The sequence below is a fragment of the Chromobacterium sp. IRSSSOUMB001 genome (assembly GCF_023507765.1).
In the GTDB taxonomy this organism is placed as follows: domain Bacteria; phylum Pseudomonadota; class Gammaproteobacteria; order Burkholderiales; family Chromobacteriaceae; genus Chromobacterium; species Chromobacterium haemolyticum.
Map to the genome: position 1 here is coordinate 164,710 of NZ_JALCYU010000003.1, position 111,467 is coordinate 276,176.

Consider the following 111,467-nt stretch of genomic DNA (forward strand, 5'->3'; position numbering starts at 1 on the left):
TGATGACCGGCGGCTTTGCCGTCAGGCAAGCCAGCGTGGTTAGCCTTTGCGGCCGTCCCAGGACAGTGTGCCCGCGCCGTGGGCGAACACCATCAGCAAGCCGCCGGCCATGGCCAGGTTCTTGGTCAGCTGGATCATTTGCTGGCTATTGCCCGGCTCCCAGTGGAAGAGCAGCGCCGAGGCGACGGAGAAACCAGCCAGCAGCAGCGCTACCCAGCGCGCTTTCACGCCTAGCGCCAAGGCCAAGCCGCCGCCTATTTCCAAAGCGATCACCAGCGGCAGCAAAAAGCCAGGCACGCCCATCGCGGCCATATAACCCTGAGTGGCGGCGTAGCCGGCGCCTAGTTTGCCGATGCCGGCCAGAAAGAAAACCTGCGCCAGCAGCACGCGGGCAAGCAATGTGATCCATTTATCCATCTTGCGTTCTCCTGCCGGCGCGCCGGCTTTGGTTGATGACGCCGGCCGCGGAGGGCGGCCGGCCATGAACGGACTATACGGATAGGCTCGGCGCGAAAAAAGCGCAAAAAACCGCAAGAGTCGATCAAAAAATCCGACCAAGCCGCGTCTATAGCTTGAATTTTCCGATCAGCGAATCCAGCTCCTCGCCCAAGCGCGCGAGCAAGGTGGTGGCCTGCTGCGCCTGACTGATGGATTCGTCGGTTTGCAGCAACATGCCGTGAATGTTTTCGATGTGGCGGGCGATTTCCTGGCTGGCGCTGGATTGTTCGGAGGTGGAGGCGGCGATGTCGCCCACGGATTCCACCACTTGTTGGGCGTGGCCGCTGATCTGCTGGATCGACTGCGCCGACTCCTCGGCCAGTTTTACCCCCTGGTCCACTTGGCGCAGCGCGCCGTCCATGCTGTCGGAGGCCTTGGCGGTGTCCTGCTGCATGGTCTGGATCACGCCGGAGATTTCCAGCGTGGCCTGGGAGGTGCGTTCGGCCAGCTTGCGCACTTCATCGGCCACCACGGCGAAGCCACGGCCCATCTCGCCGGCGCGCGCGGCCTCAATCGCCGCGTTCAAGGCCAAGAGATTGGTTTGGTCGGCGATGTCGCGGATCACCGACACGATGCCGCTGATCTGGTCCGAGCGTTGCTGCATGCCGCCCAGCACCTCGGCCAGTTCGCGAACCGTCTGCGAAATGCGGCCGATCTCGCGCACCGTGGCGTCGACATTGGCCGAAGCCTCGCTGGAAAGCGTGTCCGCCTCGCGCGCGCGCTGTTCCGCCACGCGAGCCGATTCCGCGATGTGGCTAACGCTGACCGACAACTGCTCCACGCTGGCGGCGGTGGCGTTGGCCGCCTCGGACTGTCGCGCGGAGCTGCCGCGAATCTGATCCACATCGCCGGACAGCTGACGCACCGAACCCAACACATCGCCGGCGTGGCGGCGCACGTCCAGCATCATCGCGCGCAGCGAGCCGGTGAAGGTATTGAAGGCCCCGGCGGCCAGGCCGATCTCGTCGCGGCTGGCGATGGGCAGCGCGCGGGTCAGGTCGCCGCTGCCGGAGGCCAGCTCGCTCATCGCCGACTGCAGCCGGCCCAGCGGGCGCAGCAACTGATTGAGCGTGGCGCCCAACAGCAGCAGGATCAGCGCCAGAATGCCCAGGCTGATCAAGGCCGACTGCCAGCTGGCGGCGCGTACTGGGGCGAACGCTTCGCTCAGCGGAATGGAAATGCGCACCGCCCACGGCATGCCGGCCTCGCCCACGGTAATGGGCATGATGAAGTGGCGGAAGCCGTCGTCGCTGTCGTACTCCGCCGGCTGACCGCTTTTGATCGCCGTCTTGGCCGTGGCCGGCAGGCCGGCGTCCGCCTTGCCGTTCAACGCCGGATCGCGGCCGGCCAGTTGAACGCCGCTGTTGGAATACAAGCTCATAAAACCGCTCTGGTAAGGCTTGACCTTGGCGGCCAGCTCCTGCAAATGGCCAAGCGCGATATCGCAACCGGCCACGCCCAGCACCTTGCCGTTGACCAGAAGGGGAAAGGAAATGGTGCCCATCAGGATCTTGATGTCGGGGTCCACGTAAGGCTCGGTCAACATCGGCTTGCCGGTCTTGCGCGGCTCGGTGTAGTAGGCGCTGTCGTCCACGCCCTCGCCGCCCCACACCACGTCGATCTTGCCGCTCTTGCGATACCAGTACACGCCGCTGCGGCCGGTCTTGTCGTTGTGCTCCTTGCCGGCCAGCTCCGCGTCGCGGCCGTCCAGCGCGTTGGGCTCCCAGATCGCCCAATAGCCGACCGCGTCCGGATTATTGGGCAACTGGCCTTTGACGATGTCGGATAGTAGCTGGCGGGCGTTGGGCGGCAGATTGTGCTTGACCGCCACCGCGGACTCGGCCACTACCTGGGCCGAATCGTAAGTCTTGCCCAGCAAGCGCTGCACCTGGCCGGCCTCGCTTTCGGCCAGCAGCTTGGCGTTGTCCAGCACCGCCTTCTCCGCGCTCTGATAACTGGCGTAGATATTGACGCCGGCCAGCACGCAAAAACCGATCAGGATCAGCAGGCCGGAACTGGCCAGAATCTTGCCCTTGATGGTGGTGATCATGGTTGTCCCCATCGCTTCATAATGTGTTCTCCCCCAAAAGCCGTTGCGAGCGGACGCCGGTTCCCGGCCCGGTTATTATGGTGTGGGCCTGCCGGCGACGTCGGTTTCCAACGGCATGCCGCCTTTGTATTAAATAGCTTAAACGGGGTAAAGGGAAATTTTGCAATCGGCGGGCCGTATCCGGGCGCGCCGCGACGATACAGGGGGAGTTGAAGAGTGTCGACGGAAGCACACGCCCGCGCGGAGCGACCGGCGGAGGCAGCGAGGCGGCTAGCGCTGGCGCGGCTGGAACAAGTGGAGGCGCAGCACGGCGTGCGCATCCTTTACGCGGCCGAAGGCGGCAGCCGCTGCTGGGGCTACGCCGCGCCGGACAGCGATTACGATGTGCGCTTCGTCTACCTGCAAGCGGCGGAGTGGTACGAGGCCGGCGGCCAGCGCGATGTGATCGAACTGCCGCTGGCCGACGGTTTGGACATCAGCGGCTGGGAGCTGCGCAAGGCGTTGCGGTTGACTCTGGGCGGCAACGCCGCGCTGCTGGAGTGGCTGGCCTCGCCGCAGGTTTACCGCCAGCATCCGGCGGCTTGCCGGCTGTTGCGAAACCTAGGTCAGGAGCACTTCGCCGGCGATGCCGCCTACTGGCATTATCTGTCGGCGGCGCGCAAGAACTACCGCGGCCGCAAGCGCGAACAGCAACTACGGCTGAAAAAATACTTGTATGTGCTGCGGCCCTTGCTGGCGGCGCAATGGCTGCTGCGCCGGCGCAGCATGCCGCCGCTGCTGTTGGGAGAACTGGCCGACCAGACTTTAGACGATATCCGGCTGCGTGACGAATTGGCCGGCCTGTTGGCCTTGAAGTCCGCCGGCGGCGCGCCCGAATACGGCCCGGCCACGCCGGGTCTGCACGATTATATTGAACGGGAAATGAGGGCTTACGAAGCCGCGGCGCGGCCGAACCGCCACAGCGACTGGGCGCTGGCGGATGCTGTGCTGGAGCAAGTGCGTCTGGCTTGCGGCGCTTGAATGGGCGGAGGCCTGGGTTTCAATGCCTCGTGGCTGGCGACGCCACCCGCCCGACAAACCGTAGGTGTTGGGCGGGTGGAGCATAGCGATATCCCCAGCCGAGGTCAGCGATTGCGCAGGCGGATGCGGCGGAAGCGCGCTTCCAGCTTGAGCCGTTGTCCCAGCGCCAGATAGAGCTGATGTTGGCTATCCACATGGCGATAGACCCGGACCCGATCCGCGCCCAGCAGCATCATGATTTCCAGATAGTTGAAAAAGCCCATCCACTGACCGCGACCATCGCGATCGTCAAAGTCGATGTCGCGCGCCACGCGGCTGAGCAGGCCCTTGCCGACATATTCCCGATTGTCCTTCATCCATTGCAGCAGGTGGGCCGCGCATTCGCGGCCATACGCGCTGTCGGCGGGGTAATCCTTACGGGGCGCGGGCATTTGCCAGTAATGCCGATAGGTGCGGCCGGGGCACAAACGAACAAAGGGGAGCAAGGCTTCCTGCTGCTCCAGCGAGTGCAGTTTGTAGCGGCGACGACGGGGGAATTTGTGAGAATGTTGCATGGTGTTTCTCCTGTAATGACACAAGATGAAGCACCTGATCCCAAATATAGAGGGAACAGGATTGGCGTCTAAATAAATCAAATCGTTGATAGTGCAGGCTTAATAACCCACCATGCGCCGGCCAAATGGCGCGGCCATGGTAAAGCAGCCCGCGCGGCATGCCGCGCAAGCAGAATTGGTAAGTAGATAACGGGACGCCAATCCCGTGTGCCGCATGTGGGCGGCAACGGGGGGATTGTTGCCGACCGGGTGCGGAGGGTCAAGGCATGGTGGCAAGGCTTGCGCCGCATGCGGCGTTGTACGCGAAATTCTCCTTGTAATTCAACTGTTTCCCTAACCGGCTTTAAAAGCCCCGCGGCGGGCCTTGCGGCATCATAGGCCCATGACCCGCATATCCGACATCTCCTCCTTGCACTGGCAGCCGGCCTTGCAGGCCCGCGATCAGGCATCCCCCGCTGACATCGTCGAGAACCTCGACGACATCCATCAGGCCTTGCGCATCATCCTGGGTACGCCCAAGGGCAGCGATCCGCTGCGGCCGGAGTTTGGCAGCGATTTGTTCCGTTATCTGGACTACCCGGTGGACCGAGCCCGGCCGCATGTGGTGCGCGAGGCGGTGGAGGCGATTAGCCACCCCTTGTACGGCGAGCCGCGCGTCGCCGTGGCGCGGGTGCTCTACAGCGTAGGCGGCAACGGCGACGCGCGGCTCACCGTGCAGTGGCGGCTGGCCGACGGCGTGATCCGTGAAACGGAGCTGCGGCTATGAGCGGGGCGGCGCCCAATATCCTGGCCAACGACGAGCGTTTCGGCCACCTGGCACAGCTCACCACCCGTTTGGGCGACGCCGATCTGAGCTCCCTGCTGGTCTATCTGGTGGACCAGGTGGACGCCGGCTGGCTGCCGGCGCTGGCCGAGCAGTTCCACGTGGCCGGCGACGAGGGCTGGCGGCTGAGCCAGGGCGAACGCCAGCAGCGCGAGCTGATCAAGCAGTCCATCCATCTGCACCGCAGCAAGGGCACGCGCTGGTCTTTGCAGCAGGTGCTGGCCACGCTGGCGCTGTCCGGTCAGATCAGCGAATGGTTCGAATACGCCGGAAAACCTTATCACTTCAAGATCCGGATCGATCTGGCCGCGCGCGGCATCGACGCCGCCACGCTGACGGCGCTGGAGGCGATGATCAACGAATACAAGAACGCCCGCTCGGTGCTGGAACGGCTGGCACTGGTGCTGAGCAACCGCAGCGCTGTGCCAATGTTGGCGCTGGCCACTCAAGTGGGCGAGCTGGCCACGGTCTACCCGTTCCAGCCCGAATCACTGCAACAGCGCGCCAGTTTGAACGCGGCATGGGCGCTCGACTGTGTGGAAACCGCCACCGTCTACCCATTTCAGACCGTAGCGCTGCGGCAGCAGGCACCGCTAACACTGGGCCTGGCGCACGCCAGCGTCGAGACGGTCACGCTTTATCCCGCAGCATAAAACCCTTGAACTCTTCCCAGGAGCAATCGATGGCCAATGAGTTTTTCACGCTTCTCACCGCCAGCGGCAAGGCCAAGCTGGCGGCGGCGCAAGCAAACGGCGCGCCGCTGCAGATCAGCCAGATGGCGGTGGGCGACGGCGACAACGGCGGCTACTACACGCCCAGCGAGAGCCAGACCGCGCTCAAGCACGAAACCTGGCGCGGCGCGCTCAACCACTTGGCGGTGGACCCGAACAATCCCAACTGGGTGGTGGCGGAAGCGGTGCTGCCGGATACCGTGGGCGGCTTTTACATCCGCGAGGTGGGTTTGTTCGATAGCCGCGGCGATCTGATCGCCATCGGCAAATTCCCGGAGAGCTACAAGCCGCTGTTGGCGGCTGGCTCCAACAAGCAGCTTTATGTGCGGATGATTCTGGAAGTGTCCAACACTGCGGCGGTGACGCTGCTGGTGGACCCCAGCGTGGTATTGGCCACGCGCTCTGCGGTGGATCAGCGCATCGCAGAGGAACTGGCGAAGCGGGATTTGCCCCTGGTCGCTTTGCCGCTGCCCTGCGTGGCGACGGCGGACAACAGGATGGCGGTGACCGCGGCCGCGGTGGCGGGCCAGGGCGGCACGGTGTCGGTGCCGGCCGGGGTCGCCGTCAGCCTGGGACAGGAAACCCAGGCCGGCAGCGGCAAGGCGGGGACCTTTGTCAGCAGCGCCTGGACCAGCCCGGTATTGGCGCCCGGCAGCGAATATTTTCTGCGTGCTCAGTTGGTGTCAGGTGTCTTGACTTGTTATGTGCAGAAGGGGGCGTTGACGGATGTGACGCCGGCGTCTTTGAAGGGCGTGGCCAATGGGACGGTTGGCGGTGGTTTTTTCTCCACGGCCTTGGATGTCTGCTTGGCCAGGGTGATCACTGGCGCGGCCGGCAGCGTCCCGGTGGTGCAGAAAGTGATCAATCGCGGCGCAAGCAGTTGGTCCGCGACGATGAATGGTTCCGGCACCGTCTATCTGCCGTTCGATCCCTTCATCAAGACCGGGCGGATCACCGCCTCGACGATTACGCCGCATCCTACGCAGATTTCGCAAGTCAGCCACGGCAGCGGAGGCTGGACGGGCGCGGCCTATTGGTTGGGTTATCCCAGCGGAACCGGGGGCGCTACGGCGAACACGTCCAGTTACTTGAACTGGACGGGGCCCGCAGCCGTGCTCATCACTTCCAATAACGTGGTGGGCGACGCGGTGGTGTCCACCTGTACCGGCATGTTCGAGCACATCGCCGGCAAGTCGATGTGGCAGGTTTTGCAGATGGAGCATCAGATCGGCGACGCCACCGGCGCGAATGGCGATGAGCATTTGATGGGAGAGGGCACCAAGAATCTGTTGCCCGCCGATTACGACAACGGCTTGGCCATCAGTTACAGCAACTGTGTCAATGCCTTGCTGACCTGGGAGGTGGTGCGATGAGGATTGTGGAAAATCTGTTGTCTTACGATGGCGAACTGCGTCCGGCGCAGCCTTCCGCCGATCATGCGTGGACTGGTGCGGAGTGGCGGTTTGACGCGGCCCTGCAAGCCGAGCGGCTGGAGCAACACAAACTGGCGCAGTGCGCGCGCTTGGACGCCGAGGCGGACGTGATCGCCAACTGGCATGCGATTTCCCCGCCGCGGCTGGTTGAATACCAGCGCGCCGCCGCTGAGGCACAGGGGTTCAAGGACGCCGGCTACAAGGGCGAGGCGCCGCCGGCGGTGCGTTCCTGGGCCGAGGCCAAGGGCTGGGACGGCCAGCAGGCGGCGGACAGCATCCTGGCCAAGGCGGCGGCCTGCGAACAGGCGCTGTACGCAATCCGCGACGCTCGGCTGAAGGGCAAGGAAGCGGTGCGTCAGGCCTCGGACGAGACGGCGGCGCGCACGGCGGCCGACGAGGCGGTGTCCCAACTGCGGCAACTGGCTGCGGGAGACTTCGCCGCCGCTGCGCCGGAGGCCGAAGCCGGCCGCGCCGGCGGTCTGTTCAAGTTCTTTTCCAAACGGCTTTAAAAGCCGCCGGCGGCATGATGGCGGATCATGTCGTCATCCGCTCCCTCTTCTGCGCCCCGCGACGGCCGCGCCAGGCCGCCGCGCTCCATTCAAGGACGTTCTCCCATGACCCCAGACTTGCCCAAGTTCATCGATGACGACCCGCATCTCGTCACCGCCGAACTGATCGACGCCTACCAGAAAATGAGCGGCAAGACGCTCTACCCCGGCCAGGTGGAGCGTTTGCTGATCGATCTGATCGCCTATCGTGAAAGCGTGGTTCGAGCCGCCTTCAACGATGCCGGCCGCCAAAACCTGGTGGCTTTCGCCCGCGCGCCGATGCTGGACTACCTGGGCGAGCTGGTCGGTGTCAGCCGGCTGCCGGCCCAGCACGCGCGCTGTACGGTGCGCATTGCTTTCGCTCAGTCGCTGGCGCTGGCGCAGGTGATCCCGGCGCAGACCCTGGTGGCCGGCGGCGGCGTGCAGTTCCAGACCCTGGCCAGCCAGATCGCGCCGGCCGGCAGCACCAGTATTGACCTGCCTGTCAGCGCGACGGAGGCGGGGGCTGCGGGCAATGGCTTCGTGCCGGGCCAGATCAACACTTTGGTGGATGAACTGGAGGTGGACGCCAGCGTGGTCAATATCGACACCAGCGCCGGCGGCGCCGACGCGGAGGACGACGAGCGCCTGCGCGCGCGGATCCGACTGGCGCCGGAGTCCTTCAGCGTGGCCGGCAGCGCCGCCTCCTATCGCCACCACGCGTTGCGCGCGCATCAGGACATCGCCGATGTGGCGGTGATCAGCGCCAGCCTGCAACAGCAGAACGGCGAACTGAAAAGCGCCAACCAAGTGCCGCCCGGCGTGGTGCGCTTGTACCCGCTGACCAAGACCGGCATGCCGCCGGACAGCCTGCTCAGCGTGGTGGCCGCCGCGTGCAGCGCAGACCGGGTGCGGCCGCTGACGGATCTGGTGGAGGTGCTGGCGCCGGAGGATTACGGCTACCGGGTACGCGCGCGGCTGACGCCGAATCGCGATGTCGATCCTAAAACCGTGCAGCAGCAGGCGCAGGCCGCTGTCGGCGCCTTCGTGCAGGCGCAGGCGGAGCGGCTGGGCCGCGACATCGTGCCGTCGCAGCTGATCGCGACCCTATCAGTGCCCGGCGTTTATCAGGTGACTTTGCTTGAGCCGGCCGCCACCCAAGTGGTGCCGCCGCAGGGCTGGTCGCACTGTACCGACATCCAACTGGAAATGACGGGAGGCCAGGATGGCTGACGTGACCCCTAATCTGCTGGCGCGCGACGCGCGTTTCGGTCCGCTGGCCCGGCTGAGCGAACGGCTGGGCGACATCGATCCAGGCGGCCTGTTGGTTTATCTAGTGGACGCGGCCAAGCCGGAGCTGCTGCCCTTGCTCGCCGAGCAATTCCATATTGACGGCGACGAAGGTTGGCTGCTGACCCAGAGCGAACAGCAACGCCGAGATCTGATCAAGCAGAGCATAGAACTGCATCGCCACAAGGGCACGCCCTGGGCATTGCGCGAAGTGTTTCGCATCCTCGGCGTGACGGTGGAACTGGAGGAGTGGTGGCAACGTCAGCCGCCGGCCGCGCCCTACACCTTCGAGCTGACCGCTTGGGCGAACGACAATTTGCTGCCCGGCCAGGTGTTGCTGAACCCCGATCTCTACCGCCGCTTGCGGCGCATGGTGGAACTGGCCAAGCCGGCGCGCAGCACCTACCGCTTCAAGTTGGGCGCGCGTTTCAACGGCCGCTTGGGCTTGGCATCGGCCGCTCAGGCGCGTGCGTTGATCCGTCGCAGCGCCGAGGCCGCGCCGATGCGGCTGGCGCCGTTGCAGCCGCTGGCTCTTTTATCCGCCGCGCAAATTTATAGCGTGGTTCACGTCACCATGGAGGCATCGTTGTGAGCACCCCCTTAGCACCTCTTATCACCGCGGCCGGCCTGGCCTCGATCTGGCGCGCCAGCAATGACGGCGTATCCGCGCAGATCACCCATATCGCGCTGGGCGACGGCGCTTACGCGCCGGCACAAGACCAGACCAAATTGCGCAGCGAAAAAGCGCGTTACCCGGTGGCGGGCGGCGAGCGTCTGGGCAATACCCAGATCCACCTGACCGCCATCGCCGACGACGCCAAGGCGTTCTGGGTGCGCGAGATCGGCTTCATCCTGGCGGACGGCACCTTGCTCGCGGTCTGGTCCGATCCCAAAGCGGCGCTGGCCTATAAGGCCGCCGACGTCCAACTGCTGCTGGCCTATGACCTGGCCTTGAACGCATTGCCGCCGGACAGCGTCACCATCCAGTCCAGCGGCGCCGGTCTCAATCTGAGCCTGGCCAGCGAACTGGCGGAACTGGCGGCGGCCCAGATCGGCGAAGCCAACCGCGGCCTGGGGCGCGACGAGCGCATCCGCGCGCAGGACGCGCGTTTGCAGTCGCTGGAGCCGCAAGTGGCCGCCTTGCAAAACCGCAGCCAGGCGCTGGAACAGGAGCATGCCGCCGATAAACGCTCCGGTCTGGAGCTGGCCACCGCCAATGCCGCGGCCATCGTCAGCATGCAGCATTTGTTCGTCAAACAACGTCTGGGCGCTTGAGCGCAGGGGCTGCGGCACAGCCCCATTTCCCCTGGCCGACATGGCCGTCCCCGCAGTCACTCCTGTATTTCCCGCGTCGCTTCCGGCACTTCCCCATTGCTATGTGTTTCCGTTTCTAGGCTGAGGCCTGGGGACGCCTTGCTTTGAATGGCCGTCACGGCCATGTATCGCGGTAAGACCTTAAGGAGAGTGTTATGAGTTTGGAGAGCAATATCGCCGAGTTGGTGAAGTCGGCCAATGGTTTGACCGATGCCGTTCATGGAAAGATCGGTGAAATCGATCAGAAAGTCGGTCAGAAAATCACCGAGCTGAATAATTGGAGAACCAGTCATTGGAATGAGCATCCGGCCATCGCCGTGAACTTCAACGCCAAGATGACGGCGGTGGGCGGTGAGGGTGACAAAAAATTGCCGCTGGCTTTGGGTGTACATGCTGGCGGGGATTTTTGGGGCAAGTTTGATGCAGCCTTGATTCCTGTGACTCCGGGGGAAGAGCCGGCATCCCGTCCACCTATCGTTCGCGAGTTATTGCAGTACATGAAGAGCGATGACCGGCACTTTTCCGCCAATTTTAATATCCTGCACTTGACGGTGAAGAAAGTCAGCGATGGTTTCGGCCCCTATGTTTTTTTTGTTCCCTATCAGCATGTCAAGATGGGAGCTTTTACCAGTGTGGCGCTGTATCACAAGGTGATTGGTCAGGGAGACTGGAATTGGATGGATAACAGTAAAAAAGGAGTTTGGAATCAGGCTACTCATCATTTTTTGTCAGCTCACGCAGGGGCTTATACCCATGTCGATATTGCTTTGTCTAATGCTCAAGTAGGTGATCAGCTTTATCTGGCATTACCACAAATTATTCCAGGGGTATGGAATCCCGAGCTTCGTTTGCCGCAACTCTATAATATTTTTGATCCGGTCATGGAAGTGATTGGCAATAGCACGATCAGCGGTCTCGGCGGCGTATTTGCCAATATCAATAACAGCAATCGTTAAATCAGGGGGTGATATGAGTACTGAAATGAAATTTTATTCCGATGTGCAGGACGATATTGGCTTGATCGTGACGGAGAAAGGGCTGGAACGGCCAGCCGTGGTCTGGGCTCGCGATACTTGCGCCGCTTATATTCATCGTCATTACCCCGTGCATGTGCAGTTGAATGTGTTGCGGACCGGCTCGGAAGATGAACGCAAGCAAATGAGTGCTTTCATCGATGCCTGCCGAGCTTGGAGCAATCAAAGCTCGGCTACTAGTGCTGAGCTGGAAAAAATCAAGCCATGATATTAAGCTGGCGTGCCGAGCACGGCTTGCCGGGCTGAGAAAATAGCTTGGCTAAGTCAGAATGAACCGCGCTTCCACATCATGGGGCGCGGTTTTCACTTTTTTTGCTAACACGGTTTAAAAGCCCTTGCTTTCCATAACTGACACAATGTCTCCATGTCAGCGCTGAAGCCGTTCACGCCGGAAGGGCGGTGAATGAATACATGGTTGAATTTAATTCAATCTACCCTGTGATGAACCATTGGAGAGCATGATGAGCTTGGAAAGCAATATCGCGGAACTGGTACAGGCGTCGAACGCGCTGACCGGCACAGTAAACGGAAAGATTGCGGATATCGACCGGCGTGTAGACGTCAAGATTCAGCAAATGGAGGATTGGCGCAAGGAGAACACGCCGGAACGGCGTATTGTTATCGACTTTACGATTGGTGGCAGTACAGATTTCTTCTATCCAGTGTGGTGGCGCTTTCGTGCTTCAGGTGAGACTAGTGCTCACAAAGTATCTATCATTCGTCATTTTTCCTGGAACGGCGCGGAGAATGAGCGGCCACTGAACGCGAGCAGCGAGCATCAGGCTGGATTGCTGCTGGAAATGGAAGGCAGCGACGTGGCTTGGGGGGGGGATGCCCGTTTTCTCGAAATCAAGCGTTTCTGTGAAACTTATAACCCGACGGTATCGCATGTTTCTCATGCGATGTATTGCAAGCAATATCGGATGGATGTGAACAGGCCGGCATACAACAACATTGCCGATGGGACTTTTGCCGCCTGCAATATGGTATTCAGTGGCGCTTATCTACGAGGAGGCGGTTTGACCTATCGTGTGATTTCCAATCTACCGCTGGATTTCGATTTTCACAACGGCAAGGGCGGGGCACGTGAAATTGCGAATGGCTCGCATGTGAATGTGCGTTGGGAAGTCGAGCCGATCGCGTTGGCCAGCCGCACCGCACCGCCGCAAACCTTGAACGCCTTTGTCGATGCGCCGACCGCTTAACCCTTGGAGACATCTATGCTGACGATTGCCAAACTGCCTAACGGCATGATTAATGTTCCCGCCGACCAACTGACCGAACTGGGTATCGACTCGGCTACCGCGAGCGAGCTGATTCGCGAAGCTAAGCTGGCGCTATTGCGCGCAGAGCGCGACCGCCTGCTGGCGGCGTCTGACAAAACCCAGTTGCCGGACGCGCCGTACAGCGCCGAGCAACGCTCGACCTGGCAGGCCTATCGCAAACAACTGCGGGATATGCCTGAGTCGGTGGCAGACCTTGACCATGTGTCGTGGCCCGCCCTCCCGGCCTGATTCCACCCGTCGTTAACCAATAAAAAAACCCCGCCAAGGCGGGGTTTGTCGTTTGCTGCCGCGGATCAAGACTTGGCTGGTGTTTCCCAGCCGCCGCCCAGCGCCTTGTACAGGCCCACCACCGCGTTGAGTTGGTCCAGCTTGGCGCTGACCAGGCCCAGTTCCGCCTGGAAGCTGTTGCGCTGCGCGTCCAGCACGTCCAGATAGCTGGCGTAGCCGTTGTCGTAACGCAGGTTCGCCAGGCGCAGCGACTTGTTCAAGGCCTGGAACTGCGTGGTCTGCGCCGCCTGGATGTCCCGCGCCGCGCTGTAGCCGGACAGCGCGTCCAGCGCGTCCTTGAACGCGCTCTGCACCGTCTTTTGGTACTGCGCCAGCGCCTGCTTCTGCCGCGCATTGGCCGCGTCCACCGCGTAGCCGGTCTGGCCGAAGTTGAACACCGGCGCCGCCAGGTTGCCGACGAAGCTCCAGGTCCGCGTCGGGCCGGTGAACAGCGTGTCCAGCGACAGGCTTTGCGAACCCAGCGCCCCGCTCAGGCTGATGCTGGGGAAATAAGCCGCGCGCGCCACGCCGATGCGGGCGTTGGCGGCGATGAGCTGCTGCTCGCTGGCGGCGATGTCCGGCCGACGCTCCAGCAAGCTGGAGGACAGGCCCGCCGGCACTTCCGGCGGCGCGGACAGCGCATCCAGGCTTTGGCCGCGCTGGATGCCGCCGGCCACCAGCTGCTTGGGCGAGTAGCCGAGCAGCACGCCCAGCGCGCTTTCGGTCTGCGCCAGCGCGCTGGCGATCTGCGGCACCTTGGCACGGGCGGAAGCCGCTTCGGCCTCGGCCTGCTGCTGGTCCAGCTCCGAGATCAAACCGCCCTTGAAACGCTTGGTTTGCAGCTTCAGCGATTCCTCGCGGCTTTGCAGCGTGCGCTTGGCGATGTCCAGCTGGGCGTCGTAGGCGCGCAGTTGGAAATAGGTCTGCGCGGTTTGCGCGGCGATCGCCAGCTTCGAACTGTCGCGGGCGAAGCGGCTGGCGGCGAAGTCCGCGCGCGCCGCCTCGTTGCCGCGGCGCAGCTTGCCCCACAGGTCCAGCTCCCAGGACGCGGTGAGGTTGGCGTTGCGCACGTCGCTGACCAGCGGCGCGCCCGGCGTGGTTGTCGCCGTGGAGGTGCGGCCGCGCTGATAGCCGGCGTTGGCGTTCAGCGCCGGCAGCAACTGGGCGCGGGCGATGCCGGCCTGGGCCGCGGCTTCGTCGACGCGGGCGACGGCGGCGGCCAGGTCCTGGTTGTGTTCCAGGGCCTCTGCGATCAGCTGGTCCAGCACCGGATCGTTGAACTGTTTCCACCAGTCCATGGCGATGGCCGGACTCTGGGCCTGGGCGCTGTCCGGCAGCTCCAGTTTGGGGCGGCTATAGTCAGGGCCAACCGCGCAAGCGGTCAGCGCCAGCGCCACCAATGAGGGAATCAGGGCGCGTTTAAGCATCGGCCTTGTCTCCTGCCTCGGCCGCGGGCTGAGGCTGTTTCGGTTTGCTGAACTTCATGATGAGCATGAAGAACATCGGGATGAAGAAGGTGGCGATGAAGGTGGCTGCCAACATGCCGCCCACCACGCCGGTGCCGATCGAGTGGCGGCTGGCGGAGCCGGCGCCGCTGGAGATGGCCAGCGGCATACAACCCAGCACGAAGGCCAGCGAAGTCATCACGATTGGACGGAAACGCAGCTTGGCGGCGGCGATGGCGGCGTCTACCACGCTCAGTCCCTCTTCTTCCATTTGCTGCACCGCGAACTCCACGATCAGGATCGCGTTCTTGGCCGATAGGCCGATGAGCGTCACCAGCGCCACTTGGAAGTAGACGTCGTTGGCGAGACCGCGCAGCCAGTTGGCCATCAGCGCGCCGAACATGGCGAAGGGCACCGCCATCAGCACGCTGATGGGCAGGCTCCAGCGCTCATACTGCGCCGCCAGGATCAGGAACACCATGATCATGCCGAAGCCGAACACCACGGCGGACGAGCCGCTGGTGGATTTTTCCTGGAAGGCGGAGCCGGTCCACGCCAGGGTGTAGCCGTCCGGCAGGGTTTCCTTGGCCACGGCTTCCAGCACGTTCAGCGCCTCGCCGGAGCTGAAGCCGGGCGCGGGGCCGCCCACCAGCTTGGCCGCCGGGAAGATGTTGAAGCGCTCCAAGCTTTCCGGACCGGTAGTTTGCTTGATGGTGACCAGCGCCGTCAGCGGGATCATATTGCCGTCCTGCGAACGCACATAGATGTTGCGCAGGTCTTCAACCCGGGTGCGGAAATCCGCCTCCGATTGCAACTGCACGCGGAAGGTGCGGCCGAATTTGTTGAAGTCGTTGACGTACAGCGCGCCAAAGGTGCTCTGCATGGTGTCGAACACGGTGTTGACCGGCACGCCCAGAGACTTGGCCTTGGCCCGGTCCAGCTTGACGTAGATCTGCGGCACGCTGGCGGAGAAGGTGGTTTGCACCCCTTTCAGTTCCGGACGTTTGGCGGCCGCTGCCACCAGTTTCTTGGTGACCTCGCCCAGTTCCACGGAACTGGCGCCGCCGCGGCTTTGAACATAGGCCTCGAAACCGCCGGTGTTGGACATGCCGGAGATCGGCGGCGGGTTGAAGGCCAGTACGATACCGTCGGTAATGCCCATCATGCCTTTGGCGAAGGTGTCGCCCACCACCGCCTGCGACGACAGGTTGGGCGCTTTGCGCTCATCCCACGGTTTCAGGGTGATGAAGGACACGCCGGCGTTGGTCTTGTTGCCGCCGGTGAGGATGTCGAAGCCGGCGAAGCTCATCACGTCCTTGACCGCCGGGTTTTTGCTGGTCATTGCGTCCAGCTTGGTCATGGTGGCCGAGGTGCGCTGCATCGACGCGCCATCCGGGAGGAAGGCGGCGGCGATGATGTAGCCCTGATCCTCGTCCGGCGCCAGGCTGGACGGGATCATGCGGAACAGGCCAACGCAGATGGCGATCAGGCCGGCGAACAGCAGGATGCCCACCGCGCTGCGCTTGATCAGGAACACCACACCGCGGGAATAACCCTGGGTCAGGCGGTCGAACCAGTTGTTGAACCAGACGAAGAAGCGGGCCGGATGCTGATGGCCTTCCTTCAACAGCAGCGCGCACAGCGCCGGGGTCAGGGTCAGGGCCACCAGGCCGGAAATCGACACCGACACCGCGATGGTGATGGCGAACTGTTTGTACATCTGGCCTGCGATGCCGCCGAGGAAGGCGACCGGGATGAATACCGAGCACAGCACCAATACGATGGCCACCAGCGCGCCGGATACCTCATCCATCGCCTTGAAGCTGGCTTGCAGCGGCGACAGTTTTTCCTGCGTCATCAGGCGTTCGACGTTTTCCAGCACCACGATGGCGTCGTCCACCACGATGCCGATGGCCAGTACCAGGCCGAACAGCGTCAGGGTATTGATAGTGAAGCCGAAGGCGTACATGCCGGCGAAAGTGCCGATGATGGAGACGGGCACCGCCAGGCAGGGAATCAAGGTTGCGCGCCAGTTCTGCAAGAACAGGAACACCACCAGGAATACCAGCACCATGGCTTCAGCCAGCGTGGAGTACACCTCCTTGATCGACACTTCCACGAACTTGGTGGTGTCGTAGGGGATGGCGTAGTTCAGACCTTTGGGGAAGCTTACAGCCAGCTTCTGCATGGTCTGTTCCACGGCTTGCGCGGTAGCCAACTGGTTGGCGCCCGGCGCCAGGAAGATGCCGATCGGGATGGTGGGCCGGCCGTTGTGCGTGCCGGTGAAGTCATAGGACAAGGCGCCCAATTCCACGCGCGCCACGTCCTTCAGCCGCACGGCGGAACCGTCCGAGTTGGAGCGCAGGATGATGTTCTCGAACTCTTCCGGCTCGGATAGGCGGCCCTGGGTGGTCACGGTGTAGGTGAAGTCTTGCTTGCCTTTAACCGGCTCTGCGCCCACCTTGCCGGCGGCGAACTGCGCGTTCTGCTCGCGGATGGCGGCGGCCACGTCGCTGGGCGTCAGCTTGAGCTGGGCCAGGCGATCGGGTTTCAGCCAGACGCGCATCGAGTAGTCCTGGCCGGCGAAGTTGATCACGTCGCCCACGCCCGGAACCCGCTTCAGCTCGTCCACCACGTTCAACAGCGCATAGTTGCTGATGAACAGGGTGTCGTAGGTCTTGTCCGGAGAGAACAGCGAAATCACCTGCAGGAAGGCCGAGGATTTCTTGGTCACGTTGACGCCCTGCCGGCGCACTTCTTCCGGCAGTTGCGACAGCACCGACTGCACGCGGTTGTTGACGTTGATGGTGGCCTGGTCGGCGTCGGTGCCGATCTTGAAGGTCACGCTCAACGACAGCTTGCCGCTGGAGGAACTGGTGGACTGCACGTAGAGCATGTCGTCCACGCCGTTGATCGCCTGTTCCAGCGGCGAAGCGACGGTGTTGGCGATCACCTCGGCGGAGGCGCCCGGGTAGCTCGCGCTCACCGAGATCATCGGCGGCACGATTTCCGGGTACTGCTCAATGGGCAATGCCTTGAGGGCGGCCAAGCCGGCCAGTGTGATCACGATGGAGATCACGCTGGCGAAGATGGGCCGCCTGATGAAAAAGGCGGAAAACATGAATGGTTACCCCTTTGCCTTATTGTTTGGGCGCGGCGGCGGGCGCGCTGGCGTCGGCCTTGAACGGATGCGGTTTCACGTCCGCGCCCGGGCGCAGTTTGATGATGTTGTCCACCACCACCTTGTCGCCGGCTTTCAGGCCGCTTTCCACCAGCACGTTGAGGCCCACATCCTGAGACACGGTGATGGGGCGCGGCTGCACCTTGTTGTCGGCGCCGACGACCCACACCATCTTGCCCTGCTGCGAGGTCAGCACCGCGCGCTGCGGCACGGCGATGGCGTTGCTGCGCTTGGCGCCTTGCAGGATCACGCGCACGAACTGGCCGGGCAGGATGCCGCCGTCCGGATTGGCGAAAGTGGCGCGCGAGCGGATGGTGCCGGTGCTGGCGTCAACCAAGCTGTCGGTAAAGTTCAAGCGGCCGCTTTTGCCGTAGGTGGAGCCGTCGGTCAGCTTCAGCTGCACGTTGAAGTGGCCGTTGGCGGCCAGCTTCAATTGGCCGGAATCCTGCATCTTGCGCAGATTCATCATGTCGTTGTCGGACATGCTGAAGTTGACGTAGATCGGGTCCAGCTGGGACACCTTGGTCAGCAGGCTGGCGTCGGCTGTGGTGGACACCAGGCTGCCTTCGGAGCGGGTTTCCTGGCTGGTCATGCCGGAAATCGGCGCGGTGACGCGGGCGTAGCCAAGATTGATCTTGGCCTGCTGCACCTGAGCCTGGGCGGCTGCGACGGACGCCTTGGCGGCCTCGTAAGCACTGACCGCGTCATCGCGGTCTTTTTGGCTGACCGCGTTCTCCTTGAACAGCGGGGTGATGCGGTCGTAATCCTGTTTGGTGCGCACCAACTGAGCCTGTTGCACTTGCAGATTGCCCTGGGCCTGGTCCAGCGTCGCCTTCAACGGCTCCGGATCGATCTGGAACAGCAAGTCGCCTTGTTTCACCGGCTTGCCTTCGGTGTAGGCGCGCTTGAGCAGAATGCCGCCCACACGGGCGCGTACTTCCACTTCGCGCGAACCGGCGGCTTGGCCGACGAATTCGAAAGAGACGGGCACATCGCTAGGCGCGATCTCGAGCACGCCCACCGGCATCGGCGGCATGGCGCCGGCATGCTTGTCGTCTTTTTGACCGCAGGCCATCAGGCTGGCGGCCAAGGCAGTGAGCAACAGCCATTGCCCGCCTTTCTGGGCGAAGGTGTTTCCTTGCATCTTCATGGGATGTCCTCAGGAATGTGGAGATATGAGTGTTATAAGTAAAAGGTACTGCAATTTTTCTTTGATAGTGGAAATTGATCGGTATCGGATCGCGACATTTTACATACATGCGTGTACGTATGTAAAATGCTTCCAGCGACGCATTGTGTTATGGTGCGGGCTTCCGACAGACTCCTTGATCAGCGATACGTTCAACATGGCACGCAAAACCCGGGAAGAAGCCGAACAAACGCGGCATTTGCTGCTGGATACGGCGGAGCAGCTCTTTAGCGAGAAGGGTGTCTCCAAAACGACACTGGCCGACATCGCCAGCGCGGCAGGATTGACGCGCGGCGCTGTGTATTGGCATTTCCAGAACAAGCTGGACTTGTACCGGGCAATGCTGGACAGGATGAGCGGACAGTTTGATGACATCTGTGAGCAATTGTTGAGAACGGCACACTCGAGTCCGGCACTGGCCTTGTGGAACCATAGCCACCGGCTGCTGACCATGATTGGGGATAACCCACAGGTTCGTCGTATTTTACTCATTCTGTTTATGCGGAGCGAGCATGTCGGCGAGCTGGCCCCCATTCACGACGAGTGTGTTGCACATATGCAAGAAACCCGCGAGCAGTTGACCCTGGTGGTGCAAATGGCGGTGGATGCCGGCCAGACCTTGCCGTACGTGAATCCGGAAACGGTGGCCGAGGTGTTGCAATCGATGCACCACGGCCTGATCAACCGTTGGCTGGCGGACGGCAGCCAGACCAATTTGGGCGAGAATGCCACGCAACTGTTGCAGTATGTCTATCGCGGCATTTTCTTGCCGGAAGTGATGGAAGAACTCTCCCCTCAAACGTAGCCCAGCGCTATAATTGACCTTTTTTGTCAAACCATTAGCGTCGTTGGCGGCTTGCGCCGCGCGGCGTTGCCGGTGTTACCTCTCTCATGCCCCAGGCTATTGAAATTCAGGCGGTGAGCAAGCGCTATGGCCAGCTGCAGGCGCTGGACCAGGTGGGCTTCACCGTCGCCCCCGGCGAATTCTTCGCCCTGCTCGGTCCCAACGGCGCGGGCAAGACCACGTTGATTTCCGCGATGGCCGGCTTGTCGCGGCCGGACTGCGGTTCCATCCGCATCATGGGCCACGACGTGGTCGGCGATTTCCGCGCCGCGCGCAAGGCGCTGGGCGTGGTGCCGCAGGAACTGGTGTTCGATCCCTTCTTGTCGGTGCGCGAAACATTGCGTTTTCAGTCCGGCTACTTCGGCTTGGGCCGCAACGACGACTGGATAGACGAACTGCTGTTCAAGCTGGGCCTGGCGGACAAGGCGCACAGCAATATGCGCGCGCTGTCCGGCGGCATGAAGCGCCGGGTGATGGTGGCCCAGGCCTTGGTGCACCGCCCGCCGGTCATTGTGCTGGACGAACCCACCGCCGGCGTGGACGTTGAACTGCGCCAGAGCCTGTGGGTGTTTGTGCAGGAACTGAACCGCGCCGGCCACACCATCGTGCTGACCACCCATTACTTGGAAGAAGCCGAGGCCTTGTGCTCGCGCATCGCCATGTTGAAGAAAGGCCGGCTGGTGGCGCTGGAGAGCAAGGACAAGCTGCTGGCGCACAGCGCGCGTCGCGAAGTGGCGCTGCTGTTGTCCGGCGAGTTGCCGACGGCGCTGCTGCCTCTGAAGCTGCGCGACGAAGACCGCCGCGTGGTGTTGCAGCTGGAGCATCTGGGCCAGCTGGAGTCCGTGCTGACCGCGCTGCGCGAAGCGGCGGTGGAAGTACGCGAACTGAACGTGGTGGAGACGGATCTGGAAAGCGTGTTCGTCAAGATGATGAATGGAGGGCCGCAGCCATGACCGGCTTCATGACCCTATTTAAGAAAGAGCTGGTCCGCTTCTGGAAAGTGGCGTTTCAGACCGTGGCCGCGCCGGTATTGACCGCGCTGATGTATCAGTTGATCTTCGCCCATGTGCTGTCGCGCCATGTCGAGGCTTACCCTGGCATCAGCTACACCGCCTTTCTGATTCCAGGCCTGGCGATGATGTCAATGGCGCAAAACGCCTTCGCCAACAGCTCCAGCAGCCTGATCCAGTCCAAGATCACCGGCAATATCGTGTTTCTGCTGTTGCCGCCGCTGACCGCGGTGGAGTTTTTCGGCGCCTATCTGCTGGCCTCCGTCGTGCGCGGCCTGGCCGTGGGCGCCGGGGTCTTGCTGATCACCGGCTGGTTCGGCCTGCCGCTGCCGGCGCAGCCGTTGTGGGCCTTGGTCTTCGCTGTGCTGGGCTGCGGTGTGCTGGGCGCGCTGGGCATCCTGGCCGGCATCTGGGCGGAAAAGTTCGATCAGTTGGCCGCTTTCCAGAACTTTCTGATCATGCCGCTGACTTTCCTGTCGGGCGTGTTCTATTCGATCAACAGCCTGCCTCCGTTCTGGTACGCCGCGTCTCATCTGAACCCGGTGTTCTACATGATAGACGGCTTCCGCTACGGCTTCTTCGGCCAGGCCGACGTCAGCCCCTGGCTATCGGCCGGGGTGGTGGGCGGCAGCTTCGCCGTCTTGTCGGGCCTGACGCTGTGGCTGATCAAATCTGGCTATAAACTGCGCCATTAAGGCGTATCCACGGGATTTCTCATGATTACTCCGCAACAAGTCAAAGAATACATCGAGGCCGGTTTGGCCTGTACCCACCTGGAAGTGGAGGGCGATGGCCACCACTTCTACGCCACCATCGTGTCGGCGGCTTTCGAGGGCAAGCGCCTGATCGATCGCCACCGCCTGGTCAAGGAGGTGATCGCCACCCGCCTGGCCAGCAATGAAATTCACGCTCTGTCCATCGTCAAGGCCGCCACGCCGGACGAATGGCAAAAACTGCAAGGCTGATCCGTCATGGATAAACTGAAAATCATCGGCAACGGTCCGCTTAACGGCGAGATCCGCGTTTCCGGCGCCAAGAACGCCGCCCTGCCCATCCTGTGCGCCAGCCTGCTGACCGGCGACACCATGCGTTTCACCAATGTGCCGATGTTGCGCGATATCGCCACCACCCAGAAGCTGTTGCAGGGCATGGGGGTGCGGGTGATGACCGATAATGTGCACGAGATGGAAATCACCGCTGGCCATCTGGACAGCCTGGTGGCGCCGTACGATCTGGTGAAGACCATGCGCGCGTCCATTTTGGTGCTGGGTCCGACGCTGGCGCGCTTCGGCGAGGCCACGGTGTCCCTGCCGGGCGGCTGCGCCATTGGCAGCCGACCGGTGGACCAGCACATCAAGGGCCTGGTGGCGATGGGCGCCGAGGTCAGCATCGAGCACGGCTACGTCAAGGCCAAGGCCCGCCGCCTGCGCGGCGCCCGCATCATCATGGACATGGTGACCGTGGGCGGTACCGAGAACCTGCTGATGGCGGCGACGCTGGCCGAAGGCACCACGGTGCTGGAAAACGCCGCGCGCGAGCCGGAAGTGACCGATCTGGCCAACTGTCTGGTGGCGATGGGCGCCAAGATCAGCGGCATCGGCACCGACCGGCTGGTAATCGAGGGCGTGGAGCGTTTGCACGGCGCAGATTATGCGGTGATGCCGGACCGGATCGAGGCGGGCACCTTCCTGGTGGCCGGCGCGATGACACGCGGCCACATTGTGCTGCGCAACGCCGCGCCTAAGAGCATGGAAGCGGTGCTGGACAAGCTGGCGGAAACCGGCGCGGTGGTGGAGTGCGGCGACGACTGGATCTCGCTGGACATGAAGCGCCGTCCGCAGGCGGTGAACTTCCGCACCTTGCCTTACCCGGCTTTCCCCACCGACATGCAGGCGCAGTTGATGACGCTGAATTGTGTGGCCGAGGGCGCCGGCGTGGTGACCGAAACCATTTTCGAGAACCGCTTCATGCACGTGCCGGAACTGAACCGCATGGGCGCCAACATCGAAGTGGAAGGCAACACCGCCATCATCAAGGGTGTGGAGAAGCTGTCCGGCGCCACAGTGATGGCCACCGATCTGCGCGCGTCGGCCAGCCTGGTGATCGCCGGCCTGGTGGCCGAGGGCGAGACCATCGTCGATCGCATCTACCACCTGGACCGCGGCTACGAGCATATCGAGAAGAAGCTGGGTGCGGTGGGCGCGCTGATCGAACGGATCAGTTAAGCTTAAGCTTTGCCCCGGCAATGAAAAACGCCACGGCTCAGGCCGTGGCGTTTTGTTTTGGCGCGCGGGTTTTACGCTTTCTTGACGAATTCGGACTTGAGGCTCATCGCGCCGATGCCGTCGATTTTGCAATCGATGTCGTGATCGCCGTCGACCAGGCGGATGTTCTTCACCTTGGTGCCTACTTTCACCACCAGCGAGGAGCCTTTGACTTTCAGGTCCTTGATCACGGTGACGCTGTCGCCGTCTTGCAGCACATTGCCGTTGGCGTCCTTGATCACGCGGGTTTCTTCGGCGGGGGCGGCTTGCTCGTTCCATTCGTGCGCGCACTCCGGGCAGACATACATCGCGCCATCCTGATAGGTGTATTCGGAGTTGCATTGCGGACAGGCTGGCAGATTGCTCATGGCGTTTCCTGTTGAGAAATGAAAAAGAACGCTGCCGGCTTGTTGAGACGGCCGGCAGCGGAGGGTGCGGATTTACTGCGCGGCGGAGGCCGCGGCCTTGGCGTCGGGAGCGGCCATAGCCGGCACCGAGCTGTCCTGCTTGCCGGCCGGGGAGTCCACCAGCTCGTCAAGGTTGAAATTGTCGGTGGCCTGGGTCGGGTTGGGCAGGCCCAGCTGCTGTGCGCGCAGCTGCATATAAGCGTCGCGGGTATAAGTGTACGGGTCCAGCGCCGCCGTGTTGAGCATGGCTTCCACGCCCAGGTAGCGGGCGCGGGTGTTCACGCCGTACAGGCCGTAAAAGCCCACCGCTTGCCAGGTAGTGTCGTAAAACATCTTCTCCGGGCCGGGGCCGGCCAGCGAGGCGGTCAGGCCGGTGCCGTCGCGCACGGTGGACGGGCCGAAGAAGGGCAGCACCAGATAGTTGCTGTCATGCCAACCCCAGGCGGCGAAGGTGTCGCCCAGGGTGGTCTTGTTGTTCTTCAGGCCGGCCTGGCTGGCGATGTCGATCAGGCCGAACAGGCCGAAGCCGGTGTTCATCGCCACCCGCATCACGTCGTTCAGCGCTTTTTCCGGTTCGGCGCGCAAGGCGTTGGACAGCGCGCTGTAGACATCCTTGAGGTTGTCGAAGAAATTGCTGACGCCGGTGCGCACCGGCGACGGCGTGACGGCCTTGTAGCCTTCGGCCACGGGCTTGATCACGTAGCGGTCAGCGGTGTCGTTGACCTGGTACATGGCGCGGTTGTACGGCTCGAAGCGGTCGTAAGGCACCGTTGGATTGCTGGCGCAGCCGGCCAGCAGCAGCGATAGCGCCAGGCCGGTCAGCGCGGGTTTCAGGGACGACATAAATCCTCTCCGCATATCATTCCGCTTCCGCCGCTGGGGCGGACAACAATTCCGCCAGCGAGTAAAGGTCGAGCAGAGCGCTGAGCCCGCTAGGCCAGTTTTCCAGGGACAGGGCGTGGCCGGCGGCGTCGGCGGCGCGGCGCGCGCCGAGCAGCAGAGCCAACGCGGCGGAATCGGCTCCGGCTATGCCGGACAAGTCCAGGCGCAACGGCGCTTCACCGGCGAGCTTGGCCAGCGGCGCGGCCAGCGGGCCGCAGCTATCCATGTTCAGCCGGCCGCTGAGCCGCGCCTGACCGGGGGCGGTGCGCTCCAACATCAGCCGTTGCCCTTATTTGCGGGCGCCGCGGCCACCGGAGCGGCGTTCTTGTTCTGCAGCAGCTTGATCAGACCGTCCACGCCGTTTTTGCGCACTTCTTCATTGAAGGAATTGCGATAGACGGTGACTAGGCTGGCGCCTTCCACGCTCACGTTATAGATCTTCCAGCCTTGCGGGCCCTTGTTCAGTGAGTAGTCCACCGCTACTGGATTGGCGTTGCCCGGCAGGCTGACCGTGGTTTTCACCGTGGCGTCGCGGTCGCCGTTGCTCATCAACGGATTGGGCTTGACGTCGACCTGAGCGGTTTTGAAACGGGTCATGGTGGCGGAATAGGTGCGCACCAGCAGGGTCTGGAACTGCTGAGTCAGTTGGGCGCGCTGTTCGGCGCTGGCCTGACGCCAGCCCAGGCCCACGGCCAGCGCGGTCATGCGCGGGAAGTCGAACATCGGCACCGCCACCGCTTCCGCCTGCTGGCGGATTTGCTTGGTGTTCTTGCCGTTGTCCTGTTTCAGCACTTCCAGAACCTGCCGGGATGCGTCTTTGATTACATCGGTGGGGGCGTCGCCGGCGGCTTGGGCCACAGCGGACAGGCCGAACAGCAGACAGCAGAATGCGAGCAGTTTTTTCATCGTTTTTCCAATCAATTGCGAGTAAGCCGGCGGCGCGGACGGCTCGCCGGCCGGCAGTTTGTTGCGGGGTGCCCCGTCTTTGTGCCGCGCTATTTGTCAGCGCTCTTGTTGCTATCGGTAAAGCCCGTCATGAACTTACCGATCAATTGTTCCAGCACCATGGCGGAGGAAGTGATGGTGATGGTGCCTCCCGGGGCCAGATTGGTCTCCGAGCCTCCTTGCAGCATGCCTATATATTGTTCACCCAGCAGGCCGGCGGTCAGGATGGACGCGCTGGCGTCGTCGCTGATCTGATAGGCCTTGTCAATATTCAGAGTCACCCGGGCGCGATAAGTTTTCGGGTTGAGCCGGATGTCGGCCACGCGTCCGATCACCACACCGGCTTCCTTGACCGGCGCTTTGACCTTCAGTCCGCCGACATTGTCGAAGTCGGCGTACAGCACATAGGTCTGGTTAGCGCTTTGCGGGACCAGGTTGGCCACTTTCAGCGACAGGAAGGTGACGGCGGCAATGCCCAGCGCCACGAAAATGCCTACCCACAAGTCAATAGTAGAGCGTTTCATTCGGGTTTTTCCTAGAACATGAAGGCGGTCAGGATGAAATCCAGCGCCAGAATGACCAATGCGGAGGTGACGACAGTCCGGGTGGTGGCGGCGGACACGCCGCTGGCCGTCGGAGTGGCGTCGTAGCCTTCGAACACGGCGATCAGGGTGACGGCGACGCCGAAGCACAGGCTCTTGATCAGTCCGTTGACCACGTCGAAATGCAGGTCGACGTTGGCCTGCATCTGCGACCAGAACGTGCCGACATCCAGGCCTATCATCACCACGCCCACCAGGTAGCCGCCAAAAATGCCGACCACGTTGAACAGCGCGGCCAGGATGGGCATGGAGATGACGCCGGCCCAGAAGCGGGGCGCCACCACGCGAGCGATGGGATCGACCGCCATCACGCTCATCGCGTCCAGTTGCTCGGTGGTTTTCATCAGGCCGATTTCGGCCGTCATCGCGCTGCCGGCGCGGCTGGCGAACAAGAGCGCGGCCAGCACCGGACCCAGCTCGCGCAGCAGCGCCAGCGCCACCACCGCGCCCAGCGCGTCGGCCGAGCCGAACTTGGCGAGGGTGCTGTAGCCTTGCAGGCCCAGCACCATGCCGACGAAGAGGCCGGACACCAGGATGATGATCAAGGACATCACGCCGGCGAAATAGACCTCGCGTATGGTCAACTGCGGCCGCAGCAGGCTCTGGCCGCTGCCCCTCAGGATGGCCACGAGGAAGCGGCAGGCGAAGCCCAACCGCCAGACAGCGTTGATGGTAAGGTGGCCGAGCTTGCGCAGGGGCGCCGCGATCAAATCAAGCATGGGGGCCTCCGTTGAGTCCCAGATCCTCGGCGAGCGAGCGCTCCGCCGGGTAGGCGTAATGCACCGGACCGTCGGCTTCGCCCCAGATGAACTGGTGAACCCATGGCGAATCCGAGTTGCGCACTTGGTCTGGCGTGCCTTGGGCGACGATCTCGCCACCGGCGACGAAGAGCACGTGGTCCACGATCTCCAGCGATTTGTGCACGTCGTGGGTGACCATCACCGCGGTGGTGCCCAGCGCGTTGTTGAGCTTCTTGATCAGGTGGGCGATCACGCCCAGCGAGATCGGATCCAGGCCGGTGAAGGGCTCGTCGTAGAGCATCAGTTGGGGGTCCAGCGCGATGGCGCGCGCCAGCGCCACCCGGCGCGCCATGCCGCCGGACAGCTCGGCGGGCATCAGCTGCTGGGTGCCGCGCAAGCCAACGGCCTCCAGTTTCATGGTCACCAGGTCGCGGATCATGCTGTCCGGCAGCTTGGTGTGCTCGCGAATGGGGAAAGCGACGTTGTCGAACACCGACAGATCGGTGAAGAGCGCGCCGAACTGGAACAGCATGCCCATGCGGCGGCGGTGTTGATAAAGTTCGGCGGAGCTCATCTTGGCGACGCTCTTGCCGTCAACCAGCACTTCGCCGCTTTGCGGACGGTTCTGGCCCGAGATCAGCCGCAGCAGCGTGGTCTTGCCACTGCCGCTGCCGCCCATGACGGCCACCAGCTTTCCGCGCGGAATGGCGAGGTTGAGGTTTTTCAGAATGGGCCGCTCGCCATAGGCGAAGCTGACGTTTCTGAATTCAATGAAATTGTCAGAAGACACAAAGTTTCCAGATAGCATGCGTGAAGCCGCGAACGGCTTCGGTTGAAACGGCGGGCCCGGAGCGGTGCGATGGCGGGCCGTTCAGGCAAAGCGGCTCTTGAAGCCTGTCACCCAAGCTTTGCCTTGGATGAGCGGTTCTTGGAGAGCGGCCGCTTTTTTGCCGATTCTTTTCGAACTGGAGATTTTATAGACTTGTCGTGAACTAGCCAAATTTCAACGGTGTTTGCGATGCAAATATGCTGCATTGCAATGCGGCCGGCGGCGCGGAGGAGGCGGGGAGAGGCGGACAGCGGGCGTGCCGACTGTCCGCCCGAGCCGGCGGACGGAAGGGGCTTACACGCCGCGCAGCAGTTCGTTGATGCTGGTCTTGCTGCGAGTCTGCGCATCCACTTTCTTAACGATCACCGCGCAGTACAGGCTGTGGCTGCCATCCTTGCTGGGCAGGTTGCCGGACACCACCACCGAGCCCGGCGGCACGCGGCCGTAGCTGATCTCGCCGGTTTCGCGGTCGTAGATCTTGGTGGACTGGCCGATGTAGACGCCCATGGAGATCACCGAGCCTTCGCCGACGATCACGCCTTCGACGATTTCCGAACGCGCGCCGATGAAGCAGTTGTCCTCGATGATGGTGGGGTTGGCCTGCAGCGGCTCCAAGACGCCGCCGATGCCGACGCCGCCGGACAGGTGCACGTTCTTGCCGATCTGGGCGCAGGAGCCGACGGTGGCCCAGGTGTCCACCATCGCGCCTTCGTCGACGTAGGCGCCGATGTTGACGTAGGAGGGCATCAGTACGGTGTTCTTGGCGATGAAGCTGCCCTTGCGCGCCACCGCGCCCGGCACCACGCGGAAACCGGCTTCCTGGAAGCGGGCCGGCGTCCAGTCGGCGAACTTGGTGTCGACTTTGTCGAAGTAGCGGTTGACGCCGTCGTCGGAGAGTTCATTGTCGCGAATGCGGAAGGACAGCAGCACCGCCTTCTTCACCCACTGGTTCACCACCCAGTCGGCCCCCTGTTTTTCCGCCACGCGCAGGCGGCCCGCGTCCAGTTCGGCGATCACCTGGCCGATGGCGGCCTTGAGTTCGGCGGAGACGGTGGCGGGCGTGATCTCGGCGCGCTTCTCAAACGCTTCTTCGATCAGGGTTTGGATCGGATGCATGGTGTTCAGTCCTTTGGCAATATGGATGGAAGTCGTCATTCAATTCGCTTTCAAGCGGCCGCGCCGGTGGCGGGCCGCGTAGATTCAGGGGGTCTGGCGCTGTTTGCGTTCGGCGAAGGCGACGATGCGCTCGACGCCGGCCACGCACTCTTCCAGCGTGGCCACCAGCGCGACGCGGACATAGCCGGCGCCGGGGTTGACGCCGTGAGCCTCGCGCGCCAGGTAGCTGCCCGGCAGCACGGTGACGTGTTCTTCGGCGAACAGCGCCTTGGCGAAGTCTACATCATTCCCGTCCGGCACCTTGGCCCACAGGTAGAAGCTGGCGTCCGGGCGGCGCACCTCCAGCCCCATCGCCAGCCGCGGGGTGACCGCGTCGAACTTGGCGATGTATTGAGCCCGGTTGGACTCCACGTGATCCTCGTCGTTCCAGGCCGCCACGCTGGCCGCCTGTATCGCCAGGCTCATCGCGCTGCCGTGGTAGGTGCGGTAGAGCAGGAATTTCGCCAGGAGCGCCGCGTCGCCGGCGACGAAGCCGGAGCGCATGCCGGGGACGTTGGAGCGCTTGGACAGGCTGGTGAACATGACCAGCCGTTCAAAGCCGCGGCCCAGCTTGCGCGCCGCTTCCAGCCCTCCCAGCGGCGGGCGGCCAAAGTGGATTTCGGAATAGCACTCGTCGCTGGCGATGACGAAGCCGTAGCGATCCGACAACTGGAACAAGGTTTCCCAATCGGCCAGCGACATCACCGCGCCGGTGGGATTGCCCGGGCTGCACACGACCACCAGCTGGGTACGCCGCCACACTGTTTCCGGTACCTGGCTCCAGTCCGGCTGGAAGCGCTGTTCGGCCAGGCAGTTGACATAGTAGGGTTCGGCCCCGGCCAACAGTGCCGCGCCTTCGTAAATCTGGTAAAAAGGATTCGGGGATATCACTACCGGCGCCGGCTCAACGCTTGCGTCGATCACTGTCTGCACAAAAGCAAACAAGGCTTCACGGCTGCCGTTGACCGGCAGTATCTCGCTTTGCGCATCCAGGTTCAGATCGTAACGTCGCCGCATCCAGGCCGCGCAGGCCTGGCGCAGCGCTTCGCTGCCCAGCGTGGCCGGGTATTGCGACAAGCCGCCCAGATTGTCGATCAGCGCTTGTTCCACCAGCGCCGGCGTCGGGTGCTTGGGCTCGCCTATCGACAAGTTGATGTGCGCCTTGTCCGCGGGCGGCGTTGCGCCGGCGAGCAGCGCGCGCAGGCGTTGAAACGGGTAGGGCTGCAATTGGGCCAGGCGAGGGTTCACGGGTATCTCCAGAAAAGCGGGCGCAAGCAAACGAACAGCGAACATCTTAAGAACAGCAATGACACCTGTAAAACAAAAGTTTCTGGCCACCACCGGCATTCTGACCACTGCGCTGGTGTGGGGGCTGATGTGGTATCCGTTCCGTAGCCTCAATCAAAGCGGCGTCAGCGTGGCGATGACCTCGCTGGTGGTGTATCTGGTGGCGATCACTCTGGGTGTGATCACCTTTTTCGACGTCTATCGCCGCCAGTTCCGGCTACAGCCGGTGTTGCTGGTGCTGACCGCGGTGTTTGGCTGGTGCAACTACAGCTATACCTGGGCGGTGTCCGAGGGGCAGGTGATGCGGGTCTTGCTCTTGTTCTACCTGTCGCCTTTGTGGACGGTGTTCCTGTCGCGGCTGATCCTGAAGGAGCGTTTGACCCGCAGCGGCTGGCTGGTGGTGGCCTTGTCGCTGCTTGGCTGCTTCATCTTTATTTATCGGCCCGGCTTGTTCGCCGGCGAACTGCCGCTCAGCCATCGCTATGAATGGCTGGCTCTGTCCGGCGGCATGGCCTTTGCGCTGGGCAATGTGATCAGTCGAGGCGCCCAGTCCATCCCGGTGCCGGTCAAGTCGGCGTCGATCTGGTTTGGCGTGGCGTCCATTGGCGCGATCAAACTGGCGCTGGCCGGGCAGTTGGGCGGCATTCTGCAGATACCGCCGCAAAGTTGGCTGGTATTGGGCATTCTGGGCGTGACCCTGTTGTGCACCAGCGTGATATCGCAGCACGGGGTGTCTATTCTGCCTGCAACGCAGACAATGACGCTGATGCTGATGGAGCTGTTGTTCGCGGCGGCGTCGGCCTACCTGCTGGCCGGAGAGGCGATGACGCCGCGCGAATGGGCGGGCGGCGCCTTGATCGCCAGCGCCAGCTTGTTGTCCGGTCGCATGACCAGAAAGCCGGGGACGGCGCAACTGAAACAGGAGGCGGCATGATTACGATTCGACCGATGAACGACGGTGATTTCGAGCGTTTCTGGCCCGTGTTCCACGCGGTGGTGGCGGCTAGGGAGACCTATGCTTTCGATCCGGAAATGACGTGGGAGCAGGCGCGAGACCTTTGGCTGCGGCTGCCCTTGCACACACTGGTGGCGGAGGAAGACGGCGCGCTGTTGGGCTCGTATTTCCTCAAGCCCAACGCCGCCGGCCCGGGCGGCCATGTCTGCAACTGCGGTTATATGGTGGCCGAGGAGGCGCGCGGCAAAGGCGTGGCGCGGCTGATGTGCGAGCATTCTCAGAAATTGGCGCGGGACAGCGGCTTTTTGGCGATGCAGTTCAATTCGGTCGTGGCCAGCAACGAAGTGGCGGTGGCTCTGTGGCGCAAGCTGGGTTTTGAGCCGGTGGGCCGTTTGCCGCGCGCTTATCGTCACGCGCGGCTGGGGCTGGTGGACTGTCTGGTTATGTACAAGTGGCTGGGAGACGTCGCGCCGGACATGCCGGAACCGGCGCCGTTGATCGGCCGTAAGAACATCGAGGCGACGGTGTCGCGGCGTCGAGGCGCTTGAACCGCCTGCTCCTCAATAATGCGGCGGTAGTTCGTCGCGCAGACTGAGGCCGGACGCGCTATCGTCCGGCTGAGCTTGGCGGAATTGCTGGTAGAGCAGGCGCATTTGCTGTTGCAGCAGTTCCAGGTCTTTTTGCTGACGCGCCACGGTGGCGTTCAGCGCGTCCAATAGTTCGTCCTGGAAGGCGAGCTTCACTTCCATTTCGGCCAGGCGGGCATCGATTTGATCATCCATGCCGGCCATTCTACAACACCATCGCCGCAATCCAGCCGGCCGCCAGCACCGGCAGGTTGTAGTGCAGGAAGGTGGGCAGCACGGTGTCGCGGATATGGTCGTGCTGGCCATCCACGTTCAGGCCCGAAGTCGGCCCCAGCGTGGAGTCCGAGGCCGGCGAGCCGGCGTCGCCCAGCGCGCCGGCGGTGCCGATGATGGCCACCGTGGCCAGCGGCGAGAAGCCCAAGTGCATGCACAGCGGAACGTAGATGGCGGTGAGGATGGGCACGGTGGAAAAGGAAGAGCCTATGCCCAGGGTCACCACCAGGCCAACCAGCAGCATGGCGAAGGCGGCCACGCCCTGATTGCCGGCGAACAGACCGGCGCTGGCGGTCACCAGAGCTCCCACCTGGCCGGTAGCCTTCAGCACCTCGGCGAAGCCTTGGGCGGTGATCATGGTGAAACCTATCATCGCCATCATCTTCATGCCTTCATTGAACAGACCATCAGCGTCCTTCCATTTCACCACGCCGGTGGCGAGGAACAGTAGAAAGCCCGCCAGCGCGCCCATGATCATTGAATCGGTGTACAGCTGCACCGCGAAGGCCAGCATGATCGCCAGCAAGGCGGTGGCCAGCGACTTGCGGCTGACCTTGGCGCGGGTGCGTTCAACGTTTTCTATCTTGCCCAGGGCGTACTGGCGCGGCTTGCGGTAGCTGACCAGCACCGCCCACAGCAGGCCGGCCACCATGCCCAGCGCCGGAATCGCCATCGCGTGCATCACATTGAGGCCGCGCACGTCCATGCCGGATTTGGCGATGTTGCCGAGCAGGATCTGCTTCAGAAAGATGTCGCCGAAGCCCACGGGAAACACCATATAGGGCGTGACCAGGCCGAAGGTGATCACGCAGGCGACCAGGCGGCGGTCCAGATGCAGCCGCGCCATCACATAGAGCAGCGGCGGCACTAGCAAGGGAATGAAGGCGATGTGGATGGGCACCAGGTTCTGGCTGGCGACGCTGACCAGTGCGAGCAACAGGATCAGCGCCCATTTCAAGCGGCTCTGGCCGCTATCGCGCTCCAGACGCTTGACAGCTAGGTCCGCCATTGCGTGCGGCAGACCGGATTTGGCTATGGCCAGCGCGAAGGCGCCCAGCAGGGCGTAGGACAAGGCTACCGAAGCGCCGCCGGTGATGCCGTTATTGAAGGCTTCCAGCGTGCGGGATAGGGACAGGCCCCCGCTGAGGCCGCCGATCAAGGCGCCGAGCAGCAGGCTGATGACGACGTGGGTGCGCAATAGCGCCAGCCCGAGCATGATGATGACGGCCAGAAGAACTGCGTTCATTTGTATATACAGATCAATGGGTTGGGCGAATAAGCCGGGGGTGCGCAGCGTAGCGGGTTTCGGTTTTTCTGTCGATAGTCTTGCTTGAAACTAAGGACGGGAGGACAGGGTTGGGCGCCGGCCGCCGCTGTAATGAGGGGGCTTGCTTTACGCCGAAATTTCAAATACTTGCCGATTTATCGCCCAAGGAAGAGGCGGGGCGGTGCGTTGCGGCATTTATATACTTATTTGAAATAAAAAACTAATTTTATATATCTTTACTGTGCTATTTCATCGGCTTAGAGTGGGGGTATGTCAAGGCGCGTCCCGCGCCGCGCAGAGAGGAGGTGGCCGATGAACGCCCTGTTGATAGGCGCGGATAGCCTGGGGAACATTCCGGCGGTTCTGCAAAGCTACGATATCCGGATCACCCGCCACATTTGCGGGCGCAACGTCGCGCATCAGCGCAAGGCGCCGTTGCCGGGCAAGCCGGATCTATTGATCCTGCTCACCGATTTCCTGGGGCACAATGTGATGCGCAATTATCGGGACAGCGCTTACGCGCTGGGCATCCCTGTGGTGGCCTGCCGACGTTCCGCCACCGCGGTTGAGCGGCGTTTGCAACATGAGGGCTGGAGGAAGCTGTCATGATTTTCTCAGGCAATGAAAACTGGCTGGCCAGCTTGGCGCGCGCAGAGGACTCTGCGCTGCCTTTGCGCGACGATACGGTGACGGTGGAGTGGGCCGGGCTAACGCCGCCGCCCTTGCCGCCGACGGCGGCGCAACCGTCGCAGCCGGCTTGATCCGACTGTGAGCCGGTTCTTATTCGCGGTGGTAGGGGTGGTTGTTGAGAATGGAGTAGGCGCGATAGATCTGCTCGGCCAACATTACCCGCACCATCCCGTGCGGCAGCGTCATCGCCGATAGTTGCAGCAGCACGTCGGCGCGCTGCTTCAATTCCGCCGCCAGGCCGTCGGCGCCGCCGATGATGAAGGCCACGTCGTCGCCGCCGGCCATCCATTCCTTCAGGCCTTCGGCCAACCGCACCGACGTCCAGTTCTTGCCGCGCTCGTCCATCACCACCAGCCTTGCGCGCGGAGGAATGGCGGCGAGCAAGCGTTCGTGCTCGGCGGCAATGCCTTTTTCGGCGGTGACGCCGCCGCCCCGTTTCTCCGGTTTGATTTCCTTCAGTTCCAGCGTGATGTCGCGGCCAAAGCGCTTGGCGTAATCGCCGTAGGCCTCGTCGACCCAACGCGGCATCTTGGTGCCGACGGCGAGAATAGTGATTTTCATCGTGAGTGAGCCAGGGGAGTAAACGCAAACGGGGACTTGCGTCCCCGTTTCGATGAGCGGCTTAGAACCTGTTTACGACCTGCCACGCGTTGGCGATACGGCGTTGAAACCGTCCTCGAAATGCTCATGTACCACTTGACCATTCCGCTTTCTCAGCTGTTTTCGCCTTGTCTCGCTCTTGCTCGCGAGATCGTAAACACGCCCTTAGCGCAGCCGGATCAGGTGGCCGACCACGGACGGCCGCCGGCCGGCAGGAAGCTGGGCTTCTGGCCGCCCCACAATGCTTCGATGTCGTAGTAGTCGCGCACGGCGGGCAGCATCACGTGCACGACCACGTCGCCGGCGTCCACCAGCACCCATTCGCCGCTTTCATGGCCTTCGCTGCCGACGATGTCCACACCGGCTTCCTTCAGCTTGACGTGCACGCTGTTGGCCAGCGCCTTGACCTGGCGGTTGGAGTCGCCGGTGGCCACTATCATGCATTGGAACAGCGAGGTCAGCTTGCTGGTGTCCAGTTCGATGATGTCCTTGCCCTTGACGTCTTCCAGGGCTTCGATCGCCAGCTTGGCAATGTCTTGCACTTCCATAATGTCCTTTTCCTGTGCGGGGTTCGCGCTGGCCGGGGCCGGCGCAAAGCTGCCGCAAAATGGCGGGCGGGGCCGGCGCACGCAGCGCGGCGGCAGGCCTGCCGTATTGCTTTAAAGTGAATCGCTGCCGGCCGACTGCGGGCGGCCTGGCGGAAAGTGGCCGGACACGGCGGCTACACTGTCTGGTATAGCCGGTGTTGGCGGATATAGGCCAGCACCGCGGGCGGCAGCACATCGTCCACCGCGTCGCCGCGCGCCAGGCGCTGGCGGATGTCGGTGGCCGCGATGTCCACCGGCGGCAAGGCCAAGGGGCGGATTGTACCGGATGCGGTTCGATTTGAAAAATCAGAGACTTGCCGGGCGCGCCACAAGGCTTGCACCGGCACCGGCAGCGAGGCCGGATCGAAGCCGGGACGCAAGGCCACGGCCAGGTTGGCGAAACGCAACAGTTCGTCCCAGCGCTTCCAGGTGTGCAGCGTGGCAAGCGAGTCGCCGCCAATCAAAAACCATAGTTCGGCATCCGCGCCCAGTTCGGCGCGCAGCTCTTCCAGGGTGTCTATGGTGTAGGCGGCGCCGGGCCGGCGCACTTCGCGTTCGTCCACCGACAGCAGCGGCCGATCCGCCACCGCCAGCTTCGCCATGGCCAGCCGTTGTGCCGGCGCGGCGTGCGGGCCCTGGCTGCGGTGATAGGGCCGGCCGGCGGGAATCAGCCTGACCCTGTTCAGCGCCAGCTCGGCGGCGAAGGCGTCGGCCATGCGCAGGTGGGCGTTGTGGATGGGGTCGAAGGTGCCGCCGAACAGGCCTAGGCGCACAGGCTTATTCCTGCGTGTCTTCGTTCTGGTAACCATCGACGATGACTTCCAGCCGGCCGGTGGACGGGTGGATCACCATGCCGTGCACCGGCACGTCTTTAGGCATCAACGGATGGTTGCGGATGGTCTGCACGGTGTGGCGCACGCTATCGGACACGTTGTCGAAGCCTTTCAGCCAGCCGTCCAGGTCGATGCCGGCCGCGCGTAGCGTGGTGATGGTGTCTTCCGACACGCCGCGCTCCATCGCGTGGTCCAGCACGCGCTGCGGGTCGACCGCGCGCATGCCGCAGTCACGGTGGGCGACCACGCAAATTTCGTCGGCGCGCAGTTCGTACACTGCCATGATCAGGCTGCGCATCACCGATCCCCATGGATGGGTGATCAGCGCGCCGGCATTCTTGATCAGCTTGGCGTCGCCGTTCTTCAGGCCCATGGCCTTGGGCAGCAGTTCCACCATCCGCGCGTCCATACAGGCCAGGATGGCGAGACCCTTGCCGGGAAACTTGTCGGTCTTGAATTGCTCGTATTCGCGGTTTTCCACAAAGTGGCGATTGTGTTCGAGCAAAGCGCTTAATCTATCCATGATGGCAATCTCCTACTGAGAGTCTGTTCATGAGCGTTCTAGAGCACGGGCGCAAAAAGGATCATGGACAGGCTCTGAAGGTTTGTTTCGTTTGGTCGTTTAGAGAGAATACTCGGTTGCGGGCGCATCCTACCACTGTTGCTCAAGCCGGTCTTGTGTTTTTGCGAACTAGGAATTTCCCTAGTTACGGCAGGGAATTGCGATGAACTCCAGTTAATGCCGGCGAAAGGTGGCAGGCGTGCCGCATTGAGCGGGCTACGTTCACCAACGCGACAGATGGTCCTCGGTCACGCCTAGCAAGTCGCTCACCACATGGACGGCGCCGCCGTCCGGATCCTGGATCTGGCCGTTGAAGCGGCCGATGGGCTGCACATAGCGGCTGGCGGCGATCAGCAGGTTCTTGTCTTCGCGCCGCGCGCCCTCCGGGGCGAAGTTCAGGTCCAGCAAGCCGTTGTCGCTGCGTATGCGCCAGCCTTGCAGCGGGTCGTCCGGTTGGTAGTCGAAGCTTACCGGCCCCAGCCGGATCAGTTTGCCTCGCAACCAGGCGGCGTTCTCGGTGTCGCCCATATAGCCTTGCTGCAGATTGAAACCCAGTTCCAGAGAATGCGCACTGGCCCAGCGCCAGCGGGTTTCCCGCGCCAGCAGGCCGTTGGAGTAGTCCAGCGATGCTACCGCGCCGTCCAGGGAATAGCGCCGGTCTTGGCAGTCGGCGAAGCCGCTGATTCTGAGGCCGCCGCTTTTATGGGTGGAATGGGCCAGCCAGTTGGCCGGCGCAATCACCGCCAGCACCGGCGGCATGTCGGCCAATTGGATATGCGCGGCCACTTTCAACTGAGGGGAGTCCACCGCCAGTTCCAGCCGTTCGCCGTCGCGGCGAAAACTCAGACGGCAGCGGCCGGCCTGGAAGGCGGCGTCGCCGAAGGCGCGGTCTTCTATTTGCGTGGAGAAACCCGGCAGGCCATTGGCGCTGGCTGCGGCGATGATCGCGCCGCTCTTGCGGTCGAACAGATAGGCGAAGGCGGTGCCGGTCCAGCCGACGTCGACGATGGCGACGCCGATGAAAAAGGCCGGATGGGCGATAGCCGCGTATTGCCAGCGTTTGTGATGCAGCCTGCGTGTCAGCCGTTGATAGGGCGTGGTTTTCAGCGCGTGCCAGTCCAGCCGGTCGATGATGCCCTGATATACGCCGAAGGCGGGAATGCCGCGTTCGTGCACCAGTTGCCTGGGGGCGGGCGGGAGTCGAGTCGAGGGCATGGCGCTGGATGGCCGGGCCGGCGCCGCGGCTGGAAATAGGTTCATGGCCTTGAGTCTACAACAGTTTTTCCCGGCGCGATGGTGACTGATAGGCCATGTGGCGGCGCATGGACCGTGTGGCGCGGCGGTAACAGTTAGTTGATTTACATTATATTATAAAACATAATGTTTGCGACGCCGGATGCCGGCGGCGGGAGAACGAATATGGATTTGAACATGCTGCGCGCCAATGCCGGCCGCGCCGCCTTGTTGTTGAAGGGCCTGGCCAACGAGGACAGGCTGCTATTGCTGTGCCAACTGGTGGACGGGGAAAAGTCGGTGTCGGAACTGGAGCGTTTGACCGGCATCCGACAGCCCTCCTTGTCGCAGCAGTTGGGTGTGTTGCGCAATGAAGGCCTAGTGGCGACCCGGCGTGAAGGCAAATGGGTTTATTACAGCGTGGCCAGCGCTGACGCCTTGGCTTTGCTGAACGCCTTGCACGCGCTGTTTTGCTCCGACCGGCCCGAGGGAGAGGCGCGATGACGGTGGATTGGGCGGCCTTCACGCCGTGGCCTGCTTTAATGGGCGGAGTATTGATCGGGGCTGCGGCGGGCTGGCTGGTCTTGCTGCATGGCCGCATCGCCGGCATCAGCGGCATGGCGGCCGGCCTGTTGGATGGGCGTGCGGACTGGCGCGCGCGGCTGGTTTTTCTCTTGGGCTTGATGGCGGCGCCGGCCTTGTGGCGTCTGGGCGTTGGGGAATGGCCCGCTGTCAGCGTGGAAGCCGGCGGCGCGCGCTTGTTGGTTGCCGGCTTGTTGGTGGGCATCGGCGCGCGCTTAGGCTCCGGCTGCACCAGCGGCCACGGCGTTTGCGGTCTGGCGCGGCAGTCGCCTCGTTCGCTGGCGGCGACGGCGGCTTTTATGTTTGCCGGTTTCGTTACGGCGGCGGTGCTCGGACATTGGGGTGCATGAAGATGACGGCGGAGTGGAAACGCTTATTGTCTATGGCGGGCGCGGGCCTGTTGTTCGGCCTGGGCTTGTTGTTGTCCGGCATGGGTAATCCAGCCAAGGTATTGGCTTTTCTGGATCTGGGCGGCGCCTGGGATCCCAGCTTGGCGCTGGTGATGGCCGGAGCCGTCGCCATGGCCTGGCCGGCGTTCCGTCTGGCCGAGCGCCGCCCGCGCGCCTTGCTGGGCGAGCCGACGCAATTGCCGGCCAAGACGCCGCTGACGCGCCGCTTAATCGGCGGCAGCCTCTTGTTTGGCGTTGGTTGGGGATTGGCCGGCATCTGTCCGGGACCGGCCTTGCTGTTGGGCGGCATGGCGTTGCCGCAGAGCGCTTGGTTTTTGCCGGCGATGGCGGCCGGCCTGTGGCTGGCCGGACGATGGGAACGGCGCGGATGAGGTTTGGGCTGCCGGGCTGGCTGCGCGGCTATCGGCGCGCCTATTTGCCGGGGGACTTGGGCGCGGGCCTGGTGGTGACCTTGTTGCTGGCGCCGCAAGGTCTGGCTTATGCGCTGGTGGCAGGCTTGCCGGCGCAGGCGGGCCTGTACGCCAGCATCGCCCCCTTGCTGATTTACGCATTGGCCGGGCGCAGTCACGCGCAGTCGGTGGGGCCGATGGCGATGACTTCCTTATTGGTGGCGGCCACGCTGACGCGGTTGGCCGAACCGGGCTCGGGCGATTATCTGGCGCTGGCCATCGGTCTGGCGCTGTTGTCCGGGGCGATGTTGGCGGCGCTTGGCCTGCTGCGGCTGGGTTTCATCGCCGATCTATTGTCCGAGCCGGTGCTGGCGGCCTTCACTTCGGCGTCGGCCTTGCTGATTGTGCTATCGCAATTGGGCCCCTTGCTGGGCGTGCAGGCTGGCGGCGCATCCTTGCCGCAACTGTTGGCCGGGCTGTGGAAGGCGGTGGACGGGCTTAACCCGTTGGCGCTGCTGTTTGGCGCTACGGCGCTGGCCATGCTGTTGGTGGCGCGTTGGTTGGGCGAGCCGTTGTTGCGCCGCTGCGGCCTGGGCGGGCCGGCGCGGCAGCTTTGGCTGCGTTTGGCGCCGCTGCTGGCGGTGTTGTTGGGCATGGCGCTGGTGGCGGGCCTGGGTCTGCGGTCCGCCTTGCCGGTGGTGGGCGAGATTCCGCCGGGTCTGCCGGCCCCGACTTGGCCGGGCTTGAGTTTGGATCAGTGGTCGCAGTTGGCGCTGCCGGCCTTTTTCATCGCTTTGATCAATTACGTGCAGAGCCTGGCGGTGGCTCAGGCGCTGGCGCAGCGCCGCGGAGATGAAGTGGATCCGGACCGGGAATTGCTGGCGTTGGGGCTGTGCAATATCGGCGCCGGGCTGTCCGGCGGTTTTCCGGTCACCGGCGGACTCACGCGTTCCATGGTCAACGCGGAGGCCGGCGCCCAGACTCAACTGGCCTCGGTGGTGGCCGCCCTGGGCATCATGCTCTTGGCCAGCTTCGCCGCCGGCGCGCTGGCCTTGCTGCCGCTGGCGGTGCTGGCGGCGATGATCATCGCATCGGTCAGCGCCATGATACGTTTCGACAGCCTGAGGCTGGCCTGGCGAATCGACCGCGCCGACGTGGCGGCCTTCGCGCTGACTTTCATCCTGGTGCTGTGGCTGGGAGTGGACTCCGGCATTGTCGCCGGTGTGCTGATGTCCCTGGCCGCCATGTTGTGGCGCAGCAGCCGGCCGCATATCGCCGAGTTGGGCCGGCTGCCGGGCAGCCATCATTTTCGCAACCGGCTGCGCTTTGCCGTCGAGAGCCTGCCCGGCGCGCTGTTTTTGCGCGTGGACGAGAGCCTGTTTTTCGGCAACGCCCGCCAGGTGCGGGGCGAGGTGTTGCGCCGGCTGGCCGCCCAGGCGGGGGCGACACGGCTGGTGTTGATCATGAGCGCGGTCAATCGCGTGGATACCAGCGCTTTGCTGATGCTGGCGCGGCTGGACGCCGAGCTGGCGGCGCGCGGCGTGACGCTGCATCTGGCCGAGATCAAGGGGCCGGTGACGCAGCGCATGGAGAGCGGCGGCCTGTTGGCCGGCTTCGCCGGCCGCGTGCATTTGAGCGCGCAAGCCGCCTGGGAAGCGCTGGCCGCGCCGCGGCGGGGAGGCGGGGAAGCTCATACTCTTTGACAGTTGATGTTGCGTCGCCTCATGCAACTTGGGGCGGATCATGGCTATCATAGCCGGATGACCAAACAGACCTTGCTGGCCGGCGTGCTGGCGCTGAGCTTGTTGCACCCGTCCGTCAGTTATGCCGATTTGCCCGATCTGGGCGAGGTGTCGGATGCCTCGCTAACGCTGGCGGATGAAAACCGCATTGGCCGGCAGGCCTGGCGCGCGATGTTGGAGGCGGGGGACATCGTCGACGATCAGGAAGTCAATGATTACCTCAACGATATCGGCGGCCGGCTCTCCAGCGGCGTCAAGCTGCCCGGCGTCAGTTTCACCTATTTCTGTGTCAACGACAGCGGCATCAACGCCTTCGCCATGCCCGGCGGCTATATCGGCATCAATATCGGCCTGTTGCTGGCGACCCAGAGCGAAGGCGAACTCGCCTCGGTGCTGGGGCATGAAACCGCCCACGTCGCCCAGCGCCACATTGCGCGGATGAAGGCGGCCAGCAGCGCCACCAGCCCCTTGCTATTGTTGGGCACCATCATCGCCGCGGCGCTGGCGGCCAAGGCCGGCAGCGGCCAGGGCGCGATGGGCGTGGTTTCCGCCGGCATGGGCCTGTCGATTTCCAATCAGTTGGCGTTTTCGCGCGATTTCGAACGCGAAGCCGACCGTGTCGGCATGCAGTATATGAGCCAGGCCGGTTTCGACGTGCGCAGCATGCCGGCCTTCTTCCAGAAGCTGCAGCAGAACGAGCGTTACAGCGACAACGCGGCGCTGGCCTTCCTGCGCACCCACCCGGTGACGCTGGAGCGCATCAGCGAAGCGGAAAACCGCGCGCTGGACTACCCGGTGAAGATGCGCGCGGACAGCGTGGACTACCTGCTGGTGCGCGAGAAACTGCGCGCCGCGACGCTGACGCCGGACGAAGGGCAGCGCTATTACGAGGCGGCGCTGGACCGAGGTCTGTATCTGAACGAGGGCGCGCAGTGGTACGGCTTGGCTCAGGTCAAGCTGCGCCAGCGCGATATCGCCGGCGCGCGTCAGGCGCTGGCCAAGGCGCGGACCAAGCTACCAGACCACCCGATGCTGCGGGGGCTGGAGGTGGCGATAGAGCGCGAACGCAAGGACTGGCCCGCCGCCCGCAACGCGGCGCGCGCGGGTTTGGTCCGTTTTCCGCAGAGCTTGTCGCTGCAACTGTTGGACATCGACGTCGCCGTCGCCAGCGGGGACAGCCAGGGGGCGCTGAGCCTGATCAAGACTCAGTTGGGGCGCCATCCGGACAACGCCGGCCTGTATCGGCGGCAGGCCAGTTTGTACGCCGACCGCGATCCGCTGCGTTACCACGCGGCGCTGGGCAACGCCTTCTATTATGAACAGCGCTACCAGCCGGCTATGGAGCAGTTCCAACTGGCCGGCAAGGCCAAGGGCGACGATTTCTACCTGCGCTCCTCAATCGAAGCGCGCATCCGCGAACTGGATAGGCTGGTCAGGGACGAGAGGAAGAAGTAAGCGCGCAACTGAAACGAATGTTTCAATTTACGACAGCAAATCGCAAAAAAACAACATGGTGCGGCGCAATAACCGCTGTTTTACGCCCCTAAACAAGCGTTAGTACGCTTGACCTATTCCTTTGTGAAAGCGGGAAGACGTACACTTGCTCAAGACACGGCGCTCTTTTCGTAAATGAACATTTTTATTTGCGATTGCGTTCGTTTATAATCTGAAGCTAATAAATTGGTTCGAATCCGAGCCAATTGCAATAACGCGGGGCCGCGCAGTGCTACATACGGCCCCCGATCCACCTTGCTGTGAGGACCAGAGATGGCTGCAACTTTCCCTGACGATATCGATCCGTTGGAAACCCAGGAATGGACTGAAGCGCTGGAGTCGGTGCTGGACGCCGAAGGCCCGGAACGCGCGCATTACCTGTTGGAGAAACTGGTCGAGCGCACCCGCCGCCGCGGCGCCCATCTGCCGTTTGACGCCACCACCGCATACCAGAACAGCATTCCGCTCGGCAAAGAAGCCAAGTCGCCGGGCAACCACGAGCTGGAGCACCGCATTCGCTCGATCAATCGCTGGAACGCCGCCGCTTTGGTGCTGCGCGCCGGCAAGAAGGACTTGGAGCTGGGCGGCCACATCGCCTCCTTCCAATCCTCCGCCACTCTGTACGATGTGGGTTTCAACCACTTCTGGCGCGCTCAGAACGATGAGCAAGACGGCGATCTGATTTACTTCCAGGGCCATATTTCCCCGGGCGTGTACGCGCGCGCCTTCATGGAAGGCCGCCTGTCCGCGGAGCAGCTGGACAGCTTCCGTCAGGAAGTGGACGGCAACGGTCTGTCCTCTTACCCGCACCCGTGGCTGATGAAGGACTTCTGGCAGTTCCCGACCGTCTCGATGGGCCTGGGCCCCTTGATGGCCATCTACCAGGCCCGCTTCCTCAAGTATCTGGAAAGCCGCGGTCTGGCGAAGACTCCGGGTCGCAAAGTGTGGTGTTTCTGCGGCGACGGCGAGATGGACGAGCCGGAATCCCTGGGCGCGATTTCGATGGCGTCCCGCGAAGGCCTGGACAACCTGATCTTCGTGATCAACTGCAACCTGCAGCGTCTGGACGGCCCGGTGCGCGGCAACGGCAAGATCATCCAGGAACTGGAAGGCGATTTCCGCGGTTCCGGCTGGAACGTCCTGAAAGTGATCTGGGGCTCGCGTTGGGATCCGCTGCTGGCGATGGACACCAAGGGCTTGCTGAAGAAGCGCATGGACGAGTGCGTGGACGGCGATTACCAGACCTTCAAATCCAAGGACGGCGCTTACGTTCGCGAACACTTCTTCGGCAAATACCCGGAGCTGCGCGAAATGGTCGCCAATATGTCCGACGACGAGATCTGGGCGCTGAACCGGGGCGGCCATGATCCGCACAAGGTGTACGCCGCTTACCACGAGGCGTCCAACAACGCCAACGGCCGTCCGACCGTGATCCTGGCCAAGACCATCAAGGGTTACGGTATGGGCGCGTCCGGCGAAGCCAAGAATATCGCGCACCAGGCCAAGAAAATGGATCTGGATTCACTGCGCAAATTCCGCGACCGTTTCGGCATCCCAGTGTCCGACGAAGAACTGCCGAACGTGCCGTACTATCTGCCGGCCGAAGACAGCCCGGAAATGAAGTACATGCGTGAACGCCGTGCAGCGCTGGGCGGCTACCTGCCGGCGCGCAAGCCGGTGACCACCCCGCTGCAAACGCCGGAACTGTCCGTGTTCGACGCGCAGCTGCAAGCGTCCGGCGACCGCGAGTTCTCCACCACGATGGCCTTCGTCCGCATGCTGGGCACCATCATGAAGGACAAGAACATTGGTCAGCGCGTGGTACCGATCGTGCCGGACGAATCCCGTACCTTCGGCATGGAAGGCATGTTCCGCCAGTACGGCATCTGGTCCACCCAGGGTCAGAACTATGTGCCGCAGGATCATGACCAGTTGATGTTCTACAAGGAATCCAAGGACGGCCAGATCCTGCAGGAAGGCATCAACGAGCCGGGCGCGATGGCCGACTGGATCGCCGCGGCGACCAGCTACGCCAACAGCAGCCAGCCGATGATTCCGTTCTACATCTACTACTCGATGTTCGGCTTCCAGCGCATCGGCGATCTGGCCTGGGCCGCCGGCGACATGCGCGCCCGTGGTTTCCTGCTGGGCGGCACCGCCGGCCGCACCACGTTGAACGGCGAGGGCCTGCAGCACGAAGACGGTCACAGCCACATTCAGGCCGGCCTGATTCCGAACTGCATCAGCTACGACCCGACCTTCGCTTATGAACTGGCGGTGATCGTGCAGGACGGCCTGCGCCGCATGTACGCCGAGCAGGAAGACGTCTTCTACTACCTGACCCTGATGAACGAAAACTACGTTCATCCGGCCATGCCGGCGGGCGCGGAAGAGGGCATCCTGAAGGGCATGTACCTGCTGCAGGACGGCGGCGACGCCAAGGTCAAAGTGCAGCTGATGGGCTCCGGCACCATTCTGCGCGAAGTGATGGCCGCGGCCGACTTGCTGAAGGCGGACTTCGGCATCGGCGCCGACATCTGGAGCGTGACCTCCTTCAACCAGCTGCGCCGCGACGGCATGGAAGCCGAGCGTCACAACCTGCTGAACCCGACCGCCGAAGCTCGCGCCTCCTACGTGGCGCAGCAACTGTCCGGCCGTCAAGGTCCGGTCGTGGCCGCAACCGACTACATCCGCAACTACGCCGATCAGATTCGCGAATACGTTCCGGGCCGTTACGTGGTGCTGGGCACCGACGGCTTCGGCCGCTCCGACAGCCGCGCCAACCTGCGCTCCTTCTTCGAGGTGGATCGCTACCACGTGGCTCTGGCGGCGCTGTCCGCTCTGGCGCGCGACGGCAAGATCGAAGCGTCCAAGGTGGCCGAGGCGATCGCCAAGTACGGCATCAAGACCGACAAGCTGCCTAGCTGGAAGGTGTAATCGCAGGGCGGAAACCCCGGTCCAGGCCGGGGTGTTCCGCCTTTGCATGGCAAGCGAATCTGTAGCGGATATCCGGCGGCAAGCCCCGACAGGGGCTTCCGCCTTACGAATGGAAAGCTCATGAGCAATCTGATCGAATTGAAAGTGCCCGACATCGGCGGTCACAGCAATGTAGACATCATCGAAGTATTCATCGTCCCGGGCCAGACCGTGTCCGTGGACGACTCCCTGATCACGCTGGAAACCGACAAGGCCACCATGGAAGTGCCGGCGGAAACCGCGGGCGTGATCAAGGAAGTCAAAGCCGTCGTTGGCGGCAAGATCTCCGAAGGCGACGTGATCGCCATCCTGGAAGTGGGCGCCGCCGCGTCCGCGCCGGCCCCGGCGGCCGCAGCCCCGGCTCCCGCAGCCGCGCCTGCAGCGGCTCCGGCTCCAGCGGCAGCCGCTCCGGCCGCAGCGCCCGCGGCCTCCGGCCGCAGTGAAATCCGCGTGCCGGACATTGGCGGTCACAATGGCGTCGACGTGATTGAAGTCACCGTCAAGGTCGGCGATGACATCGCCGTCGACGACAGCCTGATCACGCTGGAAACCGACAAGGCCACCATGGAAGTGCCGGCCTCCGCCGCCGGCCGCGTGGTGGAAGTCAAAGTGAAAGTGGGTGACAAGGTCAGCGAAGGCGATCTGATCGTGGTGGTGGAAGGCGCTGTCGCAGCCGCCTCCGTCCCGGCAGCCGCCGCGCCGGCTCCGGCAGCAGCCCCGGCCGCTCCGGTCCCGGCAGCCGCTGCACCCGCCGTGGCACCGGTCGCCGCGGCCGTGGCCGCCGCCATCGACGAAATCGCCTTCTCCAAGGCCCACGCCGGTCCGTCGGTGCGCCGTCTGGCGCGCGAACTGGGCGTGGATCTGGGCAAGGTCAAGGGCAATGGCCGCAAGGGCCGCATCACGGAAGACGACGTCAAAGCCTTCGTCAAGGGCGTGATGCAGAACCCGGCCTCGCTGGCCCCGGCCGCCGCGCCGGCGGGCTCCGGCGCGGGTCTGGACCTGTTGCCGTGGCCGAAAGTCGATTTCGCCAAGTTCGGCCCGATCGAAACCAAGCCGCTGTCCCGCATCCAGAAGATTTCCGGCGCCAATCTGTCGCGCAACTGGGTGATGATCCCGCACGTAACCTTCAACGATGAGTGCGACATCACCGAGCTGGAAGACTTCCGCAAGACCGTGGGCAAGGAGTGGGAAAAGTCCGGCCTGAAGATCAGCCCGCTGGCCTTCATCATCAAGGCGGCCGCCGAAGCGCTGAAGGCCTTCCCGACCTTCAACAGCTCGCTGGACGGCGACAACCTGGTGCTGAAGCAGTATTACCACATCGGCTTCGCGGCCGACACGCCTAACGGCCTGGTGGTGCCGGTGATCAAGGACGCGGACAAGAAGGGCCTGCGCCAGATCGCTCAGGAACTGACCGACCTGTCCAAGCTGGCCCGCGAAGGCAAGCTCAAGCCCACCGACATGCAGGGCGCGACCTTCACCATCTCCAGCCTGGGCGGCATTGGCGGCACCAGCTTCACGCCTATCGTGAACGCGCCGGAAGTGGCCATCCTCGGCGTCTGCAAGTCGCAGATCAAGCCGGTGTGGAACGGTAAGGAATTCGCGCCGCGCCTGATGTGCCCGCTGTCGCTGTCCTTCGATCACCGCGTGATCGACGGTGCCGCCGCCGCGCGCTTCACCGTGCATCTGGGCAAGCTGCTGTCCGACGTGCGCCGCCTGATTCTGTAATCGCCAGCAGAACGGCCGCTCCGGTCTAGCCGGAGCGCGCCGCTCAAGCGAACGATTCTGCTGAATATCGGCGGAGGCCTCCGGGCTTCCGCCTTACGTTGCGGATGGAAAACCATGAGCAATCTGATTGAACTGAAAGTCCCGGACATCGGCGGCCACAACAACGTGGACGTGATCGAAGTCTTTGTCAAGCCGGGCGACGTGATCGCGAAAGAAGCCAGCCTGATCACGCTGGAAACCGACAAGGCCACGATGGAAGTGCCGGCCGAAGCCGCCGGCACCGTCAAGGAAGTGCGCGTCGCCGTGGGCGGCAAAGTCTCCGAAGGCGATGTGATCGTGATCGTAGAAGCCGCCGGCGCAGCCGCCGCGGCTCCGGCTGCGCCCAAGCCGGTGGAAACCACCGGCGTCGCGTCCGCTACCACCCAAGCCGGCTTCGCGCCGCAGGCCGCTCCGGTGGCCGCCAGCCATAGCGGCGGCGCCGACGTGGAATGCGACGTGATGGTGTTGGGCGGCGGTCCCGGCGGTTATTCCGCCGCCTTCCGCGCGGCCGACCTGGGCCTGAAAGTGGTCATCGTCGAGCGCTATTCCACCCTGGGCGGCGTGTGCCTGAACGTGGGCTGCATCCCGTCCAAGGCGCTGCTGCACAACGCGGCGGTGATCGACGAAGTCAGCCATCTGGCCGCCAACGGCATCAAGTTCGGCAAGCCGGAAGTGGACATCGACATGCTGCGCGGTTACAAGGAAAAAGTAATCGCCAAGCTGACCGGCGGCCTCGCCGGCATGGCCAAGGCGCGCAAGGTGGAGATCGTGCGCGGTAACGGCCGTTTCATCGACCCGCACCACATCGAAGTGTCCGCCACCACCGGCAAGGGCCGCGAAGAGAGCGGCGAGAAGAAAATCGTCAAATTCAAGAACGCCATCATCGCCGCCGGTTCCCGCGTGGTGAAGCTGCCGTTCATTCCGGATGATCCGCGCGTGGTGGACTCCACCGGCGCGCTGGAGCTGAAGGGCGTGGCCAACCGCATGCTGATCATCGGCGGCGGCATCATCGGCCTGGAAATGGGCACCGTCTACTCCACGCTGGGCGCGCGCCTGGACGTGGTGGAAATGATGGACGGCCTGATGCAGGGCGCGGACCGCGACCTGGTCAAGGTTTGGCAGAAGTGGAACGCCCATCGTTTCGACAACATCATGCTGAACACCAAGACCGTGGCCGTGGAGCCCAAGGACGACGGCGTGTGGGTGACTTTCGAAGGCGATCAAGCCCCGAAAGAGCCGCAACGCTACGACCTGGTGCTGTACGCCACCGGCCGCGCGCCCAACGGCAAGCTGCTGGGCGCCGAGAACGCCGGCATCGCGGTGACTGATCGCGGCTTCATCCCGGTGGACAAGCAGCAGCGCACCAATGTGCCGCACATCTTCGCCATCGGCGACATCGTCGGCCAGCCGATGCTGGCGCACAAGGGCGTGCATGAAGGCCATGTGGCGGCGGAAAACTGCGCCGGCCAGAAGTCCTACTTCGACGCGCGCGTGATTCCGGGCGTGGCCTACACCGATCCGGAAGTGGCTTGGGTCGGCGTCACCGAGGACGAAGCCAAGAAGCAAGGCCTGAAGATCGAGAAGGGCGTGTTCCCATGGGCCGCCTCCGGCCGCGCCATCGCCAACGGTCGCGACGAGGGTTTCACCAAGCTGATCTTCGACGCCGAAAGCCACCAGATCATCGGCGGCGGCATTGTCGGTCCGCATGCGGGCGACATGATAGGCGAAGTCTGCCTGGCCATCGAAATGGGCTGCGACGCCACCGACATCGGCAAGACCATCCACCCGCATCCCACCATGGGCGAGTCCATCGGCATGGCGGCGGAAGTGGCGCACGGCACTTGCACTGATTTGCCGCCGCAGCGCAAGAAGTAAGCGCGGCTCGGAAAGGAAAAGGGCGAACCTCCGGGTTTGCCCTTTTTTTACGCCTGCCCATTTTGAGCGAGCGCTATAAAAAACGCTTGAGGGCAAAACTATTGTCCGCGCGGCCAGTCATACCGCCTTGCGCCTGATTGGCGCGCGTGGCCGGGTTGCGATGAGCAAAGCGAATGCCTGCGCGCCGTTTATCTAAATTTACATTGAATATAAATTAAGCTTTTGGTTTAAGAAAACGCCGGCCTGTCCCCGCGATTTTGAAGCCGCCCAGCCGCTTCTCGCCAGCCGCCGCAAGTTTCGTTACCATGGCCTCGACACCAAACGAATCGGACCATGCCAAGCTCCCGCCTGCTTATTTCATTGATCTTATTGCTGTCGGCTGCGCCCGCCTGGGCCAAGCTCGATTACAGCGTGCGCGTCGACGCGCCTTCCGGCCTGGCCGGCTTGTTGCAAGACAATCTGGAATTGGTCACCAGCCGTCTGGAAGAAGAAATGGACGAAACGCTGCTGACCGAACTGGTGCGGAGCACCCCGGAGGACGCGCGCAAGCTGCTGGAGACCGAGGGTTACTTCGACGCGCGCGTCACTGTGCGCGAAGAAAGCGCCCGGCAGTACGTGATCGAGGTCAAGCCCGGCGAACCCACGCTGATCGACGACGTCACCATTCGCCTCAACGGGCCGATACGCGACGAAGGCGATTTCCAGCAACGCTTCGCCGCGGTGCTGGAGGCCTGGTCGCTGCCGATGGGCGCGCCTTATCGACAATCCGACTGGGACGGCAGCAAGCGCGCGGTGATGCGTCTGATCACCGCCGACCGCTTCCCCAGAGCGCAGATCAGCAAAAGCGTGGCGGAAATCGATCCGGCCACCCGCCGCGCGCAACTGGTGGTGGACATCGACAGCGGCCCGGTGATCCTGTTCGGCGACATCACCGTCAAAGGCATGAAGCGTTATCCGGAAAAGATCGCCACCGGCTTGGCGGATTTCTCCCCCGGCACCGCCTACCGGCTGCAGAAAATTTTTGATTACCAGTCGGCGCTAGAGCAGGCGCCGCATTTCTCCAATGTGGTGGTCAGCGCCGACATGGCCCGTATCGACCCGGAGACCCACCGGGTGCCGGTGGAAGTGGACGTCACCGAAATGCCGCGCCAGAAGCTGGAGCTGGGCTTGATCTACGACTCCGGCGACGGCCCTGGCGTGCGCGTCGGTTACGACCATTACAATATCTTCCGCCGCGGCTACACCGGCTCGCTGGTGACCAACTGGAAGAAAAACCAGCAATCGCTGTCGTTGGGTCTGGGCTTTCCGCGCCAGTCCGACGGCTATTCCCACTCCATCACCAGCGCTTTCAAGACCGACGACGTGCAGGGCCTGAAAACCCGCAGCAGCGATGTGGGCGGCTGGCGCACCCGTACTCGCGGCAATATCGAGGCGCGCCTCGGCCTGCAGTACCTGATGGAAAGCGAGGAGGCCGGCGGCGTGTCCAACAAGGACACCCGCGCCTTGCAGCTGGTCTACGGCTGGACCCAGCGCGCGGTGGACGATCTGATGCGGCCGCGTTCCGGCGTCTTGCTGGACTTCCAGCTTTCCGGCACGGTCGGCAGCGCCCTGTCCTCCACCTCCTATGTCCGCGGCTACGCCCGCACCGTCGGATACTGGTCGCCGTTTCCCAAGTACGGCACCTTTGTCGGCCGGCTGGAGCTGGGCCAAGTGTGGGCCAACGACAAGGACGCGGTGCCGTCCTCCATCCTATTCCGCGCCGGCGGCGCCAACAGCGTGCGTGGCTACGATTACCAGAGCTTGGGCCTGCCGGGCCCCAACGGCTCGGTGCTGGGCGGCCGCGTGGTGGCCACCGGCAGCCTGGAGTATCAAATCCCGATCAAGCCGGACTGGTATCTGGCGTTGTTCACCGACGCCGGCAACGCCAGCCAGAGCTGGAAGGGCTTCCAGGTGGAGCGCGCCAACGGCGTAGGCGTGCGCTGGATGAGCCCGGTGGCCCCGCTGGCCTTCGACTTCGCCAAGGCGGAGCGCGACGGCAAAATCCGCTGGAACCTCAGCCTGGGCCTGGCCTTCTGACCCGAATGCATTCATGAGCGAAACCGACACCTCCCCCACTCCCGACACCGCCCCGCCGCCGCCGCCGGCCAAGCCCAAGCGCCGTCGTTGGCGCTGGCTGCTGTGGCTGCCCTTGTTGCTGGTCGCGCTGCTGCTGGCCGCCAGCGCCTGGCTGACCGGCAGCCGCGCCGGCTTTGCCTGGTTGATGCAGTCGTTGGGCGGCCTCAGCGGCAACGCCGTCAGCGTCAAGCAAGCCGAAGGCACGCTGTGGGACGGCTTCAAACTGAGTGAGGTGCGCGTGCGCAGCGCCGGCAGCGACGTGGACATCGAGTCCGTGCAGCTGGACTGGCGGCCGGGCGCCTTGTGGCAGCGCCAATTGTGGGTGCGGCAATTGGCGGTGGGCCACGTCAAGGTGGCGGTGAAACCGACGCCGGCCGCCCCGCCCAGCGGTGCGCCGGAATCTCTGGCCTTGCCCCTGGGCATCCGTCTGGACCGGCTGAGCGTGGCCAGCGTAACGCTGGAGCCCGCCAAGCTGCGGCTTTACGGCCTGGAAGCCGGCTACGTCTACGACGGCCGGCGCCACGATCTCAAGCTCAAGCGCCTGGGTTCGCCCTGGGGCGAGGCCGCGGCGGCGCTGCAATTGGCCGACGCCAAGCCCTTTGCGCTGCAGGGCAAGCTCAGCGCCGACGGCGAACTGGACAAGATTCCCTATCAGGCGCGGCTGGCGCTGGGCGGCGATCTGCTGCACCTGAGCTTTGACGGCGAGTTGTCCGGCAAAGACCTGGTGGCCGACGTCAAGGGCGGCCTGCTGCCCTTCGCCAGCAACCCCTTCAACAGCTTCACCCGGCTGGACGCGCGCATGGCCGGCATCAATCCGCAAGCCATCCTGCCTGAATGGCCGCGCGCCAAACTCAGTTTGGCGGTGTTTGCGGAGCCGGACGCCGGCCAGCGCGTCAAAGGCGGGCTGACCCTGCTCAACGAGCAGGCCGGCCCCTTGTCCGAGCAGCGCTTGCCGCTGTCCTTGTTGGCCGGTGAGTTCCGCGCCGACGACAAGGCGCTGGAGCTGTTCAACACCCACGCCCGGATCGCCGGCGGCGAAATCGGCCTGGCCGGCCAGGTGCGGCCGGACCGGCTCAAGCTGGCGTTGGATATTTCCAAACTGGGCCTGCGGCAATTGCACGCCGACGCGCCGGACGACAGTCTGGACGGCCGAGTGACGCTGGACGGCCCCCTGAGCGGTCCGAACATCCTGGCCCAGCTCAAGGGCAAAACCCTGCAGGCCAAGGCCAATGTCGGTTTTGCGCCGGCGCCGCACCCGGCGCTGCTGATCCGGCAGGCGGAATTGACCGCCGGCGTGGGCAGCCTGGCTCTATCCGGCCAATTGGGGCTGGATGGCAAGCAGTTGTTCGATTTCAACGGCAAGCTCAATCGCGCAGACCCGTCCAAGCTCAAGCCCGGCTTGCCCAGCGGCGACCTCAACGCCAGTCTGCAGGCCAAGGGCCAACTGGTCAGCCCGCTGAATGTGGCGGCCAAGCTGCAATTCGCCCCCAGCAAACTGTCCGGTGCGCCGCTAAGCGGCGCCGCCGACCTGCAACTGCAGGGCGAACGCCTGAAATCGCTCAGCGCCGACCTGAGGCTGGCGCAGAACCGGCTGCAGGCCAACGGCGCTTACGGCGCCGCCGGCGACAAGTTAAAACTCTTGATCGACGCGCCCAACCTCGGTCTGATCGGCCCCGGCTTCTCCGGTGTGGTCAAGGGGCAGGGAGAACTGGCTGGCACGCCCAAGGCGCCGTTGATCAGCGCCAATCTGCAAGCCGACCGTCTGAAGCTGCCGGGCAATATCGCTGTGCAGAGCATGCAATTCAGCGGCAACGTCAAAGCGGACCAGAACAGCCCGTTCCAGCTCAAACTGGATGTGGCCGCGCTGCAGGCCGGCGGTTTCCGCGCCGAGCAATTGCGCGCCAGCGCCAACGGCACCCGCGCGCGCCACGCCCTGCAGCTGGATGGACGTTTCCGACTGGCCGATCACCCCTACGCGCTGCAACTGGCGGCCAGCGGCGGCTTGCGCGGCGAGGCCGGGCCTTGGGCCGGCACCTTGAGCAAGCTGGAGTTGAGCGGTCGTCCCGGCCTCAGCCTGCTGGCACCGGTGGCGCTGGAGCTGGGCGAGCAGATCAAGGTGGGCAACGCCCGCTTGGCCGCGCTGGGCGGCAGCATTACCCTGGCGGAACTCAACCGCGGGGCCAACGGAGCGCTCAGCACCCGCGGCTCCGCGCGCGGTTTGAGGCTGGCGGAGCTGGGCCCCTTGCTCAGCCTGCCGGTGAAGCAGGATCTGAGCTTCGACTCGGACTGGAATCTGAATCTGGCGGCCAACGCCAAGGGCCAATTCGTGCTGCGCCGCGCCGGCGGCGATGTGCAATTGCCGGGAGACAAGGGCAAGGACGTGGCGCTGGGCTTGAAGACCGCGGTCGCCACCCTGACGTTGGACGGCGGCCGCGCCTTGTTCGATCTGAATTTGGACAGCCGCTACGCCCAGCTGCAAGGCAAGGGTTCCGTGCCGTGGAACGGCGGCGCCATCGACGCCAAAACCCCGCTCAACGCCACCGTCAGCGCCAGCGTGCCCTCGCTGGCGACGCTGGCCAGCTTCGCCGGCCCGTCTTTGGAACTGGGCGGTCAGATCGGCGCCAATCTGGCGCTGACCGGCGCGCTGAGCCTGCCGATGGCGCAAGGGACGATACGCGGCGACAAATTATTGCTGGCCGACCGCCGCACCGGCATCCGCCTGGGCGACGGCAGCCTGCTGGCTCGGCTGGACGGCCGCAAGCTGGTGTTGGAGCGCTTGCGTTTCGCCGGCGGCGAAGGCGAGGTGGCGGCTAGCGGAGCGCTGGATCTCAGCGGCGACACCCCGGATGCGCGGGTAGCGGTGGAGTTGCGCAAGTTTGGCGTGTTCGACCGTCCCAACCGCCGCCTGGTAGTGTCCGGCCGCACGGAACTGGCGATGGTGGCTGGCAAATTGTCGCTGACCGGCCATATCCGCGCGGATCAGGGCCGCATCGGCCTGCCCAAGTTCGGCGCGCCCAGCCTGAGCGACGACGTGATGGTCAAGGGCCGGCCCGGGCCGGAGCCGTCGGCCTTCGCCAGCATGCCGCTGACAGTGGCGCTGGATCTGGACCTGGGAGATCACTTCCGCTTCTCCGGCCAGGGCTTGAACGTGGACTTGACCGGCTCGGTGCGCGTGAGCGCCAATCCGGGCGAAGCGCCGGGCGCCAAGGGCCAGGTGCGTGTGGTCAAGGGCCGTTACAAGGCTTACGGACAGGACTTGGACATCGAGTACGGCGCGATCACCTTCAACGGCCCGCTGGATAATCCGCTGCTCAATGTGCGCGCCAAGCGCCGCCTGTCGCCGGTGGGCGCCGGCGTGGAAGTCAGCGGTTCGGTGTCGGTGCCCAAGGTGCGTCTGATCGCGGACGAGCCGATGTCGGAAAAGGACAAGCTGGCCTGGCTGGTGTTGGGCCGGGCGGCGAGCGGCGAGCGCGACGACAACGATCTGGCGGCCTCCGCCGGCATGATGTTGGCCGGTTCGCTCAACGACCAGATCGGCCTGTTCGATGACTTGGGCGTGTCCAGCCGCAAGGAAAAAACCTTGGCCAACGGCACGGTGAGCCCGGCGGAGCAGGTGGTGACGGTGGGCCGTCAGCTGACCCGCGAACTGTATTTGGGCTACGAGTACGGCGTAACCAGCGCGAACCAGGCGGTGAAGCTGGCCTATCAACTGAGCAAGGGCTGGTCGATGGTGCTGCGGGCGGGTACCGACGCCTCGGTGGAGTCGCGTTACACCTTGCGCTTTGATTGAGCGAGGCAATCGCCGGTCAATGCCGTACCGACGAATCTTCGCGGCTTTGAACGGGTTCTAAAACCGCAGCGTCAGCATGTGCGCCAGCGCCCGGTCCTCCGGCCGGGGCGATCGCATGCGTTGGCGCAGCGTCTGCCGCAGACAGTCGATGAAGCCGCGCGCGGCGTAGCCGTGAGCCTGCCCTTGCAGGCTGATCACGCCGATGACGATCTCTTCCATGTCTTCCCGCAGCGACAAGGCCTGGACCTTGCCGGCGAATTCCGGGCACAGCAACAAGGGTTCCGGGCCATAGCTGAGCATGCCGGCCTGTACCAGGCCGGCCAGCAGCGCCATCGACTGCGCGCAGATCAGCCGTTCCGGCGCGATAGCCAGGCCGTGTCGGGTGAACAGTTGGTTCAGCACGTGGCGGTAACTGGCCGGGCTGTAATTGACCACCCAATCCTGCTCCAGCAGCGCGGACAAGGATTGTGCGCGCAACGCAGGATGGCCGTTGCGGGCGAACACACGGCCGCCGTGGCTGAACAGCGGCTGGCAATGGAATTCCTGCGCCAGCGGCTCGAACAGCGGGCCGATGGCGAAATCCATCTGGCCGTCGCGCAAGCGCGGCAGCGCCACCGCCAGCAAGCCTTCGAATAGTTCCAGCCGGATTTCCGGCAGACGTTGGCGAAAGCGCAACACCACTTCCGGCAATAGCGTGGGCACCAGCCAGGGCGTGACGCCTATGCATAGCCTGGCGTCGCGTTGGCCGCGCATCGCCTCCATTTCGCCGTGGGCGCGTTCCAGCTGCATCGCCACCTGGCGAGCATGGATCAGCAGCGCCTGGCCCGCCTCGGTCAGCCTCGCGCCGCTGGCGTGACGCTGCAACAGGGGCAGCCGCTGTTCTTGCTCCAGCTCGCGCAGCGTCTTGCTGACTGCGGCCTGGGACAGACCCAACATGCGCGCGGCGGCGCGAATGCCGCCGCCGTCAGCCAGCGCGATCAGCGCTTGCAGTTGCTGCAGTTTCATCTCTTCTCCAAGTGGACAACCAGAAGTGTTCTCGACCACTTTCTCAAGTCTATTCACCTGTTAACTATTGCCGCTAGTCTGTGATCGCTGTCGCGGCGTTGTATCCATCGCCGCCAAGACAGTGTGCGACAAGAGGCTCATAGACACCATAAGGAGACGACGCCATGAACGCTCACATTCTGCCCGGCATCCGCGATATCGCCCCGGCGATGATCGCGCTGCGCCACGACATTCACGCCCACCCCGAATTAGGCTTCGAGGAGGTGGAAACCCGTAGCCGGGTAATCCGCTGCCTGCGCGACTGGGGCTACGAGATTCACGAAGGATTGGGCGTCACCGGCGTGGTGGGCACCCTGCGCCGCGGCGAGGGGCCGTGCATAGGTCTGCGCGCGGATATGGACGCGCTGCCGATCCAGGAGACTACCGGCCTGCCCTGGGCCAGTCGCGTAGAGGGGAAAATGCACGCCTGCGGCCATGACGGCCATACCGCGATGCTGCTGGCCGCAGCCTGCGAGCTGGCGCGGCGCGACAGCTTTAGCGGCACCGTGCATCTGATCTTCCAGCCGGCGGAAGAGGGCAAGGGCGGTGCCAAGCGCATGCTGGACGACGGCCTGTTCCGGCTGTTTCCCTGCGACGCCATTTTCGCCATGCACAATATGCCGGGCTTTCCGGTGGGGCAACTGGGGTTCCGACCCGGGCCGTTCATGGCCTCTGGAGACACCGCGGTAATCCGCATTCACGCCACAGGCGGTCACGGAGCGGTGCCGGACAAGGCGGTGGACCCAGTGGTGGTGGCCGCTTCGTTGGTGATGGCCTTGCAAAGCGTAGTGGCGCGCAATGTGTCGCCGCTGGACATGGCTGTAGTGACGGTGGGGGCGATTCTGGCAGGGGAGGCGCCGAACGTGATCCCGGAGAGCGCGGAAATGAGGCTGAGCATACGCGCCTTGCGGCCGGAGGTGCGCGCTTTGCTGCGGCAGCGGATCGAAGCGTTGGCCGAAGCGCAGGCCGCCGGTTTCGGCGCGCGCGCCGAGGTGGATTATCAATATGGCTATCCGGTATTGATCAACGATGCATCGGCCACCGCGCTGGCGCGGCAGGTGGCGCTGGACTGGCTGGGCGAGGATGGGGTGGCGGCGGAGATGCCGCCGCTGACTGGCAGTGAGGATTTCGCCTTCTGGCTGGAGCAGGTGCCGGGCTGTTATCTAATCATCGGCAATGGCGATGGAGAGGGCGGCTGCATGGTCCACAACCCAGGCTACGACTTTAACGATGATGTCTTGCCGGTAGGAGCCAGCTACTGGGTCAAACTGGTGGAGCGTTATCTGGGCGGCGCGGCTGGGGATGGGCAATGACGGCGGCGCAATGGGCGGCCACGCGGCCGGCCGCGCCCAGCCGGCGCGCGATCACCGCCATCACCGTGGGCAATGCGTTGGAGTTCTACGATTTTATCGTCTACAGCGCGTTGGCCACTTTAATGGGGCGCTTGTTTTTTCCGTTCAGCGACGAGCCGCTGCTGCAATTGATGCTGTCGTTCGCGGTGTTCGGCACCGGCTTCATCAGCCGGCCGATAGGCGGCATCGTCATCGGCCTGTATGCGGATCGGAAGGGACGCAAGCCAGCTTTGCGGCTCAGCCTGTGGCTGATGGCGATAGGCTCGATGCTGTTCGTGGTGGCGCCCACTTACGCGCAGGCCGGCTTGTTCGGACCAGTGCTGGTAGTGCTGGGGCGGCTGGTGCAGGGGTTTGCCGTTGGCGGCCAGGTGGGCGCAGCGACCTCCATGCTGATGGAGTACGCCGACGATAAGTCGCGGGGCTATTACTGTAGCTGGCAACTGCTCAGCCAGGGTTTGGGTGGCTTGGCAGGGATGCTGACGGTGAGCGTGTTAAGCGGGCTGTTGTCCGCTGCGGCAATGGAGGACTGGGGTTGGCGGCTGGTGTTCGCCATCGGGGTACTGGCAATTCCGGTGGGCGAGTACATCCGCAGTCAACTGGATGAAACCGCCGCCGTTGCGGTCGCGCCGCAGGCGGCAACGACGACGGAACCGGCCGGCACCTTGCTGCGGCGTCATTGGCGACTGTTGTTGGCCGGAGTGCTGTTGACCATAGGCGGCACTGCGCCCAACTTCATCATTGTCCATTATCTTGCCAATCATGCGGTGACGGTGCTGGGTATGTCACTGGCGGTAGCGATGTGGGCGGCTTCAACCGCGGCGCTGTTGCAGGTGATGCTGTCAGTGTCAGCCGGGCGCTGGAGCGACCGCATCGGCAGACGCAAGTCCATTCTGTGGCCGCGTTTGTTGTTAATGTTATTGATCTATCCGGGCTTCATGCTGGTCAACGCGGTACCGAGCTGGCCGATGCTGTTCTTGGTGGTGGCGGTGTTGACGGTGCCGCTGGTGTATACCTCGGTGCCGAGCATCGCGGTGTTGCCGGAACTGTTCCCACGCCGTATCCGCGCCAGCGGCATGTCCATTGTGTATTGTATCGGCGTGATGATCTTCGGCGGCTTCGCCCAGTTCTTCGCCGCCGGGCTGGTCCGGTTGACCGGTGACCCCAACGCGCCGGCCTTGTACGCGGTGTTGTGCATGCTGATATCGCTGATCGGGCTGGCGATGGTGCCGGAAACGGCGAACCGGCCGCTGGACTGAAGCCTGCGGGGCCCGGCCCGGCAAAAGCCGGGTCGGATTCACACTGACAGGCGCTGCCGCAGCGTATCCATCCTTTGCTCCATCGCCTCGGCCGACAGCGGCGCGCCTAGCAGATAACCCTGCATCGCCGAGCAGCCCAGCTTGCCCAGATAGGCTTGCTGCTGGGGGTGTTCGACGCCCTCGGCCAGGGTGTCCATGCCCAGCGCGTTGGCCAGGTGAACGATGGCGGAGACGATGGCCGCGTTTTCCTCGTCCTGCGGCAGATCGATGATGAAGGAGCGGTCTATTTTGATGGTGTCCGGCGCGAAGCGCTTCAGATAGGCCAGGCTGGAGTAGCCGGTGCCGAAATCGTCTATCGACAAGCGCACGCCCATTGCCTTGATTACCGCCAATTGGCGCGCGGCGAAGTCCGCGTCCTCCATCAACGTGCTTTCGGTGACTTCGATCTCAAGGCAGTAGCCGGGCAGGCCGCTGCTTTGCAGCGCGTCGCGCACGTCGTCGACGAAGTCCGGTCGCGTCAGTTGCCGCGCCGAGACATTCACCGCCATGCGCACCGGGCGCAGGCCGCTGTCGTACCATTGCGCCGCCTGGCGGCAAGCTTCGCCCAGCACCCAGCGTCCCAGCGGCACCACCAGGCCGGTGTCCTCAGCGATGGGAATGAAGCGAGAGGGCATGATCAAGCCGTGTTCCGGATCACGCCAGCGCACCAGCGCCTCGCAGCCGAGCAGGCGCTCGCCGCTCATATTGAATTGCGGCTGATAAACCAGATAGAGCTCGCCATGTTCGATGGCGCGGCGCAGCCGGGTTTCCAGATGCAGCCGTTCGGCCACTTCCACGTTCATTTCCCGGGTGTAGAAGCGGAAGGTGCTGCGGCCGTGCGCCTTGGCGTGGTACATGGCGAGATCGGCGTTCATCAGCAGATTCTGAAGGTCGCGACCGTCGTCCGGCATCAGGCTGATGCCTATGCTGCAACTGACGGTAAGCTGGTGGGCGCCGATGTCGAAGGGGCGTTGCATCGCGGCCAGCACGCGTTCGGCCACTTGAGCGGCCTCGCCGGGCTGATCAATGGACGGCAGGATGAGCACGAACTCGTCGCCGCCGGTGCGGCCGACGGTGTCCAGCGCGCCCACCGCGGCGCCTAGGCGGCCGGCCGCCTGTTTCAACAGCTCGTCGCCCAAGCCGTGGCCCAGGGTGTCGTTGATGTTCTTGAAGTGATCCAGATCGACGAACAGCACCGCCAGCTGGCCCTGACGCAACTCGGCCTGGCGGATCGCCTGCTGCAGCCGGTCGTTGATCAGCACGCGGTTGGGCAGGTCGGTCAGCGCGTCGTACTCGGCCAGGTGCTGGACCCGCGCCTCTTGCTCCTTGCGTTCGGAGATGTCGGTGAACAGCGCCACGTAATGGCTGATTTCGCCCTGTTCGTTTTGCAGCACGCTGATGTTCAGCCATTCCGGGAAGATGTCGCCGTTCTTGCGGCGGTTCCAGATCTCGCCGGACCATTGGCCGCGCTGGGTCAGCTGCTGCCACATGTTTTCGAAGAAGGCCGGTTCGTGACGGCCGGAGGCGAGCAGAGCCGGAGTCTGGCCCAGCGCCTCGCTCTCTTCGTAGCCGGTGATCGCGCAGAAGGCGCGGTTGACCGCCAGGATGCGGTTGTCCGGGTCTGTGACCAGGATGGCCTCGTTGCTGGATTCGAACACCTTGGCGGCCAGCCGCAGTTGGCGGTCGGTCTGACGGCGGGCGGTGATGTCGCGGCCGGTGGCGCACAGATAGTCTTCGCCCTGGTAGTTGAGCGGGCTGACGGTGACCTCAAGCCATTGCTCTTCGCCGCAGCACTGCAGCCGGGTGTCGAAGGTGCGGGGCAGGGCGTCCGTGGCCGGACGGAACAGCGCGCGGGTCAGCGTCGCGGCGTCGCAACCGCAATCCAGCCGTTGGCGCGCCGCTTGGTTGCAGTAGACGATGTCGCCGGCGGCGTTGCGCAGCGCGATCAGATCGGTGGCGTTGTCCACCATGAAGTGGCTGAGGCGCAGGTCGCGCGAGCGCTGTTCCAGCGAGAGGTGGCTTTGCTGCAGGTCTTGGCGGTAGCGCTGCACCAGCGCGTTGAGCCAGCGCAGGAAGAACCAGCAGAAAGCCGCGGCGACCAACAGGGCGGCCAGGGTCAGCAGCAAGGTGGCGACGATGCGTTCGCGCAGGCTGCGCTCCAGTTCCTGTCGCGCCCGCTGGCTGCTGTCCTCGATGGACTGCACGCGCAGGCTGGTGACCAGGGTCCAGTCCCAGCCGGGCAGTTGGCGCGCGTAGGACAGATAGCGCTCGCCTTGCGGCGCGTCCAGGCTGCTGATCAGGTATTCCATGAAACCGCCTTGCTTGCCGCGGCGGATCAGTTCGGCAATGCGTCCGCGGTCGGCGCCGGGCAGGGCGGAGTAGTGCTTGCCGTTCATCGTCGGATTGGATGGGTCCAGCAGGATCACGCCGTGGCGGTCTATGATCATGAAGTCGCCGCTGTCGTGGCCGAAGCGCATTCGCGCCAGCATCTCCAGGCCTTGCTTCTGCATATCGGTTTCGACGTTGTTCAGATATTCGCCGCTGCCTATCAGCCAGTTGTAGGGCCCGAAACGGCGGGCGTAGGCGACTTTCTCGCTCATCTCGCCGCGGCCCGGCTGGTACCAGCGGTAAGAGCTGAAGCCGCGCTGTTGAGGGTTGTCCACGGACTCGATCAGCGCGCGCATGATGTAGCGGCCTTGGTCGTCGCGGTTGGCCAGCAGCGAGCCACCTTCCAACTGCGGCGCGGTGGGCAGCAGCACGCAGCGCCCGTCCAGGCCGTCGATGAAGAAGTAGCCGCGGCCGTCGAAATAGCGCAGCGGCCGCAGCGCTTCCGCGATCAGCCGCTGTACTTGGCGCGGAGGCCGGCGCAGGCGCTCCTGGCGCCAGACGGCGTCGGCCAGGTTCCAAGCCTGGTCCACTTGCTCGCGCAGTCTTTGCTTCAGGGTATCGTTGGTGCGTTCGCGCAGCGCGGACAAGGTTTGGGCGGCGTGATCGGCATAGGAGCGCAGGTAGTCGCGCGCGCGCGCGTAAGCGTCCTGACGTATGGTGTGCTGGCGGGTCTGGAAGTCATTCCAACTGCTCAGCAGGAAGTAGCTGGACAAGGTCAGCGCCAGCATGAACACAATAGCGAGCGTGCCAAACAATTGCAGACGGGACAGCTTGGCCTGATTCAGCTCCATGTTTTTGTCGTTATCGCTCGGTGGACCCGCCAGTATAAGGGATTATCGCGTTTGTCATGGCAAAATGTCGGGCCGGCCGGGGCGGAATCGGGTAGAATGGCGGCCGGAAGTTGGCCAGACAGTCGCCGCGCGAATTCGCAAGAAGGAGCGGGGAGGAAAGTCCGGGCTCCGTAGAGCAGGATGCCGGTTAACGGCCGGACGCCGTGAGGCGATGGAAAGTGGCGCAGAGAGCTGAACCGCCGATGGCCGGAAGAAGCGCCCGCAAGGGCGCGGATTCTTTATTTCGCCGCGCAAGCGGCGGGACGGATCAGGCAAGGGTGAAAAGGTGTACTGGCCGGGTGAGAGCCCGGTCGGACAGGTAGGGTGTGGTGCCCTATTCTGCGGTAAGAGCGCACCGCGGACGTGGTAACACGGACGGCAGGCAAAACCCCATCCGGAGCAAGACCAAATAGGGGGAATTGACGTTGCTCGCGTATATCCCCGGGTAGGTCGCTTGAGCCTGTCGGTAACGGCAGGCCTAGAGGAATGACTGTCCAACGACAAGACCCGGCTTATCGGCCAACTTCCACCTCATCCCCGCGATCCCATGGCTTGCCGCTATGGGGTTTGCTCAAAAAATAAGCAAAAAAAATCCACGTCCCTGGGAAAAAGCTTTACAATACCGGCCCTTCAGTCAGTTATCCCAGAGTTTCGCAAGCATGCGCATTGGTTCGTACACATTGAAAAACCGGCTGATCGTGGCGCCCATGGCCGGGGTGACGGATAGACCGTTCCGCATGTTGTGCAAGCAATTGGGCGCGGGCATGGCGGTATCGGAAATGATCACCTCCAACAAGGCGCTGTGGACCACGGCCAAGACCTTGCGCCGCGCGGATCACGCCGGCGAGGTGGAGCCGATCTCGGTGCAGATCGCGGGTTCCGATCCGGCGCAAATGGCCGAGGCGGCGCGGCTCAACGTGGAGCGCGGCGCGCAGATCATCGACATCAATATGGGCTGTCCAGCCAAAAAAGTGTGCAATGTGGCCGCCGGTTCGGCGCTGCTGCGCGATGAGGCGCTGGTGGGTCGTATCCTGGAGGCGGTGGTCAAGGCGGTGGATGTGCCGGTGACGCTGAAGACGCGGACCGGCTGGAGCCCTGAGCACCGCAACGCGTTGAGAGTGGCCAGGCTGGCGGAGGATTGCGGCATTGCCGCGCTGGCCTTGCACGGCCGTACTCGCGAGGACATGTATCGCGGCGCGGCCGAGTACGACACGATACGCGAGGTGAAGCGGCAAATCCGGATTCCGTTGATCGCCAACGGCGACATCGATACCCCGCAGAAAGCACAGTGGGTGCTGGAACATACCGGCGCCGATGCCATCATGATAGGACGGGCGGCCCAGGGGCGTCCGTGGATTTTCCGCGAAATTCAGCATTTTCTGGAGAGCGGCGAATGCCTGCCGCCGCCGAAGGTGAGCGAGATCCGCCAGCTCTTGCTGGGGCATCTGGATGAGCTATACCAGTTTTACGGCGAATACTCGGGCTGCCGCATCGCCCGCAAGCACATCGCCTGGTACACCAAGGGGCTGCAGGGCGGAAATGCGTTCCGCCAGCACATGTACCAACTCGAGTCCACGGCGGAACAGCGCTTGGCCGTGGCGGCTTATTTAGACCGTTTGGCGGGGGACTCCGAACGGCTGGTGTATTTGGATGGCGCTGGGGAAGCGTTGGACCACGACTCGGAGACGGTGGTGGATGGCTAATTCCAATCAGACTTGGACAGAATAATAACCATGCAGAACAATGACCATATCTCGCAGTCGGTGCGGCTGGCGATGGAACAGTATTTCAGAGACCTGGATGGCGAGAACCCCTCCGCCATCTACGACATGGTGTTGGCTTGCGTGGAAAAGCCATTGCTCGAGGTGGTGCTGATACATACCCAGGGCAATCAGACCCGGGCGGCGGAGTTGCTGGGATTGAACCGCAACACCCTGCGCAAAAAGATGAAGTCTTATGATTTGATATGAAGACAAACCGGCCATACCGAACAGGGTGGCCGGTTTTTTTTGTGTTCCTTTTTAGTTAACGCGGTAGAGAACCATGAGCAAAATCGAACGTGCGCTGATCAGCGTCTCCGACAAGAGCGGCATTCTGGAATTCGCCCAGGCCCTGGCCTCCCAAGGCGTGCACATCCTGTCCACCGGCGGCACCGCCAAACTGCTGGCCGACGCCGGCGTGCCGGTGACCGAGGTGTCCGATTACACCGGCTTCCCGGAAATGCTGGACGGCCGGGTCAAGACCTTGCATCCGAAAGTGCACGGCGGCATCCTGGGCCGTCGCGATCTGCCGGAACACGTGGCCAAGATGGCCGAGCACGATATCGGCAACATCGATCTGGTCTGCGTCAACCTCTACCCGTTTGAAGCCACCATCGCCAATCCGGACTGCGAGTTGGAAGACGCGATCGAGAACATCGACATCGGCGGGCCGACCATGGTGCGTTCCGCCGCCAAGAACTGGGCGCACGTGGCCATCGTCACCGACGCCGCCGACTACGCGGCGCTGGTCGATGAAATGCGCGCCAACGGCGGCGCGCTGTCCAAGGCCACTCGCTTTGAGTTGGCCAAGAAGGCCTTCACTCACACTGCCGCCTACGACGGCGCCATTTCCAACTATCTGACCAGCCTGGCTGACGGCGCGCTGGCGGGCAAGCCGGAACGAGTGGCCTTCCCAAAACGCCTCAACGTTCAGTTCGTCAAAGTTCAGGACATGCGTTACGGGGAGAACCCGCACCAGGCGGCCGCTTTTTACCGCGACCTGGACCCGGCCGCCGGCTCCATCGCCAATTATCGCCAACTGCAGGGCAAGGAACTGTCCTACAACAATATCGCCGACGCCGACGCCGCCTGGGAGGCGGTGAAGACCTTCGACGATACCGCCTGCGTCATCGTCAAGCACGCCAACCCCTGCGGCGTGGCGGTGGCGGGCGACACGCTGAGCGCTTACCGGCTGGCCTTCGCCACCGATACCACCAGCGCTTTCGGCGGCATCATCGCCTTCAACCGCCCGGTGGACGCCGCCACGGTGGAAGCGGTGACCGGCCAGTTCCTGGAGGTGTTGATCGCGCCTGCCTTCACCGAGGAAGCCAAGGCCGTCATCGCCGCCAAGAAAAATGTGCGCGTGCTGGAAATTCCGCTGGAAGCCGGCTCTAACCGCTTCGAGCTGAAGCGGGTGGGCGGCGGCGTGCTGGTGCAGACGCCGGACATCCGCAATGTGGGCCTGGACGAGTTGCGTGTGGTGACCCAACGTCAACCGACGCAGCAGGAGCTGTCCGACCTGCTATTCGCCTGGCGCGTGGCGAAATATGTGAAGTCGAATGCAATTGTTTTCTGTAAAAATGGTCAGACTGCCGGTATCGGCGCTGGTCAGATGAGCCGCGTGGACTCCACCCGCATCGCGGCGCGCAAGGCGGCAGACGCAGGCTTGAGCCTGCAGGGCGCAGTGGCGTCGTCCGACGCCTTCTTCCCGTTCCGCGACGGTATCGACGTCATCGCCGAACAGGGGATCAAGGCCATCATCCAGCCGGGCGGTTCGATGCGCGACGAGGAGGTCTTCGCCGCCGCCGACGAGCACGGCATCGCGATGGTGCTGACGGGAGTGCGCCACTTCCGCCACTGAGTTTTTCCGATTAACCGGAGGAGGCCGGCATGCCGGCTTCTTTGCATGGGTTTGTTGTTTTTCGATGAGAGCAATTGTCTGTTGGCTGGGCGCCGGCTTGTTGGCGTTCGGCAGTCTGACGGCGCGGGCCGAAGAGTCCGCCGCCGAATCGCAAGGTTTCTGGCAGCGGAGCCGCGCCAATATCGAGGCGGCCTGGCGTTCCGACCAGTATGAGCTGTACGTGCCGGCGGTGACGTGGCATAACCGCGCCTTCTACGATAGAGAGAAGATCCAGCAGTTCAACGAACGGCCGTGGGGCCTGGGAGCGGGGCGCTATCGCTACGACGCCGACGGCGATTGGCACGCGGTGTACGCGATGGCCTTCCTTGATTCGCATAAGGACGTGGAGCCCTTCGTGGGCTACGCCTTCCAGAAAGTGTGGCGTCCGCTGGAAGGCTGGCGCTTGGGCGCGGGCTTTACCGCCGGCGTCACCGCGCGCTCGGACTACAGTTACGCGCCGTTGCCGGCGGTGCTGCCGCTGGTGTCGGTGGAATACCGCCGGCTGGCCTTGCAGGCCACTTATATTCCCGGCGGGCACAACAACGGCAATGTGTTGTTCGCCTGGCTGCGTTGGCAGTTGAGTTGAGTGAAGAATCCGGCGCGTTGCGGCGCGCCGCAAAAACGAGTGGAGCATCGCACATGAAAGTACTGGTAATCGGCTCCGGCGGGCGCGAGCACGCGCTGGCCTGGCGCATCGCCAAGTCGCGCCGGGTGTCCAAGGTCTTTGTCGCGCCGGGCAATGCCGGCACCGCGCTGGACTCCAACCTGACCAACGTCGAGCTCGGCAGCGTGGCGGAGTGGGTGGCTTTCGCCAAGCAGGAGAAGATCGAACTGACGGTGGTGGGTCCGGAAGCGCCGCTGGCGGCCGGCGTGGTCGACGCCTTCCGCGCCGAGGGGCTGCGGATTTTCGGCCCCACTCAATACTGCGCGCAGCTGGAAAGCTCCAAGGATTTCGCCAAGGCCTTCATGAAGCGCCACGGCATCCCCACCGCCGCGTATGAAACCTTCAGCGACGCCGCCGCCGCCCATGCCTATGTCGACGCCAAGGGCGCGCCCATCGTGATCAAGGCCGACGGCCTGGCCGCCGGCAAGGGCGTGGTGGTGGCGCTGACGCTGGACGAGGCGCACGCCGCCATCGACGACATGCTGGTGGGCAACAAGATGGGCAGCGCCGGCGCGCGAGTGGTGATCGAGGATTTCCTGCAGGGCGAGGAGGCTAGCTTCATCGTGATGGTGGACGGCGACCACGTGCTGCCGATGGCCACCAGCCAAGACCACAAGCGGCTGCTGGACAACGATCAGGGCCCGAACACCGGCGGCATGGGCGCGTACAGCCCGGCGCCGGTGGTGACGCCGGCGGTGCACAACCGGGTGATGCGCGAAATCATCCTGCCCACGGTGCTGGGCATGAAGAAGGACGGCCACAGCTATACCGGCTTTCTCTACGCCGGGCTGATGATAGACGCCCAAGGCAATCCTTACACCATCGAGTTCAACTGCCGTTTCGGCGATCCGGAAACCCAGCCCATCATGGCGCGGCTGAAGTCCGATTTCACCGTGCTGCTGGAAGCCGGCGTCAACGGCCGCTTGAACCAGGTGGAAGCGGAATGGGACCGACGCGTGGCCTTGGGCGTGGTGCTGGCGGCCGAAGGCTATCCAGAAGCGCCGCGCAAGGGCGACCTGATCAGCGGTCTTCCGCCGGAGAGCGAGGACGGCATGGTGTTCCACGCCGGCGTCAGCCTGGACGCGGACAAGCAACTGCGCAGCAACGGCGGGCGCGTGCTGTGCGCGGTGGGCCTGGGCGACAGCGTCAAGATGGCGCAGGGCAAGGCTTACGCGCTGGCCGACCAGATCCAGTTCGCCGGCAAGCAGCTGCGGCGGGACATCGGCGCGCGCGCGATTGGCCGCAAACATTAGCGTCTTGCCGTTTGATAAAGAAACAGCGCCGCAAGCGGCGCTGTTTTCATTTCCGGGCTTGGGTCCGGCTCAGCCTAATTCGGCCAGGCGCAGGCCAGGCGCCGCGCCGTCCTTAGGCGATAGTTGGGGCTCTTCGTCCAGCGGCCAGGCGATGTCCAGCTCCGGGTCGTTCCAGGCGATGGCGCGCTCCAAGTCCTTGAACCAGTAATCCGTGGTCTTGTACAGGAACTCGGCGTTGTCCGACAGAGTGAGGAAGCCGTGGGCGAAGCCCGGCGGCACCCATAGCTGACGCTTGTTGGCGGCGGACAGGCGCACGCCCACCCATTGACCGAAGCTGGCCGAGTCGCGGCGGATGTCGACGGCGACATCGAAGACCTCGCCTTCGACCACCCGGACCAGCTTGCCTTGAGCGTGCGGCGCCAATTGGTAGTGCAGGCCTCGCAGCACGCCTTTGGCCGAACGGCTGTGATTATCCTGAACGAAGTGGACTGAGCGGCCGACGGCGGCTTCGAAGCGCTGCTGATTGAAGCTTTCGAAGAAGAAGCCGCGCTCGTCGCCGAACACGGCGGGCTCGATGATTTTGACGTCGGGAATAGTGGTGTCGATGATGTTCATGCGCTGCTCGTCGGTATCAATAGACTGGCTGATCCAGCATCGCCAGCAGATAACGGCCGTAGCCGGTTTTCTGCAGCGGCTTGGCTAGTTGGCGCACCTGTTCGTCGCCTATCCAGCCGGAGCGGTAAGCCACCTCTTCCGGGCAGGCCACTTTCAGGCCCTGACGGCTTTCAATGGTGGCGATGAATTGGCTGGCTTCCAGCATCGATTCATGGGTGCCGGTGTCCAGCCAGGCGTAGCCGCGGCCCATGGTTTGCACCGATAGCTGTCCCTGTTGCAAATAGACGTTGTTGACGTCGGTGATCTCCAGCTCGCCGCGAGGGGAGGGTTTGATGGACTTGGCGATGTCCACCACCTGCTCGTCGTAGAAGTACAGGCCGGTCACCGCGTAATTGGATTTGGGCTGCGCCGGCTTTTCCTCGATCGACAGCGCCTTGCCGTCGGCGTCGAAGTCCACCACGCCGTAGCGCTCCGGGTCGTTGACGCGATAGGCGAATACGCTGGCGCCGCTGCGTGTGGCGTTGGCGTCCTGCAGCAAGGCGGAAAAGTCGTGACCGTAATAGATGTTGTCGCCCAGCACCAAAGCGGACGGCGCTCCGGCCAGGAAATCCTCGCCGATGATGAAGGCCTGGGCCAGGCCGTCCGGGCTGGGCTGCACCGCGTATTGCAGCCGGATGCCCCATTGGCTGCCATCGCCCAGCAACTGTTCGAAGCGCGGCGTGTCCTGAGGGGTGGAGATGATCAGGATCTCGCGGATGCCGGCCAGCATCAGCGTGGTCAGCGGATAGTAGATCATCGGTTTGTCGTAGATGGGCAGCAATTGCTTGCTGACCGAAATGGTGGCCGGGTAGAGCCGGGTGCCGGAGCCGCCGGCCAGGATGATGCCTTTGCGTGCCTGAGTCATTGGATGTCTTTCTGTAGCGGCTGGGCGGCGAGTTCGGCCAGCACTTGTTCGACGCCGCTTTCCCAGCGCGGCAGCGCGAGGCCGAAGGTCCGCTGCAGCTTGGCGCAGTCGAGCCGGGAGTTGGCGGGGCGGGGAGCCGGCAATGGATAGTCGGCGGTGGCGATGGGCGTGATGTCGGCGGGCGACAGCCGCAGCGTGAAACCCAGTTTTTCCGCCTCGGCGACCAGGAAGCGGGCGTAGCCGTGCCAGCTGGTTTCACCCTGCGCCGCCAGGTGGTAGCTGCCGTAGGCGAAGTCGGTCGGCTTGCGCAGATAGTCGCGCAGCAGCGCCGCGGTGACTTCGGAGATCAGGGCGGTGGAGGTGGGCGCGCCGATCTGATCGGCGACCACCCGCAAGTTGTCGCGCTCTTGGGCCAGTCGCAGAATGGTTTTCAGGAAATTGCCGCCGTGGGCGCCGAACACCCAACTGGTGCGCAGAATCAAATGCCGAGGCGCGGCAGCGCGCACCGCCTCCTCTCCTTCCCATTTGCTTTGACCGTAGACCGAGCGCGGCTGGACCGGGTCGTCCTCGCGCCAAGGCCGTTCGCCGGCGCCGTCGAACACGTAGTCGGTGGAGTAATGCAGCAGCAGCGCTTGTCGCCTCGCCGCCCATTGCGCCAGCAACGCCGGCGCGGCGGCGTTGACCGAGCGGGCCTGCTCCACTTCGCTTTCTGCGCGGTCCACTGCGGTGTAAGCAGCGGGGTTGACGATGATGTCGGGCTGGTGGCGTTCCAGTGCCTGGAGGATGCTGTCGGCCTGGCTCAGGTTCAGTTCGGTCCGGTTCAACGCGACGATATTGCCCAGCGACGCCAGCGCGGTTCGCAGCTGATGACCGAGCTGGCCGTTGACTCCGGTCAGCAATATGGTGGGTTCGCGCTCAGCCATAGTGCCGGTTCACCCAGTCGCGGTAGGCGCCGCTGCTGACGTTGGCCACCCAGTCTTGATGTTGCAGATACCAGGCCACGGTTTTGCGGATGCCGCTATCGAAGGTTTCCTGTGGTTTCCAGCCCAAGTCGCGCTCCAGCTTGCGCGCATCTATCGCGTAGCGGCGGTCGTGGCCGGGGCGGTCGGCGACGAAGGCGATCTGCTCGGCGTAGCGGCGAGCCGGGTCGGCTTGAGGCGCCAGTTCGTCCAGCAGCGCGCAGATGGTCTTCACCACGTCCAGATTGGTTTTTTCGTTCCAGCCGCCGACGTTATAGGTTTCGCCGGGCACGCCGGCTTCCAGCACGCGGCGGATGGCGGAGCAATGGTCTTTGACGTAGAGCCAGTCGCGCACCTGGCTGCCGTCGCCATAGATGGGCAGCGGCTTGCCGGCAAGCGCGTTGAGAATGACCAGAGGAATCAACTTTTCCGGGAAATGATAAGGGCCGTAATTATTGCTGCAATTGGTGGTCAGCACCGGCAGGCCGTAGGTGTGGTGCCACGCGCGTATCAGGTGGTCGGACGCGGCCTTGGAAGCTGAGTAGGGGCTGTTGGGCTCATAACGGTGGCGTTCGGAGAACGGCGCGTCGTCGGGCCCCAGCGTGCCGTAGACCTCGTCGGTGGATACGTGCAGCAGGCGGAAGCCCCGTTGCTCCTCGGCGGGCAGCTGGTTCCAGTAACCGCGCACGCTTTCCAGCAGATTGAAGGTGCCCACCACATTGGTCTGGATGAAGTCGCCCGGCCCGTGGATGGAGCGGTCGACGTGGCTTTCCGCGGCGAAATTGATCACCGCTCGCGGCTGGTGTTCGGCCAGCAGGGCGCTGACCAGAGCGTGGTCGCCGATGTCTCCGCGCACGAAGACGTGGCGCGAGTCTTGTTCGAGCGTTTTCAGAGTGTCGAGATTGCCGGCATAGGTCAGCGCGTCGAGGTTGATGATGCGTTCATCGCTCTGCGCCAGCCAGTCCAGCACGAAATTGCCGCCGATGAAGCCGGCGCCGCCAGTGACCAAAATGCTCATATTGTTCTTTCAGTGTTGCTGCGTGCTCAGAATCTGTACCAGTAATGGGAGTGTGGTTCTATGCTCTAGGGGCATGTATCCGGGATGGATTTGCCCGAACATGGAGCGCGGCTCCTGATTTTGAGTTTAAAGCTCAGCGAGTTCAATACGTATCTTGAGAATCGGCCCATTGTCGCGCGAGCGGAAAAAATACGAAAGCCTGTGAAACTGTTTTAATGACCTAAACGATAAATGTTTAGCGAACTAGTTCCAGTAGCGGGCTTGAACTATGACAGCTTGCAAACCCTATTTGGTTTTGGGGTCGGCAGGCTCTATTGGTTCCGCTCCGAGCTTAAAGGCGTTGGGATGTTCAAGCCATGGAGAGTAGCCAAAGTAAGCGCCGTTCAACTGGGTATGTTTGACGAGGTAGGAACGCAGTTTCCGGTACAGCCTGGCTTGGGGAGGTGTTGGCCTGCGCCAGAATCGATGCAGCTCGGTTTGGCAAGTCAGGCCCGGAATATCGTATAGCGCTCGTCCCATGGTGATCAAAGGCTTGTCGTGATGCAAGGAGGACAAGCCGACGGTGCTATTGATGGTGACCACGCCTAAGCTATGTTTCAGCAGGCTGGGCAAATGGCCGTCGTGGATGTAGAACACGCGGGATCCGACGTTGTTTTGACGGGCCAACCCACGGATATAGGCGGCGTAGTTTCTGTGTCCGCGGTCCAACGGGTGATGTTTCAGCACCAGAGCGGCATGTTCGGGGGCGTATTGCGAAAAAGAAAAGATCACTTCCGCGATGAAGTCACGCACATCCCGATAAGGGCTGTGATGCAGCACCTGGCTGTCGTTGAAGACTTGCAAAGGCACTAGAAAATAGCGTTGGTCCCACTCCCGCAGGATACGGCGGCGCAGCTTGTGCTCAAGCGCTTGATACAGTGCTTTGCGCCAACCGGCGCGCAGCCAGCAGAAGAACTCGCGAAAAGGCGAAAAGTCCTTGTGATGACGATAGTGCGGGTAGCGCGCGCGCCAAAACCAGCCCGCGACATAGTAGGCAGCGGCGCTGCAGGCCATCCGGCGAAAAGAGGCTTTGGTGGGGATGGGGGCGGGGAGCTTGCCGGCCTCATAGCGCAGCATGACGGCCGGATCGGCGGCCAAGCGAGAATGGGCATTGACCCCGTTCTGCTCCAGGGTGATGTAGTCTGGCCGCAGATAGCCTTCCTCGAAGGCATAGAAAGCCATGGCCTGTTCCTTGCAGATTTGGGCCGCCGCGCGGTGGTAATGGCGGCAATCGCCAAAGCAGACGACGGCGTCGATGCGATGAGCCTGTAGAAACGCCCGCAGCCAAGGGGTGAAATCCTCAGGGCGTCCACGGTAGTCGGTGGCGTCCAGATGCCGGTGATAAAGCCGATCCCCGCCGTTGAAATTGATCTTGGCCACGTGAGCGCCATGGCGGCGCAACCAACAGGCCAGTTGGTTGAAGAAGTGGCCCATCGGTCCTTGCAATAGCAGTAGGCGGTGATGGGAGAGCAGGGCTTGAGCGGCGAGCATGGACGCGTGCTCAGCGCAGCGTGCGCAACAGGCCCAGGCCCTTGCGCCACTGTCTCGCCAGCCAGTGCGAACGGGTGCGTCCAGGCTTGAGTTGCTGTTTGCGCCGCCATAGGTGTTCAACCACAGCTTCGGCTCTGGCGAAGCCCGGCTGGCCCGGGATCATATAACGGGGGTAGGCAATCAACACGCCATAGACCAACTGCTCCAGCGTGAGCCGGCGTTGTCTATGGAACACGGGCAGATGATCGTGAGTCAGGCCCCAGCCTGCATAGAAGGGCATGCCGTAGCAATGTACCGGCTTGCCGCGCAGCAGGGCTTCGAAACCGGCCTGGGAGGTCATGGTGTGGACCTCGTCCGCGACGCTCAGGCAGGCAATGATGTCGGCGTTGTCCGCCACTTGGTCCGCCAAGCATGCAAGCTCCTGCTCAGAGACCGCCCCATGCCGGTTGCCGGACGTTACGTCGGGATGCGGTTTGTAGATCAACCAGGCGTGCGGCCGCAGCCGGCGCACCTCCCGCAGCAGCGACAGATTGCTGTTGAGCCAAGGGGAGGCCTCACGGAGGGATGCATCGTCTTCCACTTGGCCGGGAACCAGGACTATGGTTTTCCCGGTGGCCGCTGCGGCGAGCTCGAACGCCGCGCCCACATTGTATTTGCTGAGTCGCAGCTCCAACAGCCGTAAGCTGAGGCGCTGGGCGCGAAGCATCTGCTGCGGGTCCAGCTCGAGTTCGCAGAGCAAGCGTTCCAGGCGCGAAGCCGGCGCCGGGGCGTAATAGAGGCCGGCGTCGTCCACCACCACGGACAAGGGCGGCTGCAAATCGGAGCCCAGCCCCAGCGAGCGCACAAAGCCGTCCTCCATCCTCAGCAAAGGCAGGCCATGCCGCGCCGCCAGGGAGGCGGCGTCCGGCGCCATGCCCCAGGCCACCAGCTTGCTGTCCGGAGGAAGCCGCGGCGGCAGCTTGCCTGGTTTCGAGATAAAACGGACTTGGTTGCCGGGGTGCTTCAGGAAGGGCCACACCACCGCGCGTTTCCACCAGCTCATGCCGACGCACCACAGCACGCCGCCAGTTTGCTGTCGCAAGTTCCGATTCAGATGAATCCACTCCGCGACGTCGAAGAAGGTGCCGGGTTCGCCGGTTTCCGGATGAATGTAGCGGGCATAGCGCAGGTAGGCGGCGTGAAACAGCTGTTCCAAGGATCGATGGCAGTACCGGCGCAGCTTCAATGTCGGCATCTCCGGATGACGATCATCGGTCAGCCCCCAGCCCGCATACCAGGGCATGCCGAAGCAGACGACCTGGCAGCCGGCGATCAAGGCTTCGAATCCCATGTGCGAGGTGGCGGTGTAGACCACATCCACCTGGGACAGCAGCGATTGAGGACAGGCGTCCTCAGCGATCAACTTCACGTCGGGCGGAGGGAGAGGCAGATAGCCTCGTTTTTTGCCGGCGATCACGTCGGGATGCGTTTTTACCCAGATTTCCGCTGCGGGATGCTCGCGGTAGGCGGCTTCCAGCATGGCTTGAAAAGTGCATGTGTCCGCACCGCCCAGTCGCACGGACACGTCGCCTTTGGTTTGATCCAGCACCAGCACGCGTGGGCATCCGCTTCGTGGAGGCAGGGCAATGGTTGGCGCGTGGTTGTATTTGGAGAGCCGGTCACGGCGCATCCGTTCCAGACCGCTTTGAGCGTTCTGCCGCTCGGAGCCGGATAGCGATGTGGAAGCAATCAGCTGTTCCAATTGAGATGGGCGGGTGGCGTCGTAGTAGATGCCTAGCTCGTCGATCAGCAGCGACACCGGTGGCTCGCCGTTGACGCCTAGGCCGAGTGAGCGCAGAAAACCGTCTTCCAGCGCGATATAAGGCAGGCCGCGTTGCTGGGCGAAGGCACGGGCGCGACGAGCGGACGAACGCAAGCCCCAGCCGGCCACGGCCGTCAGAGGCCTGGTTGAGGGCAGCGATGACCAGCGGAGATGGCATACCGGCAGACCGATCAGCGCCCGCAGACGAGGAATACGGGCAATGCCGGGTGAAAGGACGGCAATCGTCACTGCAGATTTTCCGCCAAAAAAGCAGAGAATGCTTGATGCGTTTCAGGATGTTTCAAGCCAAATTTTACTGTAGCTTGCAGATAACCCAGTTTGGAGCCGCAGTCATAGCGAATGCCTTGCAGCGGGAGCGCCAGTACTGCTTCCTCCTTCATGAGGGCCGCGATGCCATCGGTCAGTTGAATTTCGCCGCCTACCCCGGGTTTCAGGTGTCTAAGCCTGTCAAAAACACCTGGTGTCAGGATATAGCGTCCCACTACGGCCAGCGTGGAAGGCGCGATGGAGGGGTGGGGCTTCTCCACAATGCCGGTGATACGTTGCACGCCCTCATTCTGCATGGATGTTTCCACAATGCCGTAAGAACTAGTGGCTTCGCGCGGCACGTTTTCCACGCCCAGGATGGAGGTGGGTTGCTGTTCATACAGCTTTACCATTTGCGCCAAGGCACCGGGCTCGCTGTCTATCAGGTCATCCGCCAGAATTACGGCAAATGGTTCATTGCCTATCGCGGGCTGGGCACACAATACGGCATGTCCCAGTCCTAGCGCCTCGGCTTGGCGGATATATAGACAGGAGACATGCGGCGGCAGGATGCCTTGCGCCAGTGGCAAAAGTTTGTGTTTGTTGCGCAGCTCCAGTTCGGTTTCCAGCTCGTAAGCTTTGTCGAAATGGTCTTCGATGCTCCGCTTGTTGCGGCCGGTGATGAAAATCAGCTCAGTCATGCCGGCTGCAATCGCCTCCTCCACCGCGTATTGAATCAGCGGCTTGTCGACAATCGGCAGCATTTCCTTGGGGCTGGCCTTGGTGGCAGGCAAAAAGCGGGTGCCCATGCCTGCTACTGGGAAAATGGCTTTTCTAATTTTTGATTTCATGCTTTAACCTATATAGCAATGACTTGCCCGTGTTATTTTTTTCAATGATTGATCGTTCAATGGTCGTGTCCATGTTGATGGTTTCTCCTAAAGCAATGGTGAGCGCCCCGGCAGGGATGTTGCTGTTTTTAGATATTTCAAAACATAGTTTGAAAATAGAATAGATGTCTTGTCGTGTGACAAGTATTCCATTGATGGTTGTTTTTGAATGGGTGCATAGATGCTCGTAATATATGGCGCAGGCCAAATAATAAAATAGGGAATAATTTTCGATGGAGCACTCTCTCCATAAATGAATGTATTTAATTCCTTGTGAGATTGCACTTTTATATTTTTTGTTTTGAGAGTCAGATAGGAAGTTTGAGATTGAGAAGTTATCTTCAAATTGTAGCGGCGCATGCTGGCAGAGTGCTCGGCTCCAAACAATACCATGCTTGATGGTCTGTGCAGGCTGCCCAGCAATAACACAGTTGCTCTCGTGAGAGCGAGTAACGACAGCACCTGCGGAAACCACACAGTCAGAGCCAATCGTGCAGCCTTTTAATATCATGCTGTTCTTTGCAGCCCATACCCTATTGTTAATTTTTATAGATTTGGCAGGGTTTAATCGAGTGCCGGACTGCAAGTCGAATATGCTGTGAAAATCAGTTGTGCTGATTATTGTGTTGTCGAATAAACAGTCGTTTCCAATATTTATGTCGCTATATTCCCGTGCTGTTATGGATACGTTGCCGTTGCAGGCAAGTCCATGGCCTATTTCTATTTTTGATGACTGAGAAGCGTTGAAGCTGCCTTTGATTTTACAAGCATTGCCAAACTTGACAAAGCTGTTTTCTTTTATTGAAATAAAGCCATTTAAAATAAAGCCATCACCGCATTCAAAGTGACTGTTGGCATCAATTTCGATGTGACCATGCTCTATTTTGCAATTGATTCCAATAGATATATTGGAGGGGAGGTTTGAAAATGATTTTATGGTTGCCATGGTGTTTTGTGTAGTGATTGATATAATTAAAAATTAAATTTAGGTATGCTCTAGTATTAAACCGGAAACGGTTTTTTCTATGCGCATGGAATTGTTATTGTCTGTGTGTGAAAAAAATTTACGGGAAGTGCGCAATTGTTCTTGAGAAATTTTAAAGTTATTATTCTTATACTCTATGATGGTATTTATCAGATCGTTGGCATTGTTGAGTATGGGGCCAGGTATGCCATTGATAGGGCATACTAGAGGCCCTCCACGAGAGGCAAAAAATTGTTGCTGATCGAACCAATAAAAGAGGACTGGTTTTTTTTGATATAACATGTCAAATGATGCGGATGAGTAGTCTGTCACCATTAAGTCGGATTTTATAATTAGTTGTTGAATGTCAGTGTTGTTCATTTGCACCATTTCTATTTCGATGCTTTTGTCGAGCATGTTGAGATGTTTGTGCATCTTATGATGTAAACACATAATTATTTTTGTTTTATGGGTTTGGATGAATGAAATTAATTTTGGATGAGTGATCAATTCGTATATTTTTTTGAAATACTGAGACTTTTCAAACTCGGTAGCATTTTTTTGAGATAGCCAGTCTCGCCATGTCAATAATATTAAAATTTGATTGTTTGTTTTTTTTCTGAATTTTGGCAGGCTGTCAAATCTTGATAAACCAGTCACGGATACTTCATTGTTCTCAAAACCAAACTGCTCACAAATGAGTTTTTTTTCAAAATCGGAACTGACGATAAACTTATCGGGTAGCTCATTTCTTCTTTGCATAGAATTTTTGTCGTAATAACCTTTGGCACGACTGGTGGCGAATATGCCATGCTGCAGAAATACTTTCTTTTTGTCGGAGAATTGATGGCTGACGCGCCTCCATTGATGCAATACATCTCTCATAGAGTCACTAAATATATAGGCGCAGCTTTGTGGAAAATAATAAAATGCTTCAAGCTGCCATAGTGGACAACGTTTTTGTATGGCGCTAGATTTTTTATTGTTTCGGCGTTCTTTTCTATAACGAAATAGTGCGCTAAATCGGTAGATTTTTTTTCTTGCGTGTGTTTGAAATAGTAGTAGCTGGTGTCGTTTGCAGTTTGGCCCAGGCGTTCTCCGACCAAGACGATATTGTTCTTCTGCACAGACTTGGCCGCAATGAATTTTGCGATATTGAATTTTAACCACCATCCCAGCAAGCGATATTTGTTTAGAATATTGGTTTTTATTTCTCTTGTCAGAGTGAAACGATTTTTTCTTACTATGCTTAAGTAGTCTTTTATGATGGTGGCGTCGTTTATTTTCTTGCCTCGTCTCAAACAGCTTCTCTTTATTTTCTCGTTTGCAACCCGATAAGCCTCACTGTAAAAACCATGAAATATCAAAGTGAGCAGTAAGCGCCGTTCAGGAGTAAATATACCTATCATTGAGTAACCAATTTCGTTTTTTATGAAACTCCTGACGGATTTGTAGATAGGTTTTGTGACTGTAAAGCTATTGTCTTTTGAAAATTTCCCCAGCCGATAGAGTAAACTTTTTAATATAAAAATCTTTATATATCGAATTTGAGGGTCAGGAAGATTGAATTGCTTGGTCAGCTCGTAAACAATGAGCAAGTCGTTAAAGACTTTTTCATTGACAATCTGTGTGCACGAAGGATTGTTTTCATCGTCTCTTCCTTGGTAGAGATAGGTAATGTCTGGAGTTGTCGAGATATGATTTGCACGATAAAGTGCATGGATGACAAAAATCCAGTCCTCAGCTAATTTGATCCCTTCAGGAAAAGTGATGTTGTATTTTTCGATAAGCTGTTTCTTGAATAGCTTTGCCCATGGCGGACTGGTTTTTATTAATATGGATCTATGGGTGAATTTGACCTTTCTGAATGCCGCACTTGCAACTTCGGCATGATCATCAATAAACCAGCTACGTCTATTATTGAAGGCCTTGCTTTGAGCAATGACGACTTCGGATTGAGTTTCTTTTGCTAATTTATATAGCGGCGTTAGCGCATTGGGTGGAAGTAAGTCGTCAGAATCCAGGAAGTAGATGTACTCGCCGCTGGCAATTTTTAAGGCATTGTTTCGGGCTGAGGATTGCCCGGAATTGGGTTGCCGTAAAAGTGTTATGTTTTTATATTTTCGGACGTACTGTTTAATGATCTTTATGGAGTCGTCAGGTGTGCCATCATCTACGACGATAATTTCAATGCACTCTTCTGCTGGACGGCCTTCTAGTTTTTGAGAAATAACGGAGTCTAGACATTTGGCAATGTACTTTTCTACATTGTATACGGGGATGATGACGGAGATTGCGTAGTTCATTTCATGGTCCGGAATAATGGTGATTTAATAAAATATAAAATATGCTACGATTGCCAGTATTGCTTGATGGCAAGGTGTTGTTTATGTTTATTTGTTTGAGAGTTGAAATCATTTACGCAAAATGAATGAGGTGAGCATGGTGTTCCTTTTCTTTTTTTTAAGTCCAGCCAGAAAGAATTTGCACTCGCTGAGCTTATGTTGAAGTAATAGCAAATGTCTCTAGCTGGCGACGCCTGAGCTTGGGTGTACATTAACCAGGGCACAAGAAAGGTTGCCAAATTTAAATCATTGTTTTGCCGAAATCGGTTGTTAAGAAATTGAAGAATTCTATAATTAAATCGGTGCCATGACTCTTCAAATGCGCTTTTTCTTAAAGGTATGTAGCTATGAATGAGAGGCGTATCTATTTTTAAGCCAAAGCTCATTTCCAATAATGCGGCGCACTGGGTAGCAGCATGTAAAGTTGGTGTCGATATACCTCGTGCCCACATGGCCTTGAGGCTTTTGTGTGATAGGAAAAGTGATGCGATGCCGTTGCTACGAAAAAAATGACCGGGGGGAAGTGGACGTGCGACAAAAACATCATCGTTGAAATAAATGAAGTGCTCGCTTAACTCAGGAATACGGTGCAAGTGCGCTTCAATCACATGAGAGTTGAAGGTAGGCAAGTAACAGGGTGATATCAGTTCCTGATGGTCTATCACGCGGACACGGTTATTTGGAGTCAGCCATTCAGGGCATTGTTGGTCAGTGACGATGTAAATGCGGCGAACCCATGGAAGGTAAGTCTGAACGCTGTTCAGGGAATAGCGCAGCTCGTCATGATTGTTGAAGCGGGCGGGGTCGTTGGCGTATAGCCCTAGGTGTTCAGGGCTATGGCTTGCCAATGTTTTTGTGCGGCGGGCTTGCCACTGAGGATCGTCACCGTTGACCCAAGTAAAGACCACATCAATTTCCAATGTATTGTCCAGCAAGCTTTCCAGTGCCAAGTCGTGCTTGAGCAAGATGGCTTCTTCATCTTGCGGACAGGCGATCTCGTTGCGAATGATTGGATATTGTTTGTTGAGATAGTCTCGGAAAAAAATCCCGGGATGCCGTAGCAATTTCTTCAGTTTTCTCATAAATTGAAAATCACTTTCGCCGCTACTGCGATCTGGTAAAGAATCTGCGTAATGCCGCGTGTTATTTCAATATTCTTGGTTTCGAGCTTAGGCATGACCATGACTTCGTCACCGGCATCCACTTGGATGCGTTCACCGACAGGGAGAGCGCTACCGTTTTGCTTCATCAAGATTAATCGGGACTTGTCCGCGGTTTGGTTGTAGCCGCCGACGCGTGCGATGTAGTCACCTATAGTCAGGCCTGCTTGCCAATTGACGGCGTTGGGAAACAGCACGTCGCCATGGACCATCACGACGCTGGTTTTTTCAGGAATGCGAATGACATCTCCATCTTCCAGCAGAGTGGTCGGCAGGTTTTTCTCGTCAAGCACGACCTGTCCGCGTGGTTCAACCTTGCTGGCCTTGGAGACTAAGCGTTCGATCAGTTCGGCTTCGCGGGTGCGCAGGTCCGCCTCTTCCTTGGTGGAGGAGCGAGCGGAGAACGCGGTTTCCTGCAGCTTTTGCAAGGACAAGGTCAGCATGGTTTTCTGCCGCTCGGCTACGGATTTGCGGAACAGCTGCAGCGCGCCCATCTGCGACATGCTGTTGGCTTGAATCTTGGTCAGCACGTCGGCCATGCTGGCGCCGTAGGGCAGCACGATGGCGTGTTCGCCGGAATGAGCGCCTTCCACTCGAACCTGGATGGTGCCGGCGTAGCGGTCGGCGCTGATCAGCAACTGGTCCCCGTCTTGCAGAACCACGTCTCCAGCCTGTTCCAGCGGGTAGTATTCGCTGCGCTTCTGCGTGCCTTGGCGACGGATGATGCTGGCGTGGGTGGCTCCGGGTTTGGGGCGAGAGACTTGCAAGGCTTGTTGCAGGCTGATGCTGTTCTGCCCGAATTCGAAGTCATAGGCGTTGAATACCTGACCGCTGACTGAGAAGGTATGTTGGCGCGGGCCCACCACGATGACGTCGCCATCGGAGAACTGCACCATGTCCATCCTGCCCTGAAGCAGGAAGTCGTAAAGGTTGACGCGTTGACGCACGAGGTCGCCGCGCTTGATCTGAATGTCGACATAGCTGCCGCGCTCGGCGTCGACGCCGCCGGCCTTGTCCAGATAGCTGAGCACGCTGTCGGCGGCAATGCCGGGGTAGAGGCCGGGGTGTTTCACGAAGCCGGTGACGAAGACCTTGACTGGTTGAGCGATATCGAGAGCCGCGTACACGTTGACATTGGCCTTGTAGACCCGGCGCACTTGGTTGGACACCGCCGCGTTCAGTTCGCCGTTGCGAATGCCGGCAACCGGCACCGGACCGATATTCGGGATGAAGATATTGCCCTGGGGGTCGACGAGCAGTTGCGCGTCGAAATTGAAGGCTCCCCATAGGCGCAAGGCGATGCGGTCGCCGATGCTCAGTTGATAGTTGGGGTTGAAGCCTTGGCCTGCGCTATTGCGGAAGGCGCCGCCAAAGAGCTGCGAGCCGAACATGCGGCCAGGCGCTTGCGGCGGGACGACGAACGGGATTTCCTGCGACACGGCCGGCGCGGCGCGCTCGGCGGGCTGCTGTCGCGAGGGCGGTTCCGGTTCCGCCGGCGTGCCGGTCAGCAGGGAAACCGCGTGAGCCTGGCCCAGAACCAGGCAGAGAAGCGGGATGAGCTTGGCGCGTTGCATAGTGAAGTTAAATCTTGTGGTCTTCGATAATGGACAGGGCCAGGCGCGCGCAGCCGTAGAGCAGGCTGCAGGCGATCAACAGCGTGGCCAGGGTATAAAGTCTGCGCGGGTATTCCGCGTCTTCGGCCAACTGCGGCGAGGTCACGACGGCGAGGCTCTTGCGCTTGTGGCTGGCTTCCACGCGGCTTTTCTCCAGCGCGGTCAGCGCCAGCTTGTACAGGTCGGCCTGAAAATCGACTTTGGCCTTCAGTTCCTGATACTGGGCGGCTTGACGGTTCAGCCGTCCATCTTCAGGAGCGGCCAGCTTGCTTTTTTCATGGAGAATCTGGGCCTTCAGCGCCGCCAGTGCGCCGGCCAGAGCCGTGATCTGGGGGGCGTCGCTTTGCAGATAGCTTTGCAAATTGCGCAATTCGGCCTCTAATTGCGCCTGCTTGGCCTGTAGCTCCGCCAGCAGTTGGCCTGCCGCCTGGGCCTGGGCGATCGGATCGAGTTGGCCATGGCTGTTCTGATACTTCAGCAAGGCCTCTTTGGCTGTGTTCAGGCCTTGATAGGCGCGTTCCGCTTCTTGTTGGGCGAAGGCAAGCTCGTTGCGGCTGATGGTTTGCGACAGTCCGTTGATGAAGCGCTCGCATTCTTGCAGGATGGCGAGATTCAGCCCCTGGGCGAACTGCGGGGTGAAGCCCTGGCTGCGTATCGTCAGCAAGGAGGTTTTGTCGTCGAACATCACACCCACCTTGTTGCGATAGAAGGCCAGCGTGTCTTCCTTGCTGGCCGATGCCGATAGCCGGTGCGGCCAATCAAGACCGGCGGCGTCAAAGGCTTTCTTGAACGCCAGCCGTGTTTCCAGCCGTTGCAGCATGTCCGGCGAATGGATGTACTGCTGCAACAGCATGGCGTCCTCCCGGACCGTGGAGGCGCCGGCGCCTAATAGTGTGCTCAGATTGAGATCTCCTCCGCCGTCGCTGGAGCGTTTGACGATGACCTTGGACTCGCTGACGTAGCGATCCTGGGCGATCAGGACGAAATATGCGCCGCACAGCGTCAGCGGCAGTCCGATGCAGATCCATGGCGAGACGAGGCGGGCGAGCAGGGCTTGGGGCAGGAAACGGTCAAACCACTTCAACATTTTCTTCTTCCCGGTAGGCCTGAATGGCGTCGTCAATGCGCTGGAAATAACGGACTTGGTAACGGCCGATCAACAGTCCGGCGTCGCAGAATTTCTTCAGTTCGGACATGGAGTGCGACACCATCAGGAACTGGCTGTGTCGGCGCCGCTCCAGCATCAGTGCCGCGCTTTTGCGCTTGAAGGCGGCATCGCCCACTGCGGTGATCTCATCGACCAGGTAGTAGTCGAAGGGGAAGGCCATAGACAGGCCAAAGCCGAGTCTGGAGCGCATGCCGGAGGAATAGGTCTTGATCGGCATGTCGAAATAGTTGCCCAACTCGGCGAAGTCCTCGACAAAAGCGACCTTGTCGTTTAGCTCGTGTTTGCGGGCATAGAGCCGAGCGACGAATTTGACGTTTTCACGTCCGGTCATGCTGCCTTGAAAGCCCGTGGCCAAACCCACTGGCCAGGAAATGCTGTGGCGAGTGACGATGCTGCCGCAATCCGGCCGGTCAATGCCGCCGATGATGCGCAGCAAGGTTGATTTGCCCGCGCCGTTGCGGCCGATCAGGCCGACGCTGACATTGGACGGGATCTCGAGGTTCAGGTCTTTAAAGACATGGAACCGTCCGTTGGGCGTCTTATAGGACTTGCTGAGTTTGTGTATCTGGATCATGAGCGCAACATGGCCGGTTCCCGGCCTTTATAGAGAGATAAGCCGGAAAACAGCAGGGCCAGCGTCCAGGCGGAGAGGTAGGCCAGGCTGTCGTCGTTGCTCGGGTAGGCGGGCATGACCGCGTGCCGCATCAGTTCGAAGGCGTGCAGCAGTGGGTTCCACTCCACCAGCCAGCGGTATTCGACGGGGATCAGGCTGAGGGGGAACAAGATTCCGCTGAGGAAATAGAGCAGCTTCATCAGGATGGGCAGCAGCTTGTCTACCGCCTTGAACGCATGGCCCACGACCATGCAGATCAGGCCCCAGGCGAGGGAGAGCAAGCACAGTAGCAGCCAGGCCGCGATCAACAGCGAGAGCTTGCCTAGCTGGATGGTTTCGCCGGCAAGCCAAAGGCAGCTCATCAGCATGGCGTAGACCAGCGCATAGGTCAGACTCTCCAGCAAGGTCCGGGCTAACACCGCGTCCAGCGGCCGCACCGGGCGGTAGTTGAACAGGCCGCGATTGGCCTCGATGGCGTTCAAGGAGCGCAGGGAGATGTTGCGAAACATCATATAAGGCACGATGCCATTGGCCAGGAAGACCGGAAACGACATGCCGGGCATCGCGCGTTGCACAATGAAGCCAAGCACCAGCAGAAGGATGGCCATATGCGCCGCTGGTTCCAGCGGTGCCCATAGATAGCCCAGCCGATACTCGCCGAAGCGGGTTTTCAACTCCCTCAGCAGTAGCGCGTGCACGGTGGCGCGCATGATGTCGAAGCCGCTGCGCATTTCAGATATGGAATGATTTGACGACGCCGGCCATTCGTTGGCGCTCATCGATGACTAGCGGTGCGGTGATCTTGCGCTGGCTCATCAGCGCTTCCGCTTCCGACTGCAGAGCGTCGGCGGCAATGCAGAATGGCGATGGGCGCATGATGGCGCGGGAGAACGGCGGCAGCGCGTCGGCTTGTCGAGTCAACGCCTGTCCTTGCGTGCGTAAGACGCGTATTCCGGTTTGAAGGGCATTCATGCATTTATCCAATAGGGAGCGCGGCGCTGCGGCGTTATTGTTCAGGCGAGTTTGCTGGGAAGTGCAGTCGGCCGACGCAGTGTTAGTGTTTTGTCATGATGCTAGCATTGGCATGAAATATCCTCATTAGGAAAAGTCCTAAAAAAAACGGGGTTTCTTCCCTGTTTTTATTGGTGTTTTCACTGCAATTTAAAATTAATTAACCTATTTATTTATATGTATTTGTTTTCTAGGATTTAATGAAAAAACAATGTATTTAAATTTTATATTTACATGCGATTTTGTAGGCTTTCCCTATCAAGTTTGATTGCATTGCTTGGGCCGCGGTTCGTGCATGGAGTGCGGCGTATATACGCTAGGGAGAGGTCATGCTTGGAGTGAGCGAGGGAGAGGACGTGGAGCCTGGGAGCCGGCGCCGCCAACTGGCGCAGTTTCTACGCCATGAGCGCCGTTGCTGGCGCCGGCTGGCGTATTGGTTGCAGCAGTTTCGCAGCGACAGGCCGCCGCTGCGCTGCTACGCTTGGCGGCCGGCGCCGGAGGATGTCGACGACGCGGCGTCGAAGCGCTAGGTCGCCGCCTCGGACAGCGGTACAATGCGGCTTTACTTTCGCATCGCCGTCCATCATGAAGTTCACGCCAGGTCGGGTGCGGCCCTTGCCCCGTCTGCCCGGCCGCGCCCTGCAACAGAAGGCCCGCGCGGCCCTGAAGCAAGGCGAGGTCATCGCCTATTCCACCGAGTCCTGCTATGGCTTAGGCTGCAATCCGCTGGATGCGCGCGCCATCCGCAAAATTCTGGCGATCAAGGCCAGGCCTAATCACAAAGGGCTGATCGTGATCGCGGCCGATGTTTCCCAGATCCGCCACCTGATCCGTCCTTTGACCGCCGCCCAATACGCGGAACTGGCGCGCTACTGGCCCGGTCCATATACTTTTTTGCTGCCGGCTTCGCGTCGAGTGCCGCCGGCCTTGCGCGGCAAACACGACAAGATCGCCGTGCGCGTCACCGCGCATGGCGAGGCCGCGGCTTTATGCCGCACTTTGGGCACGGCGCTGGTGTCCACTTCGGCCAACCGCGCCGGCCAGCAATCGCTGAAAACCGCGCGCGCCTGCCGGGAGGCGTTCAGCCGGCGGGTTTTGACCCTGCCGGGGCGCATCGGCAAGCGGCGCAAACCGTCCACCATCATTGATTTGGAAACAGGCCGCGTATTGCGCTGAGCCTGGCGATTACAAGAGGAGTTGCCGTGCAACAGATTTCCTTCCTGAGCCTGATCCTGGACGCCAGCCTAATGGTGCAACTGGTGATGGCCGGCCTAGCCTTGATGTCGGTGCTGTCCTGGGCCTTGATCTTCAACAAGATCGCGGTGCTGCGCGCGGCGCGGCGCAATAGCGACGAGTTCGAGCGCAATTTCTGGAGCGGCGCGGACCTGAATCGCTTGTATGAAGACGCCAGCCGCCGCAGCGACACCGTGGGCATGGAGCGTATCTTTCAGTCCGGCTTCGCCGAGTTTTTGAAGCTTCGCGGCCGCAACGGCACCGAGCTGTCGGACATCATGGCCGGCTCGCGTCGCGCGATGAAGGCGGCGGCACAGCGTGAGTTGGACGCTCTGGACAGCCATACCTCCTTCCTCGCCACAGTTGGCTCGGTTAGCCCCTATATCGGCCTGTTCGGCACGGTGTGGGGCATCATGCATGCCTTCATCGGCCTGGGCAACGCTGGTCAGGCCACCTTGTCCACCGTGGCGCCGGGCATCGCCGAGGCGCTGGTGGCCACGGCCATCGGCCTGTTCGCGGCCATTCCGGCGGTGGTGGCCTACAACCGCTTCGCCACCGACGTTGATCGGCTGGCCACCCGTTTCGACAGCTATATGGAAGAGTTTTCCAACATCCTGCAGCGCCTGGCCACACGCTAAGTGAGGCCGCGTCCGCGGCAAAATTGGGCTTGCCACGGACATTCCCATACGGCATGGTATTTGGTTCCACTTTCTTGAGCCGCACCATGCCGTTTTCGCGCATTCCCCCGCTGACCCTAGCCGCTTTCTTCGCCCTGTACGTGATCTGGGGCTCCACCTATCTGGGCATACGCATAGGCGTGGAATCCTGGCCGCCGATGATGATGGCCGGCTTGCGTTTTTCCTTGGCCGGTTGGCTGATGCTGGCTTATTTGTGCGTGCGCAAATACCCGATGCCTAACGCGCGCGAACTGGGCGGCGCCGCCTTGCTGGGCCTGCTGATGCCGGCAGTGGGCAACGGCCTGGTCACGGTGGCGGAGAAAGATGTGTCCTCCGGCGTGGCCGCATTGGTGATCGCCACTGTTCCCCTGTTCACCTTGCTGTTCGCGCGCATGTTCGGCCAGAAGGCGCGCAAGGTGGAGTGGGCCGGCATCGGCCTGGGGGTGTGCGGCATGGTGCTGTTGAACATGGGGGCCAATCTGAAGGCCAGCCCCAGCGGCGCGGCCTTGCTGTTGCTGGCTTCCGCCGGCTGGGCGCTGGGTTCGGCCTGGAGTCGCCATCTGACTCAGCCCAAGGGACCGATGGGCAGCGCCTGGATGATGATCTTCGGCGGCGCGGCTTTGCTGCTGGCCAGCCAGGTCTACGGCGAGAAATTGTTGGCGATGCCGCCGTTGTCCGGCTGGCTGGCTTTGCTCTATCTGGCGGTGTTTGGCTCCATCATCGCTTACAGCGCCTATCTGCACCTGCTGAAAACGGTGTCGCCGGCCGCCGCCACCAGCTACGCCTACGTCAACCCGGTGATCGCGGTTCTGCTGGGCGTGGTCTTCCTCGGCGAGCATATCGGTCTGCACGAGATGTTGGCGATGAGCGTGATCGTGGCGGCGGTGGTTTTGATCAGCTGGCGGCGCTAGCAGCGCTTCCATGTCCGCCGCGCTTCGTGATACGTGGCGAAGCGCAGCAGACTTTGAACAGGCTCTTACTCTTGCCGGAGAGGTTTTAGCTTGTTAACAGCGACATGCGCCGCAACAAACGCCGTCCCCGGCGCTGGTGCTGGATTACCGCGCCGATATGGGCGCTCAGCAGCAGGGCTAGCAGAACATTGCTGGCGAAGTGCAGCTTGGCCAGCGCGCGCGTGGCCGCGCCTGGTTCCAGGCTGGGTTGCAGAGTGAGCAGGCCGAACAAGTCGACCGGTCGTTCCATCATCAGCCAGCCGCTGGCCAGCGATAGGCTGCTCAGCAGATAGAGCAGTGCGTGGGCGCGGCGCGCCAGCCGGTGTTTGGCCGGCGGGATGTCGGCGGGCGGCGGCATGCGGAAGCTGGCGCGGTAGGCGATGCGCAGCAGGAAGACAGGCATGAGCAGGGTGGTCAGCGCGACGTTGAACGGCGGAATCGCCGCGGAGACGGCGGGTGGCAGCGCGCCGGAGGCGAGAGCGAAGCCGCTGATCATCGCCCACAGGATCACGACGGCGCAAATCCAGTGCAGCCAGGCAGCGAGGGGCGGGTAGGTCTGGGTCGAGGTTTCCATCGGAACCGGCTTTCTAGCGAATCCCGGCAGGCGACGCGCGGCAGCCGTCCTGCCTGCGTTGCGGGCATGGGGTGGCCGCCATTCAAAGAATGGGCCTGCGACAGGAGAGGTGGAGGAGGCCGGCCTGCCCAGAGGGGGAAGGCCGGCGGTTCAGCGCGTCACGCTCTTAGAATCTGTTTACGATCTGCTGCGCGTTGGCGGGACTGTTAGACAAGGGCGTTGGAAACGTCTTCGAAATGCTCATGTACCACTTGACCATTCCGCTTTCTCAGCCGTTTTCGCCGTGTCTCGCCTTGGCTCGCGAGATCGTAAACACGTTCTTAGCCCGCGCCGAGCGGGACGGCTTAAGCCGGCGCCCACAAGGCGGGTTGGGTGGACGGAGTCCAGCCCGCGCCGGCCCAGGCGGTGTGCGGCTGCAGGCAGCGGTACTTTTTGCCTTGATAGCTGACGATCTGGCCGGCGGTGTAGGACAGGCCCTCTTTCCAGGTATCGCCCACCGGCGGCGGGTTGATGCCGCCGTCGCCCTTCTTCAGGTCGATCTGGTAGGTGTAGCCCTTGTAGCTGTCGTTCAGATACACGCGGTTGGCGGTGGCGCTATGTTCCGGGGTGATGCTTACCGTGCGTTGCTTCTGATTCATCACGCCGATGCGAATCGCCTTGGAAGTTGCGTTCACTTTCACACCCAGCTCATACGGCCAGTTGGTCATTTGCCCGCTGACGGCGTCCAGTTTGACCGGGATGGTTTCGGCGTCGCGGCCACTGGCGTCGAACACGCGCAAGGTGGCGGTGCTGTTGTTCGGCAGGTTTTCATAAGCGGTCACCTTGCCGATTTCCTTCCACGGATTGGTCACCGGCGGCGGTTCCGGCGGGTTGGTGCCGTCGCCGAAGATCACGTCGGAGCACGAGTAGAAGGCTTCTTCGCTGTCCGCGCGCTTCCAGACATTGAAAATGATGTGCGGGCCGCTCTTGCCGGCCGGCAGCTTGGCCACCATGTGGTAGCGCTTGTTGGCGTCCAGCGGCGGATTGCCGGTCACGGTGTGGAAGGGCTGCGGATCCAGGTCAGACCACTTCAGCGGCTTGGTTTGATCCCAGCCGTTCTTGGTGACGTAGAACTTGAAGTACTTGGTCGAGTGTGGCGCGGTGGCGTGGTAAACGAACTCGTAGTTACCGCTGGCGTCCGGCACCAGCTTGGTTTTCGGCCAGTCGGTGCGGCCCAGGTTGAAGCCCTTGAACTTGTCCTGGCCGCCTGCGCAGAGTTTGCCGTCCGGCACCACTGCGGCGTGATTGTCGCCCTGGGGGTTTTGGTTGATGCCGTTCCAGTCGTACATGGCCTGGGTGCCGCCTACGAGTTTGGCTTGCTGGCAAGCGGCGGACTTCGGTGATTCCGCGCCTTCCTTGAAGCAGTTGTAGGTGCGGTTGATCGGCACTTCCATGGTGCCGTGGGCCCAGAGCGGCGCGCTGAGGCAGGTCAGGGCGAGAGCGGCGGGAAGGCGCAGTTGTGGTTTCATTCTGACTCCTTTGAGCTACGAGTGGTATGCAAGTGCCTGGCAGTTTGCCAGGCAGTCCAATCATCATATGAATGACATATGATTTAAAATAAGACGACTATTTTTAATGTAAGTTTGGCAAAAGGTACTATTGCCATACTTACTGTGTGGTCTTGTATCCGCTTGATTCTTGCAAAAAATGCTCATTCCCAGACCTGTCCCGCCGGTCACGACACATTGATTTCACATTTTCCCCTGCCAAATCATTCGTTTGTCGTTTTGCTGCCATGCAGCAAGTCGACAATAATGCGCGTCAATAAAATGGTATTGACGTGGTATTAATGTGGTATTAACGTTCGCGGTAAGCCGGAAGGCCGGAATCGACACGCGCCAGCGCGGAAGATGCCAGCCGGGGAGACAGGTTATACACTGGGGTTTTCAGACCACTTGCAGACAACCCATGGAAAATCGCTGGCTTGCATTGAAACCGGATGAAACCCTGACCACGCCGCTGTATCTGCAGCTGTCGCGGAAACTGGCCGACGCCATCAACGCCGGTTGGTGGCAGGCGGACGAGGCGCTGCCGTCGGAGCGCACGTTTTCCGAAGAACTGGGCATTTCGCGCGTTACCGCGCGCAAGGCGATGGATGTGCTGCTGGAGCAAGGCCTGATACGCCGACGCCAGGGCTCGGGCACTTTCATCACGCCGCGGCTGGAGCAGCCGCTGTCTCGCTTGACCGGATTTACCGAACAATTGCGCCAACGCGGCTTTGTGCCGTCGTCGGTGTGGCTGGAGCGCGGCGTGTTCGCGCCCAGCAATGAAGAAGTGATCAAGCTGGGGCTGTCGCCCACCTCGCAGGTGTCGCGGCTTAAGCGTCAGCGCTTGGCCGATGGGGTGGTGATGGCGATAGAGATGACAACGCTGCCGGTGGCTTATCTGCCGGAGCCGCAGCAAGTGGGCACCTCGCTGTACGCCCACCTGGACGCCAGTGGCCACTCGGTGGTGCGCGCGTTGCAGCATATCCGCGCGGTGAACGCCTCTGGCGACATCGCCACGTTGGCCGGCATCCGCCCCGGAGAGGCGATGCTGTTGATTACCCGCATCGGCTTCAACGCTGAGAACATCGCGATTGAATTGACCGATACCTATTGCCGTAACGACTACTACGATTTTGTTGCCGAACTGAGACGATGACCCAACACCGAGTGCTGCAAGGACGCATCCTGACCGAATCCGGCTGGATGGACGGCGAATTGAAACTGGCTGCCGATGGCCGCATCGAGTCTATAGACGCGCGCTTGGCCTCCGGGCGCGCGGTGGAGCGCTATTTGCTGCCGGGCTTCATCGATCTTCACGTCCACGGCGGCGGCGGCGTCGACATCATGGAGGGCGGCCGCGCCGCCGAGCGCGTGGCCAGGTTGCACGCCCGCTTCGGCACCACCTCCTTGCTGGCCACCACCATGACCGCGCCGCCGATCGAAATTGAGCAGGTGCTGCGCGCGCTCGGTTCCTCCTGTCGCGAACGCCAGCCCGGCGGCGCCCGCATTCTGGGCGTGCATCTGGAAGGCCCTTACATCAACCCCGGCAAACTGGGCGCTCAGCCCGACGACGCCTGCCGCGCGGTGATGGAGCAGGTGGACTGGTATCGTTCGCTGGCGCCGGTGTCGCTGATCACGCTGGCGCCGGAAATCGCCGGCCACATGGACATCATCCGCCAACTGGCGGAGCAGGGCGTCAAGGTGCAACTGGGCCACACTCTGGGCAGTTACGAAGACGGCGTGCAGGCCCTGGAGCAGGGCGCGTCCGGTTTCACCCATCTGTTCAACGCGATGAGCGGGCTGCACCACCGCGAGCCCGGCATGGTGGGCGCGGCGCTGGCCCACGCCGAATACGCGGAACTGATCCCGGATCTGCTCCACGTCCATCCGGGCGCGATCCGCGCCGCTCTGCGCTCGATTCCGCGCCTGTACTGCGTCACGGATTCCACCGCCGCCGCCGGCATGCCGGACGGCGAATACAAGTTGGGTTCGCACTCGGTGACCAAATGCATGGGCGGTGTGCGCCTGGCCGACGGCACTTTGGCAGGCAGCACGCTGACCATGGACCTGGCGCTGCGCAACCTGGTGTCCATCGGCCTGCCGCTGGCGGACGCTTCGCACAGGCTGTCGCTTTACCCGGCCGACTACCTGGGCCTGGCCGACCGCGGCCGGCTCGCTGCCGGCGCCTGGGCCGACATTGTGGCGATGGATGCGGATTTGAATTTGCAGCAAGTCTACGTAGAGGGAGAACAAATTGGCCTCGTTGATGCTTGAAGAAGCGCTGTACGCCGCCGAGGCGGTGGCCGCACAACACATGTACGCCGATGAAGCGCTGGCCGCGCTGGGGCGCGCGCTGGCGGTGGAGCGCCCCAGCCTGGCGCTGACCGTTGCACGCGGCAGTTCCGATCACGCCGCCAATTACTTCGCCTATCTGGCGATGCAACGGCTGGGCGTGCCGGTGGTGTCCCTGCCGATGTCGCTGGTGACGCTGCACCGCGCGCCGCTGGCGGTGAAAGGCCAACTGGCGGTGGCTTTGTCCCAGTCCGGCCAGAGTCCGGACCTAATCGACACCATGAAAGCGCTGGGCGCCGCCGGGGCGCGCACCGCGGCCTTGGTCAACAAGCATCAATCGCCGCTGGCCGCCGCCTGCGAATGGGTAGTGCCCTTGTGCGCCGGCGACGAAAAAAGCGTGGCCGCCACCAAGAGTTACATCACCTCCTTGTCCGCGGTGGCGCGCCTGGTGGCCCACTGGCAGGCGGACGACGCCCTGTTGGCCGCGCTGGCCAACCTGCCGCAGCGTTTGACCGAAGCCACGCGCCAGGACTGGACGCCGGCGGTGGACGCTTTGCGCGACGCCGAACGCATCATGGTGGTGGGCCGCGGGCTGGGCTTCGCCGTGGCGTTGGAAGCCGCGCTCAAATTCAAGGAAACCTGCGCGATTCAGGCCGAGGCCTTCTCCGGGGCCGAGATCAAGCACGGTCCGATGGCTTTGATCGACGACGGCTATCCCTTGCTGATCTTCGCACCGCGCGGGCCGGAGCAACAAGGCTTGATCGATCTGGCCGAGGAAATGCGCGGCCGCGGCGCGAAGGTGTTGCTGGCCGCGCCGGAAAATATCGTCAGCCGGGATCTGACCCTGGCGTTGGCCGACGACGAAGCGTTGGATCCTTTGCTGGCGATTCAGAGCTTCTATCTGATGGCGGCGCGCTTGTCCGAGGCGCGCGGCCTGAATCCGGACGTGCCGCGTCATCTGTCCAAGGTGACTTGCACGCGCTGAGTCCGGCAACGCTTGAAACCGCGCCCTGATCGGCCATCGAATCGGGGCGCGTCGCGAACGGCGCCCAGCGGAACCGGCGCCGGCCGCGGAGACGATACATAAGTAAGAATGGAGACGCCCCCCATGTCCGCTACGCTCGAACTCCTGGCCCCGTTTGACGGGCCGTCCGTGCCGCTGAGCCGTGCGCCCGATCCGGTATTCGCCGGTTTGATGATGGGCGACGGCCTGGCGATCGAGCCGATGTCCGGCACCCTGCTGGCGCCCTGTGACGGCGTGGTGGCGCAATTGGCGCGCACCGGCCACGCCTTGACCTTGCGCGCGGCCAACGGCGCTGAAGTGCTGATCCACATCGGCATCGATACCGTCAAGCTGGAGGGCGAGGGCTTCAAGCCGTTGATCAAGGCCGGCGACGCAGTCAGTCAGGGCCAGCCCCTGATCGAAGTGGACCTGGACGCAGTGGCGCGGCGCGCGCCGTCCTTGCTGACCATGGTGGTGATCGCCAACGGCGAGGCTTACGCATTGGAAAGCCGGGCCGAGGGCTGGCAGCAGGCCGGGCAAAGCGTGTTTCTGACACTGTCCGGCGGCGCGGCCGTAGACGATCTTCCCAGCGCCAGTGGCGCGGAAAGCCGCGGTCAGGCCACGGTGCGCCACGCCGGCGGCCTGCACGCGCGGCCGGCGGCGCTGGTGCAGAACGCGGCGCGTCAATACCGTTCCAGCGTACGGGTGGAATTCAACGGTCAGGCCGCCAATGCCCGCAGCGTAGTGGCGCTGATGGGGCTGGGGGTGGCCGAGGACGACGATGTGGCGGTGTTGGCGCAGGGCGAGGACGCCGCTGCGGCCGCGGCGGCGGTGATCGCCGCGCTGCAAACCCGCACAGAGTCCGGCCATGGCGCGCCCGCGCCCTTGGCCAGCGCCTCGGCGCGTTCGCTGCCGGCCGGCTGGATAGGCGGCGTTTGCGCGGCGCCGGGCCTGGCCATCGGCCAGGTGGTGCGCCTCGACGCCTTCGAACCGCAAGTGGCGGAGTTCGCGGTCAATGCGGATAGCGAGCGCGATCAGCTGAACCGCGCGCTGACCGAGGTCAGCGCCGGCATCGCCGCCGCCATCGACGACGCGCTGCGGCGCGGCCAAACCTCGCAGAGCGACATTTTCTCCGCCCATCTGGCGCTGGTGGACGATCCGGAATTACGGGGCGCGGCGGAACGAGACATCGCCGCCGGCCACAGCGCCGGCTACGCCTTCCGCCAAGCGGTGCGGGCGCAGTGCCGGGTGTTGTCCAGCCTGGGCAGCCCCTTGCTGGCCGAACGGGTGGCCGATCTCAAAGACATTGAACGTCAGGTGCTGAAAGCCTTGTTGGGCGATGCGCAGAGCGAGCCTGAATTGTATCCGGCCTCCATCCTGGTGGCCGAAGATCTGGCGCCCTCCGAACTGACCCGGCTGCCGCGCGAGCGGGTGGCCGGCATACTGTCCGCCGCCGGCGGCGCCTCCGGTCATGTGGCCATTCTGGCGCGCGCGCTAGGCATTCCGGCCCTGGTGGCTTGCGGGCCGCAGGTGTTGCGTCTGGACGCCGGCAGCGAAGTGCTGCTGGATGCGAGCCAAGGCGGCTGTGATCCGGCGCCGGCCGCCGCCTCGCTGGCCGCCGCCAGGCAGGCGATGGCGGAGCGAGAGCGCCGCCGCGCCGATATGCGGGCCGACGCCGACGGCGCCGCGGTGACACTGGATGGCGTGCGCGTTGAAGTCGCCGCCAATATCGCCAATGAAGAGGACGCGCGCGAAGCGGTGCGCCACGGCGCCGACAGCGTGGGTCTGTTGCGCACCGAGTTCCTGTTCATTGATCGTCGGGACGCGCCGGACCGCTACGAGCAGGCCAACGCCTATCAGGCGGTGCTGGACGAATTGCAGGGCCGCGTCGCCATCATCCGCACGCTGGATGTGGGCGGAGACAAGGAAGTGCCCTATCTGATCTTGCCGCCGGAACCTAACCCGGCGCTGGGCCTGCGCGGCATCCGTACCGGCTTCGCCCATCCGGAGATGCTGGATGAACAACTGCGCGCGCTGCTGATGCTGCGCCCGCTATCCCTGTTGCGCATCTTGGTGCCGATGATCGCCGACGTTGGCGAACTGCGGCGTTTGCGTCGGCGCATAGACTCGCTGGCCGAGGAAATGGGGCTGAGCGAACGGCCGCAGCTGGGCGTGATGGTGGAAGTGCCGTCCGCCGCCCTGCTGGCCGACCAACTCGCCGCCGAGGCGGACTTCTTGTCCATCGGCACCAATGATCTGACTCAATACACGCTGGCGATGGACCGTTGCAACGCCTCGCTGGCGGCCAGCCTGGACGCAATGCATCCGGCGCTGCTGCGGCTGATAGAACGCACGGTAGCCGGCGCCAGCCTGCACGGCAAATGGGTGGGCGTGTGCGGCGCCTTGGCGTCGGACCCGCTGGCCACGCCGGTGCTGATCGGCCTCGGCGTGGCCGAACTGTCGGTCAGCCCTGGCCTGGTGCCGGAGATCAAGGCCAGGGTGAGGGCGCTGGATCAGCAGGCTTGCCTCAAGCGCGTCGAGCAGCTGTTGAGGCTGGATTCCGCCGCCGAAGTGCGCGCGCAGGCCGCCGAATGGTGGCCGGAGGCCTGACCGGTCCGGCGCGCAAGGCCGTTAAAGGTTTTTGAGGTGATTTTGAAGTAATCGCATGCCGCGGGGACACGCGGCAGCGAGCGGCACAGACACACAAGAAGGTAGCAGCCTGGAGCGCCATGCCCCCATCGGCGTCCATACACTGGGAGACGAGACGTGAGTACCTCTGACAATAAATTCGCTGGCATTCAGCAGCTGGGCCGAGCCCTGATGCTGCCGATCGCCGTTTTGCCCGTGGCCGGCCTGCTGCTGCGCCTGGGCCAGCCGGACCTGCTCAACATCAAGATGATGGCTCAGGCAGGCGACGCCATCTTCGGCAATCTGGCGTTGATCTTCGCCATCGGCGTGGCCGTGGGCTTCGCCAAAGACAACAACGGCACCTCCGGCCTGGCCGGCGCCATTGGCTATCTGGTGATCACCGCGGTACTCAAGGTGATAGACGAGAAGCTCAATATGGGCGTGCTGTCCGGCATTCTGTCCGGCCTGGTGGCCGGCGCGCTGTACAACCGTTACAAGGACATCAAGCTGCCCAGCTACCTGGCCTTCTTTGGCGGCAAGCGTTTTGTGCCCATTGTCACCGGCTTCTCCATGCTGCTGCTGGGCGCGGTGCTGGGCTATGTCTGGATGCCGGTGCAGGTCGGCATCGATAGCGTTGGCCGCTGGCTGATCGGCGCCGGCGAGATCGGCGTTTTCGTCTACGGCGTGCTCAACCGCGTGCTCATCGTCACCGGCCTGCACCACATTCTCAACACCATCGTCTGGTTCCAGGTGGGCGATTTCGCCGCCGCCGCCGGCAAGGTGGTGCACGGGGACCTGACCCGCTTCTTCGCCGGCGACAAGACGGCCGGCATGTTCATGTCCGGTTTCTTCCCGGTGATGATGTTCGGCCTGCCGGCCGCCTGCCTGGCGATGTACCGCACAGCCAAGCCGGAGAACAAGCAAGCCGTCGGCGGTCTGCTGTTCTCGATGGCGCTGACCGCGATGCTGACCGGCGTCACCGAGCCGGTGGAGTTCGCCTTCATGTTCCTGGCGCCGGCGCTGTACGCCATCCACGCGGTGTTGACCGGCCTGGCCATGGCCTTGATGCACGCGCTCAACATCAAGCTAGGTTTCGGCTTCTCCGCCGGTCTGTTCGACTACATGCTGAACTTCGGCTTGTCCACCAACCCCTTGCTGTTGGTCCCGGTGGGCATCGGCTACTTCGCGCTCTACTACGTGTTGTTCGTGTTCTTCATCAAGAAATTCGATCTGAAGACCCCTGGCCGCGAAGACGCGATGGTGACTGTGGCGGCGGTGGCGGCCGGCAGTGAACGCGCGCGCGCCTTTATCGCCGCGCTGGGCGGCGCCGCCAACCTGAAATCGGTGGATGCCTGCACCACCCGTTTGCGCTTGCAAGTGGCCAGCAACGACAAAGTGAGCGAGGCCGCGCTGAAGGCGTTGGGCTCGCGCGGCCTGATCAAGCCGGCGGCCGGCAGCGTGCAAGTCGTGCTGGGGCCGGAGGCGGATCTGATTGCCGACGAAATCCGCGTTGCGCTGGGCGCCGCTGAAACCGCGGCCGCCGTTAAAACGAGCGAGGCGGCGCCGGCGCGGGCCTTGGGCGAAGTGGTGGGCATTGATCGCGAACGCTGGCTGACGGCGCTGGGCGGGGCGGACAATGTGCGCAAGGTGGAAGCCGTGGCCGGCAGCCGCTTGCGGGTGGAAGTGGCCGACGCGGCCCTGGTGGATCAGGCGGCCTTGCAGCAGTTGGGCGCCAGCGGCGTTACCGCCTTTTCCGGCACGCTATTGCATATAGTATTGAATAGCGACGCCGGCGATTACGCCGCCGTATTGCAGGGCTGAGGCGCTGTTCGATGCCGGGCGACGGCCGGCGGAATTTGACGCACGGCAAGTTTGGTCGGAATTTCCGCACTGGCGATGTTGGTAATTCGCCCACTACTTATGTAGCGAGTTGATTACAAGCCGAATCAGGCGGACAGTGGTGGCGCAGGGCACGGGAAGATGACCTTGCGCCATTTCAACTTGGAGGATGCATCATGACGTTGCGAGTTGCTATCAATGGTTACGGCCGCATCGGCCGCATGATTGTGCGTGCATGGCAAGAGCGCTATGCCGATCAGGACATCGAGATTGTCGCCATCAACGATCTGGCCTCGCCGGAGCTGCATGAACACCTGACCCGCTACGACAGCGTGCATGGCCCGTTCGCCGCGTCCGTGGCGTTGGACGGCGACCACCTGGTGGTCAACGGCAAGAAGATCAAGCTGCTGGCCATCCGCAACCCGGCCGAGCTGCCGTGGAAAGAATTGAACGTGGACGTGGTGATGGAATGCACCGGTTTGTTCACCACTCGCGAAAAAGCCGGCGCCCATCTGCAGGCGGGCGCCAAAAAAGTGCTGATCTCCGCTCCTGGCGGCGAAGGCGTGGATGCCACCGTGGTGTACGGCGTCAACCATCAGCAGTTGAGCAGCGCGATGACCATCGTGTCCAACGCCTCCTGCACCACCAACTGTCTGGCTCCGATGGTGCAGCCCTTGATCGACACCATCGGCATCGAGCGCGGCCTGATGACCACGGTGCACGCCTACACCAACGACCAAGTGTTGCTGGACACCGATCACAAGGATCTGCGTCGCGCCCGTTCCGCCGCCGTGTCCATGATCCCGACCAAAACCGGCGCCGCCGCCGCGGTGGGCCTGGTGTTGCCTCAGTTGAAAGGCAAGCTGGACGGTTTCGCCGTGCGCGTGCCGGTGAGCAATGTCTCGCTGGTGGATCTGACCTTCACCGCCGGCCGAGACACCACCAAGGAAGAAGTGAATCAGCTGATCAGCGACGCCGCCAAGGGGCCGCTCAAGGGCGTGCTTGGCGTCAACACGCTGCCGCTGGTGTCCTGCGACTTCCTGCACAACCCGGCGTCCAGCACCTTCGACGCCACGCTGACCCGCGTCATCGGCGGCCGCGAAGTCAAAGTGCTGGCCTGGTACGACAATGAGTGGGGCTTCTCCAACCGCATGATCGATACAGCAGTGGCCTGGCAGGCCGCCAAGTAAGCGCCGACAGGCGTTCCGCTCTTTCAAACGGACAGGCTTGCCTGTCCGTTTTTCATTGTCAGGCCCAAAACCGCGCCGGATTATTCGTCCTGTTGCAAATCCGGCAGCCGCGGCGGCACTGGAACCTCGATCACGATAGAAGTCTTGGTGTCGCCAAACTGCATCAGCCGCGCGATCAGCGCCTGCAGGGTGGGCATATTGTCCACCACCACCTTCATCATCAGTCCGCTGGTGCCGGTCACCGACATGCATTCGATGATCTCCGGCATGGTGCGGATTTCTTCTATCACCGCGAAGTACTCCAGGTGTTTGACCGTCAGCTCTATCATGCAGCAGATGGGCATGCCCACCTTGTTGGGATCGATGGTGGCGCGGTAGCCGGTGATCACGCCGCCGCGCTCCAATTTGCTCACCCGGTCCGCCACCGCCGGCGGCGACAGATTCACCCTTCGGGCCAGCTCCGCGAAGCTGATGCGGGCGTTTTCATGTAGCGCGGCGATGATTTTTCTATCAAATTTATCCATGTTTCGATTGTAAGGAAATATGACGAAACAAACATATAAAATAAGGTGAAATGGCTTAAAATCCAATCAACCATCTAATCAAAACGCCTGTTTGCTACGTAAAATGCTGGCCGTATCAGGGTTGGCCGCACTGTCCCGCGGCTCGCCTGTCCAGATCCGTTGCGGATGAGAATTGTCCCAAAACGCTCTCATTTGAAACTGTCCTGGTGATCTCTTTGTCCCTGGTCTCTAGTCAGATCAAATCTGTATTGACGACGACCATTCCGGGCCTGTTCACAGCAACAGGTCCGTTTTTTTTTGGTTTCAGCGGCGTCTACGGCTGGCGCGTTAAAATAATCTGCGCCAAAGTGGGAAAGTTTGACGAAATGTCATATTTTTGTAATCACCCGTTTTTATCCTTGCCACACACTCAAACGGGAATGGATCAACCATGCCAGCCAATATCTTGCTTGTTGAAGACGAACCGGCAATCCAGGAGCTGATTGCCTTCAACCTGGCGCAGGCCGGCCACCATGTGTTGCGAGCCAGCACCGCCGAAGCGGCGCTGACGCTGGTGCGCAACGCGCTGCCGGATCTGGTGCTGCTGGACTGGATGCTGCCGGGCGCCAGCGGCGTGGACATCGCCAAGCGCTTGCGCGCGGACGAGCGAACCCGCCACGTGCCCATCATCATGTTGACCGCTCGCTCGGACGAGCAGGACAAGATCACAGGCCTGGAAACCGGCGCCGACGACTACATCACCAAGCCGTTCTCGCCGCGCGAACTGCTGGCGCGCATCAAAGCGGTGCTGCGCCGTCGCGCGCCGCAGATGACCGACGACGCGGTGGACGTGCAAGGCTTGCGGCTGGATCCGGTCACCCACCGCGTCACCGGCAACGGCGGCGTCATTGATCTGGGCCCCACCGAATTCCGCCTGCTGCACTTCTTCATGACCCATCCCGAGCGCGTGCATTCGCGCTCCCAGTTGCTGGACCAGGTGTGGGGCGATCATGTGTTCGTGGAAGAGCGCACCGTGGACGTGCACATCCGCCGGCTGCGCAGCGCGTTGGAGGGCTCTGGCCACGACGCGCTGATCCAGACCGTACGCGGCACTGGTTACCGCTTCTCCACCCAGCAGTGAGGCCTGATGCCTGAATTTCTGAAACGCACGCTGGCCTCGCTGCTGGCGACCGCCGTCATTGGCCTGGGCTTCTGGCTGGGATCGTCGGCGGAAGACGGACTGATCGCGGTGGCCATCTGCCTGGGCGGCTGGCTGGCCTTCAATCTCTACCATGTCGCGTTGTTGTTGCGCTGGCTGCAGCGGCCGACCCCGGAGCGGGTGCCGGACGGTTTCGGCGTCTGGCACACCATCTTCATGACCCTGTACCGCACCACCCGCACCCAGAGCCAGAGCCAGAAAAAGCTCACTCACGCGCTGGAGCGTTTCATCAACGCCGGCGAGGCGATGCCGGACGGGGTGGTGGTGCTGGACGAGCATGACCGCATCGAATGGATCAACCCGATGGCGGTGGAGCATCTGGGCCTGGACCGCAAGCGGGATGTCGGCAATCAGATCCTCAACCTGATTCGCCAGCCGGCCTTTCACGCCTATATGAACGAGGCGCGCTTCAGCCAACCGCTGGTGCTCAATTTCGTGCAGCCGCGCGAACTGGTGATCTCGCTGCAGATGGTCCCTTTCGATTCCACCCGCAAATTGCTGCTGACCCGCGACATCACCCAGTTGGAACGGGTGCAAACCGTGCACAAGGATTTCGTCGCCAACGTCTCGCACGAGCTGCGCACGCCGCTGACCGTGGTGGGCGGCTTTCTGGAGACGCTGGGCGATCTGCCGCAGGTGGACGACGCCACCTTCCGCCAGTTTCTGCCGATGATGCTGGAGCAATCGCGGCGCATGCAAAGCCTGGTTGAAGATCTGTTGACCCTGTCCAAGCTGGAGAATAGCCCCAAGGCGACGGTATCGGAAAAAGTGGACATGCAGGACATGTTGGACACGCTGATGGTGGAGGCCGAAGGCCTGTCCCATGGCCGCCATCAGGTCAAGCTGGACCGGCACAGCGACGCCTGGCTGTGGGGCAGTCCGCAAGAGCTGCATTCGGCCTTTGGCAATCTGGTATCCAATGCGGTGCGCTACACGCCGGAAGGCGGCTGCATCACGCTGAGCTGGAGAGAAGAGGGCGAGCAGCTGCGCTTCTCCGTGGCGGATACCGGCATCGGTATTCCGCGCGAGCATATTCCGCGGTTGACGGAGCGCTTCTACCGGGTGGACCGCGGCCGTTCGCGCGGCAGCGGCGGCACTGGTCTTGGGCTCGCCATCGTCAAGCACGTGCTGGCCCGCCATCACGCCCGGCTGGAGATCAAAAGCGAGCCGGACAAGGGCAGCGTGTTCTCCGCGGTGTTCCCGCGCGACCGCCGCAGCGGCTCGCAAGCGGCCTGAGCGCCGCGTCGCTGGGGCCGCATGCGGCGTATTCTTGCAAGCTTGGGCCGGCGCTCTTGGCGCGCCGCTCCAAGCGGGTTAGGATGTCCGTTTCAGCCCGCCGATTTTAGAACCTGTTCAAAGTCTGCCGCGCTTCGGCGATACGACGTTGAAATCCGCTTCGAAATGCTCATGTACCGTATGTGCAATTCGCTTCCTCGGGTCTTGTCTTGCCATTGTGCGCGAGACTCTGAACAGGCTCTATGGCGCGGCAGCCACCGGCCGGCTCGGCGACGCCGGGCCCGTCCCGACTTTATTCTGGATCGTTCCACCATGAATCGACTGCAATCCATCCGCCCGTTCGGCCAGCGCATCTGGCTGGACAATCTTTCCCGCGAACTGATCGCCTCCGGCGAACTGGCGCGCCTGCTGGCCGACGACGGCATCGCCGGCGTGACCTCCAACCCGGCGATCTTCTACAAGGCGATCAGCGGCGACGCCAGCTACCAGGCCGACCTGGCCCGTCTGAAAGCGGACGCCGGCTTGTCGGCCGAGGCGCGCTACGAAGCGCTGGTGGTGCCGGACATCCAGGCCGCCTGCGACTTGCTGCGCGGCCAATACGATGCCAGCCAGGGCAACGACGGCTACGTCAGCCTGGAAGTGTCGCCGGAGCTGTCCAACGACGAGGCCGGGACTCTCGCCGCGGCGCGGCGCTTGTGGGCGGAAATCGCCCGTCCCAACGCCATGATCAAGATCCCGGCCACCGCCGCCGGCATCCGTGCCTTCCAGACGCTGACCCGCGAAGGCGTCAACGTCAACATCACCCTGCTGTTCTCGCTGCCGCAAGTGGAAGCGGTGTGGGACGCCTACATCGCCGGCCTGTCCGCTCGTCACGCCGACGGCAAGGACGTGTCCGGCGTCAAGGCGGTGGCCAGCTTCTTCCTGTCCCGCGTCGACAGCCTGCTGGACCCGCAAGTGGCGGAGGCCCACAAGGGCAAAGTGGCCATCGCGCTGTCCAAGGCTGCTTACGCTCGCTATCTCGAGCGCTTCCACGGCGCCGAGTTCGCCGCGTTGAAAGCCGCCGGCGCCCGTCCGCAATACCTGCTGTGGGCGTCCACAGGCACCAAGAACGCCGCCTACTCGGACGTGCTTTACGTGGAGAGCCTGATCGGTGATGAAACCGTCAATACCGTGCCGGACGGCACGCTGGCGGCCTTCCGCGACCACGGCCAGGCGGCGTTGACGTTGCCGGAAGGCATGGACGAGGCGCAGACCCTGTTGCACGCGGTGGGCGCGTCCGGCGTGGATCTGGCCGCCGCCGGCGAGAAGCTGCAGCAGGACGGCTTGAAGCTGTTCGAGGACGCGTTCGAGCAGTTGCTGAAGCTGACCGCCTGAGATCGTAAACAGGTTCTGAGAACCGGATTACGATCTGCTGCGCGTCGGCGATACAGCGTTGAAAGCGGCTTCAAAATGCTCATGTACCGTGTGTACACTCCGCTTTTTCAGCCGTTTTCGCCTTGTCTCGCTCTTGCTCGCGAGATCGTAAACAGGTTCTGAGTGCGCAAAGATAAAAAGGCTGACCGCGCTGGTCAGCCTTTTTTTTTGCGTTTGCGGCCGGGCGGCGGTAGCCGTTTAGGCGGCTTGCTGTATCCGGCGCGCCGCCATGCGCTGCCCGGCGGCGCTCATCTCCTCGGCGCTGATGGCGGAGGCGGCGGTGGGAAACAGCCAGCTTTCCTCGGCGGCGGCGTGTTCGCGGTACTGGCGAGCGAACTCCTCCAACTCGTTGCGGCTGATGCTGTGAATCTTGCCGTCGCGCAGCGCCAGAAGATCGTCGCGAATGGCGTTCCAGCAGGAATGCAGATATCCGTGTTCTGCGCTCAGTTGCTCCAGCCGGGAGGCGGCGGTGGGCACCCGCTCCAGAATCAGCGGGAACAACTCGTCCTCCTCGTCGCTGTGATGGGCGGGACCGGCCAGGTCGAAGTAGCGGACCACGCCGTCTATCGTGTTGCGTGCGGCCTCGTTGACGCCGTGCTGCTCGATGTAGGAGGGCAGTTGATCCAGTTGGTCGCAGAAGCGGCGAATCTTGTCGTGGCAGGCTTGCAGCATTTCCAGCGGCTGCTCGAAGCTGGGCGCGGCGGCGCTGCTCAAGGTGTCCAGGGTCAGCATCGGCGTTCTCCTGTAGTGGGTGACGGGCTGCATTCTGCGGCATGGCGCGGGCGGCGGCCATGATCCGGCTCAAGCCAACGCGCGCCGACGGCTTCGCGGGAGCGGTAGAATGCCGAGGCTTGGCTGCCCCGGTTGTTCTTGATACCCCGCTGGCGGGCAGAAAACAAGTGAGATATTGGACTGTTCCGATGACTAGAATGTTGCGCGCGCAAGCGCAGTGCCGCAGGAGGTTGGATGCAAGCCCCGTTTGAAGTGAAACGCCTGGATTTGAGCGACGCGGCGTTGGCCGCTCGCGTCTTGAGCCTGCAGTTGGCCGCCCACCGCTTGGAGGCGGAATGGCTGTCTTATCCGCATCTGCCAGTGATGTGGACCGACCTTGCCGCTGCGCAGGCCTGCGCCGACGCGGTTTGGGGCGCGTTCGAGGGCGAGAGCCTGCGCGGGGTGCTGGTGGCCTCGCGCCGCGAGGATGGCGGGCTGCATATCGAAAGAGTCGTGGTGGATCCGCAACAGTTGCGCGCCGGCTGGGGCTACCGCTTGCTGAACCGGGCGCTGGTGGGCGAGAGCGAGGTCAGCGTCGATACCGCCGAGGTCAATATCGCCGCGTTGTCTTTGTATCGCAAGGCCGGCTTCGTCGCCGAGCAGCGCTGGTCCACGCCGGACGGCTTGATGCTGTGGCGTCTGAATTATCAGCCGGCCCCGCCGCCGGCTTTCCAGCTATTGGAGGACGGCTGGCTGGACGGCGCGCGCTGGATACCGTCGCCCAATCACGACGAACGCGGCGAGGACATGGCGCCGGAACTGCTGGTGATCCACAACATCAGCCTCCCTCCGTATCGCTACGGCGGGTTGGGCGTGGAGCAGTTGTTCCAGAATAGGCTGAACCCGGACGAGCACCCGTTCTACGCCGAAATCCAGCATTTGCGCGTGTCTTCCCATTTCTTCATCCGCCGTTCCGGCGAGCTGCAGCAGTTTGTGCCTGTGACGCGGCGCGCTTGGCATGCCGGCGTGTCCAATTGGCGAGGGCGCGAACGCTGCAACGATTTTTCCATTGGAGTGGAGCTGGAAGGCTGCGATTTCGAGCCGTTCAGCGAGGCGCAATACCAGACGCTGCAAGCCTTGGCGCTGGAGTTGCGGCGCAGGCTGCCGCTTAGCGCCATCATCGGTCACGAGCACATCGCGCCGGGGCGCAAGACGGATCCCGGACCGTTTTTCGATTGGGCGAGGGCGGAGGCCGACAGCGGTCTGTCGCGTTAGAGTAAAGCCAGCCGCGAAAAAGCCGGACGGGCAAGGCCGGTCCGGCTTGTGAGCGAGGCGAGGAGGCTTCGCGTCTGTTCAAAGTCTGGCGAGCTAGAGCTCGACTTGCGCGCCCAGCTCCACCACCCGGTTGGTGGGCACCTGGAAGAAGTCGGTGGCGCGCATCGCGTTCTTGCTCATCCACACAAACAGCTTTTCGCGCAGGCGCGACATGCCCGGACGCTCGGTGGACACGATGGTCTCGCGCGACAGGAAGAAGGAGGTGTCCATCAGCTCGAAAGCCAGACCCTGGGCAGTGCAATCTTCCAGCACCTGCAGTACGTTCGGATCTTCCTTGAAGCCGTAGCGAGCCACCACGCGCCAGAACGAGGCCGACATCTGCACGATTTCCAGCCGTTCCTCCGCCGCTACATAGGGCACGTCCTCGGTGCGCACCGTCATCAACACCACTCGCTCATGCAGCACCTTGTTGTGCTTGAGGTTGTGCAGCAGCGCGTGCGGCACGCCATGCAGGGTGCTGGTCAGGAACACCGCGGTGCCCTGCACCCGCGTCGGCGGGTAGGCTTCCAGGTTTTCGATGAAGCTGTCCAGCGGCAGCGCTTGGTCGCGCAGGCGGGTGAACAGCAGCTCGCGGCCCTGCTTCCAGGTGCTCATCAGCGTGAAGATCACCATGCCCAGCACCAGCGGCAACCAGCCGCCGTCGGCCACTTTGTGGATGTTGGCGCTAAAGAAGCCCAGATCTATGGTGGCGAACATCAGGGTAACGCCCAGCGCCAGCGGCAGGGGCCAGCGCCAGTTGACCCTGGCCACCACGAAGAACAGGCAAGTGGTGATCAGCATGGTGCCGGTGACGGCGATGCCGTAGGCGGCGGCCAGGCTGGACGAGGTTTTGAAGGTCAGCACCACCACCATCACCGCGATCAGCAAAGCCCAGTTGATGAAGGGCATGTAGATCTGGCCGATCTCTTTTTCCGAGGTGTGTTGCACCTCCAGCCGCGGGCAGTAGCCCAGCTGGATGGCTTGGCGGGTCAGCGAGTAGGCGCCCGAAATCACCGCTTGCGACGCGATCACCGTGGCCAGCGTCGCCATGACGATCAAGGGCAGCAGCGCCCAATCCGGCGCCAGCAGGAAGAAGGGGTTTTTGATGGCGGCCGGGTTTTGCATCAGCAGCGCGCCCTGACCGAAATAATTCAGCGCCAGGCCAGGCAGCACCAGGCTGAACCAGGCGCGGCGGATCGGCGAGCTGCCGAAATGGCCCATGTCGGCGTATAGCGCCTCGGCACCGGTCAGCGCCAGCACCACCGAGCCCAGGGTCAGGAAGGAGCCCCAGCCGTTGTGGCCGATGAAGTGCAGCGCGTGATAGGGATTGAGCGCCTGCAGCACCTGTGGAGCTTGCACGATCTGATGCAGGCCCAGCAGGCCCAGAACGGAAAACCAGATCAGCATGATGGGGCCGAACAGCAGACCGACGCTGGCGGTGCCGAAGCGTTGCAGCAGGAACAGGCCGGTCAGCACGCCGATGGCCATCGGCAACACATAGCTTTCCATCGCCGGTGAAATCAGCTCCATGCCTTCCGCCGCGGACAAGACCGACACCGCCGGAGTGATAATGGCATCGCCGTAGAACAGCGCCGCGCCGAACAGCCCCAGCAGTACGATCTTCCAACGCGCGGCGTGGGTGGTGTAATGGCGGGCCAGCGCCATCAGCGCCATGATGCCGCCTTCGCCGCGGTTGTCGGCGCGCAGCACGAAAGCCACGTATTTGATGGAAACCACGAAAATCAGCGACCAGAAGATCAGCGACAAAATGCCGAAGATGTTTTCAGGCGTGGTGGGGATGCCCTGGCCGGTGAAGCATTCGCGCAGGGTATACAGCGGGCTGGTGCCGATATCGCCGTATACCACGCCCAAGGCGGCCAGGGTCAGGCCTGCCATGGCCTGTTTGTTGTGATCCTGCATATGCATCCAATGGAATTGTTCGTCACCGTATATTGCTGCACAGCAATATCGATGGTTCTTGAGCGCGCAGATTACTCCAGAGGTCAGGGTAAGCCAAGCAAAGGCCGCGCAAGAGCCGAGATGTGTTCTCGTAAAACGACAGAATCCGGGCTGTCCGCTTGCGCGGCGGGCGCATCTGGAGTAGCCGGCGGGAGGCGGGACACGCATCTTTATAGCGCAAAACGGCGATGCCGGCGCAAGGCTTGGCCGCGAGGCGCGGCAAACGCTACAATCAAGCCCTCATTACACCGTATTACCAAGGACGCATCATGCGCGCATCGCAGTTTTTCATTTCCACCCTGAAGGAAGCCCCCGCCGACGCCGACATCGCCAGCCAGAAGCTGATGATGCGCGCCGGCTTCATCCGCAAAGTGGCCGCCGGCATTTACTCCTGGATGCCGATGGGCCTGCGCAGCGTGCGCAAGGTGGAAAACATCGTGCGCGAAGAGATGAACCGCGCGGGCGCGATCGAAGTCAGCCTGCCGGTGGTGCAGCCGGCCGGCTTGTGGCAGGAAACCGGCCGCTGGGACAAAATGGGCGAGGAGCTGCTGCGCTTCAAGGACCGTCACGAGCGCGACTTCGCCTTGCAGCCCACCGCGGAGGAACTGATCACCGACATCGCCCGCAACGAGCTGCGCAGCTACCGCGCGCTGCCCAAGAATTTCTTCCAGATCCAAACCAAGTTCCGCGACGAGCGCCGCCCGCGCTTCGGCGTGATGCGCGGCCGCGAGTTCACGATGAAGGACGCTTACTCCTTCGACCGCAGCGCCGAAGCCGCCGGCGTCAGCTACGACAATATGTACGCCGCTTACTGCCGCATCTTCGACCGCCTGGGCCTGAGCTACCGCGCCGTCGCCGCCGACACCGGCGCGATCGGCGGCGACCGTTCGCATGAATTCCAGGTGATCGCCGACACCGGCGAGGACGCCATCGTCTACTGCCCGGACTCCGACTACGCCGCCAACATCGAACTGGCCGAAGCCGTGGCGCCGGCCGGCGAGCGCGCGGCCGCCGGCGCGGCCATGACCAAGGTGCATACGCCCAAGGTCAAGACCATCGCCGACTTGGTGGACTTCCTGAAGGTCGACATCAAGCAAACCGTCAAAGCGGTAGTGGTGGACGGCGACGACGATCAGCCTGTGCTGCTGCTGGTGCGCGGCGATCATGAGCTGAACGAGGTCAAGGCCGAGAAAATCGCCGGCATCAAGGCGCCGCTGACCTTCGCCGCCCCCGGCGCGATCAAGGCCGCCTTCGGCGCCAATCCGGGTTCGCTGGGTCCGGTGGGCTTCAAGGGCCGCGTCATCGCCGACCGCACCGTCGCCAAGATGGCCGACATGATTACCGGCGCCAACGAGGACGACCAGCACTATACCGGCGTCAACTTCTGCCGCGATTGCGCGGAGCCGGAAGTGATGGATATCCGCAATGTGGTGGCCGGCGACGCCTCGCCGGACGGCAAGGGCGAGCTGGCGATCCAGCGCGGCATCGAAGTGGGCCATGTCTTCTATTTGGGCACCAAGTACTCGGAAGCGATGAACGCCACCTTCCTGGACGAGGACGGTAAACCCAAGCCGTTCGAAATGGGCTGCTACGGCATCGGCGTCACCCGCATCCTGGGCGCGGCCATCGAGCAGAACTTCGACGACAAGGGCATGATCTGGCCGGACGCCATCGCGCCGTTCACCGTGGTGATCTGCCCGGTGGGCTATGACCGCTCCGCCGAGGTGAAGGCCGCCGCCGACGCTTTGTACCAAGGCCTGCTGGCCAAGGGCGTGGACGTGATTCTGGACGACCGCGGCGAACGTCCGGGCGCGATGTTCGCCGATTGGGAGCTGATCGGCGCGCCGCATCGCGTCACCATTGGCGACCGCGGCCTGAAGGAAGGCAAGGTCGAGTACCAGCACCGTCGCGACACGGAGGCCAGCGCCCTGGCCGCGGATGCTATGCTGGAACAAGTGCTAGCCAAACTGGGGCTGTGACCGTCTTATGATCCGATCCGGCATCGTCGTATTGTTGGCCGCGCTGGCAGCGATGCCGGCGTGGGCCGGCGCGCAGAAGGAAGAGGCATTGGCCGCCAACGTCGCTTCCACCATGCGCCGTTCGGTGTCCGACGCCAACGCGCCGCGGCTGGTGTTTGACGACCAGCGCGAAGCCGACGCCTGGCTGGGTGAAATGTCCAGCCGGCTGGCCAAGCGGATTCCGGATAAATGGACGCGGGAGCGCCTGCTCACCGCCATCCATTACGAGGCCACCCGGGCCGGCCTGGACCCGCAACTGGTGCTGGGCCTGATCCAGGTGGAAAGCGGCTTCAACAAGTACGCGATCTCCGGCGCCGGCGCGCGCGGGCTGATGCAGGTGATGCCGTTCTGGGTGCGCAGCATAGGAAACGCGCAGCACAACCTGTTCGATCTCACCACCAATCTGCGCTACGGCTGCACCATTCTGCGTTACTACCTGGATATCGAGCGCGGCAATCTGTTTCGCGCGCTGGGCCGTTACAACGGCAGTCTGGGCCGGGCTGAATATCCCAACCTGGTGATGGGGGCCTGGAAAGGCCGCTGGCATTGGGTGGCGCCGCTGCCGGTGAAAACGGCGGCAGCGGGCGCGGCACCGCCACTGGTGCGCTGAAGCGCGGTTGTAAAAAAACCGGCTCTGGAATCCAGGCCGGTTTTTTTTTGTCCGCTCAGCGCGGCAACCTACAGGAGGGCGCGTGCATCTCAATCCTCCTGGGTCTGCAGCATTTTCTTCAGCAAGCGCGCCAGCGTGGCGCGTTCTTCCGCATCCAGCATCTCGATCAGTTCGGCCTCGGCCGACAGATGATTGCCGACGGCGTCCTCGATCACCTCGAAGCCCTTGGGCGTTAGCGTCACGATCACGCCGCGGCGGTCGGCCGGATCCGGCGAACGGGTCACCAAGCCGGCTTCTTCCAGCCGGTTGATGCGGTTGGTCAGCGCGCCGGAGGAGATCAGCACCATGCCCTGCAGTTGGTTGGGGGACAGCTGGAACGGTTCGCCGCCGCGGCGCAGCGCGGCGAGCACGTCGAACTCGCCGACATTCAGATTGTGGCGCGCCAAATCGTGCAGCACGCGGCGGGTGACGAAATACTCCATTCGCACAATGCGGCCGACCACTTCGGTGGAGGACGGGTCCAAGTCCGGGCGAACCTCGCGCCACAGGGCGACGATACGGTCAATCTGGTCTGGTGCTTGTTGCATCACTGACGGTTCCTGATGTGTGGGTGACAACTGGATGACTACCGGGCGCAGAGATTAGCACGGCTTGAAGTTAGTTTATCTTCATGTGAAATAATAGTCCCCAGTCATCACCCGCACCAGCGGGAATCATGCTTACTGACGCATGCTGACCGCCAGCCGGTTGAAGGCGTTCATCAGAGCAATGGCGAAGCTCAGATCGGCTACTTCCTCCGGGCTGAAGTGTTCCTGCAAGGGCAGGTAGTGCTGGTCCGGCGCTTGGGTGACGGCGATGTCGGTCAGCGACTCCGCCCATTCCAGCGCCGCGCGTTCGCGGGCGCTGTACAACTCGCTGACGCGCCAGCCGGCCAGGGAATCGATCCGTTCATTGCTTTCCCCCCTGGCGCGCAGGGCCGACGCGTGCATTTTCAGGCAGAAGGCGCAGCCGTTGATCTGGGACACGCGCAGATAAACCAGTTCGATCAAGGGCAGGCCCAGGCTGCTGTGTTGCAAGCTGGACTTGACGCTGGCCAGCCCTTGGTAGGCGGCGGGGGACAGTTGGGTGTAGGGCAGGCGCAGAGACATGGCAATTCCTTTCAAGAGAGGGAGTCGCAGCGACGAGCTGCGTAGCCAGTCTAGGCAAAAATCATTTATGTAAATAGACTTAAAATATCGAAATCAAATCCCAAAAATGAAATTATGCTGGATGATCTGCAGTTGTTTGTGAGCATTGTCGACGCCGGCAGCCTGAATGCCGCCGCCCGGCGGCTGGTCATACCCACCGCCACCCTGTCGCGGCGCTTGCAGGCGCTGGAGCGTGAGCTGGGTTGTCGTCTATTGCATCGCAGCGCGCGGCGGATGGAGCTGACGGCGGAAGGCGGGCAGTACTACGAGCAATGCCGGCCCTTACTGCAATCCCTGAGCCAGGCCGCCGCGACGCTGGCGGACTCGCTGCATCAGGTCAAGGGCGTGCTGCGGGTGCTGTCGCCGCTGAGTCTGGGCAACGACGTTCTGGTGCCGGTATGGCGGCGGATGCTGAAGGATTATCCGGACTTGCGCCTGGAACTGCATCTGAACAACGCTATCGACGATCTGCTCAGCGGCATGGCGGATTTGGCTTTGAGAGTGGGGGAGCAGCCGGACTCTAGTTTGAACCAGCGGAGACTAGGTTGGGTGCGAACCCTGTTGGTGGCCGCGCCGGCCTATCTGGCGAAGCAAGGCGAGCCGAGGACGCCGGGGGATCTGGCGCGTCACGCTTTGCTGGTGGCCGAGCCGTTTGAACGCTGGCATTTGCAGAGGAGGGACGATGGCGCAGCCTGGGAGTTGCCGCCGCCGCGGCTTCGGGTTAACGATATGCTGCTGCCGCGTCGCTTGGCGGAGGCCGGCGTGGGCATCGCCGTCTGTCCGCATAGTCTGTGCCATCGTCAGTTGGCGGAAGGCGGTTTACGACAGGTTTTGGCCGGTTGGGAAATGCCGGCTCAGCCGGTGTACGCGGTATGGCCGCAACGGCGTTATCCTCCGGCGCGGGTGCGCGTCTTGCTGGATGTTTTGGCGGAGTTTGCCGAGACGGAACCCTTGCTGTCCCGGTCAGCCGGGATTTAGGGATCAGCCCGGCGTGGGTTCGCCGCGCCGCTTCTTGCCTGGGTGGGGCGGTTTGGGCAGCACGACCTGGCGGGTGCCCGCCAGCCTGTCGTGCAGGAATAGCTTGTCGCGGTCGTAGAACTTCGCCAGGAAGGGAACCAGGCACCAGCTCAGCGCCAGCCACAGAGCCTGCGGCTGGTGGCCGTAGGCCTTGGCCCAGCCTAGATAGGAGACCGCCGGCATGCCGACGAACAAGACCAGGCCGATCACGTAGCGCGCCGCAGCCTGCTTCCAGACGATGCCGCCGCCATGGGCGTTGACTAGTTTGATGCGCCAGGTTTTCATCGCCACGGTTTGACCGCCGCGCACCCAGCAGTAGCCGAAATAAGCAAACAGGGCAAGGACCAGGACCGTTTTGAGCAGAGTCTTGAACAGTGTGCCTTGGCCTATCAGCATCTGCAGCGGTGTCAGCACCGCGGTGACGGTGAGCAAGAGCGCGGCGACCAGGAGCAATTCATAGAACAAGCTGGCCAGGCTGCGTTTCAGTGTGGGCGGGGTCAGGGCGGTGGCGTCAGCGGGAGGCATCTTGGGCTTCATGTTGTTGCCGCAGGCGCTGGATGGCCTGCCGGCGTTGTTCGGGCGGCATCTGTTGCAACGCCTTCCAGTTGGCGCGGATCTCGTCCCGCTGCTGCTGGCTCAGTTCGGACCAGGCTTTCAGCTTTTGCTGCACGCGTTGGCGCTGTGCCTCCGGCA

At 62.4% G+C, this 111,467-nt stretch carries 103 protein-coding genes, 1 other RNA gene and 2 pseudogenes (1 of these 106 running past the window's edge); 57 read left to right on the plus strand and 49 right to left on the minus strand.

Annotated elements, in window-relative coordinates; all coding sequences use genetic code 11:
- Positions 1-39: 39 nt before the first annotated feature.
- Both MOV80_RS05045 and MOV80_RS05050 read right to left on the minus strand, forming a co-directional pair.
- Positions 40-417 (minus strand): DoxX family protein, encoded by a 378-nt coding sequence (locus tag MOV80_RS05045; RefSeq protein WP_019102775.1) that lies wholly within the window; start codon positions 415-417, stop codon positions 40-42.
- Between the two features lie 148 nt (positions 418-565).
- Positions 566-2,548: a methyl-accepting chemotaxis protein gene (locus tag MOV80_RS05050; protein WP_019102774.1), complete on the minus strand. Its 1,983-nt coding sequence runs from the start codon at positions 2,546-2,548 to the stop codon at positions 566-568.
- 216 nt (positions 2,549-2,764) lie between these two features.
- Between MOV80_RS05050 and MOV80_RS05055 the strand changes: the two genes are divergently transcribed.
- On the plus strand, positions 2,765-3,568 hold the full coding sequence (locus MOV80_RS05055; protein WP_081950238.1) for a nucleotidyltransferase domain-containing protein: 804 nt from the start codon (positions 2,765-2,767) through the stop codon (positions 3,566-3,568).
- 104 nt (positions 3,569-3,672) lie between these two features.
- Here the strand turns inward: MOV80_RS05055 and MOV80_RS05060 are convergent, their stop codons facing one another.
- On the minus strand, positions 3,673-4,122 hold the full coding sequence (locus MOV80_RS05060) for a hypothetical protein (RefSeq protein ID WP_118268450.1): 450 nt from the start codon (positions 4,120-4,122) through the stop codon (positions 3,673-3,675).
- Between the two features lie 382 nt (positions 4,123-4,504).
- Between MOV80_RS05060 and MOV80_RS05065 the strand changes: the two genes are divergently transcribed.
- From MOV80_RS05065 to MOV80_RS05115, 11 genes are all read left to right on the plus strand, one after another.
- A complete protein-coding gene (locus tag MOV80_RS05065) occupies positions 4,505-4,888 on the plus strand; it encodes a GPW/gp25 family protein (protein WP_043589406.1) in 384 nt (127 codons plus the stop codon).
- The gene (locus tag MOV80_RS05070; protein ID WP_118268449.1) at positions 4,885-5,598 is read left to right on the plus strand and encodes a phage tail protein I; all 714 of its coding nucleotides are present in this window, start codon (positions 4,885-4,887) and stop codon (positions 5,596-5,598) included. The genes MOV80_RS05065 and MOV80_RS05070 overlap by 4 nt, the downstream gene beginning before the upstream one ends.
- Before the next feature lie 29 nt (positions 5,599-5,627).
- On the plus strand, positions 5,628-7,049 hold the full coding sequence (locus MOV80_RS05075; protein ID WP_052051865.1) for a phage tail protein: 1,422 nt from the start codon (positions 5,628-5,630) through the stop codon (positions 7,047-7,049).
- A complete protein-coding gene (locus tag MOV80_RS05080; protein WP_249604876.1) occupies positions 7,046-7,618 on the plus strand; it encodes a hypothetical protein in 573 nt (190 codons plus the stop codon). The genes MOV80_RS05075 and MOV80_RS05080 overlap by 4 nt, the downstream gene beginning before the upstream one ends.
- A 105-nt stretch (positions 7,619-7,723) precedes the next feature.
- Entirely contained in the window at positions 7,724-8,869 is a 1,146-nt protein-coding gene (locus MOV80_RS05085; protein ID WP_118268446.1) for a baseplate J/gp47 family protein, read from the plus strand.
- Positions 8,862-9,518: a phage tail protein I gene (locus tag MOV80_RS05090; protein ID WP_249604877.1), complete on the plus strand. Its 657-nt coding sequence runs from the start codon at positions 8,862-8,864 to the stop codon at positions 9,516-9,518. The genes MOV80_RS05085 and MOV80_RS05090 overlap by 8 nt, the downstream gene beginning before the upstream one ends.
- The gene (locus MOV80_RS05095) at positions 9,515-10,201 is read left to right on the plus strand and encodes a phage tail protein (protein WP_249604878.1); all 687 of its coding nucleotides are present in this window, start codon (positions 9,515-9,517) and stop codon (positions 10,199-10,201) included. Before MOV80_RS05090 ends, MOV80_RS05095 begins: the two co-directional genes overlap by 4 nt.
- 194 nt (positions 10,202-10,395) lie before the next feature.
- The gene (locus MOV80_RS05100) at positions 10,396-11,196 is read left to right on the plus strand and encodes a hypothetical protein (RefSeq protein ID WP_249604879.1); all 801 of its coding nucleotides are present in this window, start codon (positions 10,396-10,398) and stop codon (positions 11,194-11,196) included.
- A 25-nt stretch (positions 11,197-11,221) separates the two neighbouring features.
- Positions 11,222-11,482 carry a hypothetical protein gene (locus MOV80_RS05105; RefSeq protein WP_249604880.1) on the plus strand — a complete coding sequence of 87 codons (261 nt, stop codon included), beginning with the start codon at positions 11,222-11,224 and terminating at the stop codon, positions 11,480-11,482.
- A 253-nt stretch (positions 11,483-11,735) separates the two neighbouring features.
- Positions 11,736-12,479 carry a hypothetical protein gene (locus MOV80_RS05110; protein ID WP_249604881.1) on the plus strand — a complete coding sequence of 248 codons (744 nt, stop codon included), beginning with the start codon at positions 11,736-11,738 and terminating at the stop codon, positions 12,477-12,479.
- A 15-nt stretch (positions 12,480-12,494) separates the two neighbouring features.
- The gene (locus MOV80_RS05115) at positions 12,495-12,788 is read left to right on the plus strand and encodes a tail fiber assembly protein (protein ID WP_249604882.1); all 294 of its coding nucleotides are present in this window, start codon (positions 12,495-12,497) and stop codon (positions 12,786-12,788) included.
- A 65-nt stretch (positions 12,789-12,853) separates the two neighbouring features.
- On the opposite strand, the gene MOV80_RS05120 is transcribed toward MOV80_RS05115, so the two are convergent.
- The 3 genes from MOV80_RS05120 to MOV80_RS05130 are packed head-to-tail and all read right to left on the minus strand — an operon-like array spanning position 12,854 to position 18,603.
- Positions 12,854-14,254, minus strand: coding sequence for an efflux transporter outer membrane subunit (locus MOV80_RS05120; protein WP_249604883.1), 1,401 nt, complete (start codon positions 14,252-14,254; stop codon positions 12,854-12,856).
- Complete coding sequence (locus MOV80_RS05125) at positions 14,247-17,393, minus strand: multidrug efflux RND transporter permease subunit (protein WP_043589423.1); 3,147 nt, start codon at positions 17,391-17,393, stop codon at positions 14,247-14,249. Before MOV80_RS05125 ends, MOV80_RS05120 begins: the two co-directional genes overlap by 8 nt.
- Positions 17,394-17,412: 19 nt before the next feature.
- Positions 17,413-18,603: an efflux RND transporter periplasmic adaptor subunit gene (locus MOV80_RS05130; RefSeq protein ID WP_240333843.1), complete on the minus strand. Its 1,191-nt coding sequence runs from the start codon at positions 18,601-18,603 to the stop codon at positions 17,413-17,415.
- 196 nt (positions 18,604-18,799) lie between these two features.
- Here MOV80_RS05130 and MOV80_RS05135 point away from each other — a divergent pair, with 196 nt between their 5' ends.
- From MOV80_RS05135 to murA, 5 genes are all read left to right on the plus strand, one after another.
- Complete coding sequence (locus MOV80_RS05135; RefSeq protein WP_039754261.1) at positions 18,800-19,447, plus strand: TetR family transcriptional regulator; 648 nt, start codon at positions 18,800-18,802, stop codon at positions 19,445-19,447.
- An 86-nt stretch (positions 19,448-19,533) separates the two neighbouring features.
- Entirely contained in the window at positions 19,534-20,439 is a 906-nt protein-coding gene (locus MOV80_RS05140; RefSeq protein WP_118268443.1) for an ABC transporter ATP-binding protein, read from the plus strand.
- Positions 20,436-21,191 carry an ABC transporter permease gene (locus MOV80_RS05145; protein WP_019103820.1) on the plus strand — a complete coding sequence of 252 codons (756 nt, stop codon included), beginning with the start codon at positions 20,436-20,438 and terminating at the stop codon, positions 21,189-21,191. Before MOV80_RS05140 ends, MOV80_RS05145 begins: the two co-directional genes overlap by 4 nt.
- Positions 21,192-21,212: 21 nt before the next feature.
- Positions 21,213-21,461 (plus strand): BolA/IbaG family iron-sulfur metabolism protein, encoded by a 249-nt coding sequence (locus MOV80_RS05150; protein ID WP_019103821.1) that lies wholly within the window; start codon positions 21,213-21,215, stop codon positions 21,459-21,461.
- Positions 21,462-21,467: 6 nt separating this feature from the next.
- A complete protein-coding gene (gene murA / locus MOV80_RS05155) occupies positions 21,468-22,721 on the plus strand; it encodes a UDP-N-acetylglucosamine 1-carboxyvinyltransferase (protein ID WP_019103822.1) in 1,254 nt (417 codons plus the stop codon).
- Between the two features lie 71 nt (positions 22,722-22,792).
- Here the strand turns inward: murA and MOV80_RS05160 are convergent, their stop codons facing one another.
- From MOV80_RS05160 to dapC, 9 genes are all read right to left on the minus strand, one after another.
- Positions 22,793-23,128, minus strand: a complete 336-nt coding sequence (locus MOV80_RS05160; RefSeq protein ID WP_043589429.1) for a zinc ribbon domain-containing protein YjdM — start codon at positions 23,126-23,128, stop codon at positions 22,793-22,795.
- A gap of 72 nt (positions 23,129-23,200) precedes the next feature.
- Positions 23,201-24,010: a VacJ family lipoprotein gene (locus tag MOV80_RS05165; RefSeq protein ID WP_249604884.1), complete on the minus strand. Its 810-nt coding sequence runs from the start codon at positions 24,008-24,010 to the stop codon at positions 23,201-23,203.
- A gap of 16 nt (positions 24,011-24,026) precedes the next feature.
- The gene (locus MOV80_RS05170) at positions 24,027-24,326 is read right to left on the minus strand and encodes an STAS domain-containing protein (RefSeq protein ID WP_019103825.1); all 300 of its coding nucleotides are present in this window, start codon (positions 24,324-24,326) and stop codon (positions 24,027-24,029) included.
- A complete protein-coding gene (locus tag MOV80_RS05175; protein ID WP_019103826.1) occupies positions 24,326-24,955 on the minus strand; it encodes an ABC transporter substrate-binding protein in 630 nt (209 codons plus the stop codon). The genes MOV80_RS05170 and MOV80_RS05175 overlap by 1 nt, the downstream gene beginning before the upstream one ends.
- An 89-nt stretch (positions 24,956-25,044) precedes the next feature.
- Positions 25,045-25,518, minus strand: a complete 474-nt coding sequence (mlaD, locus tag MOV80_RS05180) for an outer membrane lipid asymmetry maintenance protein MlaD (RefSeq protein ID WP_019103827.1) — start codon at positions 25,516-25,518, stop codon at positions 25,045-25,047.
- A gap of 11 nt (positions 25,519-25,529) precedes the next feature.
- Positions 25,530-26,315 (minus strand): lipid asymmetry maintenance ABC transporter permease subunit MlaE, encoded by a 786-nt coding sequence (gene mlaE / locus MOV80_RS05185; protein WP_107732104.1) that lies wholly within the window; start codon positions 26,313-26,315, stop codon positions 25,530-25,532.
- Positions 26,308-27,126 carry an ABC transporter ATP-binding protein gene (locus tag MOV80_RS05190; protein WP_019101307.1) on the minus strand — a complete coding sequence of 273 codons (819 nt, stop codon included), beginning with the start codon at positions 27,124-27,126 and terminating at the stop codon, positions 26,308-26,310. Before MOV80_RS05190 ends, mlaE begins: the two co-directional genes overlap by 8 nt.
- Before the next feature lie 333 nt (positions 27,127-27,459).
- Positions 27,460-28,281, minus strand: coding sequence for a 2,3,4,5-tetrahydropyridine-2,6-dicarboxylate N-succinyltransferase (dapD, locus tag MOV80_RS05195; RefSeq protein WP_039754722.1), 822 nt, complete (start codon positions 28,279-28,281; stop codon positions 27,460-27,462).
- An 84-nt stretch (positions 28,282-28,365) separates the two neighbouring features.
- Positions 28,366-29,568 (minus strand): succinyldiaminopimelate transaminase, encoded by a 1,203-nt coding sequence (gene dapC, locus MOV80_RS05200; protein WP_043589434.1) that lies wholly within the window; start codon positions 29,566-29,568, stop codon positions 28,366-28,368.
- Positions 29,569-29,626: 58 nt separating this feature from the next.
- On the opposite strand from dapC, the gene MOV80_RS05205 reads away from it, so the two are divergent.
- Positions 29,627-30,541 carry a DMT family transporter gene (locus tag MOV80_RS05205; RefSeq protein ID WP_019101310.1) on the plus strand — a complete coding sequence of 305 codons (915 nt, stop codon included), beginning with the start codon at positions 29,627-29,629 and terminating at the stop codon, positions 30,539-30,541.
- Positions 30,538-31,110: a GNAT family N-acetyltransferase gene (locus MOV80_RS05210; RefSeq protein ID WP_039754717.1), complete on the plus strand. Its 573-nt coding sequence runs from the start codon at positions 30,538-30,540 to the stop codon at positions 31,108-31,110. The genes MOV80_RS05205 and MOV80_RS05210 overlap by 4 nt, the downstream gene beginning before the upstream one ends.
- Positions 31,111-31,122: 12 nt before the next feature.
- Here the strand turns inward: MOV80_RS05210 and MOV80_RS05215 are convergent, their stop codons facing one another.
- Complete coding sequence (locus MOV80_RS05215) at positions 31,123-31,344, minus strand: SlyX family protein (protein ID WP_039754724.1); 222 nt, start codon at positions 31,342-31,344, stop codon at positions 31,123-31,125.
- A 10-nt stretch (positions 31,345-31,354) separates the two neighbouring features.
- Complete coding sequence (locus MOV80_RS05220; protein ID WP_019101313.1) at positions 31,355-32,668, minus strand: Na+/H+ antiporter NhaC family protein; 1,314 nt, start codon at positions 32,666-32,668, stop codon at positions 31,355-31,357.
- A 333-nt stretch (positions 32,669-33,001) separates the two neighbouring features.
- Here MOV80_RS05220 and MOV80_RS05225 point away from each other — a divergent pair, with 333 nt between their 5' ends.
- Both MOV80_RS05225 and MOV80_RS05230 read left to right on the plus strand, forming a co-directional pair.
- Positions 33,002-33,298 carry a DUF2325 domain-containing protein gene (locus MOV80_RS05225; protein ID WP_019101314.1) on the plus strand — a complete coding sequence of 99 codons (297 nt, stop codon included), beginning with the start codon at positions 33,002-33,004 and terminating at the stop codon, positions 33,296-33,298.
- The gene (locus MOV80_RS05230; RefSeq protein ID WP_019101315.1) at positions 33,295-33,450 is read left to right on the plus strand and encodes a hypothetical protein; all 156 of its coding nucleotides are present in this window, start codon (positions 33,295-33,297) and stop codon (positions 33,448-33,450) included. Before MOV80_RS05225 ends, MOV80_RS05230 begins: the two co-directional genes overlap by 4 nt.
- A 19-nt stretch (positions 33,451-33,469) precedes the next feature.
- Here MOV80_RS05230 and rlmH read toward each other — a convergent pair whose 3' ends face one another.
- The 5 genes from rlmH to MOV80_RS05255 form a co-directional block, all read right to left on the minus strand.
- Positions 33,470-33,940 carry a 23S rRNA (pseudouridine(1915)-N(3))-methyltransferase RlmH gene (rlmH, locus tag MOV80_RS05235; RefSeq protein WP_019101316.1) on the minus strand — a complete coding sequence of 157 codons (471 nt, stop codon included), beginning with the start codon at positions 33,938-33,940 and terminating at the stop codon, positions 33,470-33,472.
- Between the two features lie 218 nt (positions 33,941-34,158).
- A complete protein-coding gene (gene rsfS / locus MOV80_RS05240; protein ID WP_019101317.1) occupies positions 34,159-34,527 on the minus strand; it encodes a ribosome silencing factor in 369 nt (122 codons plus the stop codon).
- Between the two features lie 173 nt (positions 34,528-34,700).
- Positions 34,701-35,339: a nicotinate-nucleotide adenylyltransferase gene (nadD, locus tag MOV80_RS05245; protein ID WP_019101318.1), complete on the minus strand. Its 639-nt coding sequence runs from the start codon at positions 35,337-35,339 to the stop codon at positions 34,701-34,703.
- A gap of 4 nt (positions 35,340-35,343) precedes the next feature.
- Positions 35,344-35,922: a carbonic anhydrase gene (locus MOV80_RS05250; RefSeq protein ID WP_039754719.1), complete on the minus strand. Its 579-nt coding sequence runs from the start codon at positions 35,920-35,922 to the stop codon at positions 35,344-35,346.
- 261 nt (positions 35,923-36,183) lie between these two features.
- On the minus strand, positions 36,184-37,221 hold the full coding sequence (locus tag MOV80_RS05255) for a DUF2804 domain-containing protein (RefSeq protein WP_198001614.1): 1,038 nt from the start codon (positions 37,219-37,221) through the stop codon (positions 36,184-36,186).
- A gap of 159 nt (positions 37,222-37,380) precedes the next feature.
- Here MOV80_RS05255 and MOV80_RS05260 point away from each other — a divergent pair, with 159 nt between their 5' ends.
- From MOV80_RS05260 to MOV80_RS05305, 10 genes are all read left to right on the plus strand, one after another.
- Positions 37,381-37,698 (plus strand): metalloregulator ArsR/SmtB family transcription factor, encoded by a 318-nt coding sequence (locus MOV80_RS05260; RefSeq protein ID WP_043636749.1) that lies wholly within the window; start codon positions 37,381-37,383, stop codon positions 37,696-37,698.
- On the plus strand, positions 37,695-38,126 hold the full coding sequence (locus MOV80_RS05265) for a YeeE/YedE (protein ID WP_107732102.1): 432 nt from the start codon (positions 37,695-37,697) through the stop codon (positions 38,124-38,126). The genes MOV80_RS05260 and MOV80_RS05265 overlap by 4 nt, the downstream gene beginning before the upstream one ends.
- On the plus strand, positions 38,123-38,557 hold the full coding sequence (locus MOV80_RS05270) for a DUF6691 family protein (RefSeq protein ID WP_232060448.1): 435 nt from the start codon (positions 38,123-38,125) through the stop codon (positions 38,555-38,557). Before MOV80_RS05265 ends, MOV80_RS05270 begins: the two co-directional genes overlap by 4 nt.
- Complete coding sequence (locus MOV80_RS05275; RefSeq protein ID WP_118268441.1) at positions 38,554-40,278, plus strand: SulP family inorganic anion transporter; 1,725 nt, start codon at positions 38,554-38,556, stop codon at positions 40,276-40,278. The genes MOV80_RS05270 and MOV80_RS05275 overlap by 4 nt, the downstream gene beginning before the upstream one ends.
- Before the next feature lie 57 nt (positions 40,279-40,335).
- Positions 40,336-41,772: a M48 family metalloprotease gene (locus MOV80_RS05280; protein WP_107732101.1), complete on the plus strand. Its 1,437-nt coding sequence runs from the start codon at positions 40,336-40,338 to the stop codon at positions 41,770-41,772.
- Between the two features lie 312 nt (positions 41,773-42,084).
- Entirely contained in the window at positions 42,085-44,748 is a 2,664-nt protein-coding gene (aceE, locus tag MOV80_RS05285) for a pyruvate dehydrogenase (acetyl-transferring), homodimeric type (RefSeq protein ID WP_043589451.1), read from the plus strand.
- Positions 44,749-44,868: 120 nt separating this feature from the next.
- Complete coding sequence (aceF, locus tag MOV80_RS05290) at positions 44,869-46,512, plus strand: dihydrolipoyllysine-residue acetyltransferase (protein WP_043589453.1); 1,644 nt, start codon at positions 44,869-44,871, stop codon at positions 46,510-46,512.
- 114 nt (positions 46,513-46,626) lie between these two features.
- Positions 46,627-48,426 carry a dihydrolipoyl dehydrogenase gene (lpdA, locus tag MOV80_RS05295; RefSeq protein WP_081544961.1) on the plus strand — a complete coding sequence of 600 codons (1,800 nt, stop codon included), beginning with the start codon at positions 46,627-46,629 and terminating at the stop codon, positions 48,424-48,426.
- Between the two features lie 333 nt (positions 48,427-48,759).
- Complete coding sequence (locus tag MOV80_RS05300; protein WP_039754324.1) at positions 48,760-50,502, plus strand: autotransporter assembly complex family protein; 1,743 nt, start codon at positions 48,760-48,762, stop codon at positions 50,500-50,502.
- Between the two features lie 13 nt (positions 50,503-50,515).
- A complete protein-coding gene (locus MOV80_RS05305; protein WP_107732099.1) occupies positions 50,516-54,331 on the plus strand; it encodes a translocation/assembly module TamB domain-containing protein in 3,816 nt (1,271 codons plus the stop codon).
- 57 nt (positions 54,332-54,388) lie between these two features.
- Here the strand turns inward: MOV80_RS05305 and MOV80_RS05310 are convergent, their stop codons facing one another.
- Entirely contained in the window at positions 54,389-55,336 is a 948-nt protein-coding gene (locus MOV80_RS05310) for a LysR substrate-binding domain-containing protein (RefSeq protein ID WP_107732098.1), read from the minus strand.
- Between the two features lie 164 nt (positions 55,337-55,500).
- Here MOV80_RS05310 and MOV80_RS05315 point away from each other — a divergent pair, with 164 nt between their 5' ends.
- Together MOV80_RS05315 and MOV80_RS05320 are read left to right on the plus strand one after the other, a co-directional pair.
- Entirely contained in the window at positions 55,501-56,688 is a 1,188-nt protein-coding gene (locus MOV80_RS05315) for a M20 aminoacylase family protein (protein WP_118268440.1), read from the plus strand.
- Positions 56,685-57,983: an MFS transporter gene (locus tag MOV80_RS05320; RefSeq protein WP_043589464.1), complete on the plus strand. Its 1,299-nt coding sequence runs from the start codon at positions 56,685-56,687 to the stop codon at positions 57,981-57,983. The genes MOV80_RS05315 and MOV80_RS05320 overlap by 4 nt, the downstream gene beginning before the upstream one ends.
- Before the next feature lie 38 nt (positions 57,984-58,021).
- On the opposite strand, the gene MOV80_RS05325 is transcribed toward MOV80_RS05320, so the two are convergent.
- Entirely contained in the window at positions 58,022-61,201 is a 3,180-nt protein-coding gene (locus MOV80_RS05325) for an EAL domain-containing protein (protein WP_019100934.1), read from the minus strand.
- Between the two features lie 106 nt (positions 61,202-61,307).
- On the opposite strand from MOV80_RS05325, the gene rnpB reads away from it, so the two are divergent.
- The 6 genes from rnpB (at position 61,308) to purD (ending at position 66,817) form a co-directional block, all read left to right on the plus strand.
- Positions 61,308-61,771: RNase P RNA component class A (gene rnpB, locus MOV80_RS05330), an RNA gene on the plus strand.
- Between the two features lie 128 nt (positions 61,772-61,899).
- Entirely contained in the window at positions 61,900-62,943 is a 1,044-nt protein-coding gene (gene dusB, locus MOV80_RS05335; protein ID WP_249604885.1) for a tRNA dihydrouridine synthase DusB, read from the plus strand.
- Positions 62,944-62,973: 30 nt separating this feature from the next.
- On the plus strand, positions 62,974-63,210 hold the full coding sequence (gene fis, locus MOV80_RS05340) for a DNA-binding transcriptional regulator Fis (protein ID WP_019100932.1): 237 nt from the start codon (positions 62,974-62,976) through the stop codon (positions 63,208-63,210).
- 73 nt (positions 63,211-63,283) lie between these two features.
- Complete coding sequence (gene purH, locus MOV80_RS05345; RefSeq protein ID WP_081574758.1) at positions 63,284-64,861, plus strand: bifunctional phosphoribosylaminoimidazolecarboxamide formyltransferase/IMP cyclohydrolase; 1,578 nt, start codon at positions 63,284-63,286, stop codon at positions 64,859-64,861.
- A 64-nt stretch (positions 64,862-64,925) separates the two neighbouring features.
- Positions 64,926-65,486, plus strand: a complete 561-nt coding sequence (gene pagP / locus MOV80_RS05350) for a lipid IV(A) palmitoyltransferase PagP (RefSeq protein WP_118268438.1) — start codon at positions 64,926-64,928, stop codon at positions 65,484-65,486.
- 53 nt (positions 65,487-65,539) lie between these two features.
- A complete protein-coding gene (gene purD / locus MOV80_RS05355; RefSeq protein WP_118268437.1) occupies positions 65,540-66,817 on the plus strand; it encodes a phosphoribosylamine--glycine ligase in 1,278 nt (425 codons plus the stop codon).
- Between the two features lie 69 nt (positions 66,818-66,886).
- On the opposite strand, the gene rfbC is transcribed toward purD, so the two are convergent.
- From rfbC to MOV80_RS05435, 16 genes and pseudogenes are all read right to left on the minus strand, one after another.
- Complete coding sequence (gene rfbC / locus MOV80_RS05360; protein ID WP_043589471.1) at positions 66,887-67,432, minus strand: dTDP-4-dehydrorhamnose 3,5-epimerase; 546 nt, start codon at positions 67,430-67,432, stop codon at positions 66,887-66,889.
- Positions 67,433-67,448: 16 nt separating this feature from the next.
- Positions 67,449-68,336, minus strand: a complete 888-nt coding sequence (gene rfbA / locus MOV80_RS05365) for a glucose-1-phosphate thymidylyltransferase RfbA (RefSeq protein WP_043589473.1) — start codon at positions 68,334-68,336, stop codon at positions 67,449-67,451.
- Positions 68,333-69,259, minus strand: coding sequence for a dTDP-4-dehydrorhamnose reductase (gene rfbD, locus MOV80_RS05370; RefSeq protein ID WP_043589475.1), 927 nt, complete (start codon positions 69,257-69,259; stop codon positions 68,333-68,335). Before rfbD ends, rfbA begins: the two co-directional genes overlap by 4 nt.
- Positions 69,252-70,313 (minus strand): dTDP-glucose 4,6-dehydratase, encoded by a 1,062-nt coding sequence (rfbB, locus tag MOV80_RS05375; RefSeq protein WP_019100925.1) that lies wholly within the window; start codon positions 70,311-70,313, stop codon positions 69,252-69,254. Before rfbB ends, rfbD begins: the two co-directional genes overlap by 8 nt.
- A gap of 285 nt (positions 70,314-70,598) precedes the next feature.
- A complete protein-coding gene (locus tag MOV80_RS05380; protein ID WP_198001613.1) occupies positions 70,599-71,732 on the minus strand; it encodes a capsular biosynthesis protein in 1,134 nt (377 codons plus the stop codon).
- A gap of 121 nt (positions 71,733-71,853) precedes the next feature.
- Positions 71,854-73,893, minus strand: a complete 2,040-nt coding sequence (locus tag MOV80_RS05385; protein ID WP_118268436.1) for a capsular polysaccharide biosynthesis protein — start codon at positions 73,891-73,893, stop codon at positions 71,854-71,856.
- Positions 73,890-74,762 (minus strand): UTP--glucose-1-phosphate uridylyltransferase GalU, encoded by an 873-nt coding sequence (galU, locus tag MOV80_RS05390; protein WP_249604886.1) that lies wholly within the window; start codon positions 74,760-74,762, stop codon positions 73,890-73,892. The genes MOV80_RS05385 and galU overlap by 4 nt, the downstream gene beginning before the upstream one ends.
- Positions 74,746-75,747 (minus strand): acyltransferase, encoded by a 1,002-nt coding sequence (locus MOV80_RS05395; RefSeq protein ID WP_249604887.1) that lies wholly within the window; start codon positions 75,745-75,747, stop codon positions 74,746-74,748. Before MOV80_RS05395 ends, galU begins: the two co-directional genes overlap by 17 nt.
- 39 nt (positions 75,748-75,786) lie before the next feature.
- Complete coding sequence (locus MOV80_RS05400) at positions 75,787-76,938, minus strand: CDP-glycerol glycerophosphotransferase family protein (protein ID WP_249604888.1); 1,152 nt, start codon at positions 76,936-76,938, stop codon at positions 75,787-75,789.
- Positions 76,939-77,474: 536 nt separating this feature from the next.
- A pseudogene (locus tag MOV80_RS05405) lies at positions 77,475-78,071 on the minus strand (glycosyltransferase family 2 protein); the annotation flags it as partial.
- A 44-nt stretch (positions 78,072-78,115) separates the two neighbouring features.
- A complete protein-coding gene (locus MOV80_RS05410; protein WP_249604889.1) occupies positions 78,116-79,192 on the minus strand; it encodes a stealth family protein in 1,077 nt (358 codons plus the stop codon).
- Positions 79,189-80,844: a polysaccharide biosynthesis/export family protein gene (locus MOV80_RS05415; RefSeq protein ID WP_249604890.1), complete on the minus strand. Its 1,656-nt coding sequence runs from the start codon at positions 80,842-80,844 to the stop codon at positions 79,189-79,191. Before MOV80_RS05415 ends, MOV80_RS05410 begins: the two co-directional genes overlap by 4 nt.
- A 7-nt stretch (positions 80,845-80,851) precedes the next feature.
- Positions 80,852-81,970, minus strand: coding sequence for a hypothetical protein (locus MOV80_RS05420; protein ID WP_019101181.1), 1,119 nt, complete (start codon positions 81,968-81,970; stop codon positions 80,852-80,854).
- The gene (locus tag MOV80_RS05425; RefSeq protein WP_019101180.1) at positions 81,954-82,625 is read right to left on the minus strand and encodes an ABC transporter ATP-binding protein; all 672 of its coding nucleotides are present in this window, start codon (positions 82,623-82,625) and stop codon (positions 81,954-81,956) included. The genes MOV80_RS05420 and MOV80_RS05425 overlap by 17 nt, the downstream gene beginning before the upstream one ends.
- Positions 82,622-83,395: an ABC transporter permease gene (locus MOV80_RS05430; protein WP_043589500.1), complete on the minus strand. Its 774-nt coding sequence runs from the start codon at positions 83,393-83,395 to the stop codon at positions 82,622-82,624. The genes MOV80_RS05425 and MOV80_RS05430 overlap by 4 nt, the downstream gene beginning before the upstream one ends.
- A 1-nt stretch (position 83,396) precedes the next feature.
- Positions 83,397-83,636: a CBS domain-containing protein gene (locus MOV80_RS05435; RefSeq protein WP_141113137.1), complete on the minus strand. Its 240-nt coding sequence runs from the start codon at positions 83,634-83,636 to the stop codon at positions 83,397-83,399.
- Positions 83,637-84,004: 368 nt separating this feature from the next.
- On the opposite strand from MOV80_RS05435, the gene MOV80_RS05440 reads away from it, so the two are divergent.
- The 4 genes from MOV80_RS05440 (at position 84,005) to yedA (ending at position 86,496) form a co-directional block, all read left to right on the plus strand.
- A complete protein-coding gene (locus MOV80_RS05440; RefSeq protein ID WP_019101079.1) occupies positions 84,005-84,205 on the plus strand; it encodes a hypothetical protein in 201 nt (66 codons plus the stop codon).
- A 55-nt stretch (positions 84,206-84,260) separates the two neighbouring features.
- Positions 84,261-84,851, plus strand: coding sequence for an L-threonylcarbamoyladenylate synthase (locus MOV80_RS05445; RefSeq protein ID WP_081574770.1), 591 nt, complete (start codon positions 84,261-84,263; stop codon positions 84,849-84,851).
- Between the two features lie 26 nt (positions 84,852-84,877).
- Positions 84,878-85,546, plus strand: coding sequence for a protein TolQ (tolQ, locus tag MOV80_RS05450; RefSeq protein WP_019101077.1), 669 nt, complete (start codon positions 84,878-84,880; stop codon positions 85,544-85,546).
- An 86-nt stretch (positions 85,547-85,632) separates the two neighbouring features.
- Entirely contained in the window at positions 85,633-86,496 is an 864-nt protein-coding gene (gene yedA / locus MOV80_RS05455) for a drug/metabolite exporter YedA (RefSeq protein ID WP_039754499.1), read from the plus strand.
- An 85-nt stretch (positions 86,497-86,581) separates the two neighbouring features.
- Here the strand turns inward: yedA and MOV80_RS05460 are convergent, their stop codons facing one another.
- A complete protein-coding gene (locus tag MOV80_RS05460) occupies positions 86,582-87,109 on the minus strand; it encodes a cytochrome b/b6 domain-containing protein (RefSeq protein WP_052051870.1) in 528 nt (175 codons plus the stop codon).
- A 344-nt stretch (positions 87,110-87,453) separates the two neighbouring features.
- Positions 87,454-88,617, minus strand: a complete 1,164-nt coding sequence (locus MOV80_RS05465) for a lytic polysaccharide monooxygenase (RefSeq protein WP_019101074.1) — start codon at positions 88,615-88,617, stop codon at positions 87,454-87,456.
- Between the two features lie 439 nt (positions 88,618-89,056).
- Between MOV80_RS05465 and MOV80_RS05470 the strand changes: the two genes are divergently transcribed.
- From MOV80_RS05470 to gap, 6 genes are all read left to right on the plus strand, one after another.
- A complete protein-coding gene (locus tag MOV80_RS05470; protein WP_019101073.1) occupies positions 89,057-89,791 on the plus strand; it encodes a GntR family transcriptional regulator in 735 nt (244 codons plus the stop codon).
- Positions 89,788-90,909 (plus strand): N-acetylglucosamine-6-phosphate deacetylase, encoded by a 1,122-nt coding sequence (nagA, locus tag MOV80_RS05475; RefSeq protein ID WP_275975318.1) that lies wholly within the window; start codon positions 89,788-89,790, stop codon positions 90,907-90,909. The genes MOV80_RS05470 and nagA overlap by 4 nt, the downstream gene beginning before the upstream one ends.
- Positions 90,902-91,912 (plus strand): SIS domain-containing protein, encoded by a 1,011-nt coding sequence (locus tag MOV80_RS05480; RefSeq protein ID WP_107732091.1) that lies wholly within the window; start codon positions 90,902-90,904, stop codon positions 91,910-91,912. Before nagA ends, MOV80_RS05480 begins: the two co-directional genes overlap by 8 nt.
- Positions 91,913-92,035: 123 nt before the next feature.
- Positions 92,036-94,540, plus strand: coding sequence for a phosphoenolpyruvate--protein phosphotransferase (gene ptsP, locus MOV80_RS05485; protein WP_249604891.1), 2,505 nt, complete (start codon positions 92,036-92,038; stop codon positions 94,538-94,540).
- A gap of 156 nt (positions 94,541-94,696) precedes the next feature.
- On the plus strand, positions 94,697-96,379 hold the full coding sequence (gene nagE / locus MOV80_RS05490) for an N-acetylglucosamine-specific PTS transporter subunit IIBC (protein ID WP_249604892.1): 1,683 nt from the start codon (positions 94,697-94,699) through the stop codon (positions 96,377-96,379).
- Positions 96,380-96,573: 194 nt separating this feature from the next.
- Positions 96,574-97,587 carry a type I glyceraldehyde-3-phosphate dehydrogenase gene (gap, locus tag MOV80_RS05495; protein WP_019100281.1) on the plus strand — a complete coding sequence of 338 codons (1,014 nt, stop codon included), beginning with the start codon at positions 96,574-96,576 and terminating at the stop codon, positions 97,585-97,587.
- Between the two features lie 80 nt (positions 97,588-97,667).
- Here gap and MOV80_RS05500 read toward each other — a convergent pair whose 3' ends face one another.
- Complete coding sequence (locus tag MOV80_RS05500; RefSeq protein WP_019100282.1) at positions 97,668-98,111, minus strand: Lrp/AsnC family transcriptional regulator; 444 nt, start codon at positions 98,109-98,111, stop codon at positions 97,668-97,670.
- A gap of 430 nt (positions 98,112-98,541) precedes the next feature.
- On the opposite strand from MOV80_RS05500, the gene phoB reads away from it, so the two are divergent.
- From phoB to tal, 3 genes are all read left to right on the plus strand, one after another.
- Positions 98,542-99,231, plus strand: coding sequence for a phosphate regulon transcriptional regulator PhoB (gene phoB / locus MOV80_RS05505; RefSeq protein WP_249604893.1), 690 nt, complete (start codon positions 98,542-98,544; stop codon positions 99,229-99,231).
- Positions 99,232-99,237: 6 nt separating this feature from the next.
- Positions 99,238-100,545: a phosphate regulon sensor histidine kinase PhoR gene (gene phoR / locus MOV80_RS05510; protein WP_019101331.1), complete on the plus strand. Its 1,308-nt coding sequence runs from the start codon at positions 99,238-99,240 to the stop codon at positions 100,543-100,545.
- 312 nt (positions 100,546-100,857) lie between these two features.
- Complete coding sequence (tal, locus tag MOV80_RS05515) at positions 100,858-101,919, plus strand: transaldolase (RefSeq protein ID WP_043589511.1); 1,062 nt, start codon at positions 100,858-100,860, stop codon at positions 101,917-101,919.
- A gap of 237 nt (positions 101,920-102,156) precedes the next feature.
- On the opposite strand, the gene MOV80_RS05520 is transcribed toward tal, so the two are convergent.
- Positions 102,157-102,690, minus strand: a complete 534-nt coding sequence (locus MOV80_RS05520; protein ID WP_249604894.1) for a hemerythrin domain-containing protein — start codon at positions 102,688-102,690, stop codon at positions 102,157-102,159.
- Positions 102,691-103,053: 363 nt separating this feature from the next.
- Here MOV80_RS05520 and MOV80_RS05525 point away from each other — a divergent pair.
- Both MOV80_RS05525 and ampD read left to right on the plus strand, forming a co-directional pair.
- Positions 103,054-103,350, plus strand: a pseudogene (locus MOV80_RS05525) (GNAT family N-acetyltransferase); the annotation flags it as partial.
- A 6-nt stretch (positions 103,351-103,356) separates the two neighbouring features.
- Positions 103,357-103,944 carry a 1,6-anhydro-N-acetylmuramyl-L-alanine amidase AmpD gene (gene ampD / locus MOV80_RS05530; protein ID WP_249604928.1) on the plus strand — a complete coding sequence of 196 codons (588 nt, stop codon included), beginning with the start codon at positions 103,357-103,359 and terminating at the stop codon, positions 103,942-103,944.
- Between the two features lie 93 nt (positions 103,945-104,037).
- Here ampD and kup read toward each other — a convergent pair whose 3' ends face one another.
- Positions 104,038-105,903: a low affinity potassium transporter Kup gene (kup, locus tag MOV80_RS05535; protein ID WP_043589962.1), complete on the minus strand. Its 1,866-nt coding sequence runs from the start codon at positions 105,901-105,903 to the stop codon at positions 104,038-104,040.
- Between the two features lie 308 nt (positions 105,904-106,211).
- Here kup and MOV80_RS05540 point away from each other — a divergent pair, with 308 nt between their 5' ends.
- Together MOV80_RS05540 and MOV80_RS05545 are read left to right on the plus strand one after the other, a co-directional pair.
- The gene (locus MOV80_RS05540) at positions 106,212-107,921 is read left to right on the plus strand and encodes a proline--tRNA ligase (RefSeq protein ID WP_191186094.1); all 1,710 of its coding nucleotides are present in this window, start codon (positions 106,212-106,214) and stop codon (positions 107,919-107,921) included.
- A gap of 7 nt (positions 107,922-107,928) precedes the next feature.
- Entirely contained in the window at positions 107,929-108,570 is a 642-nt protein-coding gene (locus tag MOV80_RS05545) for a lytic transglycosylase domain-containing protein (RefSeq protein WP_043589513.1), read from the plus strand.
- An 89-nt stretch (positions 108,571-108,659) separates the two neighbouring features.
- Here MOV80_RS05545 and MOV80_RS05550 read toward each other — a convergent pair whose 3' ends face one another.
- The gene (locus tag MOV80_RS05550; protein ID WP_043589515.1) at positions 108,660-109,157 is read right to left on the minus strand and encodes a MarR family transcriptional regulator; all 498 of its coding nucleotides are present in this window, start codon (positions 109,155-109,157) and stop codon (positions 108,660-108,662) included.
- 132 nt (positions 109,158-109,289) lie between these two features.
- Complete coding sequence (locus tag MOV80_RS05555) at positions 109,290-109,718, minus strand: carboxymuconolactone decarboxylase family protein (RefSeq protein ID WP_043589518.1); 429 nt, start codon at positions 109,716-109,718, stop codon at positions 109,290-109,292.
- 114 nt (positions 109,719-109,832) lie between these two features.
- Here MOV80_RS05555 and MOV80_RS05560 point away from each other — a divergent pair, with 114 nt between their 5' ends.
- Entirely contained in the window at positions 109,833-110,735 is a 903-nt protein-coding gene (locus tag MOV80_RS05560; RefSeq protein WP_019104146.1) for a LysR family transcriptional regulator, read from the plus strand.
- Between the two features lie 3 nt (positions 110,736-110,738).
- On the opposite strand, the gene MOV80_RS05565 is transcribed toward MOV80_RS05560, so the two are convergent.
- The gene (locus MOV80_RS05565) at positions 110,739-111,299 is read right to left on the minus strand and encodes an RDD family protein (RefSeq protein WP_052051871.1); all 561 of its coding nucleotides are present in this window, start codon (positions 111,297-111,299) and stop codon (positions 110,739-110,741) included.
- Positions 111,286-111,467: the 3' end of a DUF3106 domain-containing protein gene (locus MOV80_RS05570; RefSeq protein ID WP_043589520.1), read on the minus strand. The gene runs 208 nt beyond the window's last position; 182 of the gene's 390 nt are visible here — the last part of the coding sequence; its start codon lies beyond the right edge, outside the window; its stop codon occupies positions 111,286-111,288. The genes MOV80_RS05565 and MOV80_RS05570 overlap by 14 nt, the downstream gene beginning before the upstream one ends.

Excerpts from the sequence above, each read along its gene's own strand:
- MOV80_RS05045 (WP_019102775.1), bottom strand. The coding sequence starts at position 417 with ATGGATAAATGGATCACATTGCTTGCCCGCGTGCTGCTGGCGCAGGTT.
- MOV80_RS05050 (WP_019102774.1), bottom strand. The coding sequence starts at position 2,548 with ATGATCACCACCATCAAGGGCAAGATTCTGGCCAGTTCCGGCCTGCTG.
- MOV80_RS05060 (WP_118268450.1), bottom strand. The coding sequence starts at position 4,122 with ATGCAACATTCTCACAAATTCCCCCGTCGTCGCCGCTACAAACTGCAC.
- MOV80_RS05065 (WP_043589406.1), top strand. The coding sequence starts at position 4,505 with ATGACCCGCATATCCGACATCTCCTCCTTGCACTGGCAGCCGGCCTTG.
- MOV80_RS05070 (WP_118268449.1), top strand. The coding sequence starts at position 4,885 with ATGAGCGGGGCGGCGCCCAATATCCTGGCCAACGACGAGCGTTTCGGC.
- MOV80_RS05075 (WP_052051865.1), top strand. The coding sequence starts at position 5,628 with ATGGCCAATGAGTTTTTCACGCTTCTCACCGCCAGCGGCAAGGCCAAG.
- MOV80_RS05080 (WP_249604876.1), top strand. The coding sequence starts at position 7,046 with ATGAGGATTGTGGAAAATCTGTTGTCTTACGATGGCGAACTGCGTCCG.
- MOV80_RS05085 (WP_118268446.1), top strand. The coding sequence starts at position 7,724 with ATGACCCCAGACTTGCCCAAGTTCATCGATGACGACCCGCATCTCGTC.
- MOV80_RS05090 (WP_249604877.1), top strand. The coding sequence starts at position 8,862 with ATGGCTGACGTGACCCCTAATCTGCTGGCGCGCGACGCGCGTTTCGGT.
- MOV80_RS05100 (WP_249604879.1), top strand. The coding sequence starts at position 10,396 with ATGAGTTTGGAGAGCAATATCGCCGAGTTGGTGAAGTCGGCCAATGGT.
- MOV80_RS05105 (WP_249604880.1), top strand. The coding sequence starts at position 11,222 with ATGAAATTTTATTCCGATGTGCAGGACGATATTGGCTTGATCGTGACG.
- MOV80_RS05110 (WP_249604881.1), top strand. The coding sequence starts at position 11,736 with ATGAGCTTGGAAAGCAATATCGCGGAACTGGTACAGGCGTCGAACGCG.
- MOV80_RS05115 (WP_249604882.1), top strand. The coding sequence starts at position 12,495 with ATGCTGACGATTGCCAAACTGCCTAACGGCATGATTAATGTTCCCGCC.
- MOV80_RS05120 (WP_249604883.1), bottom strand. The coding sequence starts at position 14,254 with ATGCTTAAACGCGCCCTGATTCCCTCATTGGTGGCGCTGGCGCTGACC.
- MOV80_RS05125 (WP_043589423.1), bottom strand. The coding sequence starts at position 17,393 with ATGTTTTCCGCCTTTTTCATCAGGCGGCCCATCTTCGCCAGCGTGATC.
- MOV80_RS05130 (WP_240333843.1), bottom strand. The coding sequence starts at position 18,603 with ATGAAGATGCAAGGAAACACCTTCGCCCAGAAAGGCGGGCAATGGCTG.
- MOV80_RS05135 (WP_039754261.1), top strand. The coding sequence starts at position 18,800 with ATGGCACGCAAAACCCGGGAAGAAGCCGAACAAACGCGGCATTTGCTG.
- MOV80_RS05140 (WP_118268443.1), top strand. The coding sequence starts at position 19,534 with ATGCCCCAGGCTATTGAAATTCAGGCGGTGAGCAAGCGCTATGGCCAG.
- MOV80_RS05145 (WP_019103820.1), top strand. The coding sequence starts at position 20,436 with ATGACCGGCTTCATGACCCTATTTAAGAAAGAGCTGGTCCGCTTCTGG.
- MOV80_RS05150 (WP_019103821.1), top strand. The coding sequence starts at position 21,213 with ATGATTACTCCGCAACAAGTCAAAGAATACATCGAGGCCGGTTTGGCC.
- murA (WP_019103822.1), top strand. The coding sequence starts at position 21,468 with ATGGATAAACTGAAAATCATCGGCAACGGTCCGCTTAACGGCGAGATC.
- MOV80_RS05160 (WP_043589429.1), bottom strand. The coding sequence starts at position 23,128 with ATGAGCAATCTGCCAGCCTGTCCGCAATGCAACTCCGAATACACCTAT.
- MOV80_RS05165 (WP_249604884.1), bottom strand. The coding sequence starts at position 24,010 with ATGTCGTCCCTGAAACCCGCGCTGACCGGCCTGGCGCTATCGCTGCTG.
- MOV80_RS05170 (WP_019103825.1), bottom strand. The coding sequence starts at position 24,326 with ATGTTGGAGCGCACCGCCCCCGGTCAGGCGCGGCTCAGCGGCCGGCTG.
- MOV80_RS05175 (WP_019103826.1), bottom strand. The coding sequence starts at position 24,955 with ATGAAAAAACTGCTCGCATTCTGCTGTCTGCTGTTCGGCCTGTCCGCT.
- mlaD (WP_019103827.1), bottom strand. The coding sequence starts at position 25,518 with ATGAAACGCTCTACTATTGACTTGTGGGTAGGCATTTTCGTGGCGCTG.
- mlaE (WP_107732104.1), bottom strand. The coding sequence starts at position 26,315 with ATGCTTGATTTGATCGCGGCGCCCCTGCGCAAGCTCGGCCACCTTACC.
- dapD (WP_039754722.1), bottom strand. The coding sequence starts at position 28,281 with ATGCATCCGATCCAAACCCTGATCGAAGAAGCGTTTGAGAAGCGCGCC.
- MOV80_RS05205 (WP_019101310.1), top strand. The coding sequence starts at position 29,627 with ATGACACCTGTAAAACAAAAGTTTCTGGCCACCACCGGCATTCTGACC.
- MOV80_RS05210 (WP_039754717.1), top strand. The coding sequence starts at position 30,538 with ATGATTACGATTCGACCGATGAACGACGGTGATTTCGAGCGTTTCTGG.
- MOV80_RS05215 (WP_039754724.1), bottom strand. The coding sequence starts at position 31,344 with ATGGATGATCAAATCGATGCCCGCCTGGCCGAAATGGAAGTGAAGCTC.
- MOV80_RS05220 (WP_019101313.1), bottom strand. The coding sequence starts at position 32,668 with ATGAACGCAGTTCTTCTGGCCGTCATCATCATGCTCGGGCTGGCGCTA.
- MOV80_RS05225 (WP_019101314.1), top strand. The coding sequence starts at position 33,002 with ATGAACGCCCTGTTGATAGGCGCGGATAGCCTGGGGAACATTCCGGCG.
- MOV80_RS05230 (WP_019101315.1), top strand. The coding sequence starts at position 33,295 with ATGATTTTCTCAGGCAATGAAAACTGGCTGGCCAGCTTGGCGCGCGCA.
- rlmH (WP_019101316.1), bottom strand. The coding sequence starts at position 33,940 with ATGAAAATCACTATTCTCGCCGTCGGCACCAAGATGCCGCGTTGGGTC.
- rsfS (WP_019101317.1), bottom strand. The coding sequence starts at position 34,527 with ATGGAAGTGCAAGACATTGCCAAGCTGGCGATCGAAGCCCTGGAAGAC.
- MOV80_RS05250 (WP_039754719.1), bottom strand. The coding sequence starts at position 35,922 with ATGGATAGATTAAGCGCTTTGCTCGAACACAATCGCCACTTTGTGGAA.
- MOV80_RS05255 (WP_198001614.1), bottom strand. The coding sequence starts at position 37,221 with ATGAACCTATTTCCAGCCGCGGCGCCGGCCCGGCCATCCAGCGCCATG.
- MOV80_RS05260 (WP_043636749.1), top strand. The coding sequence starts at position 37,381 with ATGGATTTGAACATGCTGCGCGCCAATGCCGGCCGCGCCGCCTTGTTG.
- MOV80_RS05265 (WP_107732102.1), top strand. The coding sequence starts at position 37,695 with ATGACGGTGGATTGGGCGGCCTTCACGCCGTGGCCTGCTTTAATGGGC.
- MOV80_RS05270 (WP_232060448.1), top strand. The coding sequence starts at position 38,123 with ATGAAGATGACGGCGGAGTGGAAACGCTTATTGTCTATGGCGGGCGCG.
- MOV80_RS05275 (WP_118268441.1), top strand. The coding sequence starts at position 38,554 with ATGAGGTTTGGGCTGCCGGGCTGGCTGCGCGGCTATCGGCGCGCCTAT.
- MOV80_RS05280 (WP_107732101.1), top strand. The coding sequence starts at position 40,336 with ATGACCAAACAGACCTTGCTGGCCGGCGTGCTGGCGCTGAGCTTGTTG.
- aceE (WP_043589451.1), top strand. The coding sequence starts at position 42,085 with ATGGCTGCAACTTTCCCTGACGATATCGATCCGTTGGAAACCCAGGAA.
- aceF (WP_043589453.1), top strand. The coding sequence starts at position 44,869 with ATGAGCAATCTGATCGAATTGAAAGTGCCCGACATCGGCGGTCACAGC.
- lpdA (WP_081544961.1), top strand. The coding sequence starts at position 46,627 with ATGAGCAATCTGATTGAACTGAAAGTCCCGGACATCGGCGGCCACAAC.
- MOV80_RS05300 (WP_039754324.1), top strand. The coding sequence starts at position 48,760 with ATGCCAAGCTCCCGCCTGCTTATTTCATTGATCTTATTGCTGTCGGCT.
- MOV80_RS05305 (WP_107732099.1), top strand. The coding sequence starts at position 50,516 with ATGAGCGAAACCGACACCTCCCCCACTCCCGACACCGCCCCGCCGCCG.
- MOV80_RS05310 (WP_107732098.1), bottom strand. The coding sequence starts at position 55,336 with ATGAAACTGCAGCAACTGCAAGCGCTGATCGCGCTGGCTGACGGCGGC.
- MOV80_RS05315 (WP_118268440.1), top strand. The coding sequence starts at position 55,501 with ATGAACGCTCACATTCTGCCCGGCATCCGCGATATCGCCCCGGCGATG.
- MOV80_RS05320 (WP_043589464.1), top strand. The coding sequence starts at position 56,685 with ATGACGGCGGCGCAATGGGCGGCCACGCGGCCGGCCGCGCCCAGCCGG.
- MOV80_RS05325 (WP_019100934.1), bottom strand. The coding sequence starts at position 61,201 with ATGGAGCTGAATCAGGCCAAGCTGTCCCGTCTGCAATTGTTTGGCACG.
- dusB (WP_249604885.1), top strand. The coding sequence starts at position 61,900 with ATGCGCATTGGTTCGTACACATTGAAAAACCGGCTGATCGTGGCGCCC.
- fis (WP_019100932.1), top strand. The coding sequence starts at position 62,974 with ATGCAGAACAATGACCATATCTCGCAGTCGGTGCGGCTGGCGATGGAA.
- purH (WP_081574758.1), top strand. The coding sequence starts at position 63,284 with ATGAGCAAAATCGAACGTGCGCTGATCAGCGTCTCCGACAAGAGCGGC.
- pagP (WP_118268438.1), top strand. The coding sequence starts at position 64,926 with ATGAGAGCAATTGTCTGTTGGCTGGGCGCCGGCTTGTTGGCGTTCGGC.
- purD (WP_118268437.1), top strand. The coding sequence starts at position 65,540 with ATGAAAGTACTGGTAATCGGCTCCGGCGGGCGCGAGCACGCGCTGGCC.
- rfbC (WP_043589471.1), bottom strand. The coding sequence starts at position 67,432 with ATGAACATCATCGACACCACTATTCCCGACGTCAAAATCATCGAGCCC.
- rfbA (WP_043589473.1), bottom strand. The coding sequence starts at position 68,336 with ATGACTCAGGCACGCAAAGGCATCATCCTGGCCGGCGGCTCCGGCACC.
- rfbD (WP_043589475.1), bottom strand. The coding sequence starts at position 69,259 with ATGGCTGAGCGCGAACCCACCATATTGCTGACCGGAGTCAACGGCCAG.
- rfbB (WP_019100925.1), bottom strand. The coding sequence starts at position 70,313 with ATGAGCATTTTGGTCACTGGCGGCGCCGGCTTCATCGGCGGCAATTTC.
- galU (WP_249604886.1), bottom strand. The coding sequence starts at position 74,762 with ATGAAATCAAAAATTAGAAAAGCCATTTTCCCAGTAGCAGGCATGGGC.
- MOV80_RS05395 (WP_249604887.1), bottom strand. The coding sequence starts at position 75,747 with ATGGCAACCATAAAATCATTTTCAAACCTCCCCTCCAATATATCTATT.
- MOV80_RS05400 (WP_249604888.1), bottom strand. The coding sequence starts at position 76,938 with ATGGTGGTTAAAATTCAATATCGCAAAATTCATTGCGGCCAAGTCTGT.
- MOV80_RS05410 (WP_249604889.1), bottom strand. The coding sequence starts at position 79,192 with ATGAGAAAACTGAAGAAATTGCTACGGCATCCCGGGATTTTTTTCCGA.
- MOV80_RS05415 (WP_249604890.1), bottom strand. The coding sequence starts at position 80,844 with ATGCAACGCGCCAAGCTCATCCCGCTTCTCTGCCTGGTTCTGGGCCAG.
- MOV80_RS05420 (WP_019101181.1), bottom strand. The coding sequence starts at position 81,970 with ATGTTGAAGTGGTTTGACCGTTTCCTGCCCCAAGCCCTGCTCGCCCGC.
- MOV80_RS05425 (WP_019101180.1), bottom strand. The coding sequence starts at position 82,625 with ATGATCCAGATACACAAACTCAGCAAGTCCTATAAGACGCCCAACGGA.
- MOV80_RS05430 (WP_043589500.1), bottom strand. The coding sequence starts at position 83,395 with ATGCGCAGCGGCTTCGACATCATGCGCGCCACCGTGCACGCGCTACTG.
- MOV80_RS05435 (WP_141113137.1), bottom strand. The coding sequence starts at position 83,636 with ATGAATGCCCTTCAAACCGGAATACGCGTCTTACGCACGCAAGGACAG.
- MOV80_RS05440 (WP_019101079.1), top strand. The coding sequence starts at position 84,005 with ATGCTTGGAGTGAGCGAGGGAGAGGACGTGGAGCCTGGGAGCCGGCGC.
- MOV80_RS05445 (WP_081574770.1), top strand. The coding sequence starts at position 84,261 with ATGAAGTTCACGCCAGGTCGGGTGCGGCCCTTGCCCCGTCTGCCCGGC.
- yedA (WP_039754499.1), top strand. The coding sequence starts at position 85,633 with ATGCCGTTTTCGCGCATTCCCCCGCTGACCCTAGCCGCTTTCTTCGCC.
- MOV80_RS05460 (WP_052051870.1), bottom strand. The coding sequence starts at position 87,109 with ATGGAAACCTCGACCCAGACCTACCCGCCCCTCGCTGCCTGGCTGCAC.
- MOV80_RS05465 (WP_019101074.1), bottom strand. The coding sequence starts at position 88,617 with ATGAAACCACAACTGCGCCTTCCCGCCGCTCTCGCCCTGACCTGCCTC.
- MOV80_RS05470 (WP_019101073.1), top strand. The coding sequence starts at position 89,057 with ATGGAAAATCGCTGGCTTGCATTGAAACCGGATGAAACCCTGACCACG.
- nagA (WP_275975318.1), top strand. The coding sequence starts at position 89,788 with ATGACCCAACACCGAGTGCTGCAAGGACGCATCCTGACCGAATCCGGC.
- MOV80_RS05480 (WP_107732091.1), top strand. The coding sequence starts at position 90,902 with ATGCTTGAAGAAGCGCTGTACGCCGCCGAGGCGGTGGCCGCACAACAC.
- ptsP (WP_249604891.1), top strand. The coding sequence starts at position 92,036 with ATGTCCGCTACGCTCGAACTCCTGGCCCCGTTTGACGGGCCGTCCGTG.
- gap (WP_019100281.1), top strand. The coding sequence starts at position 96,574 with ATGACGTTGCGAGTTGCTATCAATGGTTACGGCCGCATCGGCCGCATG.
- MOV80_RS05500 (WP_019100282.1), bottom strand. The coding sequence starts at position 98,111 with ATGGATAAATTTGATAGAAAAATCATCGCCGCGCTACATGAAAACGCC.
- phoB (WP_249604893.1), top strand. The coding sequence starts at position 98,542 with ATGCCAGCCAATATCTTGCTTGTTGAAGACGAACCGGCAATCCAGGAG.
- phoR (WP_019101331.1), top strand. The coding sequence starts at position 99,238 with ATGCCTGAATTTCTGAAACGCACGCTGGCCTCGCTGCTGGCGACCGCC.
- tal (WP_043589511.1), top strand. The coding sequence starts at position 100,858 with ATGAATCGACTGCAATCCATCCGCCCGTTCGGCCAGCGCATCTGGCTG.
- MOV80_RS05520 (WP_249604894.1), bottom strand. The coding sequence starts at position 102,690 with ATGCTGACCCTGGACACCTTGAGCAGCGCCGCCGCGCCCAGCTTCGAG.
- ampD (WP_249604928.1), top strand. The coding sequence starts at position 103,357 with ATGCTGTGGCGTCTGAATTATCAGCCGGCCCCGCCGCCGGCTTTCCAG.
- kup (WP_043589962.1), bottom strand. The coding sequence starts at position 105,903 with ATGCAGGATCACAACAAACAGGCCATGGCAGGCCTGACCCTGGCCGCC.
- MOV80_RS05540 (WP_191186094.1), top strand. The coding sequence starts at position 106,212 with ATGCGCGCATCGCAGTTTTTCATTTCCACCCTGAAGGAAGCCCCCGCC.
- MOV80_RS05545 (WP_043589513.1), top strand. The coding sequence starts at position 107,929 with ATGATCCGATCCGGCATCGTCGTATTGTTGGCCGCGCTGGCAGCGATG.
- MOV80_RS05550 (WP_043589515.1), bottom strand. The coding sequence starts at position 109,157 with ATGCAACAAGCACCAGACCAGATTGACCGTATCGTCGCCCTGTGGCGC.
- MOV80_RS05555 (WP_043589518.1), bottom strand. The coding sequence starts at position 109,718 with ATGTCTCTGCGCCTGCCCTACACCCAACTGTCCCCCGCCGCCTACCAA.
- MOV80_RS05560 (WP_019104146.1), top strand. The coding sequence starts at position 109,833 with ATGCTGGATGATCTGCAGTTGTTTGTGAGCATTGTCGACGCCGGCAGC.
- MOV80_RS05565 (WP_052051871.1), bottom strand. The coding sequence starts at position 111,299 with ATGCCTCCCGCTGACGCCACCGCCCTGACCCCGCCCACACTGAAACGC.